The sequence below is a fragment of the Enterobacter sp. ku-bf2 genome (assembly GCF_001742765.1).
GTDB classification, from domain to species: Bacteria; Pseudomonadota; Gammaproteobacteria; order Enterobacterales; family Enterobacteriaceae; genus Enterobacter; species Enterobacter quasiroggenkampii.
Genome location: NZ_MDVW01000001.1, coordinates 803,668 through 913,958, shown reverse-complemented (window position 1 = coordinate 913,958; position 110,291 = coordinate 803,668). Strand labels below are relative to the sequence as shown.

The following is a 110,291-nucleotide window of genomic DNA, read 5'->3' as shown; positions in this document are numbered from 1 at the left end:
ATCAGGCGCAGGTTCAGGTGCAAAACCGCGTCGCGCAGGCCGAGGCGCGTCTGCCGGAGGACGTGCGGCGTCTGGGCATTACCACCCAGAAGCAGTCGCCCACGCTGACGCTGGTGGTGCATCTGTTTTCGCCAAACGGTAAGTACGACTCGCTGTATATGCGCAACTACGCCACGCTGAAGGTGAAGGATGAGCTGGCGCGCCTGCCCGGCGTCGGCCAGATCCAGATTTTCGGCTCCGGCGAGTACGCGATGCGCGTCTGGCTGGACCCAAATAAAGTGGCGGCGCGCGGTCTGACCGCCTCGGACGTGGTCACGGCGATGCAGGAGCAAAACGTACAGGTCTCTGCCGGTCAGCTTGGCGCCGAGCCGCTGCCGAAAGAGAGTGATTTCCTGATCTCCATTAACGCCCAGGGCCGCCTGCATACCGAAGAAGAGTTTGGCAATATTGTCCTGAAAACAACGCAGGATGGTACGGTCGTCCGCCTGCGCGACGTGGCGCGGATTGAAATGGGCTCCGGGAGCTATGCGCTGCGTTCCCAGCTGAACAATAAAGATGCGGTCGGGATTGGTATCTTCCAGTCGCCGGGGGCGAACGCCATCGATCTGTCTAACGCGGTGCGCGCGAAAATGGACGAACTGTCCACGCGCTTCCCGGCAGACATGAAGTGGGCGGCACCTTACGATCCGACGGTCTTCGTGCGTGATTCGATCCGTGCGGTGGTGCAGACGCTGCTGGAAGCCGTGGTGCTTGTCGTGCTGGTGGTCATACTGTTCCTGCAAACCTGGCGCGCGTCGATCATTCCGCTGATCGCGGTGCCGGTGTCGGTGGTGGGTACCTTCAGCATTCTCTACCTGCTGGGCTTCTCGCTGAATACCCTGAGCCTGTTCGGGCTGGTGCTGGCCATCGGTATCGTGGTTGACGACGCCATCGTGGTGGTGGAAAACGTCGAGCGAAATATCGAAGAGGGGCTTGCGCCGCTTGCGGCTGCGCACCAGGCGATGCGTGAAGTGTCCGGGCCGATTATCGCGATTGCGCTGGTACTGTGCGCGGTGTTTGTGCCGATGGCGTTTCTGTCGGGCGTTACCGGCCAGTTCTACAAGCAGTTTGCGGTGACGATCGCGATATCTACGGTGATTTCAGCGATTAACTCGCTGACGCTCTCTCCGGCGCTGGCGGCACTGCTGTTAAAGCCGCACGGCGCGCCGAAAGATTTCCCGACCCGGCTTATCGATCGTCTGTTCGGCTGGATTTTCCGTCCGTTTAACCGCTTCTTCCTCCGCAGCTCAAACGGCTATCAGGGACTGGTGGGCAAAACGCTGGGACGACGCGGCGCGGTATTCGTGGTTTATCTGCTGCTGCTTTGTGCCGCAGGCGTCATGTTTAAAGCGGTGCCCGGCGGGTTTATTCCGACGCAGGACAAGCTTTACCTGATCGGCGGCGTGAAAATGCCGGAAGGCTCTTCGCTGGCCCGCACCGATGCGGTGATCCGCAAAATGAGCGAAATCGGGATGAATACCGAAGGCGTGGACTATGCGGTCGCGTTTCCGGGGCTGAATGCGCTGCAGTTCACCAATACGCCGAATACCGGGACGGTCTTCTTCGGCCTAAAGCCGTTCGACCAGCGTAAACATTCCGCGGCGGAAATTAATGCGGAGATTAACGCGAAAATCGCGCAAATCCAGCAGGGCTTTGGCTTCTCCATTCTGCCGCCGCCGATTTTAGGGCTGGGTCAGGGGTCGGGCTATTCCCTGTACATCCAGGACCGCGGTGGTCTGGGCTATGGCGCGCTGCAAAATGCGGTGAACACCATGTCCGGTGCGATCATGCAGACGCCGGGGATGCATTTCCCGATCTCAACCTACCAGGCTAACGTGCCGCAGCTGGACGTGCAGGTTGACCGCGATAAGGCGAAAGCGCAGGGCGTGTCGCTGACCGATCTTTTCGGGACGCTGCAAACCTATCTGGGCTCGTCGTACGTCAATGACTTCAACCAGTTCGGACGTACCTGGCGCGTGATGGCACAGGCCGACGGGCAGTTCCGCGACAGTGTGGAAGATATTGCGAATCTGCGCACCCGTAACAGCCAGGGCGAGATGGTGCCGATTGGCAGTATGGTAAACATCACGACCACCTACGGGCCGGATCCGGTAATCCGCTACAACGGCTACCCGGCGGCGGACCTGATTGGCGATGCCGACCCGCGCGTGCTCTCATCAGCGCAGGCGATGACGCAGCTGGACGCGATGTCTAAGCAGATCCTGCCGAACGGGATGAACATCGAATGGACGGATCTGAGCTTCCAGCAGGCCACCCAGGGCAACACGGCGCTGATCGTCTTCCCGGTCGCGGTGCTGCTGGCGTTCCTGGTGCTGGCGGCGCTGTATGAAAGCTGGACGCTGCCGCTGGCGGTGATCCTCATCGTGCCGATGACCATGCTCTCGGCGCTGTTTGGCGTCTGGCTGACCGGGGGCGATAACAACGTCTTCGTGCAGGTGGGGCTGGTGGTGCTGATGGGGCTGGCCTGTAAAAACGCCATTCTTATCGTGGAGTTTGCCCGCGAGCTGGAAATTCAGGGTAAAGGCATCATGGAGGCCGCGCTGGAGGCGTGCCGCCTGCGTTTACGCCCGATTGTGATGACCTCCATCGCCTTTATTGCCGGGACCATTCCGCTGATCCTCGGCCACGGCGCGGGCGCAGAAGTACGTGGCGTCACCGGGATCACGGTGTTCTCCGGTATGCTGGGGGTGACGCTGTTTGGTCTGTTCCTGACGCCGGTGTTCTACGTGACGCTGCGTAAGTTCGTCACGCGTGGGAAGAAAGAGGAAAGGGACGTGCTGCCTGCGTAGGGACGTTGCTGATAATAAAAAACCGCCTTCACAGTGAAGGCGGTTTTTTTTTTGCATCAGGTAAAACGTTAAGACGTTTTTTGATACTGGGCGATGAGATCGGGGAGCGGATCCCAGCCGCTGCTGTCGGCGTTTTTCACCGCTTCCAGGGCACTTGCTACGGTATGGCGGGCCAGTACCGCTAACGACGCCTGCTCGGCCTCTTCGGAAATTGATTTAAAGTACCAGCACGCGTTAGCGCTGACCACGCAGCGGGCCGGTACGTCAGGGCGCGACGCCCACAGTTTTTTATCTTCGATGACCGAAAGGTAGATGTCGCGCAGGGTGATCTCTTCCGGCGGGCGACCAAGATGAATGGAGCCGTTACGGCCAAGCGTTGAGACGATAATGCCGTCTCGCGTCAGCGGAACCATCAATTTGCGGATGAAGCTCGGGTTCGCTTCCAGGCCGTAGGCCAGAATCGCACTCGTTGAACGTTCACCCAATTGCTCCGCCATCGCTACGCTGAGAACCATCTGCAAAGCTGTCGGGAAGCGGTAATCTAACATTTCTCTGTCCTGGGTTGCGGTGAATCTTGTTCTTTTTGGCACCGCAGAGGTGAATAAGCAATAAACAACAATATAACAAATACGGTAATTATTTTGAAGCAATCTGCGGCATTTGCGATCAAACCCCCTGTTCTGCTTTAGCTAAACGTGCGGTTCGGGAAGTCAACCGTGACCAGGAGGCCACCTTCTGCAGAAGTACTCAGATTTACGCTGCTGTTGTGTTGCTGCGCCACCGCTTTGACGATGGCAAGCCCCAGCCCGCTGCCGCTTTGCACCTGATTGGGATCGCGGAAAAAGCGGTCGAACACGCGCTCCTGCAGCTCGACCGGAATACCCGGGCCCGCATCGGAGACGCGCAGCTGAACGACGCGATCGCCTGCACGCATGTCGACCTGAATCCGCCCGCCCTCGGGGCTGTACTTCACGGCATTCTCAATGAGATTATCAATCAGCGACACCAGGCGTTCCCTGACGCCTGAGATCCACACTTCATCCTCGGCAAAGAATTCCAGCTCGATCCTGCGCGCAGACGCTAAGGGCTCCAGCTCGGCCATACGTGCCTGGATGAGCGTCGTCAGCGGCACGGGCTCCATGGCCGTATCAATACGCGCTTCGCTGTGCATCATCAGCAGCAGCTGATTGACGAGACGCGCGGCGCGGCTGTTGCTGCGGATCACGCCGGCAAGCAGCTCCTGCTGGCTTTTGCTGATGACCCAGGACTGCAGCGCTTCCACGTTGATGCGCATCGCCGCGAGGGGCGTACGCAGCTCGTGCGCGGCATCCGCGATGAAAACACGCTCCCTTTCCGCGCTTTCACGCACCCTGGCAAGGAAGTCATTGATCGCGTCCACCATCTGGCGAAGCTCTCTGTGCTTCGGTACGGCTTTTAACGGGGAGAGATCGTCCGGCGTGCGTAACGTAATCTCATTGACCACCTTATTCCAGGGACGCATCGCAATGCGTATTGACAGCCACGCGGGAAACAGCAGAAAAGGGAAGCAGACCAGCAGCGGCAGGATGTAGTAACCGCGTGAGTTCAGGTAAATAAAGAAGTTCCAGCCGCTGGCCGGGGTGAAAAGGGTAACCTCCACGTCGGAGTGCGGGGATTTGAGGGTGCGACTGGTCCAGGTTCGATCACCACTTTGAACATACTCCAGTTCGCCGAACCGGGTGTTTGTTATCCCGGCAGGCGCACCGTCGGAGGCAAAAATAACGGTATTATTTTTGCGAACGATGAGGTTAATCGATAGCACGGGATCTTCCCCTCCGCCGTAACCTTCACGCAGCGCCTTGCTGAAGTCCTCCAGCACGGCGGTACGATCCTGCGGGCGTCCATCCATACGCTCAGCCAGGTTAAAAACGGTTTCGTACGTTTTACTGCCCGTGAGGATAGGGGGGCTGCGCAGGTCCTCCCACAGAATAAAGGTTAAAAAAAGACACCACAGCAGGGTAAGCAGCAGCATCTGGGCGATGATAATTCGCCGTACCAGCGTCGGACGCCTCAGGTGATACCAGACGTTTTGCATTAACCGGTCACCTTCTGTATTGAGACGGTATCAATAACGTACCCGACGCCCCGGACCGTTCGCACATAGCCGTCGCCGATTTTTCGCCGTAAATTTCCCATATGCACGTCGAGCGCGTTGCTGAGGTTCTCTTTGTTGCCGAATATCCTTTCTTCCAGAAACCGCCGGGTCAGCACGCGGTCCGCGCGCAGCATCAACGTTTCCAGCAGCGCGTATTCACTGGCCGTTAAATCGATATGGCGCGCACTCACCGTCACGCGGCGCGTCGGGACATGAAGGGATAGCCCGCGAATTTCTATCGCCTCATTTTCAAAACCGTAGCTGCGCCGTGCAAGGGCTCGCACTCTCGCCAGCAGCTCGGCGAGAATAAAGGGTTTGACGAGATAGTCGTCCGCGCCGGCATCCAGCCCGCACAGGCGATCCTGCAGCGTGCCTCGCGCCGTCAGGATGATGACGGGGATCCCCTTGAGTTGCTGACGCAAACGCGTCATCAGGCTCATGCCATCGCCGTCGGGCAGCCCCAGGTCGAGCAAAATAAGTTCCGGCACGCAGACGTCAAGCTGATGCAGCGCATCCTCTTTACGGCGAACCCATATGACGTCAAATCCTTGATCTGATAGGGCGATACGTACGCCATTGCCGAGATCCAGGTCGTCTTCGATAAGTAGAATTTTCACATTGGTAACGGTATCAACCGTGAATGAAGAATAACTTAAGAAAAAAACGGTAGCAGGAAATCTGTCCGGATGACAGCACCTGCCCGCGCTTCAGTGTTTCTTCATTTTCGGCTCATAAGAACCTTAGGGTCACTCTTCAAAATGGGCGTTCCGGCGTTTAACCGCCTGCATCGTCATCATTTGAATCCATAAGGACTTCCTTAATGAGAAATATTGAACTGCGTCATACGTTCCCTCATTTACTTTCGGACCGCTGCCTGAAAACCCTCGTGCCGGGCGTCGTTCTGGCGTTACTGGCTACGCCTGTACTGGCGGAAGAACAGCGTCAGGGTAACGTCTTAACCCTGGGGGGCGGCGTGGATGTGGGGCCGCGCTACTCGGGTTCAGATAAAACTCGCGTCTCAGCGGCTCAGGTAGTGGATTATTCCATGGCAAATGGCTTCTTTATCGGCACCACGCGTGGGATCGGTTACGGTAACAACGTTGGCAACCTGGATTACAGCGCAGCGCTGAGCTATCGAGTTGGCCGTAAAGATAAAGACGTGAGCAGCGATTCGATCAGCTCCGGCAGCGACGAGTTGAGAGGGATGGGAGAGATTAAAGGCTCGGCTATCGTGGTGCCCGGGCTGGGGTACAAGGTGACCGACTGGCTGAATCTGCAGCTGCAGGCTGAGGTTCCGGTGTCTGAGAGAGACAACGGAGAGGCGGTGCATTTCGGCTTGAGCAGCCCGCTCTATACCTCACCAACAAATGCGGTGACGCTGGCGCTGACCGGCAGTTGGGGATCCGACAAGTATATGCAGACGTATTACGGGGTCAACGCCGTCCAGTCGGCCGCATCGGGCTTTGCCCGACATGACGCCGGGGCCGGGATTTATGCCTGGTCGATGAACCTTGACTGGACCCACAAGCTCACCTCTCGCTGGAGCGTGCTTGCCTCAGCGGGCGTGACGCAGCTGATGGGGGATGCGGGTGATAGTCCGATTGTGCAACGCAAAACGTCGCCTACGGGGAGTTTGAAGGTGACGTACAGTTTTTAATTGTGGGTTGCGGCGGCTGGTGGTCTTGAGCCGTATATGAGCCGCTCCGGTTTAGATGGCGGGGCGGAACCTCTTGCTGACAGTTACAGCACATGTGGTTGACGGATTTATCTAAAGCTCCATTGTGCTGTGATGACAAACACGGAGGGGATGATAATACCCACATCCATGCCAAAATAAGACGTAAAATTATACTGAAATCCGTGATATATGTAGGGAGAAAATCCTATCCCGGTTACTTTCTTAAAATCATGGTATGAACCATGGTCGCCACAATCATCGAATGTATCAAAGAAAAATTCGCCTACATATCCATAGATTCCCTTAAAAACCCAACCGTTATTCCACCCAGCCCAGTCTCTTCTTACGCCGGCAGCCAGACATCTGTCATTAAAGCTGTTTTTCATTGTGCCTAGCACAACACTATATTTCGATGTGTCCGAAAATTTCCTCTCGACGGATATAAACTTGTTTTCAAAGTTCTCCGTGTATTGTCCGTGATTATTTGTCAGATGATAAACGTATGAGCCCGTGTTTATAGAATACAGATTTATTTCATCTGCAGAGCAATTCCATGTAACCAGATAAAAACTTCCGCACCACAGCCATGCGGGGTATCTTTTACGTGCTGTCTGCTTATGTGGAATATTATCCATATTCGCTCACTTTGGCTAACGTACTGAATTTATAAGAACTAATTTTTGGCCTGCAGCTGTACAAATTTTAGCATACATACGGAACGTTGTGATCTTGCGTCACGGGAACGGGACAATGTTCGCTTTCGGTGCAGACAACGCAGAGCTTGTCAGACAGTTCCATGCGAGTCATCTCAATTCAGTACACGGCTGGTACAGTCCGCCTCTGGCTCGATGCGGACGATCTGACTGAGCTTAAGGTTCGCAGTGAGCGAAAAACGGTCCTTTAATCCAATTCTGTATCAGATGCAGGACTAACACTAGCATGTGATAATCTACCGGGGGTAGGTCATCGCATCTGGTCAGGTAGTGGCGATGTGATTCTACGGTGTAAGAAATGAACAAAGATATTTGGTGTTAAAAAATGACGAAAATGGACGATGACTTTTTAGAATATGATCTGGACTGGTTTTTATCCAGCCAGGAAGGGTACCTAGCGCATTTTGCAACAGCAGGTCAGGGGCCGATTCCTGAAAGGATCAAGTCATCTGTCGAGGACTATAATTTTATTCTTGATTATATTTACTCATTGGAACCCTTGTCAGAGGTCTATGTGATAGAAGGCAATCTGCCTGCTTTTTCAAATGAAAATGAACGTTCTTGCTATCTGCGCTCATTTGTTGAGATGTCAAGTAAAGGATTGTTCAGCTACAACTATGAACAAGGTGGGTATAAATTAATTTCGCAACCAAAAACACCATTGAAATATGAAGCATTGCCAAATGAAGTGAAAGGTGTGATTTATGTTGCAGATAGAGAAATTGACTTATAGATATGATATGCTGATGAGGCATGCGCTCAATTTTTTGACACGCAATAGCCATAGAAAGATCTGATCGTGTCACGGCGCGGATCGACTCGAAGATCGATATCCGCTCTGAGCGAAGAGCGGAAATAGTATTTATGAATGACTTTTACATAGCCAAATAAATTATTATTTGCCGCTTTTTTCTGGTTAATCACGAACACCATCATAATCATTAAGTATTTGCATTAATATTATTCTTGGTATGTCTTTTGTGGATATTCTGAAACTGGTGCTCAGGCGCGAGGCAATCATGGCGGAAGTAATTTTATTATCATCGTAGGTGACGGTCATATGCTTTCCGATATTCTGTCGGGTCATGTCCGACAACCTTTTGCCACATTCATCGGAGAATCTAAAGACTAAATTCTCTGCTCCTGTCTCATCCTTCTCTACATAATCAATTGACTTTACACATCCAGAGTCAAACGAAGTTTTCTCATTACCGACCGAAAAAACAAAACTCCCTTTTGCTGCAGTCGATGTCAATGGCACAAGCACCACGAGTAACAACACCCCAAACTTGATTTGCATCTTCTTCTCCTTTTATGTGTTGACCTGATCCCCATAAATTAACATATCTCAACGTTATCAACGTCTGCTTTTGGCTTGCAACGGACCGCCTGAAGCGCCGCGAAATATGCTATGAGGGCCGGCTAAAAGTAACAAATGCGATGGCCGAAAAATAAGCTCATCAGCATGTATGGTGGATTTAACCAAAAACATGCATAGTTTCCAATTGCTCTTTTTTTATTGCATTACAAGAGGATAAAAAATTATCTTTAAAATCTGATGGGGGAGTTTTTAGTTGCTGCACTGCCGCTTTATTTACTTCTAACTCCCGTAATTGTGCGATTGTGCTTCTACGAATCGAGGAAAGAAAAAAGTCCCCTGAATTTTCTTTATGACTCTCCAAATAATTAGTTAGTATTTGAGAAGATACTTGAATTGCTTTTTCCTCAGAAAAACCCAAAGTAAAGCGAGAGTAGATAACATTGTATTGGTATAGACATGCTGCTTCAGCCATTTGTTTAGCTTGCTCCCCAGGGGAGGATTGATTTGCCCACGATTGGGAAGTGACGAGCAATATAAGCAGTAACAATTGTTTTTTCATGTGTAGAGTCCCTACCATTATGAATGCAATATTTAAAACTTTGAAGCCTGGCATTGACAACAACCGCTGACCTGCTCCCCGTTGACCAACTAAGACTCTTGTTCTCAATGTCTGCCCCTGGCACAAAACTGACATTGCAGAAATAGTAGGTCAGTTTGGAGCGAGGAGCGGAAGTTTGCAATCGCTCTCATAGCGGGTGTCAGCGGCAATCATGTCAGCCCAGGAAATGTTGTCAGTTACTCTATCCAGGGGACAGGTTCACCAATATAGGTGTGTGTGCAGCAGCGGCAAGTTACTTTCACGTCCTTTCCCGAAATTGAAGGATTTACCTGTTGAAGAATTCCATTCTCATCAACAAACAGACCCGGATAAAAACTACTTTCACCAATGCAGACTAAATCTCTTCGCTGATGCTCATGTCGTGCGACTAACCAGAATACAGGCTCGGTAGTATCAAGACGCCCACATACTTCACTGAATATTTCATCCCATGGTTTGCCAATGTGTTTGATCAGGAAATAAAACAAGGGTGTGTAATCTCGGCCACGCTTCTGTCTGCCATGCATTGTCCCGCGCTTTGCCAGTAGCTCATTTCCGACTTTTTTACCGTTGCGTTCCCAGCGATACTCAGCACCAGGATTATTAGATTGGTGTCGTGTAGTGGTGTTGACGCTGCGATACAGCTTACGGGACTTATTCTGTTGATGAGTACGCATAGCTCGATCTCGTGAATCCTTTCTTTTGTGGGGCGGTAGCGCCTGCCGGAGCTAGATTCAGTAGTGTGTGGCTGTATTAAAAACAACCACGCTTACAGACAGTCGCATTATGCTGAAATACCGTCCTACTGAAACTACCCAAAAATCCGCTCATGACAAAGAGAACATGGCCTGAAGCCGCATGGCGGAGTTTAGCAAAGCGCGCCATTCAAGACATAATCTTGAAGCTAACCGCGCATGTTGAAGCCTGATTTTTGAAAATCTCTATAAACTTCCGGATTGCTGAAGGCCGGGAATTTGGCTTTATGGGCGGCTGATTTTATCGCTTCGCAATAGGCGCTATTGCCGTTACTGGTTGAGATGCTTAAAGGTGTGCCATCCTGAGCAAATTCAATATGCAACCTGCATTGTTTCCCTTTCCAGTGTTGCGGCTCTTCAATTTCGGCGTTTATTGCCGCCCTGATTGCCCGTGCCTGCGCGCCCCATTCATCCTGATCGTCCCAGCGTCCTGAACCGCAATTACCCGTTGCCGTGGTCTTATGGCAGCCGGAAGGGTGTAGCGGCACGCATCCCGCGGCCAGGTTCACCACTATAGCCACCACAGCGATTTTCTTTACTGCTTGAGACATTCCCATCTCTTACCCCGCAATCCATTTTAGCTTCAGTAATGTTTAAATATTCTTCCGTATTTCCTGGCCTCTTTTCAACTACCAATAACGGGTTACAACGTCGCTGACCTGGCTGCCGCTTCCACCTCCGACTAACCGTTCGTTTTTGAACTATGTTTAACACCAGTCAGAATAATAAAATGGTTAAGTATTTACAGGACCTGAGCGGCGGGGCCTCCCTCCGGAGCATTTGAAAGCCAGAACCTCACTTTAAAGTGTGGCAACATTTCGTGGGTAATATTCATGTCCGGAGAATAACGTGTTCGGAAAGCTATTGTTGAACTACATGCCAGGGCTACAAAATTTGTTGGCCTACGATAAAAGCTGGCTAAAACATGATGTTAAAGCGGGGTTATCCGTTGCGGCTGTCGCGCTCCCTGTTGCGATTGCTTACGCTGAGTTGGCGGGTGTGGGGGCAATTGTAGGGCTCTATTCCTGCGTTTTACCAATGATAGCTTACGCACTGTTTGGCTCTTCACGCCAGCTTATTGTGGGCCCTGATGCCACAACCTGTGCGGTGATTGCGGCCGTCGTATTTCCGCTTTCTGCCGGGAATCCCGAACTGCACTGGCAGCTGACGATCATCATGACATTGATGATGGGCGGGGGGTGCCTCCTTGCAAGTAAATTTCGCCTGGGCGCGCTCGCGGATCTGCTTTCTCATCCCATTCTTACCGGATTACTTAATGGCGTAGCCGTGACGATTATTGTCGGGCAATTAGGCAAGGTATTGGGGATCAAGCTTGATGAGGCGCAGGTTATTGAAAAAATAATCGCCTTGCCAGGTCGACTTTCAGATAGCCATTTATTAACCGTAGGAATATCCCTTTTTACGTTAATTATTTTAATGGTGATCAAAACGTATCGCAGCCAGTGGCCAGCACCTTTAATCGCCATTGTAATAACAACGGCACTGGTATGGGTGACCTCGGCACAAAAGTATGGCATTGCCACGATTGGGGGAGAAGGCTTCCAGCCTGGTTTACCGGTCGTTCACTGGGGGGCGTTCCAGCCGGGGCCGATGCGTGATTTGGTGATCCCGGCGCTGAACCTGGCGTTGGTCAGTTTTGTCAGTCTGATGCTGACCGCCCGCAGTTTCGCCGCAAAAAATGGCTACGAAATTAATGCTGATGCAGAGTTCCGGGCTCTGGGTATTGCGAATATTATGTCGGGGTTATCTCAGGGGTTTGCTATCAGTGGCGCCGATTCCCGGACCGCGGTGAATGATTCGGTTGGGGGAAAAAGCCAACTGGTTTCCGTGGTCGCCGCCTTGATCATCGGTATCGTCGTGCTGTTTTTCACTCAGCCATTACAATACATTCCGGTATCTGCGTTAGGTATTGTTCTAATGTATGCATCATGGTCATTAATCGATTTACGTGGACTATGGAACCTGAGGCGCAGAAATAAACAGGCATTTCGCCTGGCCTTCTTCACGTTTGGCTGTGTTTTAATTATCGGCGTTATCCAGGGGATTGGCCTTGCGGTATTGCTTGGGTTGTTACAATTCCTTCGTACGGTGTTTCGCCCCTCTGAGCACCTGCTGGGCACTGACGAAGATGGAATGATTCACTCGTTAGGGAATACCACCGATATTAAAATGGTCCCGGGCGTGCTGATGTATCGATTTAACTCACCGTTGACCTATTTTAATGTGGCTTATTTTAAACGTCGGGTATTGAACCTGGTTGATGGGGCAGCCATACAACCTAAATGGGTGGTCATTGATGCCGTTGCTTGCTTCACCTATTCAGACATCAGCGTCCTGGCAACCATTAATGAGTTAAAGCGTGACCTGAAAGGCCGACAGATTAAATTAATCCTTGCGGGCAGGAAAACGGAACTAACACGCTGGTTTAAAGACAGTCGGCCAACAATGAATGATGATGACATGATTCTGGCGCCAGACCTCTACCTGGCACTTCGGTTCATTCAAAGTAAAGAGAGTGCGAGTGAGGGGGAATCAGTCGGTGATACATAACCAAATAATGGTTAAAGGCTTGTAACGCATGCTATTGGCAGGCAGGGAACACTCACAATTTCTACCACCGAGGCGCAACTACTGTTGGCCTGGACAGTGAGATGTTCCTTGCCTGTCTTACTTGCTTCTGCCATCTATCTCAGTAAAAACTGAATCAGCTGAACAAAGATATACACTGCCGCCGCCACTCGTATTGCCTGCCAACTCCATCTGAGATAGCGCCATTCATAGCGTTCTCTGGCATTAGCCTCTGCTATAGCGGAGTCATAACGCTTTTTTTTCTTTCTCCTGACTACGTCTATTACCCACAGGATGAGAATAAAGATAATGATAGTTTTCAGAAATATGGGATTATCCACTAAAAATGACTCCGGCTTGCTCGCTGAAAAAGCAGAATAGATGAACAGTCGTCACGTATCCACCACTAAATGTGGGGGTATGAATGAAATTTACCCTGATTCGATTTTGAGATGACCCTGCCCATAGCCGGTTTCTCCGCTGTGAATGCGCAATCTGTGGTGCGACGTATCAGGCTGACGGCTATAAGCAAGGAGCGGACCTTGAGTACCATTCATTTTTGCCGGAACAAAAATAGATAGGGTCGTGCCTACAAATAAATAAACTCATAATTCACAATGTAACTTCCAATATTATTCACACGAGCCGTTACCCACACCCCAGTCATTCCCTGCTTACGGTGGCTGTGCAGATATTCTTTGTTTGTACAAAGCTGTATCCATCTGTTGGTGTTCTGATCTTTTAACCAGAGACCCGCTTCACAATGGCCATACTTACCTCTCGAAGGCCCCGGAAAGACAACCTCATATTCAGATTCATAGCCAATTATTTTGTCCGGGAAGAGATAGACATAAATATCATAACAATTTAAGCTCAATACAAACCCAAGGCAAAAGCCGCTAAAAAAAGCACTGGCAATATATTCTAATGTTTTGTTAAAAGTGCGCAGGTAAAAAGCGCGCATAACAAAAATTGTTCCAATCAAAACGCCAAGTGAAATATATGTCATCCATTCAGGAACGGATTTTTTTAATATAGTATTATGGGAGATGCCAGATGCCCATGACATATACCAGAGCCATCCACCTAAAACGCTGAATATCACGGCTGTAACAAGTAATTTCTTGCGTTTATCTTCGAAGGAATAATTTTTAGTCATGGTTTTGTTTTGTATGTATCAAACGAAAGTGTTGACCTTAACAGGAAAAGCTATTTTATATTATTAAATTCAATATGCCTCCTGTTTCGAGTTAAATTTTTTAAGCTTCCTCTTTTGACCGTAGCTTGCTCGCTACCCGCGAGCAAGCCACACCCCTTAGCGATACAGCGTCTTTTCCGCAACCGGAATAAGGAGCCCGGATCGCCATTCCGCGAGCGTCAGCTGCGCAAGCTTACCCAGCGCGGTATAAAACGGATGTCCGGCGTTGTCGACAAACACGGACAGGAAGCGGGTGCTCCACGGCAGCAGGTGCCACGCCAGAAGTTGAGCGCACTCCGCATCGCGGCCGTTCTCGGCCAGCCATGCCGCCAGCAGCAGCAAAGTCCCGAAGTGATCTTCCGGTTCATTCTGCTGCATTTCAAATGCGATAGCGTTCTCCCGCATCCACTGGCGCAGCGCGAGGGTCGAGTCGCCAAACAGCACGGATTCGCGGTCCAGCCAGACGGAACCCCACGGTGGCGCGGGCAGGGCGTAAGGGCCAATAAACAGCCGTTGCCAGGCGTCCCTCAGCGGCTCATCGGCAGACGCGGCAAAGGTGTCAGCTACAGGCTGCAGCGTTTCCGGGGGGAGGGGCCAGTCCTGAACCCAATCCCCTGCGGTGAGGGCCTGCACCAGCGGCGCGGCCTGCTCGCTGTCTGGCGAGAAATAAAACAGCGCGCCCAGCACCCGGGCGCTGAACGCGAACGATTCACGATGTGAGACATCTTTCATTACATCTTCCTTGTTCGCGCGGAGAGTGTCCGCGCGACTGTGTTAACCGATAATACAAATCATAGAATAAACCACGGCCACGCCATTCACTCGCTACACCTTCTCGATCTGCACAAGATTGGTGTGCTGCGGGTTGCCTTTTGCCAGCGGTGAAGGGCGGTGCGTGGTCAGGGTGTTGATGCATGAGCCGTGATCGATGCGATCGCCAATCATATTGGCGTCGTGCCAGGCACCCTGGCCCATAGCGCTCACGCCGGGCATGATGCGCGGCGTCACTTTTGCTTCAATTCGTACCTCGCCGCGTTCGTTAAAGACGCGCACCGTATCGCCGTTCTTAATGCCGCGTTTTTCAGCATCGACAGGATTAAGCCAGACCTCCTGGCGACAGGCGGCTTTCAGCACGTTTACATTACCGTAGCTCGAGTGGGTACGGGCCTTAAAGTGGAAACCAAACAGCTGCAGCGGGAACTGTGCGCGCTCGGGCGCATCCCAGCCGTCGAAGGTTGATGCGTAGACGGGCAGCGGACTGATGGTCTCATCTTTTTCCAGCTCCCAGGTGGCCGCAATCTCCGCCAGCTTGCTGGAGTATATTTCAATCTTACCCGATGGCGTTTTCAGCGGATTGGCTTCCGGATTTTCGCGGAATTTTTTATAGGCCACAAAATGGCCGTTCGGATCTTTACGCTTGTAAATGCCCATTTTTTTTAGCTCGTCATAGGACGGCAGATGAGGGTCTTTTTCGAGCATTTTGGCATACAGATACTGCAGCCACTGTTCCTGCGTCCGTCCTTCGGTGAATTTCTGATGGATATCCGGCCCGAGGCGTTTCGCCACTTCGCTCATGATCCAGTAGATGGGCTTGCGTTCAAATTTCGGCGCGGTCACGGGTTGAAGGAATATCAGGTAGCCCATGTTACCCGCATAATCGTTAGGAATGATGTCTTCCTGTTCGACGGTCATCAGGTCTGGCAACACGATATCGGCATACTTCGCTGACGACGTCATGAAGTTATCGATGACCACAATCATCTCGCACTTGCTTTCATCCTGCAGGATATCGTGGGTTTTATTGATATCGGAGTGCTGGTTGATGAGGGTATTGCCCGCGTAGTTCCAGATGAACTTAATCGGCACGTCCAGCTTATCCTTGCCGCGCACGCCGTCGCGCAGGGCGGTCATCTCCGGACCGCGGGTGATAGCGTCCGTCCAGCTGAAGCAGGAAATTTGCGTTTTGACCGGGTTATCCGGCAGCGGCATACGTTCGATGGTGATGGTGTAGGTGGACTCACGCGCGCCGCTGTTCCCGCCGTTGATCCCCACGTTCCCAGTCAGAATAGGCAGCATCGCGATGGCACGGGACGTCAGCTCGCCGTTTGCCTGGCGCTGAGGTCCCCAGCCCTGACAGATGTAGGCCGGCTTCGCGGAGCCGATTTCGCGGGCAAGCTTAACGATGCGATCCGCCGGAATGCCGGTGATGCGTGAGGCCCACTCCGGCGTTTTCGCCGTGTGGTCATCACCCTGGCCGAGAATATACGCTTTGTAGTGAGCGTTAGCGGGCGCGCCTTCCGGCAGCGTTTTTTCGTCATAGCCGACGCAGTATTTGTCGAGGAACGGCTGGTCGACCAGGTTTTCGTCGATTAACACCCAGGCAATACCCGCTACCAGCGCGGCATCGGTACCCGGACGGATCGGGATCCACTCATCTTCACGTCCGGCTGCCGTGTCGGTGTAGCGCGGGTCGATAACAATCATGCGCGCGTTGGACCGCTCGCGGGCCTGTTCCAGATAGTACGTAATCCCGCCGCCGCTCATGCGCGTTTCTGCCGGGTTATTGCCGAACATGACCACCAGTTTGGTGTTTTCGATGTCCGAGGTGCTGTTGCCGTCGTTACTGCCGTAGGTGTAGGGCATCGCGCAGGCAATTTGCGCCGTGCTGTAGGTACCGTAGTGGCTCAGGAAACCGCCGTAGCAGTTCATCAGACGCGCCACCAGCGAAGCGTAAGGGGAGGAGCGGGTGATATTGCCCCCGACAATCCCGGAGGAGTAGTTGATATACACCGCTTCGTTGCCGTAGTCGGCCACCACGTCTCTCAGACTGGCGGCGATCGTGTCGAGCGCTTCATCCCAGGTGATGCGTTCGAACTTACCTTCGCCGCGTTTGCCCACGCGCTTCATCGGGTAGTTCAGACGGTCAGGGTGATTGATTCGGCGGCGAATTGAACGTCCGCGCAGGCAGGCGCGCACCTGATGGTTACCGTAAATATCCTCACCAGTGTTGTCCGTTTCGACCCAGTACACTTCGTTGTCACGCACGTGCAGACGCAGCACACAGCGGCTGCCGCAGTTGACCGAGCAGGCGCCCCACACCACGGTATCTTCAGGCGGCTGGACGGCGTGCTTCACCGCCGCGGCGGCGCTTTTTAAACCAAAAGGCAGCGAGATCCCACCAGCGGCAAGCGCCAGAGAACCTATCGCCGTAGATTTCACGAGAGTTCGACGGCTAATTCCGCCGTGATGTTCAATATCGGACATGGCTCACCCCATCATTATAATTGCGTATTATTTTTCCCGAAATGATATCCGGGCTAATGATGGGGTGAGTGTTACTTATTTGGGGGTATTAAATCTTAATCCTCATCAAATCAAAGGGGATTGAGGGTCAATTACTGAGCTTCAGCTGCCGCACCGCTGCCTGTGCGGGTGTATAAAATTTTGAAGGTGTCGTTGGCGCAGTGGCCTACTACCTGCGTGCCCGCCTGGTCGGCCTGGTCGTTCGGCACAATGCTCAGCGTAAACCCTGATTCAGGCACGCCGTTGTTGATAATCTTCTGCTGAATGTCGCTTTTCACGCGCTCGCAGGAATCCGGTGCCGCCAGTGCGGCCGTTGAGGCACTCATTAACAGCAGGGCGGTAATCCAGGGTAACCGTTTCATCTGTAGCTCCTTTTCTCTGTGTAGAGATTAATTTTAGCAGGCTTCGTGTAAACAACTGTATTTGCTAATATGATTGGGAATAATCTCCCTGTACGGTAATAAATGTGAAGAAATACGCAGCGATAACGCTACTGGCAGCAACACTGATGGGGTGCGACAACAGCTCCGCGCCGCTGTCGTTTACGCCCGAGATGGCGAGTTTTTCAAACGAGTTTGATTTTGATCCGCTGCGCGGACCGGTCAAAGACTTTACCCAGACGCTGTTCAACGAGAAGGGCGAAGTGTCAAAACGGGTCACTGGCACCGTCTCGACGGAAGGGTGTTTCGATACGCTGGAGTTGCACGACCTAGAGGCCAACACCGGCGTGGCGCTGGTGCTGGATGCCAATTACTATCTCGACGCAGAAACCCAGCAGCGCAAAGTGAAGCTGCAGGGGAAATGCCAGCTGGCCGAACTGCCGTCAGCCGGGGTGACGTGGGATACCGACGACAACGGTTTTGTGGTGGCGGCGCATGGCAAAGAGATGGAAGTGAAGTATCGCTACGACGCGGATGGCTACCCGCTGGGCAAAACCACCGTCTCCGGGGATCAGCATCTGTCCGTCCAGTCGACGCCGTCTAAAGATCTTCGCAAAAGAATGGATTATTCGGCAGTGAGCATGTTGAATGATAAGCCGCTGGGCAACGTGAAGCAGAGCTGCGATTACGACCGCCACAATAACCCGGTGAGTTGCGATCTGACGATCACGGACGACAGCGTCAAACCTGCCGTTGAGCGCAAGTACACCATCAAGAACACGATTGAATATTACTGAGAGTAACGTGCATTTTGTACGTTTCGCCCGGCGGCGCTACGCTTGCTTGGGCCTACAATGAAGCACCCTGTAGGCCGGGTAAGCACAGCGCCACCCGGCAAGAAAGACAGCGCAATGGTTCATGACAAGGTTTGTCATCAATCTCACTGCGCGGTAGGTTTCAGCAGGCTGGCGCCTGACGGTTTGTGTCCGGCCAGGTGCTGATGCTGGAAAATGCACATGCGGATGGTGTTGCGGTATTCACCGTTAATAAAGAACTCGTGAATCAGTTCGCCTTCCACCATGAAGCCCAGCTTGCGGTAGATATGGATCGCTTTCTCGTTCTCTTTGTCCACAATCAGGTAAAGCTTGTAGAGATTCAGAACGTTGAATCCGTAATCCATTGCCAGCTTAGCCGCCCGTGACGCAAGGCCTTTTCCCTGATGCTCAGGGGAGATGATGATCTGAAACTCCGCCCGGCGGTGAACGTGGTTGATCTCAACCAGCTCCACCAGCCCGGCTTTTTCACCTTCACACTCCACCACAAAACGACGTTCACTCTGATCGTGAATGTGCTTATCGTAGAGATCGGAAAGCTCGACAAACGCCTCGTAAGGCTCTTCGAACCAGTAGCGCATCACACTGGCATTGTTGTCGAGCTGGTGGACAAAGCGCAGGTCCTCACGCTCCAGCGGACGGAGTTTAACGTCGCAGGACACCGACATTATGGGGCTACCGTGCGGCCAGTGCGGCGATCCAGGCAGCGCAGGGTGTTAGGCTCCCAGTAGGCATTGACGTTTGCACTTTGCTGACACTTATCGCGCGCGTCAAAAGCGACATCTTCTTTGTCCCACTCTTTTTCAGCACGTTTGTTGACCTTCTGACGAAGGTTACGGGTGTCATTCCATTGTTCTTTGTCCATGGCGGCGTTCTGACGGCTTTGCGCGCTGTCACCAGACTCAATAATGAGCTTGCTGGTTTCCGCTGTCGCAGAGGCGGCAAAGGCGAACGATGACAGCGCCAGCAGGGCTGTCAGACAAAGGCGTTTGCTTAATGTGGTCATAGCGTTTCCTTTTAAATGGGTGCAGATAATCAAGTTACCCCGTACAGATTCTACACTAAAGCGAAATGACGGCATACCCGCGGAGCAAGTATGGAAAAGTAAAGGGCATCATCAGGTATGATGGTTAAATAAATCCTCACCTGACGTGAAAAATGCTTAAAACGACGCTGCTTTTTTTTGCCACCGCGCTATGCGAAATCATCGGTTGCTTCCTGCCCTGGCTCTGGCTGAAGAAGGGAGGATCCGTACTGTTGCTCATCCCGGCAAGCGTCGCGCTGGCCCTGTTTGTCTGGCTGTTAACGCTGCATCCGGCGGCCAGTGGGCGCGTTTATGCGGCTTACGGTGGCGTGTATGTCTGCACGGCGCTGCTGTGGTTACGCGTGGTGGACGGCGTCAAACTCAGCGCATACGACTGGGCCGGGGCGCTGATTGCCCTGTGCGGTATGCTGATTATTGTGGCGGGATGGGGGCGCGCGTAAGCCCCCTGGTTTTGTGATCGTCAGCTGATTTTATGATCATTATACTTGTATGGTAGTAGGGTTGATGGGTAAATTTCCAGCATCACAACGAACGATGTAAGGAAAGGAATTATGAAGATTGTCGCGGCTGACGTGTTTGTTACCTGCCCGGGGCGGAACTTTGTCACCCTTAAAATCACCACCGATGAGGGGATTGTCGGTCTCGGTGACGCTACGCTAAACGGACGCGAGCTCTCCGTGGCCTCTTACCTGAAGGATCACCTTTGCCCCCAGCTGATTGGCCGCGATGCGCACCGCATCGAAGACATCTGGCAGTTCTTTTATAAAGGCGCCTACTGGCGTCGCGGTCCGGTTACCATGTCGGCCATCTCCGCCGTGGATATGGCACTGTGGGATATCAAAGCCAAAGCGGCCAACATGCCGCTCTACCAGTTGCTGGGCGGCGCCTCCCGGGAAGGGGTGATGGTCTACTGCCATACTACCGGCCACACCATTGACGACGTGCTGGAAGATTACGCCCGTCATAAAGAGATGGGCTTCAAGGCGATCCGCGTGCAGTGCGGCGTGCCGGGCATGAAAACCACCTACGGCATGGCCAAAGGAAAGGGCCTGGCCTATGAGCCTGCGACCAAAGGCGACTGGCCGGAAGAGCAGCTCTGGTCTACCGAAAAATACCTCGATTTCACGCCGAAGCTGTTCGACGCGGTGCGCAGTAAATTCGGCTTCAATGAGCACCTCCTGCACGACATGCACCACCGCCTGACGCCAATTGAAGCGGCGCGCTTCGGCAAGAGCATCGAAGCATTCCGCATGTTCTGGATGGAGGATCCAACGCCTGCGGAAAACCAGGCCTGCTTCCGCCTGATCCGCCAGCACACCGTCACCCCCATTGCGGTAGGCGAAGTGTTTAACAGCATCTGGGACTGCAAGCAGCTTATCGAAGAGCAGCTTATCGACTATATCCGCACCACCATTACCCACGCGGGCGGCATTACCGGGATGCGTCGCATCGCTGATTTTGCCTCGCTCTATCAGGTGCGTACCGGTTCACACGGTCCGTCGGATCTGTCGCCCGTTTGTCATGCCGCCGCGCTGCATTTCGACCTGTGGGTGCCGAACTTTGGCGTGCAGGAATACATGGGCTACTCCGAACAGATGCTGGAAGTCTTCCCGCACAGCTGGCGCTTTGATAACGGCTATATGCATCCGGGCGATAAGCCGGGGCTGGGCATTGAGTTTGATGAAAAGCTGGCGGCGAAATACCCCTACGATCCGGCCTATCTGCCGGTGGCCCGCCTTGAAGACGGCACGCTGTGGAACTGGTAAGCGAGGAGCGAACGATGAAAAGCGTAGTGATTCAGCAGCCAAACCAACTGGTGATTGAAGAGCGGCCACACCCGGAACCAGGCGCAGGCGAAGTCCGCGTGAAAATCACGCTGGCAGGTATCTGCGGGTCGGACAGCCACATCTATCGCGGGCATAACCCGTTTGCGAAATACCCACGCACGATCGGCCACGAGTTCTTTGGCGTGATTGACGCCACAGGCGAAGGGGTTGACGCTGCCCGCCTGGGCCAGCGCGTCGCGGTTGACCCGGTGATCAGTTGCGGACAATGCTACCCGTGCTCCGTGGGAAAACCGAACGTCTGCACCTCGCTGGTCGTGCTGGGGGTGCACCGTGATGGCGGCTTCAGTGAATATGCGGCAGTGCCTGCTCAAAATGCCTGGGCCATTCCGGATGACATTCCCGATCGACACGCCGTCATGGTTGAGCCCTTTACCATCGCCGCCAACGTAACGGGGCAGGTGAAACCGACGGAACAGGACGTCGCGCTGATTTACGGCGCTGGCCCGATGGGACTGGTCACCGTGCAGGCGCTGAAAGGCGTCTATAAGGTGAAGCAGGTTATCGTGGTTGACCGCATAGACGAGCGCCTGGCGATGGCGCGGCGCTGCGGCGCGGATTGGGTCTTTAATAACGGCGAGCAGTCGCTGCAGGCCGCGCTGGAGGAAAAAGGCATCAAACCGACGTTAATCATTGATGCCGCCTGCCATCCATCTATTTTGCAGGAAGCGATAACCCTGGCCTCGCCAGCGGCGCGCATCGTGCTGATGGGCTTTTCCAGCGAGCCGAGCCAGATTGTTCAGCAGGGCATTACCGGCAAAGAGTTGGCGATCTTCTCCTCGCGCCTGAATGCCAACAAATTCCCGGTCGTCATCGACTGGCTGAAGAGGGGGCTGATCGACCCGGAAAAACTTATCACCCATACTTTTGACTATCACCACGTAACAGACGCCATCGAACTGTTTGAGAAAGATCAGCGGCAGTGCTGCAAAGTCTTACTCACGTTCGGCCAATAATCATTTACGCGATTAAGAGCCTGCGCAGACAGGCTCTATGTGGTTCGCATCTTACCTTTCAGAGATAGCCATCATGACACAAGTACAACCGCAACGATCCACCGCCGATCTGGTGAAAGCCGCCGTTTCCGGCTGGCTTGGCACCGCTCTGGAGTTCATGGACTTTCAGCTTTACTCGCTGGGGGCCGCCCTGGTCTTCCATGAGATCTTCTTCCCCGAACAGTCTGCCGCGATGGCGCTGATCCTGGCGATGGGGACCTACGGCGCAGGCTATATTGCGCGCATCGTCGGGGCCTTTATCTTCGGCAGAATGGGCGACAGCATTGGCCGTAAGAAGGTGCTGTTTATCACCATCACTATGATGGGGATCTGCACCACGCTGATTGGCGTCCTGCCGACCTACGCGCAGATCGGGATTTTTGCCCCGGTTCTGCTGGTGACGCTGCGCATTATTCAGGGTCTGGGCGCCGGGGCTGAGATCTCCGGGGCCGGAACCATGCTGGCGGAGTACGCGCCGAAAGGAAAACGCGGCATCATCTCCTCGCTGGTGGCGATGGGCACTAACTGCGGGACGCTGAGCGCCACGGCGATCTGGGCCATCATGTTCTTTGCCCTTGACCGTGAACAGCTGCTCGCCTGGGGCTGGCGCGTGCCGTTCCTCGCCAGCGTCGTGGTGATGATCTTTGCCATCTGGCTGCGTATGAATCTCAAGGAGAGCCCGGTCTTTGAGAAAGTGAACGATGCACAAACTGTGCAACCGGACACGTCGCTGGGTTCCATGGTGAAAAGCAAATCCTTCTGGCTGGCGACTGGCCTGCGTTTCGGCCAGGCGGGCAACTCGGGGCTGATCCAGACCTTCCTTGCGGGCTATCTGGTCCAGACGCTGTTGTTCGATAAGGCCATCCCTACCGATGCGCTGATGATCAGCTCCATTCTCGGGTTTATCTCCATCCCGCTGCTGGGCTGGCTTTCCGATAAAGTGGGGCGCCGTCTGCCGTACATTATTCTCAATATCTCCGCCATTCTGCTCGCCTACCCGATGCTGTCGATCATCGTCGATAAGAGCTATGCGCCTGGGACGATCATGCTCTCTATCATCGTTATCCATAACTTCGCCGTTCTGGGGCTCTTCGCGCTGGAAAATATCACCATGGCGGAGATGTTTGGCTCGCGAAATCGCTTTACACGTATGGCCATCTCCAAAGAGGCGGGCGGTCTGGTGGCGGTGGGTTTTGGTCCGGTGCTGGCAGGGATTTTCTGCAATATGACCGGTTCCTGGTGGCCGATTGTTGCCATGCTGGTGGCCTATTCCGTGATTGGACTGGTCTCGGCGATCCTGATGCCGGAAGTGCGCGATCGTGATTTGAGCGCGGCGCATGACGCAGCTGAGTCTGCGCCAAAAGAGACGGTCGGTTACGGCGCTGTCTCCTCGCGACGCTAGTGGTTTATAGCTTGCGTGACTTATCACACAACTTTGTTTTTATGTCACACCACATGACCAAAAGTTAATATAAATCAAAATCTCAAACGGCAGTATCAGTATGGTTGATGGCAGTAATTTTTTACCCCAACTGCCATTCTAGTTGGTGTAGTCAGCAGGCGCTGCCGCTTCAGAAAGAGCGGCAGCGATCCACAGCTTTCTAATTAACGAGTCTTAATCATGGAAAATACCTTATTACAGGCCAATGCGACGCTGCCTCAGTACGATCGCGACAGCCTTAAAGCTCGCATCGTTCATTTAGGCTTTGGCGCATTTCACCGGGCGCATCAGGCAGTGTATGCCGATATCCTCGCCGCTGAGCACGGCAGCGACTGGGGCTACTGTGAGGTTAACCTGATTGGCGGTGAGCAGCAGATTGCCGATCTGAACGCGCAGGATAACCTCTATACCGTGGCGGAAATGTCTGCCGATGCGTGGACCTCCCGCGTAGTGGGCGTGGTCAAAAAGGCCCTTCATGCGCAGGTTGACGGGCTGGAGACGGTGCTGGCGGCGATGTGTGACCCGCAGGTCGCGATTGTCTCTCTGACCATCACCGAGAAAGGGTACTGCCACTCGCCGGCGACCGGGCAACTGATGCTCGATCATCCGTTTATCGTCGCCGACCTGCAAAACCCGCACCAGCCAAAATCTGCGCCGGGTGTCGTCGTGGAAGCGCTCGCGCGCCGTAAGGCGGCAGGTCTGCCGGCATTTAGCGTAATGTCCTGCGACAACATGCCAGAGAACGGTCACGTGATGCGCAATGTCACCTGCGCGTACGCCCGTGCGGTAGACGGTGAGCTGGCGGACTGGATCGAATCCCACGTCACCTTCCCGTCAACCATGGTGGATCGCATCGTGCCTGCGGTCACCCCCGACACGCTGGATAAAATTGAGCGGCTGACCGGCGTGCGCGATCCGGCGGCGGTGGCCTGTGAACCGTTCCGCCAGTGGGTGATCGAAGATAACTTTGTGGCAGGGCGTCCTGCGTGGGAAAAAGCCGGGGCCGAACTGGTGTCGGACGTGATCCCGTTTGAAGAGATGAAGCTGCGCATGCTAAACGGCAGCCACTCATTTCTGGCCTACCTGGGCTATCTGGCGGGCTACCAGCATATCAACGACTGTATGGAAGATGAACATTACCGCATCGCCGCGCACGCGCTGATGCTCAACGAGCAGGCGCCTACGCTGAAGGTCAAAGGCGTCGATTTAGGACGCTATGCCGATCTCCTGATTGCCCGCTACAGCAACCCGGCCCTGCGCCATAGGACCTGGCAAATTGCGATGGACGGCAGCCAGAAGCTTCCGCAGCGCATGCTGGATTCCGTGCGCTGGCACCTGGTGCATCAGAAGCCTTTCCCGCTGCTGGCGCTGGGCGTGGCAGGGTGGATGCGCTATGTCGGCGGCGTGGACGAGCAGGGTAATGCTATTGACGTAAGCGATCCGCAGCTGGCAGTGATTCAGGCGGCGGTTAAAGGCAGTGCGGAAGGGGAAAGCCGGGTCAAGGCGCTGCTCGGCATCGAGGCCATCTTCGGCAAGGAATTACCGCGTGAAGCCGTCTTTGTTGATGCGGTGATGAAGGCGTACCAGACGCTGCTGCAAAAGGGTGCGAAAGCGACCGTGGCACAGTACGTGTCTCAACGGTAATTCAGCACATGCCGCCGTTCGCGGCGGCATGTCTGCGCACCGTTTAGTGCATACCCAGGCGAATCAGCTCAATCGGTTCGAACTTACCTTCGCATCCTTCCACTTCAACCGTTTTGCTGCGGCGCACCTGCGCGGCATCCAGCCCGTCGCTGTGGATCGCTTTAATCACGCCAGTTTTGCCCGTGCCGCTAATCATGACGCGGCTGCCGGTGGTGATTGCATTGCGGTTACGGTCGTATGTCATCATGGTATTTTCTCCTCTCTAACCTGTTCGTTACGGCGTTATTTCAGGGTTGCCGTTCACGGAGCATATAAATACGCCTGTCTGCATCACATGTTTTTGTTTTTGATCAAACTCACACTTTTTTCTTTATTGTGCCGGGCGCTGACGGTTCACGACAGCAATTGACAAAGCAGACCGTTATTTTCATTTATTGATAGTTTCAGCAGGGAAGCGTTGAGGGTTGGTTTATATTCCCGGTGCCATTCTGGGTACAGGAAATAACCCTTTCATCGGAATAAGGAGTCAAGCTTATGTATAAGAAGATTTTGATGCCTGTTGATGTGTTTGAAATGGATTTGAGCGACAAAGCGGTTCGCCACGCGGCAAACCTTGCGAAGGCAGAGGGCGCCTCGATTACCCTGGTCAATATTCTGCCGGCCAGCAGCCGCTCCCTGCTGCGCGGATTTAATGCCGATATTAAAAAGTTCGAAGAGTATATGACCGAGGAATCCGGTAAGAAAATGAACGCGTTAAAAAGACTGTTCGATATCTCGCCGGAGAAAATTGACAGCCTGGTGCGCTTTGGCAACGTCCGCGATGAAATTATCAGGCTGAGCAAGGAGGGGGAATATGACGTGATTGTCATTGGGTCGAAAAATCCGGGCATCACCACCCATCTGCTGGGATCAAATGCGGAATCTATCCTGCGCTACGCCACAATTCCGGTGTTAGTCGTTCGCTAAACCTATCGCCGCGTCCGAAAGGGGGCGGCGTAATATTACTCTTCGCTAAACCACTCGCTATTTTCCTGACGAATCAGCTGCACGGATTCGCTAATTTCCTGCAGATGCAGCGTCATCGCTTTTTCCACGCCGTCCGGGTCGCGTTTTTCCAGCGCGCTGAAAATATCGTGATGCTGTCGGAGCAGCATTTCCGGCGGGGAGACGTGATCGAGACTCATATAACGCACGCGGTCGATGGTGGCCTTGATGTTTTCGATGGTGTCCCAGGCCAGCTGGCAATCCGCAATCTGCGCCAGTTTCTGGTGGAATTCATCATCAAGCTGGAAGAAATCATTCAACTGCTTACGGTCAATCGCAATCCGCTGCTGATGCAGGTTTTGCTCCAGCAGGTAACACTGCTTGTCGTTGATGAGCGTTGCGGCACGGCGCGCCACCGCGCATTCAATGGCCTGGCGAACAAAACAGCCGTTGCGCACCTGAGAGAGTGAAATTTTGTTCACGTAGCTGCCGCGCTGCGGGCGGATCTGAATCAGACCGTTTTCCGCAAGCTTAATAAACGCTTCACGCACCGGCTGACGGGAAACGTCAAAACGCACGGACACCTCTTTTTCAGAAAGCGGCGTTCCCGGTGGGATCAGGCAATGGACAATGTCACGTCGCAAAATGCGATAGATTTGCTGGTTTACGGGCTGGGTGGGATTGAGTTGCGATTCAGCGGCCATGAGTTGTCATTTCTCAGAGAGTTAGCCTGAACATACTACCATTCTTTTATAACCCGAAACAGACCCGGCCCGCAGGCCGGGAAGGGCAGCGTTAGCCACGATGGACGCTAAGACCGGCAAAACTCTGGCTGACCGGCATCATTTCTACGGTATTGATGTTGACGTGTTTTGGCAGCGTCGCCACCCACCAGACCGTTTCGGTGACATCTTCCGGCGTCAGGGCGTTCGCGTTTTCATAGGTTTTGTCTGCTTTCGCGTCATCGCCTTTGAAACGCACATTGGAAAACTCGGTGCCACCCACCAGGCCCGGCTCGATGTCGGTGACGCGAATGGCGGTGCCGTGCAGATCGGTCCGCAGGTTAAGGCTGAACTGGCGCACAAACGCTTTCGTCGCCCCGTAGACGTTACCGCCTGCATAGGGCCAGCTTCCGGCGGTGGAGCCGATATTGATAATGTGGCCACGATTGCGCTCAACCATGCCCGGCAGCACTGCGCGGGTCATGTAGACCAGCCCTTTGTTGTTGGTGTCGATCATGTTTTCCCAGTCTTCCACGCTGGCTTTGTGGGCAGGCTCCATGCCCAGCGCCAGACCGGCATTGTTGACCAGCACGTCGATGGCGCGCCATTCTGCTGGCAGATTTGCAATCATCTCTTCGATCGCCGCGCGGTTACGCACGTCCAGCTGCGCGGTCAGAATGCTGTCGCCTAGTTCGTCCTTCAGCTCCTGCAGACGTTCCTGACGGCGGCCGGTCGCGATAACCTTGTGCCCGTTGGCGACGAAGCGACGCGTGATGCTTTCACCAAAACCTGCCGTTGCCCCGGTAACTAAAATAATCATCTCACTGTTCCTCAACGCTTTTTGTGTTGTACTAACATAGCACGGCCGCAGAGGGTGCGTTAAGGCAACATTTGTATGACAGCGTTGCAGGGGAAGGCGGCCTGGCCTACTCTGGGAGGATACCCGTACTCAGGAGCGAAAGATGACGGCCACGAATCCCTTTTTTAACATCAGCCTGCTGCCTTACCAGGCCCCCCATTTTGATGAGATCAACGACAGCCACTATCGTCCGGCCTTCGATGAAGCCCTTCGCCAGAAGCGGGCGGACATTGACGCGATTGTCGCTCAGGCCGCTGCGCCTGACTTCGCTAACACCGTGCTGGCGCTGGAGAAAAGCGGCGCTTTGCTCGCGCGCGTCAGCAGCGTGTTCTTCGCCATGACTTCCGCGCACACCAATCCGTATTTACAGGAGCTGGAGGAACAGTTCTCCACCGAGCTTGCCGCGCTGGCAAACGATATCTGGCTGAATGACGTGCTGTTTGCCCGCGTGGAGACCGTCTGGCAGGACCGTGCCGCGCTGGACACCGAATCCCGTCGTCTGGTCGAAGAGACGTATCAGCGGTTTATTCTGGCCGGCGCGCGTCTGAATGAGACAGAAAAGGCCGAGCTAAAGGCGTTGAATACCGAGGCGGCCTCCCTGACCAGTCAGTTTAACCAGCGTCTACTGGCTGCCGATAAAACGGGTGGGCTGGTGGTGGATTACGCGCACCAGCTTGACGGGCTCAGCGCCGGTGAGATTGCTGATGCGGCGCAGGCTGCCGCGGAGCGAGGGCTAAACGATCGCTGGCTGATCCCGCTTTTGAACACCACCCAGCAGCCCGCGCTTTCCGCGCTGCGCAATCGTCAGACGCGCGAAAACCTCTTCAACGCAGGCTGGACGCGTACCCAGAAAGGGGATGAAAACGATACTCGCGCGCTGATCCTTCGTCTGACGGCGCTACGTGCGCGACAGGCCCGTCTGCTGGGCTTTGAGGATTACGCCAGCTGGAGCATCGCCGATCAGATGGCGAAAACCCCGGCCGCCGCGCTGGAATTTATGCGCGGCATTGTGCCTGCCGCTCGCGCCCGCGCGGAACGCGAGCAGGCGGATATTCAGAAAGTCATCGACGACGAGCAGGGCGGTTTCACCGTGGAGGCCTGGGACTGGGCCTTTTATGCGGAGCGCGTGCGCCAGGCAAAATATGCCCTTGATGAGTCACAGATCAGGCCCTACTTTGCGCTCAATACCGTGCTGCAGGATGGCGTATTCTGGGCAGCCAGCCAGCTGTTTGGCATTCGCTTCGTCGAACGCTTCGATATCCCGGTGTACCACCCGGACGTCCGCGTATGGGAAATTTTCGACCACACCGGTGAGGGCATGGCGCTGTTTTACGGTGACTTCTTTGCCCGTGATTCCAAACAGGGCGGGGCATGGATGGGGAATTTCGTCGAGCAATCCTTCGAGTTTGCTGCCCGTCCGGTGATCTACAACGTCTGTAACTATCAAAAACCGGCGAATGGCGGTGTCGCGCTTCTCTCCTGGGATGACGTGATTACCCTGTTCCACGAGTTTGGCCATACGCTGCACGGTCTCTTTGCCAGCCAGCGGTTCGCCACGCTTTCCGGCACCAATACGCCGCGTGATTTTGTTGAGTTCCCGTCGCAAATCAACGAGCACTGGGCCAGCCATCCACAGGTGTTTACCCATTATGCGCGCCATTACGAAACCGGGGAGCCGATGCCGGACGCGCTGCGGGAAAGCATGCTCAACGCGACCCATTTCAACAAGGGTTATGACATGACCGAACTGCTGGCTGCCGCGCTGCTGGACATGAACTGGCATGGCATCGGCGAGGCCGTTTCGAGCGTGGAGGATTTTGAAGCGGCTGCGTTGAAAAAAGAGGGGCTGGATCTGCCTGCCGTGCCGCCGCGCTACCGCAGCAGCTATTTTGCCCATATTTTCGGCGGCGGCTACGCGGCGGGGTATTACGCCTACCTGTGGACGCAGATGCTGGCTGACGACGGCTATCAGTGGTTTGTTGAACAGGGCGGCCTGACCCGTGAAAACGGGCAAAAATTCCGCGAGGCGATTTTGTCCCGTGGTAACAGCACGGATTTAGCTGAACTGTATCGCAACTGGCGCGGGCACGATCCGAAGATTGAGCCGATGCTGGGGAATCGTGGGTTGAGCGCGTAAAACCGCCGTTAGCAAATAACAGAACCGGGCTTCGCGCCCGGTTTTTATTGTTTTTCCCGCAACGACTATTCGAATTCAGAATGAATAAATTGCCTGACCTGAAGTATCGAATTCAGGTTAAGTTTTTGCCCAATATTATTGGTGTAGGTATAGACAGTCTTGGGGGACAGGTAAATTTTTCTTGCAGCAGCAACCGTGTCATCAGTATCCAGAAGGGCGAAAAGTGTCTTTTTCTCCTGTTCTGAAAGCATGCTAAGACTTCTGCAGCGCGCGATGTGGTTCAACGCATATTCTGATGAATACGTCCGACCGCCCGTAAGCTGCTTTCGAAACTCCATAAAGCACGATTTCCTGTAGATTGTCACAAGCGGTTCGAGAACTCTTGAACTGACATCCTTGCCACCGATGAAGATCATTTCATGCTTTTCAGTGAGTTTCTTTCTTTTCAGAAGGTTGAAAATGGCGCCCAGGCTTCGGAATGATTCAATATCTACGACGCAAACCTTTCTGCTGGGGGACGCTTGCTGAAGGATGACAGACAGCGCTTTATTCAAGAAAACATCTTTCGTCAAAATTATGTGAGGCATAAACATAACCAAAACATCTCAGAACAATGTGAAAAGGGGCCCTAAGACCCCTGTGGTAACATCAGAATCCGATACGAACACCTGCCACACCCTGGATCGGTGTTTCGATTTGGCTGCCCTGACGATAATTAGCCTCACCGTACAAGGTTACGTCTTTGCCAACATTGACTGAAGCGCCCAGACCGTACTTGCCTGATGTGCCTTTGACGTTGTTATCAAAGCGATTGCGCTCATTGATCGTGACGTCGTTTGAGTTAGCAAACTCTTGCACCACCGCAGCTGACAGATAAGGTTTGAACTCAGTCGAGCCAATATTGAACTTCCCGGCAATCTTCGCACCGGCTTCACCCGTGACAGAACGTGGAGTGCCCGTGTTGCCTTTCATGCCGTTGCTGAGTTTCACATCCTCACTGGTCATCTGAACAAACGCCAGGCGTCCATAAGGCGTGATGCTTACGTCATCTTTGAGATCGAACTGATAACCACCTTCAACGGCGGTACTGAGTGCATATTGCTTCCAGTCACCGCCGGTTCTGCCCCCGTTGGTCATAACCGCTCTCAGTTTGTTGTTAAGACGGTTACCTTTCACGACACCGTCAGCGTAGAACCCGCTGGCGTCAAACCACGTGGCATACAGGCCGAGGCCGTAGCTGTCGATTTTGCTTGTGCCGCCGCGGGCATGCTTCACTTTGTTATCGCTAAAGGACATGAATGTGCCAGTGACGAGGCTGCCTCGGTCAAAGTCAGTACGGGTATCAGCACCGATCTCAAGTCCGTTCTGGCTCAACCTATAGGCTGAGCCATTGCTTGTATCAATGTCACTTTTACTGCCGAGGTAGTGTCCCCATACGTTGCTTTCTGGTCCGGTTTTATCCAGACTCGCGCGATACGTGCGCAGACCATCTAGCTCGGAATGGACGACGTTCAGACCTGCATTGGACATGGCCAGAATGGCATCAGTTGCAGGTGTGGTCATTGGCTTCTTACCTCCATTTCCGTTACCTCCTGCGTTGCCGTTGTCACCACCGCCCGGGTTCTCACCGCCCGGGTTCTCGCCGCCCGGGTTCTCGCCGCCCGGGTTCTCACCGCCCGGGTTCTCGCCGCCCGGGTTCTCACCGCCCGGGTTCTCGCCGCCCGGGTTCTCGCCGCCCGGATTTTCGCCGCCAGGGTTCTCACCGCCAGGGTTTTCACCGCCCGGGTTTTCACCGCCCGGGTTCTCACCGCCACTCCCCATGGCACCCAGATACCATACGTTACCGCCGGTGAGGCCGTCCTTATCCTGCTGGCTGTACAGGGTGTACATATACGTGCCGCCATCCACGAATCGGGTGCTTCGCCCGGATGCCGTGACCATTTCAAAGTCAATGTCACCGCCTTTCTCGTGGATGAGGTTCAGCGTCAGGTCAGTGTGGTCTGATATCTCCTTACCGGAGTCAGCCACAGCAATACCAAACTGGCCTGTGCCCTGTTCGATAGTGACGAAGTTGCCTTTACGGTCTGCGAGAGAGGTGTTCAGGAGGAAGTTCCCGGTGCCGCTCAGCTCCGTAATCGTCAGCTTCGCGAATTCACCGTCGCTGTTGCGCAGGAAGTTGACGTTGCCGCCGACCATGGTGAGCTTACCAACCTGAGCCGTGTCCGGGCCGGATATGGCATCGGAAAGGTCGTTAACAGAAAGGGTACCTCCCTGGATGTTTACGTCCGTTGCGAGAGAGCCGGCATTCATCAGCAGTTCGCCACCGACGTTTACTCTGGTTTCGCCGTCGGCCACTGCTCCGGCCCACAGCCACGACTGGCCGCCATCAATAGTGGTATCAGTGATTGTGCCGAAGACCTTCTGTTGGCCATCACTTTTGATGGTAGTAGAGGTGGCTTTGCCACCAGCGGAGACATACTGAGCACCGCCGCTGCTGATTATGGTCTGATTAGCCTCACCTGTGACCTCCTGCTCACCACCACTTTTTATCGTAGTATAGGTGGCCAGGCCGCCAGCATGGACGTACTGACTGCCACCATTGTTGATGGTTGTAGAGGTGGTAGTGCCGAAGACGCGCTGCAGACCATTACTGTTGATGGTAGTAAAAATGGCTGCACCGCCACTTCCTAAGGTCTGCAAGCTCCCACTATTGATGCCGACACTGGTGACCGTTCCGCCCTCCCAGATAATCTGTGAGCCACCATTCATTGTGACATCTGTAGCACTACCGCCACTGCTGACGTACTGAACACCACCGCTGTTGATTATTGTAGAGGTAGCCGTACCGCCATTGGAGACATACTGATAACCATCACCGTTAATTATCGTAGAGGTGACTAAACCGCCATCAATGAACTGAACACCACCGCTGTTGATAGTAGTGGCGGTGGCAGTGCCACCCGTGGAGATATACTGCTGACCCTCCGTCATGATGGTGGTGAAGGTTGCTGAACCGCCACTGGAAACATACTGTCGACCACTACTGTTAATGGTGCTGGAGGTGGCCAGGCCACCACTAGAAATTAGCTGAAAACCACCGCTGTTAAGGGTGGTGTCAGTGGCCAGACCACTACTGTATACGTGCTGCTCTCCGGCACTGTTGATGGTGGTGAAGATGGCAGAGCCACCACTGGAAATATACTGTTGACCACCGCTGTTGATGGTTGTGGTGGTTGCTGCGCCGCCAGCAGTGAGTCGCTGTTCGCCACCTCTGTTGATGGTCGTAGAGGTGGCTGTTCCTCCATCGGAGATACGCTGCGTGCCGCCGTTAATAATAGTGGTGGTTGCCGTGCCGGAGACGAACTGTACACCTCCGTTGATAGTGGTGGAGATAGCCTTACCGAAGACATCCTGTTCACCGTCGTTGATAGTGGTTAAAGTGGCCTCACCATAGACGTTCTGAAAACCACCATCTATGGTCGTGGCGGTCGCCGATCCGCCTGCGCTGATGAACTGTATTCCCATTGAATTGATGGTAGTAGAGGTTGCCGAGCCAAGTCCGTCTACGTTTTGTCGACCGCTATTTATTATTGTTTCGAAGGCCGTGCCGCCAATGAGGACGTTCTGAACGCCAGCACTATTGATGGTAGTAGAGGTTGCCGAACCACCACTGGAGACATACTGATAACCACCACTATTTATAGTCGTAGAGGTAGCTGAGCCGCCACTGGAGACGTGCTGATTACCCCCGCTGAGAGTAGTAATGGTGGCAGTACCGCCATTAAAGATGGTCTGCGTGCCACGGTTGTTGATGATAGTCGAATAGGACCAGCCTCCATCATAGACGTTCTGGTTGCCGCTGTTGTTGATGGTGGTGACATTGGCCATACCGCCGCTAGAGATGCGCTGAGAGCCGCCGCTGTTGATGATGGTGGCAGTCGAAAAACCGCCACTGGAGACGAGCTGAGAGCCACCAGTGTTGATGGTAGTGGCAGAGGTATAACCGCCACTGGTGATGAACTGACTACCACCGCTGTTAATGGTGGTAGAGTTGGCCGTATCGCCTGCATGAATACCCTGTATACCCGTTACCGTCTCACCTACATAATTCGCAGCCATGACCGATCCGGAAGGCAGTAATATGGCCCCCAGCAGCAGCGCCAGTGCGCTTTTCTTCGGCGTCAACTTCGGACGACCGGACCCGGTCGCAAGTTCAGAAGTTACCACCCACTGCTGGCGCGACTCGCACCAGACCGTGGTATATATCTTGTTCATATTTACGTCCTTTACTTATCAACTAATCCTGAATGCAGACGGTCCACCATGCCGATAACCTGACGACCGGTTATCAGACTTGTGCACTCGTACTGTCGGGGGGTGTTCTTGTGATGCGGACACCACAAAAAATCCACGTGGTCAAAATCAACGGACGTGTCATCCCAGCAGCCGTTACAGCCATGGCTGCTGAACACCCTCCAGGGGGTGTAAAATTCACTGTTGGGAAGACTGAATCCGCTGATTAACACCACCGGGATACCGGATGCCCAGGCAAGCCATGACAGCCCGCTGCCCAGACCAATAAAGAAGCTCGCATGCTTTAACAGGTCCACCCGCTCCTGGAGCGGGATATCGCCTGTAAAGTCTTCGGCGCCATGCGGAATGTGGTTCCAGATAAAGCCCTGGCCGTAATGCGCCTGGCGATCAATGCAAAGCACCCGGTATCCCAGAGATTTAAGGTGGGCGACGACCTCAGCCCAGCCATGGCCGTTGTTCCAGTACTTCGCCTGGTTGGTGGACTGCGCGGCGATACAGACGTACGGCTCCGCAATTTTCCGCTCCGCATCCAGCTTCAGGCGGGGAGGGCACTCACGCGGATCCACCCCGAGGATGTAGCCGGCATTGCGGTGGAAACCGACCTTCCTGAAATCGATGGGCTGATGAGTGGTGTCGCCCTTAAAGAAAAGGCCGATATACCAGGACGCGTAGGGATTTTCCGTCTGGAGAGCGTCCTTTGTGGAGAATGTGATCTCTGGGTACTGCGCGCTAAGCAGTTCGATGATTTCCTGCCCCATGACGCACTCAAGCTGACAGCGGTGCAGTTGGCGAAAACGCTCTGCGTAATGGAACCAGCCAAGCATGTCGCCAAGCGTCCCCGTCGGGAAAAAGATGACGACGGGCTTGTCCTTCATATCCAGCGTTTCATCCAGGACCGGGCTCATCGATCCCTGGTGGAATATCTGAATGCGGAAGCGGACGTAATATTTTTTATTACTGGTTACCCAGCCACCTTCTGAATCACAGCTGAAAAGAATATTACCGCTGTCGTCGTCCATTAAAATAACGTGCCATTTTCCTTCCGGAAGCAAAACGCGCGCGCCATAGTTAAAGTCATAAAGAATTCCGTCCGGTCCTGTCCAGGACGGAAGCTCTGGAGGGTTTGGGAAGTTAGCTGACATATATAATTTGTCCTTGGTGGCAATTTTAAATTTGTAATGATCAGGTGGAATGCACTACTGTTATTTAAGTAATGCTTTTTCATAATTGATTGCGAATTGCTGTGTTTACGCTTTTGAAAAGTGTTATATGTGCGAGCAAAACTCGCGCATGCTTACAGGTTTTGAAAATAGATAACCTTGAAAAATACTCACTCCTTTATCTTTCAAAAGAGATAGTTGTTCTTTATCTTCTATACCTTCAGCAATAACATGAATTTGCAATCGCTCTGCGAGAGCTACAATGGAATCAATTACCGCGGAATAGATTAATGATCCATTGCTCGCAATTGTGAGGCATTTATCAATCTTGAGTGTTGAGAAACCTGCATGTTCAATGTATTTGAGACATGAACTTCCGCTGCCGAAATCATCAATCGCAAATCGCACACCTGACTCAGTAAGTTGCTGCATAGCCTCGAGTGCAAAGTCGTCCAGGTTCATTGTTCCACGTTCGACAATTTCCAGTGTGACAGCAATGCGTCCGTCGAACACTTTCTTAAAGTCCCTAACTGCTTCAATAACTCTTGAAGAGTTCAACTGTCTCGCACAGATGTTGAAGGAGAGATAAAAATCATCAGGTAGCGTTCCTTCGTAGTCTTCAAAAAATGTTTTAACATCAGACATCAGGCTGCATGTGACATCATTAATCACCTCGCATGATTCCATTGCAGAGAGGTATTTTTCGGGAGAGTGGTAAATCCCATCTTTAAGAAATCTAAGTAATACTTCTCCGCCTACAATTTCATCGCCCTTACATACCGGCTGGATGAAGGGAACAAATTCAGCGCCGGTCAGTTCCGCTGATAAGATTTTTTCTCTAATCAATGTACGGGCTTTGATGAAGAAACGTTCTGCCTTAATGAGCATTTTGGTGCTTATCATAATGTCGCTCCTTATCTACTGGATTCGCTACCCGGGGTACCACTTCTTTCTTCTTTCCCCGAACTGTGAATGGCGGTAGGTAGGATGGCTGCACCTGAAGAATAAGAACCTGCTCATTCACTTCTGCGAGAAATCCTATCAACTAAAAATGTTGTGTAGATACATGTATTGATAATTTATCAAAATACAAATTTATGTTCTGTTTGATGTTGCATTTACAAGTAATAAGTCTACTGAAGACGTTGTCACGTCTGGCTGTGCTAAGATGCGAGAAAGAAGTTAATGGGTTTTCGCAGGTTGGATAAACGTGAGGATCCATTCAATTACCATCATGGATAAGGAGTCAGAGATGGTTTTTGTGATTGATAATAGGGTTTTTTATCGCTCTGAAGATGGTGCCATATGGCCATCCGGAGACGAGGGCTCTACTGTCATTCTGACCCTGACAATGAAGAGGCTATTAACATGCCTTCTCGAAAAGCATGGTCAAGTCCTGACACGGAATGAACTCCTGGATAATGTCTGGGATGTTCATGGCTTGCGCTCATCGAATCACACATTAAATAAATACATTTCAGAACTGAGAAAACATTTCGTCCAGTTAGGTATTACCAATGAATGTATTACCACAGTGCCTCGGGTCGGCTTTATGTTTAACAGCGATATTGACGTCAGGGATATCACTGAATCTTCGATTGCTGATGGACGACTCAAAGAAATTGAGAAGTCGGAGGTAATAACTCTAGTCCACCGTACGGCGTTAGTGGGTAAGTACAGGGCTCTTCATTATACGCTGGCACTGATTGTGCTTTTAATCAGCGCTACGTTAGTTGTGCCAGGTCTCGTAACTCCGTCGAAAGACTTAATGGAAATAAAACAGATTAACCCCCATTTCTTGTTTAACTACGACACCTGTCCTGTCTATACAATCCAGAGTAACTCTGCATCCCTGTCAGAGCAAAAAAAAGAACTTTTTTTAGAACTGGCTAACTCAAGTCATATTCAGTGTCTGGAAGGCACATCTTTTCTCTATCAGGTTTCAGAGTCCTATCTGTACGGCAATAAGGGGAGGGCGTTTATCAGTCGATGCACGCAAAAAAATAATAATTACATCTCCTGTCTGAATAACTACTGGAGTGGTTATGAACGCAATCAATAAGAAAACAGGGATCCCTGCCGTAATTTTACTCCTCATCCTGGCGTTTTCGGTCTGGTTCTATGTTCACATGCGTCATAAACAGAGTGCGTTAAGTGTTAACTGTTCCACAATTTTACGTTATAACCACTATGAACCTGATTTCATCGCTACGCTGGAGTTTGTTTTCCGTTTAGATAAAAACCACGAGGGTCAGGCTGTCCTGTCGGGGAATATCCAGTCAGACAAAGGCGTTCATGTCATCTCACGTACAATTCTCTTTAGCTATGAGGTGAACAGACCCGGTGAGATTGCCCTTACAGATACGCGCTACGTTAAAAATCTACGTGATACAGCTGATGATGACAGTTTTAAAAGCAGCTTCTTTTATGTTCCCGAGGGAACCGTTCGCCAGCTGAAGATTGAACCTGCAGGTAATGGCTGGCTGATTGGCAATCTGCAGTCGCCATTTGCGCTTTGCGTGAACAGGTAAGGCAGGTCAGGCATTGTGAACCTGCTCACATTCCTGAGTAGCTATCTGTCAGGAGCGGCTCATGGTGTTGGCTTAAAAAACCGGGCGTTACGCCCGGTTTTTTTATCTTACCACCAGCACAGGGCATTTCGCATGCCGAACCACTGCCGCAGCGTTTGAGCCCAACAGATAGGTTGAAATGTCCGGCTTATGGGAGGCGATAATGATCAGGTCGGCGCCGATCGTATCTGCGAGCTTAAGGATCTGATCCTTCGGAGACCCCGTCACGGCATGCGTCTGTATCTTGTCTGCAGGAATTTTGAATTGCTTAACTATTTCATCCAGTTTTACCAAGGCCGCGTGCTGGAATTCTTTCATCTTCGGCATTTCTACGGGGTAGGCCAAACCTAATGATGAATAATAGGGAAGCGAAGGAATAACGGTAAGAAAGTGGACTTTGGCCGTGTTAAGTGCGGTATGTGCCTGAACGAAAGGGATAACCATGTGCGTCAGGCTATCCTCGGAGATATCAATGGGAACCAAAATTGAATTGTACATGTGTCCCTCCTGAGTATTTTTTGCACAACTCAGGGTAAACCGTTATTTCCAGCAAAACAGAGAGCAGGTTGTCATAACGGGGACAAATTTCGGTTCTGTGATTTAGGTACAGTTGAACCTGCCTGTCATTCCGTCGTGACAATGAACATTCTTGCTTCCTGGGCGAGCTGGCGTTCAGCCTTAATTGGCGCATATTTTTCGGAATGATAGAAGGCAAGGGCCTGATCTAACGTCGGGAATTCAAAAATGCCCGCATAGGGTAACGGCTCTTCATCACCTTCCAGTACCTGTGCGACAGCACCAAAATGAACAATTTTACCGCCTGCTTCCTCTAATGCTGACGTGAAGCGGGGGGCAAGGCTGGCCTGTCTGGCTGGGTCAATAACGCGTAAGTTGATATGAACAAAGGCTGGCATAACCGTTCCTCAAACATGCTTAATAGTGTATATACACTATTAACTTTAGCATTGAATGTCGAGATGAAATGATGAGCAACATTGATGTGACGTTGTTGAAGGCCATTCCGGAAGTCTGCCCGGCGTTTCAGGCGCGCGCTACTGCTCGGGCTATTACGCGCTATTACAACGCCTGCTTCAGACCGTTTGAACTGACCGCTGAGCAGTTCAGTCTGATAGTTGGCATCGGGGGTTCTCCTAATGAAACCGTTGCGGAACTCGCCGCCAGAGCAGGGGTGGATGCGACAACACTGAGTCGTAATATCCGTAGTCTGGAGTCCCGAGGCATTATTGGCTCTACTGGAGGGCGTGGACGTTCAGGAAAACGACTCATGTTGACGGGGGAAGGCTGGCGTCTGCTTGAACAGGTCATTCCGGTATGGCAATCCGCTAAGCAGGAATTGTCCCAACTTGTGGGCAGCGAGCAGCTTAGCCTCACGACGAAAATGATGAAAAGTCTTGCCAGAATCAGCGCTTCTCTATGACTCTCTCCGTGTCACTGCCCATTTCTGCAAAACAGCCAAGCCCCAACTGGGCGCAATGCCCGGTATCGTATTCATATTGCGTGACAGCTTACGGATGCCATAATTTTATTCCCGCCAATATTACCCATAATTAGCTCGAGTAATTTCCGGTATTCCTCACGGGTCATCACCTCGGCCCGTATTTCGGTTTTACCTTCTGCTTGCGCCGTATCGCAATAAATGGCTTTCAGGCTTAACGTCAACTCTTTCGCCATGTTGACAATATTCTGCCGCACCGCATCTTCATGCTCGTCATTACAGGTGATTTTCAGGACATAGCATTTTTCGCCTTCATGGAGCGCGGGCAGTTGATTAATCCGCTGCGCAGCTTCGCGAAGCAGAATGTTGGCGCACAGAATAATCACGCTGGCCATACCGGCATTCCAGAATTGACCTAATCCGCATAGTACGCCAATTCCGGCCGAACACCACAGCGTCGCGGCGGTATTAAGACCCCGGATATTCATTCCCTCACGCATAATAACGCCTGCGCCAAGAAAACCTATGCCGGAGACGATCTGCGCTGCGATGCGCCCCGGGCTATCGGGTGAGGTCGAGAGGGAACTTAAAATAAACACGGCCGCGCCCGTCGCAACCAGTGCATTGGTACGAAGCCCCGCCATACGCTGGCGCCATTGTCTTTCCGCGCCAATAATTGCGCCCAGCAGCATCGCTGCGAGCAGATGAGAGATATAAGGGAACATCAGCCTGTCGCCTGTTAACATGATTAAACGATAAGCGTCAGCGCTTCACAAAGCACAGTATGACGCCGTTAAAACGCAAAGCATGTCAGCGCGAGGGCGGTGGAAAGAGTGAATGATGAAACATGAACATCGCGATGCCCCAAAAATTTGGTCGTTCTTAATGTATTGGGATGCAATCACGTCAAGAGGATTGCTGCCCACCCTTAAGGTAAGCAGCGAGAAAATCGCGTCAGCTTACCTTCGTATCGACGATAAAATAACTTTCCAACGAAGGACTCCTGTGAAAATTTATTGCCAGTATAGTCAGGGCCGATTATGAGTAAAGCGAAAAAACAACGTCCGTTATGAATTGTTTAAGTTCGGAAGGCATGTTTTTTAAGACGTCATCTGATTTTCAAAAATACCCGGTATACTACATTTTCTTTTTCTCAGGCGATAACAGGCAAGGCAGGAAGTATGTCTCTTCGTTCGCTGCGGGCGCTATGCCTGACAAGTTTTTTCATTGCAGATGTCCGCGATGGCCTGGGGCCTTTTCTCGGTATTTTTCTGGCCGAACGCCACTGGACCCCTGATGATATCGGCATCCTGATGACGGCCGGCGGGCTGGCGGGGTTACTGGCCACGCTGCCGGCGGGGTTCATCACCGACACCTCCCGCAACAAGCGTGCTGTACTCGCGCTGCTGTGCATTCTGATCACACTAAGCACGCTTCTGCTCTGGTTTAGCCAGCAGAGCGGCGTTGTCGCCGTGTCGCAAATCGTCACCGGTATCTGTGCGGCATTTGTCGGGCCGTTGATCGCCGGGATTACGCTGGGGTTGACCGGGCAGAGCGGCTTCAGCGCGCAGATGGGCAGAAACGAGGCGTTCAATCACGGCGGAAATTTTGTCACCGCGCTGATTGCGGGCGGCATTGCGTGGTTCTGGGGCGTGGGCGGGATTTTCCTGCTGATGACCAGCACCACGCTGCTAACGCTGTGTGCGCTGCTTGCCATTCGCAACAGCGATATCGATAACGACGCGGCGCGCGGGCTGTCCTCTTCAGCGAGCCTGCCGGTCCCCGGTTTTGCCGTGCTGATGAAAAACCGGGCGCTGTTTGTGACCGGACTGACGCTGCTGCTGTTCCACCTGGCGAACGCCGCGCTGCTGCCGATGCTGAGCATGAGGGTTGCTGCGGCACCTGCCGCGATCAACCCCGGTTTGTATGCGGCCGGTACCGTCATCATCTCTCAGGCCGTGATGATCCCCGTCGCCATCTGGGCCTCACGCCGGATCGAACACTATGGCTACTGGCGCTTGATTATGCTGGCGCTGCTGGTTATGCCGCTGCGCGCGGCTCTGGCGGCATCCACGGACGCGCCGTTAATGATGATCCCGGTACAAATTCTCGATGGCCTGGCCGCCGGGATCCTGGGAGTCGTCGTACCGTCGTTTATTGTGGTGCTGCTGCGTGGAAGCGGGCACGTCAATGCCGGGCAGAGTGTGGTGATGTTGATGCAGGGAGTAGGGGCATCCATGAGCCCGGCGTTAACCGGGACGATCGCCGGTCATTACTCGTTTGCGACGGCATTCAGTGTCCTGAGCGCCATTGCCCTGGCCGCCGTTCTGCTCTGGTGGCGCGTTGCGCACCGGAGCTGGGAAACAAACGCGCCGGATGAGGCTTAACCCCACCCGGCGTAGCACTTAAGCCAGCTCGTTAGGGCACGGTTCACCCTTTTCTAACTGCTGAAGGTTGCCCAGCGTGGTTTCCGAAATACTGATCAGCGCTTCGGCAGTCAGAAACGCCTGATGTCCGGTAAACAGCACGTTATGGCAGGCAGAGAGGCGACGGAACACGTCGTCCTGGATGACATCATTAGACTTGTCTTCAAAGAACAGGTCGCGTTCGTTCTCATAGACGTCCATCCCCAGCGCGCCAATTTTCTGGGTCTTCAGCGCTTCGATAGCGGCCTGGGAGTCAACCAGTCCGCCGCGGCTGGTGTTGATGATCATCACGCCATCCTTCATCTGGTCAAATGCCGCCTGGTTAAGCAGGTGGTAGTTTTCCGGCGTCAGCGGGCAGTGGAGGGAGATTACGTCGGACTGAGAGAACAGCGTCGGCAGGTCGACGTACTCCACGCCCAGATCCAGCGCTGCGGCGCTTGGGTACGGATCGAATGCCAGCAGACGCATGCCGAAGCCTTTCAGGATGCGCAGGGCAGCCACGCCAATTTTACCGGTGCCGATCACGCCCGCGGTTTTGCCGTACATGGTAAAGCCGGTCAGCCCTTCCAGCGAGAAGTTGGCGTCACGGGTGCGCTGATAAGCGCGGTGAATACGACGGTTGAGCGACATCATCATGCCAATCGCATGTTCCGCCACCGCTTCCGGGGAGTACGCCGGGACGCGCACCACCTTCAGACCCAGCTCTTTTGCCGCGTCGAGATCCACGTTGTTAAAGCCCGCGCAGCGCAGGGCGATGTACTTCACCCCCTGTTTTTTCAACTCTTCCAGCACCGGACGGCTGCCGTCATCGTTTACGAAAATGCAGACGCCTTCACAGCCGTGCGCCGTTTTAGCGGTTTTTTCGGACAGCAGAAAGTCGAAAAATTCAAGCTCAAACCCATAGGCCTCGTTAACATGTTGCAGATACTTTTTGTCGTACTGCTTTGTGCTGTATACCGCGAGTTTCATAAGACTTTCTCCAGTGATTTTGCATTCACGTTAGCATGATTAAAATTATCTTACAATTTCTAAAATATTATTGAATTCAATAAGTTCTATCAATTATTCTAGAGCATATGTCCACCCTAACTCCATGATATTCTTGCTACGAGGAATCTTTGGCGTGAATCTGGTCAGGGCGTGTAGAGAAAAATACAGTGGGTTGAGGATGCGAAAAAAGCCTGTCTGAATTACGTTAAAGAATGGCAAGAGGGTGTGAAAACTGCAATCCTTCTGGATGTGATGGGACGATATCAGGAACCGGGTGAGTTTCTGATAAAGAGGGAGAATGATGCATGTCGCAACAACTGGGGTTGTCCTTATCTCCGCCAATGCTGCCCGCTTTGTACTATTTCATTGTATCTATAGTAGTTTTTTTCTTGTTATATATTGGGAAACAGAAGATTAACCGGCTACGAAAATACCCACTGTTCATTGGCTATACGCTGTTTGTGATAGCCATTGCAGCCATCCAGATTAACGTTTTTGCCAACGGCTATGAGTTTGTTCGCGGTTTTTTACATATCGATTTTGATCCCTGGCGGTACGACTCGGTGTACTGGGGGTCATTGATATTCGCAATGCTTTACCTGCTGGCAATGCCCAGGAACAGGTATTAATTACGCAGTTATTCCGGCTTCTTCGCCTGAAATTATGCGTAACCCACTGAATCTAAATTGTGTTCTTCAGGTTACGCATAGCAAAAAAGTTACCTCATACTATTTACAGCATCTATCCTTAATCTTGGCGTTAACTTCAACTCAACCGCTAAACATGCGACAATGATCGGCACTGCCGGCTTAATTCTTTCGCTAAATCAGGATATTAACTGCCCATGAAGGGTAAATACAAAGCCGCTCTTGCGCTATTACTGCTGTTCATACTGTTGCCGCTGACGCTGCTGATGACGCTCGCCCAGTGGGTGCCGACGCTCGCTGGGATCTGGCTTCCCGTCGGGACGCGCATCGCTTTCGAAGAGAGCCCGAAACTGACTCGCCACGCGCTGGTGATCCCCGACCTTCGCTATCTGGTGGAAGACTGCGAAATTGCCCGCATCGATAACGTGACGCTGTCACATCCCAGCCGCTGGAAGCTGGATATCGGCGCGCTGGATCTTAACTCCGTCTGCCTGAGCAAAATTCCCCAGTCAGCGCCTTCAACGGTCGCCCCGAAAACGCTGGCGGAATGGCAGGCGGTATTGCCCAATACCTGGCTTACGGTTCACCGCCTGACGCTGTCCCCCTGGCAGCAGTGGCAGGGTGAGCTTCACGCGTCCCTGACCCCGTCCAGCCAGGAGATCGCCTATAAAGGCGAGCAGGTCAGCATTAAAGGCACGCTTCGCGGTCAGACGCTATCGGTCAGCCAGTTCGATGTTCAGCTCCCTGACCAGCCGCAGCCTGTTAAGCTGGTGGGCGAGTTTACCCTGCCGCTGGTGCCGGACGGCGTGCCGGTGAAAGGCCACGCGGTGGCGACCTTTAACGTGCCACAGTTAACGTCTCTGGTCGATGCCGATCTCGACTGGGAAGACAATCAGGGACAGCTGGTGGTGATGGCGAGAGACAACCCCGATCCGCTTCTCGACCTGCCGTGGCAGATCACGGCGGAACAGCTCAACATCAGCGACGGACGCTGGAACTGGGATCTCTCGGGTATGCCGCTGAGCGGGCGGGTGTCCCTTCGCGCCGACAACTGGCAGCAGGGGCTGGAGAAAGCCACGCTGACCGGACGACTGAACGTGTTGACGCAAGGCGATGCGGGGAAAGGCAACGCGGTACTGAATATCGGGCCCGGCAGGCTCAGCATGGAAAACAGCGACATGCCGCTGCATCTGAGCGGCGAGGCGAAGCAAAACGATCTCATTCTTTATGCCAAATTACCCGCAACACTGACCGGCAGCCTGTATGAACCGCAGCTGGCCTTTGAGCCGGGCGCGCTGCTCCGCTCGCGCGGACGCATCATTAACTCACTCGATATCGATGAAATCCGCTGGCCACTGGCGGGCGTCAAGCTCACCCAGAAGGGCGTGGACGGTCGTTTACAGGCGATTTTACGCGCCCATGAAAACGAGATGGGCGATTTTGAACTCCACCTGGACGGTCAGGCCAACGACTTTTTACCTGATAACGGCCTGTGGCAGTGGCGGTACTGGGGGAAAGGCGGCTTTACGCCGATGCATGCCCGCTGGGATGTCGCCGGGAAAGGCGAGTGGCGCGACAACCTTATTGAGCTGACGGCGCTCTCCACCGGTTTTGACAAGCTTCAGTACGGCACGATGGAGGTCAGCAAGCCGCGTCTGGTGCTGGATCAGCCTGTACGCTGGTTGCGCGATGCCGAAAAACCGGCCTTCAGCGGTGCGCTGTCGCTGAATGCCGGGCAAACGCGCTTCTCCGGCGGCAGCGTGTTGCCGCCATCGGTCCTGACCTTCAGCGTCGATGGCACCGACCCGACAATTTTTCAGTTTAAGGGCGACCTCCATGCGGACAACATCGGCCCGGTACAGGTCAACGGAAGGTGGGATGGCGTGCGCCTTCGCGGGCAGGCCTGGTGGCCGAAACAGTCCCTCACCGTATTCCAGCCGCTTATCCCGCCGGACTGGAAAATGACGCTGCGCGGCGGTGAGCTTTATGCGCAGGTCGCCTTCTCGGCGGCGGCCGATCAGGGCTTTGAAGCGGGTGGGCACGGGGTACTGAAATCCGGCAGCGCCTGGATGCCGGACAACCAGATTAACGGCGTCGACTTTGTGCTGCCGTTCCGCTTCAGCGAGGGAACCTGGTCTCTGGGCACGCGCGGACCGGTCACGTTGCGCATTGGCGAAGTGGTAAACCTGGTGACCGCGCGCAACATTACCGCGGATTTACAGGGCGATTATCCCTGGACGGAGGACAATCCGCTGCTGCTCACCAACGTGAAGGTGGAAACCCTCGGCGGGAAGATCACCATGCAGCAGCTGCGGATGCCGCAGCACGATCCGGCCCTGCTGCGGGTAGACAATATCTCATCGAGCGAGCTGATTAGCGCCGTCAATCCAAAACAGTTTGCCATGTCGGGTCCCGTCAGCGGGGCGCTGCCGTTCTGGCTGGACAACGAAAAATGGATCATTAAGGATGGCTGGCTGACTAACCCGGGCCCAATGACGCTGCGCATCGACAAAGATACGGCCGACGCCATCGTCAAAGACAATATGGTCGCGGGCGCCGCGATTAACTGGCTCCGCTACATGGAAATTTCGCGTTCGTGGACGAGAATCAATTTAGATAACCTGGGTGAATTAACCATGCAGGCGACCATCAAGGGGACCAGCCGGGTCGATGGCAAGAGCAGCTCCGTTAACCTGAACTATACCCATGACGAGAATGTCTTTACCCTCTGGCGCAGCCTGCGTTTTGGAGACAATCTGCAAACCTGGTTTGAGCAACACGCGGCGATACCCGGTCTCCGCAGTTCGACTGGCAAGGAAAGTGAGGAACAACAATGAAAAAGATGGCTGGTGCGCTCACCGTTGCCGTTGCCGCGCTACTGTCCGGCTGTACGCCGCGCATTGAAGTCGCTGCACCAAAGGAGCCGATTACCATCAATATGAATGTCAAAATCGAACATGAGATCCACATTAAGGTCGATAAAGACGTTGAAACTTTGCTGAAATCGCGCAGCGATCTGTTCTGAGGACGCCATGAAACGAGTAGCTCTGATTTTACTGGCGCTGGGGATGAACGTGCAGGCGGCTACGCTGACCCTAAATGACGCCCGGGCGCAGGGGCGCGTGGGAGAAACCCTCAGCGGTTATCTCGCCCCGATTCAACAGGACGCCGAAACGCTGGCGCTGGTTAATCGCATCAACGCGGCACGTACGGAAAGCTACCAGAAGCTGGCTGACAGCAATAATTTGCCGGTCGATGAAGTGGCCAAAATGGCAGGGCAGAAACTGGTTGCCCGCGCGCAGCCGGGCGAGTACGTGAAGGGCATTAACGGAAAGTGGCTCAAAAAATAGCTAGCGGTAGCGCTTGCGGTATTCACCCGGCGAAACGCCAAAGCGCTGCTTAAACGCCGTTGAAAAATGGCTATGGTCGGTGAACCCCCAGCTGTAGCCAATCCCCGCCAGCTTTTCGTCATCACCGGCAGCACGCAGCACCTCAGCGCAGCGATCCAGGCGGCGGTTTTTAATGTACTGCGCCACCACCAGACCCTTCTCGGCAAACATGCGGTAAAGGCTGCGCACGGACATACCGCTCTCGGCGGCAATCCATTCCGGGCGCAGCGATTCAGACTGAATGTGGTCGTCAATCAGCGCCACCACATGCTGGAACTGGCGTTCCTTACGCGGCTGAATGATTTCGCGCTGCTGGAAAGCGGGGCGCAGCAGGCAGATCATCGCTTCGAGCGCCGCTTCGCTCTCCCGGTCACTCAGGCTGGTATTGCTCATACTCTCCATCAACAGGCGATGGCTCAGCTGTACCGTGGGCAGCGTGCGGGAAAGGGCGGTGGCGCAGCTTATCTCCTGAAAGCGGCACTGCTGCTCAATAATCTGACGGGGAACCAGGAGCGAAATCTGGCGGGATTTTTCCTGCCAGTTGATCGAGCAGGGGCGTGAGGCATCAATCAGCGTAATATCACCGGTTCTGAGTACCGCGCGGCGGTCATCCTGCTCAATTTCCGCACTCCCTTCGAGCTGGAACACGGTATAGAACCAGGCATCGTTACTCTGTTTGATCTCCTGACGGGAGCGGAACAGGTTGACGCCGCCGGCGGTGACGGTGCTGAGCTTCAGGCTGCGCGCATAGCTGGTCTCCAGCTCGCCGTAGAATTTTCCCTCGGTGGGCTGCGCGTTAAAACGCCCGCAAACCTGATTAATTTGCGCCAGCCACTGCTGATACTGTTCCTGCTCGCTTGCACACGCCATCGTTTCTCTCACTGCACCGTCAACGTTTTCGCATTGTTGCATTTGTGTTGCATTTTGTCAGAGCTATGAGGCTGACTATAGGAAAGAACACTCACGGGTAACAGCGATATAAGCGGCAATTATCGTGATTTGCGGAGCCTGTCACAGGTGGCAAAGCGAATGTCACAGAGACAAAAGCGAGAATGCAAAACCCCACTTAGACTGGATGAACACCCTGCGAAGAATAACGAAGGAGTATCCTATGTCTGAATCACTGGTAGCTATTCAGCCTGCCGTGCAGCAATTTTTAGACCGACAGCATGGCCTGTGGATTGAAGGGCGTCAGGCCGCATCGGACAGTGAAAAGCGGCTTAATGTCTACAATCCGGCCACGGGCGAGGTGATTTCCTCAACTGCCGATGCCAGCGTCGACGACGTTGATCGTGCCGTCATGTCCGGCTGGCGCGCCTTTGTGGCCCGTACCTGGGCCGGAAAACTCCCGGCGGAGCGCGAGCGGATCCTGCTCCATTTCGCCGATCTGGTGGAACAGCACAGCGAGGAGCTGGCCCAGCTTGAAACGCTGGAGCAGGGCAAATCCATCAACATCTCCCGTATGTTTGAAGTCAGCTGCACCCTGAACTGGATGCGCTATACCGCCGGGCTGACCACCAAAATTACGGGTAAGACCCTCGACCTCTCCATTCCGTTACCGCAGGGCGCCCGCTATCAGGCCTGGACGCGTAAAGAGCCGGTTGGCGTGGTGGCCGGGATTGTGCCCTGGAACTTCCCGCTGATGATCGGGATGTGGAAAGTGATGCCAGCGCTGGCCGCGGGCTGCTCTATTGTCATCAAGCCGTCAGAAACCACGCCGCTGACCATGCTGCGCGTGGCGGAACTGGCCAGTGAAGCGGGCATCCCGGACGGGGTGTTCAACGTGGTGACCGGCAGCGGCGCGGTGTGTGGCGCAGCGCTGACCTCGCATCCGCATATTGCAAAGGTGAGCTTCACTGGCTCAACGGCGACGGGTAAGCAAATCGCCCGCGCGGCGGCGGACACGCTCACCGGCGTGACCCTGGAGCTTGGCGGGAAAAACCCGGCAATTGTGCTCAAGGATGCGGACCCGGCGTGGGTAATCGAAGGCCTGATGACCGGCAGCTTCCTGAACCAGGGGCAGGTGTGCGCGGCGAGCTCGCGTATTTATATTGAAGCGCCGCTGTTCGACACGCTGGTCAGCGGGTTTGAACAGGCGGTGAAATCCCTCAGCGTCGGGCCGGGCATGTCGCCAGAGGCGTTTATCAACCCGCTGGTGTCGCGTGCGCACTGTGACAAGGTGCAGACCTTCCTCGATGAGGCGAAGTCGCGCAACGCGGAGCTGATTGTCGGTAACCGTGGGCCGGAAGGCAAAGGCTATTACGTTTCGCCTACGCTGGTGGTGAACCCGGATGCCTCGCTGCGCCTGACCCGGGAAGAGGTGTTTGGCCCGGTGGTCAACGTGGTGCGCGTCGCCGACGGGGAAGAGGCGCTTCAGCTGGCAAACGACAGCGACTATGGCCTGACGGCGAGCGTCTGGACGCAGAATATCAGCAAGGCGCTGGAATATACCGACCGGCTGCAGGCGGGCACCGTCTGGGTGAACAGCCATACGCTGATCGACGCCAACCTGCCGTTCGGCGGCATGAAGCAGTCCGGGACAGGGCGCGACTTTGGTCCGGACTGGCTGGACGGCTGGTGTGAAACCAAGTCGGTTTGCGTACGGTATTAAAAAGCAAGCCGGGTGGCGGCTACGCCTTACCCGGCCTACAACGACTCGAACCGTAGGCCGGGTAAGCGCAGCGTCACCCGGCTTTTATTTAGAGCGACCACCGATCCCGTCCGGCCTCTTTCGCACGATAAAGCGCCGCATCGGCGCGAGCGATGATCTCGGTGCCGGCCAGCCCCTCCGCCATGCTCGCAATCCCCATGCTTACGGTGACATGGTCGCTGACCGTGGAGGCGTCGTGCGGTATGGCTTCCGTACGCAGGCCGTCCTGAATACGCAGGGCAACCTTTTCCGCGATGTTTGCCGGGCAATTGAAGAGGATGACCACGAACTCCTCGCCGCCGTAGCGTGACACCACATCATCAGGTGTGCGCACCGACTGCTTCAGCACGCGCGCCACGCGGGTCAGACAGTCGTCGCCTGCCTGGTGCCCATAGGTATCGTTGTAGCGCTTGAAGTAGTCGATATCCAGCATGATCACCGAGAAGGTTTTTTTCTGCTCAACCGCATTCTCCAGCACCACCTCCATTTTCCGGCGATTGGCGGTCTTGGTTAACGGGTCCTGGTGCGCCAGCGCGTCCAGCCGTGATATCAGCAGCTGATTTTGCTGGTTACGTCGCCAGGCTTCGTCAAACCAGCTCAGCAGAATGAAACGCCCGCAGACCAGGATCAGCGTAAACACGCTCCAGATGATGATGAAGTGCAGGTTTAGGCCATCATTGCGTACCCAGCTTGCGACCGGCAGGGTGATCCAGAGCGGGAGCACGAAGGCGAGCAGCCCCTCAGGGTAAAAATAGAGCGCCGTTAACCCGGCGAGTAACAGAATGACGCACAGCGGCCAGACGTGGGGCAGCAGCAATTGCGTGATGAACCAGAAACAGGAGACCGACCAGATGGCGCTACAGATAAACAACACCACGCTGATTCCGGCGATACGCCGCCAGGCCATCAGGATCAGCGCAGCAGAGAGAATAATAATGCCGAGCATGGAGGCATCGACCATTCTCGTCAGCTGCGGCGAGTGGGGATAAAGGGGATCGCTGGCCTTAAGCAGGATGTGTCGCAGCAGGATCATCACCGCGAAACTGACGTTGACGAAGGCGAGCCACGGCAGGTTCATCGCCAGCCCATGCATGACCATGGCATGGCGTGTGGACCAGGTTGCCCGTTCCAGCGTCGGTTGTTTTCTTTTTTCCATAAAGGCCTTTCCCGTCCGGGGGATAAATCATGCAGGTGAGATATCAGTAACTATAAGCAAGCAAGGGCGATCCTCAAACTTCAGGGCAAAAAAAACCGGGCAACTGCCCGGTGGATGGTTATTTTTCGTCTTTTTTCTTTCCGAGCGTTGGCGTCTCGTCGAAGAAGTTCCACGGTTTAAGGAGGGTATGCACCCATTCCGTTGGCATAATTGGCCACTCTTCCGCACGCGCCACGTGGGTGGTGCCGGTGGTCATCCAGACCACGTCATCCTGATCGTTGAGCGACTCGTTATCCTTGCTGTACTGCCCCAGGCCGGTGTCGTGCACGGAGCGGTTAGGGAATTTTCCTTCCGGGTAGAGCTCATCAGGGTGGTAGCGGGTCACCCACAGCTGTTTGTCCATAAAGCTCAGGCGATGGTAAATCCACTCGTCCGGGGCAAATTTCGCGCCGGTTGCCACCGGGTGCGTGCCGCCCGCGTAAGGGATGATCTGGTACGAAACCGGGTTGCCCATGCGGTTCTCTTTACGGGTGTTGCTCAGCAGGCGAATCGTGCCCGGGTCGAACTTCTGCGCTGCTTGCTGCTCGGTATCAATATCGTACTGATTGATCTGCATGGTGCTGGTGCGCGGGCCACCGGCGGTATTCGGCTTCACTTCCGGATCCATGGCCACCAGCTTGTTGTTGATACCATCCACGTCCATATCAAGACGGAAGTTGTAGATGTGCTGGTGCGTGGTGCCCACGATGTTGTGGTCGATCAGCGTACCGTATTTTGTATCGTCTTTGGCAGTGGCATCGTGCATGGTTTTCGCCTGCACGCCTTTCACCGCTTCGATACCCGTCGCACCGGCGTCAATGCCGATGGTGCCATTTTCATGGAACACCCAGTCGAAGATGTAATCGTAATTGCCCACGGTACTCACCCAGCGCACCACCAGTTCGCGGCGTTCGGTGCTGACGTTAGGCTGGCCCATCTCCTGATGCTTATATTCCGGGCCTGCGTAGCGTTCGAAAATCGCAATCGCACGCGGGATCTCCATCGGCGCGCCGGTGTAGTCCGGGATGGTTTCATTGAGCATCACCGCGTTGGACGGCACGTCTTTACCGCGCACCAGCGGCGAGGTCAGGGTGCCCATGCCGTAGTCGCCGGAATCAAGATAGGCCTTAAAGTACCAGCCCACGTCCGGATCGCCGTAAGGAACGATCATGCCGCCGAGCGACCCCTGATACATAATCTGGCGTTTTTTGCCGTTGTCGTTATAGGTGACGGTTGAAATCATCGGGCCGACGCGGGAGTCCAGGCTCAGGTGGAAGTCCCAGTTCTGCCAGTGCACCATATCGCCGGTAATGGTGTAGTTCTTGCCTTCCGGCTCAATGATGTCGAGCGGTTTTTTCGGCGTCTCTATACGGTCGCGGCCATCGTAGGGGCGCGGCGTCATCGGAACCGGAACAACGGCACCTTCCTCAATCTTCTGGATTTTCTTCTGCTCAAGATCGACCACGGCCACCAGGTTTTCAATCGGGTGCGCCCAGTAGTTGCCGTCGCCGACATCCAGATAGCTCACCACTTTCAGCAGGCGATCTTCCTGCTTCAGGCCATCTTTACCGTCGAAATAGCCGACGGTCAGCGGCGTGGTAATCACTTTTTTCGGGTCGGTGATGCCGTGTTTTTTAAGCACCTCGGCAAACTCCGTGCTGTCGTTGATGATCTGCTGTACCGCAGTGAAATCATCCAGCAGCACCATGCCGTGCGCATCTTTCACCGGCTCCCAGCGCAGGATTTTTTTATCCTTCAGATCCACCAGGCTTTCGATAACGTGCTTCCCATCGAGCATCACAATCTTTGCCTGACGCGGGGCATCCACCGCCGTACCGTTAAGCACAAAGTCCCACACTTTGGCTTTCTCTGGCTCAGCAAGGGCAATCTGGGTAAAGCGGGTATTCGGTTTAAAATCCGCTGAGGCTTTGACAATCTCAACGGCTTGCTTAATTTCGTCCGCCGTCAGCGCGTTTAGCGGGTGAGGGCGTTTTTCAACCTGGAAAGTCTGGTCAAGACCGGACTGGAAAACATCGTTGATGAAGCTGTCAGAGATAAAGGCTTTTTTGCCTTTCATCACCACCGGCACCTCGAGCTTGAGGGTTTTCCCGTTGACGATGGCGGTTTTCGCGCCCGGTTTGACCTTCACAAAGGCGCCGTCTTTCGCAATGGTGAACATCTGTGCGTAATCATCCCACTGAACGTCGGCGCCAAAGTCCTGCAGCGTTTTGTCCATCGGGACCATATGCGCCTCACTACCGTGGGCGAAAACAGGGGATTGCCAGGCGCAACACAGCGCAACGGCCATAGCCAGCGCCGTTCTACGGGCAGAAAAAGAAGAATTGCTTCCCATCGTAGACCTCATCTTGTTGTGTTTATTGTGTTGTGACAGCCTTATCCTGACAGGCGCCTGAGAAAAGCGTTTGCCTGCATCTGCCAGATTATTTGCCAGTCTTGCCAGGTTAAAAAAAGAGCGGGGCAATGTCACACCCCGGGTGGTCGTCGTAGGCCGGGTAAGCATCGCGCCACCCGGCAGGAAAGGCGGTGAAGGGAAGGTGTCAGAAATCCCCCTGCTGGCGCGCCACCAGCGTCAGGATGGAGTAGAGCGCCACGGCCTGCTGGTGCTGGTTGAAGATCTCAACCGCCCATTCCACCACGCCGGTTGGTTTTTCCTCGGCGGTACGCTGTTTCTTCAGCGTTTTACGCTTGCAGGTCAGACGCACCTGAATGGTATCGCCCGGTTTAACCGGCTCGATAAAGCGCAGGTTTTCCATGCCGTAGTTGGCGATCACCGGCCCGACGCCCGCATCAACAAACAGCCCTGCTGCGGCAGAAATCAGGAAGTAGCCGTGCACTACGCGCTCGCCAAAGATCGACTCTGCCGCGCCGATCTTGTCCATATGGGCGTAGAAGTGGTCGCCGCTCAGGCAGGCAAAGTTCACGATGTCCGCTTCCGTCAGGGTGCGGCGCGGCGTCAGCAGGCTGTCGCCCGGCTGGAGCTCCTCAAAGTATTTGCGGAACGGATGCACACGATCTTCCTGCACCGCTGCGCCACGCACCCACTGTTTGCCAATAGCCGCCAGCATCGTCGGGCTGCCCTGAATGGCGGTGCGCTGCAGGTAGTGCTTCACCGCGCGCAGGCCGCCCAGCTCTTCGCCGCCGCCCGCGCGGCCCGGGCCGCCGTGCACCAGCTGTGGCAGCGGGGAACCGTGGCCGGTGGACTCTTTCGAGGCTTCCTCGTTGAGGATCTGAATACGCCCGTGGGCGCGCGCCGCACCGGTAATAAACTGGCGGGCAATGTCCAGGTCTGCGGTGACCAGCGTACCCGCCAGGCTGCCGCCGCCCGCGCGGGCAAGCTGCATTGCGTGGCGCGCGTTGCGATACGGCATCAGTGTCGCAACCGGGCCAAAAGCTTCGGTTGAGTGCACTGCCGGAGTTTCATCCGGCTGCGGGCAGAACAGCAGGGTCGGCGGGTAGAACGCGCCAGCGGCCTGCAAATCCGCTTTGCCACCCAGGCGGACCTGGCAGCCTGCGGTGATCAGTTGCTCCACTTTCTCCTGCACGTCCGCACGCTGTTCGGCGTTGACCAGCGCCCCCATCTTTACCCCTTCCTGCGCCGGATCGCCCACCACCACCTTTTCCAGCCGGGCAACCAGCGCCTGGCTCACGGCGTCAATCTGGCTCTGCGGGACGATAATGCGGCGAATGGCCGTACATTTCTGCCCGGCTTTGGCGGTCATCTCGCGCACCACTTCCCGAATGAACAGGGCAAATTCCGGCTGCTCCGGCGTGACGTCTTCCCCCAGCACGCAGCAGTTAAGGGAGTCGGCTTCCATCGTGAACGGAATGGCATTCGCCACAATATTCGGGTGCACGCGCAGGCTTTGCCCGGTGCTGGCGGAGCCGGTAAAGGTCACCACGTCCTGACTGTCGAGCTGGTCGAGCAGATCCCCCGCGCCGCCGCAGATCAGGCTGATGGCGCCGTCCGGCACCAGCCCGCTGTCGACGATGGATTTCACCATCGCCTGCGTCACCTGTGCGGTGGCGGTGGCGGGTTTGATGATGGCGGGCATGCCGGCAAGCCAGGTCGGGGCCAGTTTTTCCAGCATTCCCCAGCAGGGGAAGTTAAAGGCGTTGATGTGCACCGCCACCCCGGATTTGGAGGTCAGGACGTGACGCGCGGCAAAGCCGCCTTCTTTTGACAGCGGGATCAGCTCGTCTTCCGGCCACACGGTGTCATCCGGCAGCTCGCGGCTGCCCAGGCTTGCGTAAGTGAAGAGGGTGCCGATCCCACCTTCGATATCGACCCAGCTGTCTGATTTTGTCGCCCCGGTCTGGGCGGATAAGGCATAAAACGTCTCTTTCTCGCTAAGCAGGTGCTTTGCCACCGCCTTCAGCATGGCCGCGCGTTCGATAAAGGTCATCTCGTGAAGCGCTTCGCCGCCGCGCTCAATCGCATAGCGACGGGCGGCCGCCATGTCCAGCCCTTCGCTGGTCACGCTCCACAGCGCTTCGCCACTGATGGCGTGATGAATAGTGCGTTCGCGGCCCAGGCCAGACTGCCAGGTACCGGATAAGAAGCTGGCTAACTGCTGCATCGCTTATCTCCAAATGTTACGTAATTTACCCATTAATAGTTTGATCATGAATCATAAAAATCAAGCTGAGTTTTAATGAATTGTTAACATTGTGATCCGCTCTGATGAAACACGGCGCGCCAGGACGCTCTTCAGCGCGCCTGCAGTAAAAGCCTTGCGAGCAATGTCACATAATCAGGAAACAATTCTTGGGGTTATATTTAACCTTTGTGTAACTTTTAAAAAACAAAGTGATTCAACATTACGCTTTAATTTGCAAACTAACGAATCATAAAGGTGATGACGTGACGCAAGAACAACGGTTTGAGCAGCGCATAGCGCAGGAGACGGCGATTGAGCCTCAGGACTGGATGCCTGACGCCTACCGTAAGACGTTGATCCGCCAGATTGGCCAGCATGCGCACTCCGAAATTGTCGGCATGCTGCCGGAAGGGAACTGGATCACTCGCGCCCCGACGCTGCGCCGAAAAGCGATCCTGCTGGCGAAGGTGCAGGACGAAGCCGGACACGGGCTTTACCTCTACAGCGCGGCGGAAACGCTGGGCTGCGCACGGGAAGACATCTACCAGAAGATGCTCGACGGCAAGATGAAATACTCCTCCATCTTCAACTATCCGACCCTGAGCTGGGCCGATATCGGCGTGATCGGCTGGCTGGTGGACGGCGCGGCCATCGTCAATCAGGTGGCGCTGTGCCGAACCTCCTACGGTCCGTATGCCCGCGCGATGGTGAAAATCTGTAAAGAAGAGAGCTTCCATCAGCGTCAGGGCTTTGAAGCCTGCATGGCGCTGGCGCAGGGCAGTGAAGCCCAGCGCCAGATGCTGCAGGATGCCATCAACCGCTTCTGGTGGCCGGCGCTGATGATGTTCGGGCCGAACGACGACAATTCGCCGAACAGCGCCCGCAGCCTGGCGTGGAAAATCAAACGCTTCGGCAACGACGAGCTGCGCCAGCGCTTTGTCGACAACACGGTGCCGCAGGTAGAGATGCTGGGCATGACGGTGCCCGATCCCGACCTGCGTTTTGATGAAGAGAGCGGTCATTATCGCTTCGGCGAGATCGACTGGCAGGAGTTTGACGAGGTCATTAACGGGCGCGGCATCTGCAACCACGAACGCCTGGCCGCCAAACGTAAAGCCTGGGAAGAGGGGGCGTGGGTGCGGGAAGCCGCACTGGCGCACGCGGAAAAACAACACGCCCGCAAAGTGGCTTAAGAGGAATCACGATGAGCAATGTCTACTGGCCGCTGTACGAAGTGTTCGTACGCAGCAAACAAGGGTTATCCCACCGTCACGTGGGCAGTCTGCATGCCGCCGACGATCGCATGGCGCTGGAAAATGCGCGTGATGCCTACACCCGCCGCAGCGAAGGCTGTTCTATCTGGGTGGTTAAGGCGAGCGAGATTGTCGCCTCCCAGCCGGAAGAGCGCGGCGAGTTCTTCGATCCGGCGGAAAGCAAGGTTTACCGCCATCCGACGTTCTACACCATCCCTGACGGCATCGAGCACATGTGAGGCAAAGAATGAATTCAGTGACTGCCTATGCCCTGCGTCTGGGCGACAACGGTCTGGTGCTTTCTCAGCGTCTCGGCGCCTGGTGCGGCCACGCACCGGAGCTGGAGATCGATCTCGCGCTCGCCAATATCGGCCTCGACCTGCTGGGACAGGCGCGTAATTTCCTGACCTATGCCGCGGAGCGGGAAGGCCAGGGCGATGAAGACACGCTGGCGTTTGGCCGCGATGAGCGCCAGTTCAGCAATGTCCTGCTGGTGGAGCAGCCGAACGGCAGCTTCGCCGACACGATTGCCCGCCAGTACCTGATGGATGCCTGGAACGTGGCGCTGTATGAACGCCTGACCCAAAGCCGCGACGGCCAGCTTGCCGCCATTGCCGCCAAAGCGATTAAAGAGGCGCGCTACCACCTGCGCTTCAGCCGCGGCTGGCTGGTGCGTCTGGGCGACGGGACCGAAACGTCCGCGCAAAAAATGCAGCAGGCCATCGACAACCTGTGGCGTTTTACGGCCGAGTTGTTTGAAGCCGACGAGGTCGAGCGGGAGCTGATTGAGTCCGGCGTGGCGGTTGACCCGCGCCTCCTGCTTCAGCCGTGGGAAAGCGAAGTGTATGCCGGTCTGAATGAAGCCTGCCTGCAGGTGCCCGCAGAGGTGGCGTACCGCACCGGGGGCAAGCAGGGGCTGCATACCGAACATCTGGGCCCGATGCTGGCGGAAATGCAGTATCTCCAGCGCGCGTATCCCGGTCAGCAGTGGTAAAGGAGAACGCTATGCAACGCCTCGTCGACATCGCGCCCGCGCAAATCCCGCAGATCTGGGCGCTGCTCAGCCAGATCCCGGACCCGGAAGTGCCGGTGTTAACCATCACCGATTTAGGCATGGTGCGCAGCGTGAAGGCGCAGGGGGAAGGCTGGGTCATTGGCTTTACGCCGACCTACTCGGGCTGTCCGGCGACGGAACACCTGTTGGGGGCGATCCGCGAGGCGATGACTACGCACGGCTTTACTCCGGTGCACATTGTGCTCCAGCTTGAACCCGCCTGGACCACCGACTGGATGACCCCCGACGCGCGTGAGCGCCTGCGGGCGTACGGCATCAGTCCGCCGGTGGGGCATAGCTGTCACGCGCACGCGCCGGTGGAGGTGAGCTGTCCGCGCTGCGCCAGCACCGACACTTCGCTTATCAGTGAATTTGGTTCGACGGCCTGCAAAGCGCTCTACCGCTGCAATACCTGCCGTGAGCCCTTCGACTATTTCAAATGTATTTGAGGCTGCCATGACAACGTTTCATTCATTAACAGTGGCAAAAGTGGAACCCGAAACCCGCGACGCGGTGACCATTACCTTTGCGGTGCCGCAGGCGCTGCAGGAGGCCTACCGCTTTCGTCCCGGCCAGCACCTGACGTTAAAAACGACGCTTGGCGGAGACGAGCTGCGCCGCTGCTACTCCATCTGCCGGAGTACCGCCCCGGGCGAAATCAGCGTGGCGGTCAAAGCCATCGACGGCGGGCGCTTCTCCCGCTATGCCCGGGATGAGATCAAAGCGGGCATGGCGCTGGAGGTGATGGTTCCTCAGGGGCAGTTTGGCTACCAGCCACAGGCCGAACGCGAAGGCCACTACCTGGCGATTGCGGCAGGCTCCGGGATCACCCCGATGCTGGCGATTATCTCCGCGACGCTTGCGACCGAACCGAACAGTCATTTCACCCTGATCTACGGCAACCGCAGCAGCCAGAGCATGATGTTCCGCCAGGCGCTGGCGGACCTGAAGGACAAATACCCGCAGCGGCTGCAGCTAATCTCCATCTTCAGCCAGGAGCGGCTGGACAGCGATCTGCTCTATGGCCGCATCGACGGGGAAAAACTGCAGGCGCTGGCGAAAACCCTGATTAATTTCCGCCAGTATGACGAGGCCTTTATCTGCGGCCCGTCGGCGATGATGGACGACGCGGAAGCCACGCTGAAGGCGCTGGGGATGTCGGACAAATCCATTCACCTTGAGCGCTTTAACACCTCCGGAATCACCGTTAAGCGCGCGGTGCACGTGCAGGCGGGCGGACAGAAAGTGACCGTTCGCCAGGACGGGCGAGACCGTGAAATCACCCTGACGGCGGACGACGAAAGCATTCTTGATGCCGCCCTGCGTCAGGGGGCAGATCTGCCGTATGCCTGCAAGGGCGGCGTCTGCGCCACCTGCAAATGCAAAGTGCTGCGTGGGAAGGTGGACATGGCGACCAACTACAGCCTGGAGCCGGACGAGCTGGCCGCCGGGTATGTGCTGAGCTGCCAGTCGTTACCGTTAACCGCCGACGTGGTCGTCGACTTCGACGCGAAGGGGATGGCATGAGCGAGCTGACTGTTACCCGTCATGGCCGCGTGCTGCAGCTGACGCTAAACCGTCCGGCGGCGCGCAACGCCCTCAACAACGTGCTGTTAACCCAGCTTGCGGAACAGCTTGAGGCCGCCGCTGTGGATGCCGACATCGTCGTCTGCGTGATTTACGGCAGCGAGCGCTGCTTTGCCGCCGGGGCCGATCTCAATGAGATGGCGGAGAAAGACCTGCCCGCCACTCTGAACGATATTCGCCCGCAGCTGTGGGCGCGTATCAACACTTTTCCTAAACCGCTGATCGCCGCCGTGAACGGCTTCGCGCTGGGCGCGGGCTGCGAGCTGGCGCTGCTGTGCGACGTGGTGATTGCCGGTGACAACGCCCGTTTCGGCCTGCCGGAAATCACGCTCGGCATCATGCCCGGCGCGGGCGGCACCCAGCGTCTTATCCGCAGCGTCGGGAAATCGCTCGCCAGCAAAATGGTGCTGACCGGCGAGAGCATTTCCGCCGAGCAGGCGCTGAACGCCGGGCTGGTGAGCGATGTTTTCCCGGCAGCGCTGACGCTGGAGTATGCCCTGAAGCAGGCGGCCCTGATGGCGCGCCACTCGCCGCTGGCGCTGCAGGCGGCGAAGCAGGCGCTGCGCCAGTCACAGGAGGTGCCGCTCCAGGCCGGTCTGGCCCAGGAGCGCCAGCTGTTTACGCTGCTTTCCGCCACCGATGACCGCCGGGAAGGCATCGACGCCTTCTTACAAAAACGCACCCCCGACTTTAAAGGACGCTAATTGTGGAATTTATTCTCAGTCATGTAGAACAGGGCGTGATGACCATTACGCTGAACCGTCCGGAGCGTCTGAACAGCTTTAACGACGTGATGCACCAGCAACTGGCCGAGTGCCTGAAACAGGCCGAGCGCGACGACACCGTTCGCTGTCTACTGCTCACCGGCGCAGGACGTGGTTTCTGTGCCGGTCAGGACCTGAACGACCGCAACGTCGACCCCAACGGCCCGGCGCCGGATCTGGGCATGTCCGTTGAAACCTTCTACAACCCGCTGGTGCGCCGCCTGGCAAAGCTGCCGAAGCCGGTCATCTGTGCCGTTAATGGCGTGGCGGCGGGCGCGGGCGCCACGCTGGCGCTCGGGTGCGACATGGTGATTGCCGCCCGTTCGGCCAACTTCGTGATGGCATTCAGCAAGCTTGGCCTGGTGCCAGACTGCGGCGGCACCTGGCTGCTGCCGCGCGTGGCCGGACGCGCCCGCGCCATGGGGCTGGCTTTGCTCGGTGACAAACTCAGCGCTGAACAGGCGCAGGCGTGGGGCATGATCTGGCAGGTGGTCGATGACGAGCAGCTCTCCACCACGGCACAGCAGATGGCCCTGCATTTTGCGTCTCAGCCGACCTTCGGCCTGGGGCTGATCAAGCAGGCGATCAACGCCGCGGAAACTAATACTCTGGACGCTCAGCTCGATCTCGAGCGCGACTATCAGCGCCTGGCCGGGCGCAGCGACGACTACCGCGAGGGCGTCAGCGCCTTCCTCGCGAAGCGCACGCCGAACTTTACGGGGAAATAAGATGCTGAACATACGGACTGTCGCCGTGATCGGCAGCGGCACGATGGGCGCCGGCATTGCCGAAGTGGCGGCCAGCCACGGTCATCCGGTGCTGATCTACGACATCTCCAGCGATGCGATATCACGCGCCATCGACGGGATCCGCCAGCGTCTGGACTCCCGGGTAACGCGCGGAAAGCTTTCCGCCGATGCCGGCAGCCAAATCCTTGCCCGGCTGGTTCCCGTCACCGATATCGAGGCGCTCTCCGCGGCCGATCTGGTGATTGAAGCGGCCTCCGAGCGGCTGGAGGTGAAAAAGGCGCTGTTTGCACAGCTGGCTGAGATCTGCCCGCCGCAGACGGTGCTGACCAGCAATACCTCTTCCATCTCCGTCACGGCGATTGCGGCGGACGTCCACCACCCGGAACGCGTCGCAGGCCTGCATTTCTTTAACCCGGCGCCGGTCATGAAGCTGGTGGAGGTGGTCAGCGGGCTGGCGACCTCCCCGGAAGTGGCCGACGCGCTGTGCGAGCTGGCGCTGAACTGGGGCAAACAGCCTGTTCGCTGCCAGTCAACGCCGGGGTTCATCGTCAACCGCGTCGCGCGTCCGTTCTATTCCGAAGCCTGGCGCGCGCTGGAGGAACAGGTCGCTCCGCCGGAGGTGATTGACGCCGCCCTGCGTGAAGGCGGCGGCTTCCCGATGGGGCCGCTGGAGCTGACCGACATGATTGGTCAGGACGTCAACTTTGCGGTGACCTGCTCGGTATTTAACGCCTTCTGGCAGGAGCGTCGTTTTCTGCCTTCGCTGGTTCAGCAGGAACTGGTGCTGGCAGGAAGGCTGGGCAAAAAGAGCGGGAAGGGCGTGTACGACTGGCAGGGTGAAAAACCGGACGTGCTGTGGGTTGAGTCGGTGAACGACAGCTATAGCCCGATGCGCGTAGAAAAAAGACGTGACGGTGTCACGGAAATAGATGATGTCTATCTGGTTGAAACGCAGGGCGAGACCGCGCAGGCGCTGGCGCTGCGGCTCAACGGCCCGGTGGTGGTGGTCGACCGCATTGAGCGCGACGTGGCGGTCATTGCCGCCGCCGCCAGCAACCCGTATACCGCGACGCAAAAAGCCATCCGCTACCTGCAGCAGCAGGGACACCGGGTGGTGCAAATTGCCGATTATCCCGGCCTGCTGATCTGGCGGACGCTGGCGATGATTGCCAACGAGGCGCTGGATGCCCTGCAAAAAGGGGTCGCCAGCGAGAAGGACATCGACACGGCCATGCGCCTGGGCGTGAACTACCCGAGCGGGCCGATCGCCTGGGGCGAGCGCCTGGGCTGGCAGCGCCTGCTGACGCTGCTGGAGAACCTGCAGCGTCATTACGGCGAAGAGCGCTATCGCCCCTGTTCACTGCTGCGCCAGCGCGCGCTTCTGGAGAGTAGCTATGAGTCATAACGCCTGGCATAACGCCCGCACCATGTACGAACGGGACGCCTGCGCGCAGGCGATGGGGATGGACATTGTCGAGATGGACGAGGGCTACGCGGTGGTGACCATGACCATCACCCCGCAGATGCTGAACGGCCACAAAACCTGCCACGGCGGCCAGCTGTTTTCGCTGGCGGACACCGCTTTTGCCTACGCCTGCAACAGCCAGGGGCTGGCGGCGGTAGCCTCCGGCTGCTCGATTGACTTTCTGCGTCCGGGCTTCGCCGGGGACACGCTCACCGCCACCGCGCGGGTGAAGCATCAGGGCAAGCTGACCGGCGTGTATGACATTGAAATCCATAACCAACAACAGAAAACCGTCGCCCTTTTTCGCGGAAAATCTCACCGCATCGGCGGCAGCGTGACAGGAGAGGCCTGATGCGTGACGCATTTATTTGTGATGGCGTTCGAACCCCGGTGGGCCGTTACGGCGGTGCACTTTCCGCTGTTCGAACTGACGATCTCGGTGCCGTGCCGCTGCGCGCGCTGCTGGCCCGCTACCCGCAGCTCGACCTGGAGCGGATTGACGACGTGATATTCGGCTGCGCCAACCAGGCGGGGGAAGATAACCGTAACGTGGCGCGCATGTCGTCGCTGCTGGCCGGTGTGCCGCAGACGGTCTCCGGCACGACGATCAACCGCCTGTGCGGTTCCGGGCTGGACGCGATTGGTTTTGCCGCGCGCACCATTAAGGCGGGCGACGGCGACCTGCTGATCGCGGGCGGCGTGGAGTCGATGTCCCGCGCGCCGTTTGTGATGGGCAAAGCCACCGCGGCGTTTCAGCGACAGGCGGAGATCTTCGATACCACCATCGGCTGGCGATTTGTGAATCCGCTCATGCATCAGCAATTCGGAACTGACAGTATGCCGGAAACGGCAGAGAATGTAGCTGAATTGTTAAATATCAGCCGTGCCGATCAGGACGCCTTCGCGCTGCGCAGCCAGCAGCGTACCGCGCAGGCGCAGCAAAACGGCGTTCTGGCGCAGGAGATTGTCCCGGTGCCGGTGCCGGGTAAAAAAGGGGCGATCACTGAGTTCAGCGTGGATGAACATCCGCGCGCGGACACCACACTCGAACAGCTTGCCGGGCTGAAAACGCCGTTCCGTAAGAACGGGGTGGTCACGGCCGGAAATGCCTCCGGGGTTAACGACGGCGCGGCGGCGCTGATTGTCGCCAGCGAGAAGATGGCGCTGGCGCAGGGGTTAGTTCCTCGCACGCGGATCGTGGCGATGGCGACGGCGGGCGTGGAGCCACGTCTGATGGGGCTCGGCCCGGTGCCGGCCACCCGCAGGGTGCTGGAGCGCGCCGGACTCAGTATTCACGATATGGACGTCATCGAGCTTAACGAAGCTTTCGCCGCGCAGGCGCTGGGCGTGCTGCGTCAGCTGGGCCTGCCGGATGATGCCGCGCACGTCAACCCGAACGGTGGCGCGATTGCGCTGGGCCACCCGCTGGGCATGAGCGGCGCCAGGCTGGCGCTGGCCGCGAGTAACGAACTGCACCGACGCGGCGGGCGCTACGCGCTGTGTACGATGTGCATCGGTGTGGGTCAGGGCATTGCCATGATCCTTGAGCGTGTTTGAGCATAAAAACAATGTGAGTACCCTACAATGACAAATACAACAAAGCTTGATCCGATTGAAACGGCCTCCCTTGACGAGTTACAGGCGCTACAAACCGCGCGTCTGAAATGGACGCTGCATCACGCCTATAACAACGTGCCGATGTACAAACGCAAGTTTGATGCTGCGGGCGTTCATCCTGACGATTTCAAAGAGCTGGCGGATATTCGTAAGTTCCCGTGCACCACCAAGCAGGATCTGCGGGATAACTATCCGTTCGATACCTTCGCCGTGCCGATGGAGCAGGTGGTGCGCATTCACGCGTCATCCGGCACCACCGGCAAACCGACGGTTGTCGGCTACACCCAGGGCGACATCGACAACTGGGCCAACCTGGTGGCGCGCTCCCTGCGCGCGGCGGGCGGCAGCGCGAAGGACAAAATTCACGTGGCGTATGGCTATGGTCTGTTTACCGGCGGGCTGGGGGCGCACTACGGGGCGGAGCGTTTAGGCGCGACGGTGATCCCGATGTCCGGTGGCCAGACGGAGAAACAGGCGCAGCTGATCCGTGATTTCCAGCCGGACATGATCATGGTGACGCCGTCCTACTGCCTCAACCTGATTGAAGAGCTGGAGCGCCAGATGGGCGGCGATGCCAGCACCTGTTCCCTGCGCGTGGGCGTCTTCGGCGCCGAGCCGTGGACGCAGGCCATGCGTCGTGAAATTGAAAAACGCTTAGGGATTACGGCCCTGGACATCTATGGCCTCTCCGAAGTGATGGGGCCGGGCGTGGCGATGGAGTGTATCGAAACCGTCGACGGCCCGACCATCTGGGAAGATCATTTCTACCCGGAGATCGTCAACCCGAACGACGGCACGCCGCTGGATGACGGCCTGCAGGGCGAACTGCTGTTCACCACGCTGACCAAAGAGGCGCTGCCGGTGATCCGCTACCGCACCCGCGACCTGACGCGTCTGCTCCCGGCAACCGCGCGCAGCATGCGTCGTATGGATCGGATCAGCGGCCGCAGCGACGATATGCTGATCATTCGCGGCGTCAACGTCTTCCCGTCGCAGCTGGAAGAGGAGATTGTGAAGTTCGAACACCTTTCTCCGCACTACCAGCTTGAGGTGAACCGTCGCGGACATCTTGATTCACTTTCTGTGAAGGTGGAGCTGAAAGAGAGCAGTCTGACGCTGACGCACGAGCAGCGTTGCCAGGTGTGCCACCAGCTGCGCCACCGTATTAAGTCGATGGTGGGGATTTCCACCGACGTGACAATCGTGAACTGCGGCAGCATCCCGCGCTCGGAGGGCAAAGCCTGCCGGGTGTTTGACCTGCGTAAAGTTGCGGCCAACGGTTAAAACAACACCCCCCTCATCCTGGCCTTCTCCCCGAAGGGGAGAAGGGACGGTACGGTGCGGTCTTTTGCCTCCTCAGAAAGGGCGAAGGGACTGCTCGGTGTGGCATTTTCCCCTCTCCCCTCTGGGGAGAGGGTCAGGGTTAGGGTCCTATGCTATGATTCATCCAGGACAAAAATAACAACAGAATGAATCACATGAATAAACTCGACGCCTTTATCCAGCACGCGGTCAGCTCCGTTCCCGTCAGCGGGACTTCGCTTATCTCCTCGTTATACGGTGACGCGCTTTCCCATCGCGGCGGTGAGATTTGGCTCGGCAGCCTCGCTGCCTTACTGGAAGGCATGGGGTTCGGCGAACGGTTCGTGCGTACCGCGCTGTTTCGCCTCAACAAAGAGGGTTGGCTGGACGTCTCGCGCATCGGGCGACGCAGCTTTTACCGCCTGAGCGATAAGGGGTTGCGCCTGACGCGTCGCGCGGAGAATAAGATCTACCGCGCGGAACTGCCCGCCTGGGATGGTAAATGGTTATTGCTGCTCTCCGAGGGGCTGGATAAAACCACCCTGGCCGACGTTAAAAAGCAGCTGATCTGGCAGGGGTTTGGCACGCTGGCGCCGAGCCTGATGGCCTCGCCGTCACAGCATCTGGCGGACGTGCAGTCCCTGCTTCACGATGCCGGCGTGGCGGAAAACGTGATTTTCTTTGAAGCCCACTCGCCGCTGGCGCTCTCGCGCGCCGCGCTGCGTTCACGCGTAGAAGAGTGCTGGCAGTTAACCGAGCAAAACGCGATGTATGAGTCGTTTATCAGCTCGTTCCGGCCGCTGCTGCCGCTGCTGAAAGAGGCCGCGCCGGAGGATCTGACGCCGGAACGCTGCTTCCAGATCCAGCTGCTGCTGATTCACTTTTATCGTCGCGTGGTGCTGAAGGACCCGCTGCTGCCGGAAGAGTTACTGCCTGCGCACTGGGCAGGACAAAGCGCCCGACAGCTCTGCATTAATATCTATCAGCGTGTCGCGCCGGGGGCGCTGGCGTTTGTCAGCGAGAAGGGCGAAACCTCTGTCGGCGAACTGCCCGTGCCCGGCACGCTCTACTATCAACGCTTTGGTGGTCTTACAAGCGCATAAGGAGGGAAGATGCCTGTTTATCAAATTGACGGCCTGACGCCGGTCGTGCCGGACGAGAGCTATGTTCACCCCACAGCGGTGCTCATTGGCGACGTGATTCTGGGTAAAGGCGTTTACGTCGGTCCCAATGCCAGCCTGCGCGGTGATTTTGGCCGTATCGTGGTGAAAGACGGTGCCAATATTCAGGATAACTGCGTGATGCACGGTTTCCCGGAGCAGGACACGGTGGTGGAAGAGGACGGGCACATCGGCCACAGCGCCATTCTTCACGGCTGCGTGATCCGCCGCAATGCGCTGGTGGGCATGAACGCGGTGGTGATGGACGGGGCGGTCATTGGTGAAAACAGCATCGTCGGCGCGTCGGCGTTCGTGAAGGCCAAAGCGGAGATGCCTGCCAACCATTTGATCATCGGCAGCCCGGCCAGGGCGATCCGTGAGCTGAGCGAGCAGGAGCTGGCCTGGAAGCAGCAGGGCACGCGGGAGTATCAGGTGCTGGTGGAGCGCTGCAAGCTCACTATGCACCAGGTCGAGCCACTGCGCGAGGTTGAGCCTGAACGCAAGAGGCTGACGTTTGACGAGAATTTACGGCCGAAGTCGGCGGTGTAGGACGGGAAGTTCGCGCCACGGCACTAACGGGAAGATGTTACCCCGCCCCGTCATGCTATAAATCCTCCGACACAGACTCATCACGATAAAGGACGCAGAGTTATGCTGAGAGGAAAACGCGCTGTTATCACGGGTGGCGGCGGGGGATTTGGTCAGGCGCTGTGCGTCTGGCTGGCGCGAGAGGGCGTTGACGTGGATTTTAGCGCCCGTCGGGTCGAGGATATAGAAAAAACCTGCGCCCTCATCGCGGCTGAAGGGGGTGTGGCAAGAGGGTATCTTTGCGATTTAGCCCAGCCGGAATCCGTTTCTCAGTTCTCTTCGCAGGTCTTACATGCAGACAGGCCAATCGATATTTTACTACTGAATGCTGCTCAGTGGCTGTCAGGGACTCTAGACGAACAATCGAGCACAGAAATCGTCAATACCGTCAGTTCAGGCCTGACAGGTTCAATCCTGCTCACCCAGGCGCTGCTTTCAGGATTGCGACGTTCAGACGGCGCAGACATCATTGCGATTATATCCGCATGCGGTATTCCGAACTTTACAGATTCCATTGCCCATCCCGCTTTTTTTGCCAGCAAACATGGAATGAGCGGCTTTATCACCAAACTGTCAAAACAATTGTCCCGGGAAAATATAAGGGTGACCGGCTTGTATCCACCCGATTTTGAACTTACCGGGTTAGACGCGCTTGTCGACGAACGCTCGCGAATGGGGGAGCGCTTAATGAATGGACGATCTGTCTGGGAAACGCTGCGTTTTGTGCTCACTCAGCCCCGTAGCTGCCACATTGGTACCGTCTACTTTCAGGGGCCCACTCGCGAAGATCTGGAATGTCAGTCCTGAACCTCGTATTTTTGTATCCACCTCTCGATTAAGCAGAACAGGGACCATACAGATGACGCGCTTTTACGAATTTACCGCTACCAGCCTTGATGGTCGGCCGATCTCAATAGCCGACTATGCGGGTAAGGTGGTTCTGGTTGTAAATACGGCCAGCCAGTGCGGCTTTACGCCCCAGTATGCGGGTCTTGAAGCACTGTTTAAAAAACATGCCGATCAAGGGCTGGTGGTGCTTGGCTTCCCCTGCAACCAGTTCGGTAAGCAGGAGCCTGGCGGAGCCGACGACATCTCAAAGACCTGTTACATTAACTACGGCGTCAGCTTTCCCATGTTCGAGAAAGTCGAGGTCAACGGCGCCGCAGCACATCCGATTTTTCGTTATCTGAAAGACGAATTGCCCGGCGTGCTGGGTGGGCGGATTAAGTGGAACTTTACCAAGTTCCTTGTCGGGCGTGACGGTAAACCCCTAAAGCGCTTTGCACCGGTGACCACGCCCGAGAAAATGGAGGGGGCAATTGTTGCGGCACTGGGAAGGTGAGTGTTTTTGTCGCCAGAGCCATCTGTTTGTCGGGGATAGCCGATATTCTGATGTCCGCTCTGTGCCAGATGCGGACGTCGAGGAGAATGTTATTTTGATGCGAAATATTTGCGTAATATTTTTTCTAATAACGAGAAAACGACCGTCACCCTTTTGGGAGTAATCAGCTGGTAAGGCCGATATAAATAAAATTGCCATTTCTCCTGTCGCAGTTCTGGCAATGGGGGAACAAGTTGGCCGCTTGCTAAGTACTCCCTACAGATAAAGTCGCTGGACTGTACAACCGTTCTCCCGGCCAATGCAGCCTGAATTTCGGCATATGGATCTGTAGTATAAAACTCAATATGACGAGGGACAAAAGTATTTACTGCGTCACTCATAAATTCAAATGATTTTCCCGTCTCAGGATTAATTAAACCACTAAATGGATAACGCTGTCGAAGATCTTCTAAATCAGTAGGTGCTCCCAGGCGCTCAATAAGTTCAGGGGATGCAACCAAAATATGTTCAACTTGTCCGATATTTTTAATGATAAAGTTTGGGTTAGGTTCTCTCCCTACGCGTATACCTATATCGATACGATGCTCAATAGTATCAAGTTTCATCATATCTAAACGCCAGTCGATAAATAACTCAGGATAGGGACGTAGTGCAGTTAATAGTTCATACAAGATTTGTTCATGATTTGGAAATCGAAATAATGTGATACGAACAATACCCTTCATTTCATTATCATCTTTCGCTGTCTGAAATAGTTTTTCAGAATCTTCAAGCAGTCGCTTCGCTTGGGGTAAAAATAGTTCGCCGAAACTAGTGAGAAAGATCGAACGAGTATTGCGTTTGAATAAAGGTTCACCAAGTTGTTTCTCCAGCTCAGCGACTGTTCGGGTTACTACTGATGGTGAAACCGACAGCTTGATGGCTGCTTCGCGGAAGTTCAAGGTCTCAGAGGCGATGATAAAAAATTTTAGAGCGTCAAGTTTGTCCATGATTATTGTGAAATCTGCAATAATGTATTTTGATATTAGCAATTAATTTGCAACTATTCCAGACATATAATAGAACAATCAAATAAGTAACCTGTCTTACTTTTTATCAGAACTCAAAAGAGTAAACTATGTCAATTCAACCAGTAGAGTTAAACAAAGCCTATCGTTTATTACAGGTCGGGCCAACGACGATGATATCGGCTAAAAATGATGGCATTGAAAATGTCATGGCAGCGGCCTGGGTGGGATTAGTAGGCAATAACAAAGTGATGGCTTTTATAGGTCCACAGGCATTTACTCGCGGGCTTGTAGAAAAAAGCGGATATTACGTTGTACAGATCCCAGTAGTAAATCAGATGGAAATGGTTTTATATGCTGGAGGTCACAGTTATTCCGACACACCCGATAAAAATAGTAAAATCCCACTATTTTATCAGAAAGAGTTTGATCTGCCTTTAGTGGAAGGTTGCGCTGGCTGGTTAGTATGTAAGGTCATACCCAATGAAGAAAATGAAAAGCAGCACAACTTGTTCATGGGGGAAATTGTCGGAGCATGGAGTGATGACCGCGTTTTCAAAAATGGGCACTGGATTTTTGATGATGCACCAGATGAATTACGTACTGTCCATTACGTTGCTGGCGGACAGTTTTACGCCATTGGCAAAGGGACAAAATTTAATTATGGGCCGGGAAAAGACTAATCCTTACTTCTGCATAAATGTAGCCATATAACATGGCTACATAGAGGTAGTAGCATAAAAGAATAACCTACTTAAGATGTTTGCTTCTCACTCACAGCGGACCTTTAGCTCAGTTAGCATATCCGCTCAGTGCCAGAAGCGGATGTCGTAAGATTCGTTCGGCTAAAAGAGCAAATTCTTCTGCATCAGAGTGACAGGCCCTGCGGATTCACATTTATCATTACTCTCTGAAAAGTACTTTTATTTTTGCCCGGGGTTACGATAAATATCGGGTCGATTGATTTGCCAGACAAAATCTGGTCGGTTCAATGGGTTATACCCCAGCTTCTGGTATAACCATGGCGCGCTGTCGGTTACCAGCATTATCCGTCGCAGACGTGACAACAATGGATGGGCATGACAGCATTCAATCAGCCAACGTCCAAGACCACTTTTCTGATAATCGTTCAGCACGTAGACGTCACACAAATAACCAAAAGTGGCATAGTCTGTGACCAGACGGGCGAAGCCGATTTGTCTTGTTCCATCCAGGAGCGCGAAACAAAGGCTGTTCTGGATTGATATCCTGACCGTTTCAGCATCAATACCAGGAGCCCAGGACGATTGCGAGAGGTAATCGTGAATGGCTTCCAGCTGAAAAAAGCTGGGATCGGTTGTGACAATAAATTTGTCTTTGGTAAAACGCAGATGCTGATTATTCACCGAACTCCTCCTTTTGGGCTACTTGTGATGAGGCACAGGGCTGTCCTCTATGCCGGGGAATGCTCAGGATGCTTTTTCATGTACTGTCATGATAAATACCAGCGGGTTCTCCCCCTGGTTTTCATAGAAATGAGGAACGTCCGTTCTGGCGGTTGCCGAACAGCCAGTATTTACCCGATACACGTGATCCTGTACGCCGAGTGTGAGCGTGCCCGACTGCACATAAAACAGTTCAAGCGTTCCTTCCGTGTGGCCGGGGGACGCAAACTTTTCCCCCGGCTGCATTTCCCACATCCAGAGCTCGGTCATATCAGGGCCACCCGACCCTGCTAGCAATCTTGCTCTCCCGCCTTTTTCACCTTCCCACAATTCAGGGATCTCATCTTCAGCGATGAGATGCACGGTCGGTTTTGAACTGACATCCACAAAATCAGCCACTGAAACCCCCATTGCGGCAGCCAGGCGGCATAGCAGGGCAATGCTGGGATTCGCCCGGCATCCCTCTATCTCAACCAGCGCTCCCTTGCTGACGCCTGCCCGACGCGAGAGTTCATCAAGGGAGATTTTCTTTTGCTTACGATACAGTTTTATTCGCTGCGATACGGCTTCATTCACGGAACTGGCGATCGAATTTGCATCGGTCATTAAATTGACTTTTTTGGTCATTGGTCATTATCATGGAATAAATTGGTCATTACAGGATTATCACGTGCTAACAGTATCGCCGTCAATTGCCCCTGAAATTTATCGTATTGCTCCCGGTTTTCGGGCACTCAGCATCTGCGTAAAAGCTGCGCCAGTGCTTAATCCCGACACTGGAGAAATGGCGCTGCGTGAAGCCTGTGAAGCCGTTCTGGCCGGTGAACCAGAGTGGGCGGACTCTCATCTGGCGGCATGGGCCGACGTTTTTCAAAAGTTTGGTGCTAAACCTAAACGCACTCCTTGCTCAGCGGATGCGTTACGCAAGCGCGTGTTACGTGACGGAACGATGCCAGCGCTCGATCCTATCGTTGATCTTTATAATGCCGTTAGTCTCCGCTATGCCGTTCCGGTTGGTGGAGAGAATCTCTCTGCCTATCAGGGGGCGCCGCGTCTGACTGTGGCAAAAGGAACAGAGCCTTTTGATACCGTCAAAGAGGGAGAGGCCACCGTTGAGTATCCTTCACAAGGCGAGGTTATCTGGTGTGATGATATTGGCGTGACCTGCCGTCGCTGGAACTGGCGACAGGGGATCAGAACCCGCTTAGGCGTGGAAGCTCAGGAAATGTGGTTCATTCTGGAGAGTCTCCCGCAGATGCCGCTGGATAGACTTCACGAAGCCGGGAAGATGCTGACCGACGGCCTGGAAAAAATGATGCCCGGTCTGTGGTTTGAAGTTGCTCTCATCGAAGAACAACAGCAGTAATACCCTTCAGGAGAAACAGTTATGTTTACCGGTTTGTCGGCGTTTCCATTAACCCCAGTCACTGCCAGCGGCGTGGATGAAAAGGGTTTCAGCCATATTCTTTCCCGTCTTACAGACGCTCGGGTTGATTCTATGGGCATCCTGGGGTCAACCGGAAGCTACGCCTATCTGACCCGGGAGCAGCGCAAGCGCGTAGCAACGCTGGCAAAACAGCATGCAGGGAACATCCCCGTTATGGTGTGTGTGGGAGCGGTCAGTACCGATGCCATTCTGCATCTGGCAGATGATGCACAGGCAACTGGTGCGAATGCGCTGTTACTCCCGGCGGTCAGTTACCAGCCACTCCGTGACGAAGAAGTCTTCTCACTCTTTGAGACCGTTACCCGGCACGTTTCTGTACCGGTGTGTATCTATGATAATCCGGGCACTACGCATTTTACCTTTACGGATGAACTCCACGGTCGTCTCTCCTCACTTGAGGGGGTTCGCTCGGTCAAGATCCCTGGCGTCCCGGATAGCCCCGCTGCAGCGATTGAGCGGGTGAATGCGTTACGTCAACATTTGCGCCCTGGCGTAACAATCGGTATTAGTGGCGACGCTTATGCGGGGCTGGGATTAAATGCCGGTTGTGAAGTGTGGTATTCCGTGTGTGGCGGTCTGTTCCCTGAGATGGCGAAACAAATCACCGAAGCTGCGGCGGCAAACGATCATCAACGCGTTACAGCCCTGACAACCCGCCTCGAGCCGTTGTGGTCGCTCTTCCGGAAACATGGGGGAAGTATTCGCGTTATTGCCGCTGCTGCTGGTGTGCTTGGGCTTACCGACATGGATTGCCTGCCTCGACCTCTGCAACCATTGTCAGTTGGTGATATCGCGGATATTGCCCATGTGATAAGCATGCTGGAGCTGAAGTGATCTCTCCGCAGGAGACGGGGTGTCTACCGGTCCTTTTGAAACCTGGTGGGGGATCAATCGTCAGATGTTTGACACTAGTTCTTTAGGTCCGCACCTCGCTCAGAGCGGCCTTATCAAATGGATTCGTGACAGGATTGGTTTGCAGCAAGAAGAATACGTTTGGGCATCTGGTCTGCATGAACGGCTGGTCTCTGAAGGGATTTTCGCTCATACGGTTGTCGCCTTTGAAATGCAGCGTGAACCACTCATGGCCCGCCATTGAATATCGCTAATTTGAAAACAACTTTATCAGATTCGATTCTGGCGGAAGAGAGCGTTAGGAGACGTTATGACAATTGACTATCTACAAGCCTGGTACAGCGGCAACTGAACAATGCTGCGAGTGTAATCGAAGGATCCACCCTCGTTTCTTCATTATTGTGCCATCATCCACACCTGTCGTGTATTGAACAACACAAGGTTCTCTTGCAAAGAAAAGCGATAAGTAATTCTCGTTTCTGGTGGTTTGAAGCGTGTAAAAGTAACTTTTACTGAACGATAGTTACCGCTAATTTGCGCAGAGGTCAGTGAAGCGCCGATTAATCAGCTCAGTAAGACAGTGACTACAATTCCGATTCGTCATAAACAAGGAAAGCACCATGTTCGGATTCTTTAAAAAAACAGACGCTGAGCCCAGGCAAGGCCCCCGTCTTACGGCAAACCAGTTTATCGCTTTGACGCTGAGTGATGAAAAGCTGTCTATGCCCGTGTACCTGCCGGGGCTGCGCAGTGAGGCCGAATGCGACGAGCTGGGGTTATGGCCACTCATCTACATCTGGAATGTGGATCGCACTTCTGGCACGTTCAGCCTTTCTGATAATGGTAAAGCGATTGCCCATCTCCTGGAGCTTTTGTGACCCGTGAAGACCCTGCATATGCTCAAGTTCGTGATGAGGCGATGAAGGTTATCACTGAGGCTTCAACGCAGTCCCTTCTGGCAACCATAAAGAAAGCCGGCCTCATACCCGATGTTTTGTTCGCGTATCACGCTGAGGATGTACAGCAGGAGCAGGGCTAACCGTCAGGAAGTGCTTGAGATTGCGCCAGGAATTTTTTAGTAAGTCCTTTCATTGTAACGCTAAATATTCGTCAAGAAATGCTTCAGTTTGCCGAAATATACGATAAGTGTTATTCATGAACATAACTAAAAGGGATGGATCCGTATGAAGAAACTGCTGCTTCTTGTTCCGCTCGTGTTTGCTGCTCCGGTACTGGCTTCTGAAGTGACGGTGGGTCAGGTTTGTAAGGCTGCTTCAGCGGCAATGTTCGGCCGTGATCTAAAAATCATGCAGCTGGATAAAGTCGAGTCAGGTATTGCTTACGTACGTTATATCCGACAGAACGATGGCACCCGCTGGGCCATCAAGTGCAAACTTATCGGCAATCAAGTGATGTGGGCATCTGACAATCCTGACAGCACCGGTCGCTGGCGGGATGATCCTGCAGACAGTACGGTCAAATATGCAGTTGAGGGTAAAAAAATCATTATAACTGAGGTCTACAGCGACGGTTCGAGTAGCTCCAATTCTTATCCGTTGAAGCAACTACAGTGACTACACACAAGCTTCTAATTATAGCCTGTGAGCGACTCGTCCTTTCAGGACGCATTTGACTATGTGGATGAGACCTTTGACGTGTGCCAGGAGCGGACTTTACTAACGCCGCTGATGTATTAATCCATGAAGAACAGGTCATATTTTTAATATAAATTGACTGGCGCGATAATTTTTACATGAATATCACCGATATTTATTATTGCCTCCATTGCTTTTTTAAGCGCGTATACATTTGTACGACTGGCGGCTATGCCGGTGACCTTTTCCGAAACTGTCGTGGATGCTGCTGGGCCAAAAGGTTCTTTAAAAGGGAAGTTACTCACTCCAACTTCAAAACCAACCGCCGTTGTTCTTATCGTACCAGGCTCCGGGCCGACCGATAAGGATGGAAAATTAAGACCTGCTGAGGATACGAAATGCCAATGGAATCACCTGAAATCCAGCTCAAGGCTCTGAATAATGCTTTGCGTCGTTTACGTGGGGCCTGTTCCGCACTTGACGGTGAGGAGCTTGATGAAAAATTACTTGAGGTCATGCGACGACTGCTGCTTGCTGAGGTGCTCGCCGATACCTGGATTGTGGCGATAGGTGGCTCGCAGGGGGCAGGTAAAACGACGCTGATGGCGAGCCTGTATAACCTACATCATGACAATAGCGGCTGGTTACGCAGTAATGAAGGACGCGGCGAGAAAATGCCGGTACTGATCCTCGAGAGTCGTGAGACTGAAGTAGCGCAGGGTTATGTCCGCCGCCTGGTCGAAACTGGAAATGGTTTGACGCTGGAGGATGTCAGGGTCGACGTTAATGAGTTTCAGCGCGCGGTCTGCGATCCTGATGCCGGGGATTTACTGCCGATACTGAAAGTACCGCAGCGTTATTTTACCCGCAATAACCAGGCTTGGTTACTGCTGCCTGGTTATGAAAAACAAGAGCGTGAAAATCGTGAATGGCAGGAACTGATGCGTCAGGCGATGATAGCGGCAGGCGGTTGTATAATCGTGACCGATGAGACGCGACTGGCAAACCAGCAGCAGCTCGAAATCGTCAAAGATATGCTGGAAAAAGAGCTTAAGAATTGTAAACCTTATATTGTTATCTCCAAGACAGAAGCGTATCGCCACAATCCGCAACGTCAAGCTGAATTAAGAAAAAGCGCGGCTGAAACCTTCAATGTCGCTGCCGAATATACCGATAACAACATTATTTTAACCGGCACCGACGATCCGGAATACGTAACAGATTGGATGCCGCACCTTCGCCGGGCCATTGACGACCTTAACTTTTCCGGACAGACCAACCGTTATCTCCAGTTAACCCACCTTACTGGGATTGTTAGTAAGGATCTGCCGCGCGTCATGAATATGATCCGCACCCAGTCACGTCTGTATTACCACAGTGATAAAGGCGGCCTGGACGATGGCAGCCAGGTGCTGGCCGAAGCTCTGGAAGTGTTTGACAGTGCCGTGCAGGAACTGCGGGAGGAGCATACCAAAAAGGTAAAAATGTGCATCGCTAAAACTTTTGAGGCGGCGAAGGCTAATATGGACCGCAGGCTGGTCAAAGAGCATGAGGGATTTGCCAACTGGATATCGAATGCATTTGATACCACCAGTGAGACAAAAGGCAAATTACAACAACTGGTTCAGGATTCATGGCAGGACGCATCAGCTGATCTCTTCGACGACTATGTGAACAGTCTGCAACAATTGACGGCGGCGAAACTCAAGCCCATTCCGAACGGCAACGATCGCCCAAACTTGCCTTCATCACCGAAGCTGGAGAAGCTGGTAGCACTTGGCTATATGAATAGCGCCGGACAGCCTGTACAACACGAACAGCTGGATGCGGAAAAAATAAGTAATATCAAAATATTGCTAAATCATGGCGCCACGTCGAATACGGAAAGCACCCCAGTGGTGAATAAACAGCTGAGGAAAAGCGTGGAATTGATCCCGGTGCTCTCGCTAGAGTACACCCGCCTTGTGTACGCCATGCCTGAGATTTGCAAAGAGCTGCGGCCCTACGTCACGCTTGAGCAGGACGATGGCGAGACATCCGCGGGTAACGTCGCGGCAGAAGGGGTTCAAACTCTCAACGCAGGGGTTGATCTTGGCAAGACCGCAATAAAATCACTGGCGGCGGTGCTGGCGATTGACGTTGTTAGTGACGGCGATTCCGATATCCTAGGTGCGCTCTTTGGCCAGGATCAGTCTTCTGTTGACCCGACGGGTTCACCTCTTCCCCCCGCACCGGTGATGATGCATCCTGCTGCCGTTGCTGTAACCGCCGTTGTGGCGGCGGCCTACGTGACCGCGGCTGCAGTAACGCGAATGCGCACATTTGAGAAAAAAGCGAGCACCCAGGCACACGTCATGCTTGCCAGCGTTCATGACCATCATATTGAGCATTTACGCAAGCAGTTCGATGACACGATGAACGCGGCGCGTAGGCAGATTAGCGAAACGTTACGTGCGCGTTATCACATGGACGAAATGCTGATGCGCAAGGATCGGCTCGCGAAAGCCATCGCCGATGTGAATGTCCTTATCGACGACCTGCGCACTGAGCTGGGTTCATCGGCTACGGGCCTGCAAGTATTAATCACCAGCCGTGGTGAGTGAGATGACGTCCGGGAAAGTTATTGATTATTGGCAGCGGTTAGAGTCACGGCAGTCGGAGTGGGCTTTTCGCGCCTACGATCGGCTGATTAAGACATTAAGTCATGACGTTCAGGAAAGGATACAACTTAAGGAAAGCGATGCCGAACCGTATGTGGTCATATTTGGTAAGACGCAGGTCGGAAAAACCACCTTACTGCTCGACCTGATGGACATCGATCTGCAGCAGATGGCAACGTTATCGCATGTGCTGCGCGGCGGACGGGAAGCCGGGAAATCATCCACCGCCACCGCCATGGAATATCGTCGTTCAACAGACCAGCGCTGGGGATTGTTTGTGCAATCGAAAACGCGCTGGCTTGCCTCTGACGACGATATGACTGAGGCCTTAGCGCAGCTCAGAAAGCAGATGGAACGAGGTGAACTGGTTGTTGATTCTCCCTGTATTGTGCATATTCCGTGGCGTTTTTTCAGGATAAAAACCTCGGGAGTGCCCGGCGTGCGTATTCTGGATCTGCCTGGTGATAATCCCGCCAATATGGAAGAGCAAAAGCATGTAAATCAAATGGCGAAGACCTATCTTCCCTTCGCTGATTTGGTCCTGCTGATTGGTCGTGGCGACGATTTGAGCTTCCTGCAGCCGCAGGTTATCACCCTGCCGGGTATTGAGGACTGGCAGGCGATGCCGCATCGGTTTCGCATCGTGACGACCTATTCTTACTCAGCGCAGTCGGTGAAGACGCTGATTCGCAACAATCCGGCTTTCGATATCACGCAGTTACGTCAGCGCCTTATTGAACAGATTGAACGCTTTAATAACCTGAGCGACGCGGCGAAAGATCGGAACCTCTACTTTCCGCTCGAGTTTGGCAGCAGTTGGCTGAGTATGGCCGAAAACGATACCGCCCTTTATGCCCGGGTTGCCCCCATGGTCAGCCGCTTGCGTAGCGAACTGTTGGAACAAATTGCAACATCGACAAGCCCACTCGGACGACTGCGAAGTACCTTGGATACTCACCTCAGCGTTAAATATATCCAGGAGGAAAAAACGGCGGCAATCGAAAGAGAACTGCTGGGGCTAAAAAAACAGCAACAAGAGACAAAAGATAAACTGACAGTTTGGAAAAACGCTATTGCTCAGACGCAGCAGAAAATAAAAAAAACGGAGAGGTTATTGAAAGATAACGCTTTACCTGTCAGCCGACGTCTTATTGATAAAGCTGCGGAAGAGGCCGCAAACTTTAAATTGAAAGGAAGTTACAGCAGCGAAAAATGTACTAGTTTGCACAGCATGATCGCCGACTATTGCTCTAAAATTAAGAATATCCAGTTGGATGTGAAAAATAATACTGCCTACTGGCAAAAAGTGGCCCACAATAAAGTTGAACCTACGAGGCAGGCGGTGCAGGATATTCTTGATGAAAACTTCAGTGCTATTCGCTATAGGCTCAATGACTATTGGATCGACACATATCTTAGTTCTGCGAATTTTTTATCGGATAAAAACAGCGTCATCCATGCCGCTGATAATGCCAAAGTGGAAGTCATTCGGTTGTGGACCTCACAATGGATGGCTGCCGCAGAGAACGTCAATAATCAATACAAAAGCAAACTCACCAAAGATGGGGTAATTCTCGAGGAGTTACGGGTAGAGCAGAATAAATCTCTGCGGCAACAGACATCACTTAAGCAACATGCCGTCTCGTGCGAAGATGAGTTAAAGAGAATTGCTGTTGAATCACAAGAGGATCTTGTCCGCTGCGAGCAGTTTGTTCACTTTCTTGATGAAGAATATCTCAAAACATTAAGTACGCGTCTGGATTCAGCCTTTCAGGAACGTGATGATTGTGATGCGTTATTACAAGTTTTATCCTGCGTTGCGTTGAAAAATCAGCGGGAAGATTTAATGAATTTAACTGAAAAGTATTCTGGATAAGGCATGAACGTGACTCGTGAAATAATAAATAAAGAAAAATCGCTCACCGAGTTAATGGTGAAAATACTCAAGGAGCCGCTCAATCCCCTTGAGAGTTCGTTAAAAAAACTCAATACAGAGGTTCTGGAGACCAAAGATAAGGTTGAAGAAATCAATGATGCCATTAATGCGGTAGGTGCAAACACCGAAGAAATCATTAATCCACTGAAAAAATCGTTACGTGAGCTGCAAGATGACGATATCCCAGGGGCGATAAATAAGCTGCGGGAATTTATTTCGATTCAGGTCGAGGAAAAAAAACAGAATATTAGCACCGCGCTCAGCCAACAATCGGAACACTATGACAGCCAGCTGAAAGCCGCGATCGGTGAGGTCTTTGAAAAACTGTCGGATGTTCTTGGACAGCAAAATGAGAGTGTCCAGGCAGTAATACAGCAGTATCAGCAAACGGGTATCGACAGTGCTGAGGCCTTATTGCAGCAACTGCTGAATGCTAACCGCTTCCTGGAGGAAACCGGCGCCGCGAATGCCAGCGAGCAACAGTCGACGCGAGAGCGTGACCTGCGGTTGGCTGAACGGCTGGAAAGTGTCATGCAGGCCCAGCAACAAATAAAGCAGTCGATAAGTGAACTTGACCAGCAGCTCAATGGCGTGAGTAAAGGTGTGCAAACGGCGCGAACCATGCTCGCGGAACGGCAGGAAAGCGATAGGAGGGAAGTGTTAAGCAGCCTTGAAACGCTGTCTACCGACGTCCAGGCAGCACTGGTGCAGCATTTGACCCCACCAACCCAGGCTATTGAGTCTCTGCAAACCAGCCAGCAGGCTTTGATCGAGGCAATGAGCCAGCAAAAGAGCCATCTGGAGGCGCAAACTGCCGCAAGTCAGGGTAGATTCCGCTACGTTGTTATCATTTTTTCCCTGTTTGCTACCTCAATGTTAGCGTATATCGGCTATGACATTTGGAAAAATTTAACTCCCTGACAGGGCTAAAGTGCATGACGTCTAACGCGACAGAGCCATTATATTTTGAGCTGTGTATAAGGTTAGACAACCTTGTGACTTGCTCCCCGTTGACTCACACAGAATGCTGTTAGCTATGTCCGCAGATCGCTCAAAGCGGACCATACCGTAAAACTTTATTAGTGAAGTGACTCTTTTTCTCCTGAGAGCGTATCCGCATCAGGTGAATAATTCCGGTAAACGCATGCCAGTTTATGCCCGTCAGGATCGCGCAGATAGGCAACATAAAAATCGGGGCCGTAGGCGGTTCGTGTACCGGGCACGCCTTCATCCTTTCCTCCCGCACGGAGGCCCGCGGCATGGAAGCGTCTGACAATTTCCGCGTTATTGGCTCTGAATGCGAACATTGTCCCGTTTCCCGCCGTCGCGGGTTGCTGGTCAAAAGGAGGACAAATGCAGAAGCTAAATTCGTCATCCGGATGATTTTCGTTTCCCCACATTGCCCAGCTATCAGTCCAGGCGGGCAGACGTGAATAGCCCAGCACGTTAAAAATAGCGTCATAAAAGTTCACGGCGCGCTGAAAGTCATTTGTCCCTATCGTGATATAAGCCAGCACCTTATAACATCCTCTATCCACGCAGCCACGGCGTAATCGTTAGTCCGGTCAGCAAACCTTCCGGGCTGAGCAGGCGAGTAACGGTTTGTCCCCACGGTTCCGTGCGGTTGGCGACCAACAACCGATAGCCTTTTTCACTCAGAACACGGGTAGCGGAATCGAGATCCTGCACCTCGTATTCAATCCATCCCTGCGGTATCGGATGCTCCACGGGCCACTGCGCTTCACCAAAACAGGACGTTGCCGCCTGTGACAGCGGCCAGACGGCAAAATGCTTCACGCCCGGTAAGCGTTCCTCTTCAGTGAGCAGATAATCGGCATTGCCCTCCATCGGCTTCAGCGGCAGTCCGAGAGTCTGGATATAAAACGCGGTGCTGGACGCTGTATCCTGTGAAATGGGCCCGAACCCGGCGACGAACATGACATCAATTCCCGGTAACGTCTGCGACATATCCACTCCTTAATAGCCTGTAATGATGGAATTTAACGTAGAGCCGTCTGAAATACGACTCTCAATTATGGTATCGCATTCACCGTGCCTGCACGTTCACGGTGGGTTTGAAAGTGAACGCGATAACGATCAACAGCACGACTCCTGCACTCATCACCAGCCAGGCGCTGGTCAGCGAGACCGAACTGTCGCGAACGATCCCTGCAACTAACGGCATGAGCGCGGCGAGCATATATCCTCCGCCCTGAACTTTAGACAGTAACTTCCCGGCCTGCGCGGGCGTTCGCGCATGATCGAACGTGACGATAAGCGACAGCGGGAAGAGGGCGCCGATACCGATGCCAAGCAGCAAGGTTGATAAGACCGGCGTCGTACCTGGAGAGAAGACCAGACACAGTAATCCCGCCAGCAGCAGTAACAGTACAGTTATCAGCGGAACACGGCGGTCGGGGAATTTACCGATCAGCGCGGAGACGGCAAACCCGGCGGCCACCTCGGTTAAGGTCAACCAGGCCAGCATATAGCCGCTGCTGCGTGCGGACCATCCTGCCTGAATATAGAGCGGGGGCAGCCAGGCTAAGACCAGCGTGTAGGCACCCGTCCCCACGCCAAAAAAGAGCAGAAGGAGGCCAGTCCGGGAGGAAGAGAGCGTAACGGGTTCATGTGCTGTTTGTTCTCCTTGAGGCTGTTTAACCAGGGGTAACCACAGCATCAGCGCCAGCAGCGCGAGCACGCCTGCCATAGCCAGCGCGGGCTTGAGCGAGAGCCATGAAAACAGCGGCTCGGCGCTGGCGGCGGCGACTGCCGCACCGGCCATAATGCCCGTGCTGAATAGCGACATGATCGTGCTGGCCGTTTGCGTATACGCCTTTTTTATCAGGGCAGGCATTAACGCCTGGATCGTGCCGATGCTGGCCCCGCCCAGTAACGCGGTGCCCATCAAACCTGTCAGCGAGGTGCTAAAACCGCGTAATGAACAGGCTACCAGCAGGATGAACAGCCCGAGCATTATTCCCCTGACGGCACCGATCCTGGCTAAAAGCCAGGGGCCACACAGGGCAGCCAGTCCCATCATCGCCACCGGCAGGGTAGTCAGCAGGCTGAATTGCGTCGCGGTCAGCCCCGCTTCGCGCTGCAGCACGGAGAAAAGAGGGCCGACCGAGGCCAGAATGGGGCGCAGGTTCAGCCCGACGATAAAAGCGATAACGGCGAAGAGTAACGGTGATGTACGTTTCAACATGGCATCCTTTTCGGTTGTGAATGGCCCAGGCAAATTGCCGCGAGCATTTATCTTAACGTTAAGATAAAATCTGTTTTTGTGTAAGATGTACCGCACAACTCGATAAATTCCCACGCTATCCGGGGTGAAGATGAAAGACCATGTAGACTTCGTTGTCGGCCAGTGGAGCAGCGCCATGCCTGAGCTGGACGCCTCGTCGATGAAAATTTTTGGCCGAATGCTCAGGCTGATGAAGCACCTGGGAAAAGAACGCGCGCAGGCCATGGCACCGTTTGGCTTTCGCGAGGGCGAGTTTGACGTCCTCGCCACGCTGCGTCGCGCCGGGAAGCCGTACTGCCTTTCGCCCACGCAGCTGTATACATCCCTGTTGATCACTTCAGGGGCGATGACGAACCGGCTCAACCATCTTGAACAACAAGGCCTTATCAGGCGGATTGCCGATCCTGATGACAAGCGCAGCTCGCTCGTCAGCCTGACGCCGCACGGGCAGGCTCGTATCGAACAGGCGCTGCTCGTGCATACGGAAACGCAAAATGCGCTGCTGAGAAACCTCTCTGAGGCGCAACGCGCGCAGCTTGAGTCTCTGCTCAGGGGGCTGCTGCTGACGTTTCCGGCTGAGGAATGGGGTGAAACGTCACCGAGTGCCGATAATACAAAAACTGCATGATTACACCTGACAAAAAGGGAACGTATGTCTTTACCGCCACTGTATGCGCTGCGCGCGTTCGAAGTTGCCGCACGGCTAAACTCCTTCAGCAAAGCGGCTGAAGTCCTGAATATCACGCCGGGGGCAGTCAGCAGACATGTCCAGACGCTTGAAATGTGGTTCGACTGCGAGCTGTTTAAACGCCAGGGTCCGAAAGTAGAGGTCAGCGATGCCGGGCGTATTCTGGCCGGGCAGCTTAGCGAAAGTTTCTCGACTATTGAGTGGGCCTGTCGCGCATTCAAAAGTGAAAACCACCTTCTGCGCCTCAAAGCGCCCAGCTCGCTGACGATGCGATGGCTTCTGGATGTGCTTAAATCCTTCCGCGAGAACCACGCGAAGCCGAAAATCGAAATCGCCAGCGTCTGGATGGACTTCGACACCGTTGACTTCAGCCGCGAGCCCTACGATTGTGCGATCCTCCTCGGGAACGGCTATTTTGGCGAGTCAACGGAGAGCCGGCTGCTGTTCAGCGAATGGCTTATTCCGGTTTGTACGCCGTCTTTGCTGGAGCCTGCCCGGCATCAGCTTCCAGAGTGCGATCTTATTCATCCGTCACCGGACAGACGGGACTGGAAGCGCTGGCTGAAAAGGACGGGCTTATTCCCCGGCCTCGACATGAGCGGTGGGATCGTGTTCGACACCCTGGAGCAGGCAAGCCTTGCGGCCATGCACGGACACGGTGTAGCGATGGCGGATCTCCGGCTCACGCTCGACGCGCTGAAAAGCGGCCTGCTCGCGCTGCCCTTCAGGGAGGCGATAGCAACAGGGGACGGTTACTACCTTGTCTGGCCCAAAAATTCGCTCAGAGGACAGAGTATTGAACGGTTGCTGGCCTGGCTTCACCTTAATGCGCCAGTGGTGCCCTCTTTGGATATTGTCTGTCTTGATTTCAACGAAAAGCGGATTTAATAAATAGCGGAATATTAACAGGGAGATATTCCGCATCGTGAACGTATTTATGCGTAGGGAATATTCGCCATCTTTTTATATCTTTCCGGCAGGGCGCTGTTCAGGTTGAGTAATTTATCCAGTATATAAAGAGCGGGCGTTCCCTTTGCGCGTTCAGCTTCGATCAGCGCAGAACGTAACAGATTGGTAGCCGATGTCATTTCACGGAAGTACTCCTCAGATTCAAGCGTCTGAACTTCACCTGACCCCACGTAACGCACCCTGGGCCAGTCCGCGAAGTCCAGAACCGGAAGGATCCCGTCGTCTTTGGGTAAATGCGCAGAGAGTAACTCGTCGGCGTTACGCGGATTGCTCTGGGCAAAAGAGAGCAGATGCAGGCGATGAATAAAGGGTGAAAGCACCTCAGCGCTATCGCCTTCTGACGAAAGTAACGTTATTAACGCATGAATATTTTCACCCGCGATGTTTTTTTCAGGTGAGATCATTTTCATTAGATGAAATAAGACATCGAGTGTCATACGTACTCCATAGACTTGCAGGTGTATTTATTATTTGAGTTTCGCTCCCTGTTCCAGGTCAGGAAGAGATTGGGAATGAAGGGATGGTATTTCAATGCGATCAGGTTTGAAAAACGAGAAATAGTGGGAATCAATGTGAGTTTTACTCAACATAGGTTTTATTATTCAATGAGATTCTCCAGATGTGATGATTAACTTACAATGAACAGCAGAATATCTATCCGACAAGCGTCTACAGAGGCGAGCAAACATGAGATTAGAGAGTGCGTCAGTTTTAGAAGAACTCCGGACCAGGCTAAGACCCGCATCGGTCGCGCAGGTCGGTGGGTTTCGGCCGCCTGAAGATCCCATTACGTCATGGTTTCTGAAGGGCGTTTCTCGCGTAGATGAAGGATTACCCACCTGGAAGGGCAAACCAATGTTTCCACTTCTTCAGATCAGGATCGACGAGCTTCCTGTTATTCCTGACCAGTTGAAGGGCATAGCCCTTCTGGTGTTGTTTCACAATTTGGAACAACATCCCTTTGACGAACCTCACGGTGAGGGATGGTTAATTCGCGAGTATGCCACCCTCGAAGGGCTTCAGCCATTGCCTGAATTGGACACGCCGTATCGGCCGTTTCCAGTTCAATGGCTGAGTGTCATTGACGATGCTCCTGGATGGGAAGATGCCTGGGATATTATTGATCTCTCTTGCGTAAATGATGATGAGCAGGCCAGTGATAGTTTTTTTGAAGATATCAACCGCTACAGGGGAACCAAGGTAGGGGGATTTCCGACTGAGATACAACACGGTGTGGGAATCGAAGAGTTTGTTTTTCAGGTTGGGTCAGAAGAAAAAGTAAACTGGATGTGGGCGGATAACGGTATCGGTTACTTTCACCGGTCATCAGAAGGGGAATGGCGGTTTTCATGTCAGTTCTACTGATGAGCTTCCTGTCGGGGGATTGACCACTCGCCCGGCAGCGATTTGTTTCACAAATCCCATCGCTCCTCGACCGTTCAGGATGGTATAACGTCTTGCGGCAATCGGGTTGCCGTAGACAGCCCACATTCCTAAAGGTGTATATGAAACAAATTACTTTCAGTGACCTGCAGCAGCAAAGCGAGCAGGCCGCAAATTCTCCTCGCTTACGTGCCCATCGTAATTTACACCCTGAACTGAGCGACCCGGTACAGCGCCTGGCCATTGCAATGGAGCCCGGTACCTATGTTCGCCCCCATCGCCATCCTCACACCTTTGAACTGCTGACGGCGCTGAGCGGTCGCTTTCTGGTGCTGAATTTTGACGACAGCGGCAACGTGACCCGGCGTGTGGTGTTAGGTGAAGAGTGTAAAGTGCTGGAGATGGATGCCGGAACCTGGCATGCCGTGCTGTCGCTGGATAAAGGTGGCGTCATTTTTGAGGTTAAACACGGGGGGTATCAGCCCGTGCCCGAGCATGATACCGCCCCATGGTCACCGGCAGAAAACGAGCCCGGCACCGAGAAGCTGATGCAATGGTACGCTCAGGCACAGGTGGGTGACGGTGGTTTTACCCTGTAATTATTCTCTTATGTGCCCGGCGCGCGGAAAGGCGAGCCGGGTAAAGAGATAAGCGCTCACGCGAGTCAACTCACCGTATTAAAAAGCCAGTCACGAGCAGTCGAGAGCGTCACGAACGGGCCTGCCAGCGTGCTGTTGTGATGGGCAATAATGTCGCTGGCGGATAAATAGTCATTATCCATTGTGGTATGCGCATCTGAAATTAATACCGTCCTGAAACCTAGTTCCGGTGCGGCCCGGCAGGTCGTATCGACGCAAAACTCTGTTTTCATCCCGGCAATGACCAGCTGTTTAATACCTCGCTGATTAAGTTCTCGCAGCAATACCGTATCCCGAAAACAGCTGGGATAGCGCTTGGTGAAAACAACGTCCTGCTCCTTCACGTCCAGTTCAGGTATCAGCTGTGTTAACGGCCCCTTTTCTGAGAAGGGGGAGTCGTCCGGCCCAATATGGCGGGCAAAAAAGACGGGCACCTGCGCGTCTCGGGCGTTGGCGATTAACAAGCGGATATTGGCCAGAACGGCATCGGCGGAGCGAGGGGAAACCGGGCCCCGAAAGAGGCCCTGCTGCATGTCGATAATCAAGAGAGCATTGTCAGATGAAACCATTTTCTTTCTCCATTCAGAGGGTGGTGAACGGAGAGAGATTTCCCCGTCCATGTCGGCGGGGATTGAGGTTCTGTTTGTCAGTCGTTCACTACAGATACGCTCTCACCGCCGAAGGATCCGGTGGTGGTGAGGGTGGTTGTTGGCTGAACTGACGTAAACATATTATGACCTTCGCTGATATATCTTTTAAGTCATATCCGGACGAGCCGTTAAACTTTAAAAATTTGCTGCCGATAGTTCTTTTCAATACCATCAATATGCATGTAAAGATGAACAAAATCATATCAGCATATTTGGTAGTTGCGTATTTGTCGGCTCGACTTATTGCACAATCCAACAGTGCGAGAGACTGGATAAAAACCGTTGTGTTTCGATAAAAAATCACAAAAAGGATGTGCGTATGTTGAAAAGATTAGTCGCGGGGCAGATGAGCTTACCGATGACTTTCTGGGGATGGGGAATTTGCGGTAATTTTCTACTGGGTCTCATTGGGCTTGCTGGAGTGCAGACCGGTCATCCGGCCATGATGCCGCTTTCCTATATACTTAAAGCCATTCTGTTCAGTGCTGTACTTTCGGGCATAACTTTCATTCTGCGTCGAAAAATCACGGTATTAGGTGGGATCGCTTTTTTTATTATTTTGATTCAGGTGATTATGAGTGTAGTGATGACGATAGGCCTTTTCTCGTTATTTTTTGAATAATCACAAGAAAGAGCGTTCCGGTTTGCCAGCAGGATCCCTGACGGTTAGTAACATCGAGAACTCGTGCCTCCTTTTGGCGAAGGAGGCACGCCGTTGCTGGCTGGATAGCCGATATTATTTTAGGTTGCCGATCTTGCTCAGGAATTCTTCTACCTGCTCAGGCGTCGCCGTATCTGCCTGGTAAAGGATATCGAGCTTAACGTTCTTCAACCCGCAGAAACCAAATACCCCTTCGATTATCTGCGTCTCAATCGCCGTCGAATAGCCGTGTTTATCAAACCCGGTGAGATCGCTACCACCAGTGGCAATCAGGCGAACGGGAACACCCCGTAAGTTGCCCACAATCCGGCCGTCGTCGGCCACCTTATACGCCCAGTTCAGGGTCAATACGCGGTCGAACCAGCCTTTCAACAGCGCGGGAACCGACCACCAGTACACCGGGAAGACAAACACCAGCATATCCGCACGCTCGACGCGCTGCTGCTCGCGCAGAATATCGTCGGGGAGGGCGCTCGGATCCCCGTGATACAAGTCAAGATCGGCGCGGGTCATCGCCGGATTAAACCCTTCAGCATGAAGATCGGCCATCTCAACCTGCATACCTTCCTCGCGTAATTTTCCGGCAATGCGGGCGGCCAGTGAATGGGACAAGGACGTGTCGACAGGGTGAGCCGTCACGATCAGCGCGTTACTCATGGCATTTGTAGCAGACATAGCAACCTCAAAATGGGGGAGAAGAAATGCCTATGTTACTATTGGTAACTTAAGTGTCAATCCACCCCTGGCGATCATTTTGTGCTATTCGCGTAGGTCGCAAGCACGCCGGTCATGGCGCCGCTGAGCGTATCTTCCGCCACATTCCGGGCGAGCACGCCGTTGCCGGCCGCGGTGCTGAGCGCCTCCGCCGCCCCAATGATGGCCGTCAGTACCGCTTCCCCCTGAACGCCTTTTAAGACGATAAAAGGCGAAAGCGCGGTGCGCAGGCAGTCGGCACATTCGGCCACGCATGCTTCCCGGAACGTCTGCAGCGCGCGAGAACCGGACAGCGCCGCGGCGATTGGCCCGGTTTCAGGCCCGGCGGCAATGGCACAGTCGATATAGGCCGCGCTGAAAAAGCGGATCGTCTTCTCCAGCGTTTTGCTGTCAACCGCCAGCGTCTCGCGGAATTTCGCCAGTTGCCGATCGCTATAGTCCTGATACAGCGCCATCAGCAGCCCTTCGCGATCGCCAAAGTGGTCGTAGGGGATGGGCTTGGTCACATTGGCCCGTTCTGCCAGATAGCCAAGGGTCAACGCCTCGGTGCCTTGCTGACGCACGATTCCACGCGCAACCTCCAGCAGCTGCACGCGGCGGTCCTCTTTTCTTAAGCGCTTAACAACCATGCTTTCCTCAGATTAGTTATCTACCAATGGTAGTTTACACGTTTTCCGTGCCGTGCTGAACGCGTTGTTCAACCGGGCGGATCCGGAACCATATCGCATACATCGCGGGCAGGAAGACGAGGGTAATGATCGTCCCGCCCAGCGTACCGCCGATCAGCGTCCAGGCCAGCGTTCCCCAGAACACCGAATGCGTCAGGGGAATGAACGCCAGCACGGCCGCCATGGCGGTGAGTAAGACCGGTCGCGCTCGCTGGACCGTCGCCTCGACCACCGCCTGGAACGGATCGAGGCCGTCCTTCTGGTTATGATCGATTTGACCGATCAGAATCAGTGTATTGCGCATCAGAATGCCGGAGAGGGCGATCAAACCGACCAGCGCGTTGATGCCAAACGGCTGATTAAATATCAGCAGGGTCGGCACGACGCCAATCAGCCCCAGCGGCGCGGTTAAGAACACCATGACCATCGCGGAGAGTGAACGCACCTGCAAAATGATGATCAGCAGCGTCAGGGCAATCATGATCGGGAACAGCGGTAACATAGCCTGCGTGGCTTTACCCGATTCCTCAATCGAACCCGCCATGTCGATACGGTAGCCGGCCGGCAGCGAATCAACGATCGGCTGGAGCTGCTTCATGATGGCGACCGACACGTCCGGCGGCTGAAGATTGTCGGCGATATCGCCCCGTACGGTAATCGTGGGGGTGCGATCGCGGCGGCGCAGGATCGGGTCTTCCATGCCGATCTCAATCCTGCCGATTTGAGACAGCGGTACGCGCTGTCCCGCATTGCCGACCAGGGTAAAGCCTTCGATTTTTGCCGGGTCAAGGCGGATATCACCCGCCGCGCGGGCAACGACGTCTACCGATCGAATATCTTCCCGCACGGAGGTGACAGGCACGCCTGATAACAGGAACTGAAGCTGCTCGGCAACGGCGCTGGAGGTTAAGCCGGTCGCCTGCAGGCGGTTCTGATCGAGAGTGAAATGCAATACCGGAACGCGTGCCCCCCAGTCAGTGTTGACGGTTCGCATCATCGGGCTTGCCTGAAGCACGGCTTTCACCCGTTCGGCGATGTCCTGTACCTGTTTGACGTCCGGCCCCGACACGCGCCAGGCAACCGGGAAGGGCGAGTAGGGGCCAAACACCAGTTGTGTTACCCGCACGCGGGCTTCAGGTGCAAGACCGCTGGCGACGGCCTCCCTGAGCCTGAACTTAAGCGCCTCACGTGACGTCTCGCTGTCCGTCAGGATCACGATTTTCGCAAAAGAGGGATCGGGCAGCTCGGGAGCCATTGCCAGATAGAAACGGGGCGAGCCCTGACCAATATAGGCCGTGACGATTTTGGCTTCCGGCTGCTGGCCCAGCCATGCTTCTATTTTTGCGGTTGCGGCGCTGGTTTGCGCAATCGAGGTGCCATAAGGCATCTGTACTTCAACCAGCACTTCCGGGCGATCGGAGGTCGGGAAGAACTGTTTTTTTACCAGCCCCATGCCAAGCAAGGCCAGAAAGAAAATGGCGACCACGGACCCGGCCACGCGCCATTTTCTGGCGATAACGCGGCCAAGCAGCTGGCGAAAACGGTTATAGCGAGGCGTGTTATAGATGGCGTCATGGCCGCCTTCCACTTTTGGGATCGCCGGCAGGATCTTCACCCCAAGATACGGTGTGAACACCACCGCCACAAACCATGAGGCAATCAGGGCGAGGCCGACAATCCAGAACATATTGCTGGTGTATTCCCCGGCGGTCGACTGGGCAAAACCATTCGGCATAAAGCCAATGGCCGTCACCAGGGTACCGGCCAGCATCGGCGCGGCGGTGTGGCTCCAGGCGTAGGCCGAGGCTTTGATTCTGTCGTAACCTTCCTCCATCTTCACCACCATCATTTCGATGGCGATAATGGCATCGTCAACCAGCAGACCGAGGGCGAGGATCAGGGAGCCCAGCGTGACGCGGTCAAAGTTTATTCCCGCGGCTTCCATCACCACGAAAACGACCGCCAGCGTCAGCGGTACCGCCGCGGCAACCACCACCCCCACGCGCCAGCCCATGCTGACAAAACAGACCACCATGACCACAAGCAGGGCGACGAAGAATTTGATCATAAACTCATCGACAGACGAGCGGATATTCACGGACTGGTCGGTGACTTTGGTCAGGGTCATGCCAAGCGGCAGGCTATCGTTGATTTTCGCCGTTTCCGCATCCAGCGCTTTACCCAGCGCCAGGCCGTTCCAGCCCTCACGCATGACAATGCCCAGCAGCAGGGCGGGTTCATGCTGATTGCGTATCAGCATCGTCGGGGGATCTTCGTAGCCTCGCTCAACCGTTGCCACATCCGACAGCGTGAGCGTTTTGCCCTTGGCGACTAAAGGCGTATCGCGAATTTTCTGCAGTTCATCGAACGCGCCGTCCAGGCGGATAAAAATCTGTGCGCCCCGGGTTTCAATGGCGCCCGCCGCGGCCAGGGCGTTCTGGCTGTTGAGGGCATTGAAAATATCCTGCGGAGAGAGGCCCATTGTGGCCAGACGGTCATGGGAGAAGGCGATATAAATCCGCTCGGCCTGTTCGCCGATAATGTTCACTTTTTTCACCCCGGGAACGTGCAGAAGCTGCTGGCGCAGGCCTTCGGCATCGCGTACCAGCTGCCGCTGCGGTTCGCCTTTTGCTTTCAGGGCAAAGAGGGCAAAGGTGACATCCGAGAATTCATCATTGATCATCGGGCCAATGACGCCCGCCGGAAGACGCAGGGATTCATCACCAAGCTTCTTACGCGCCTGATAGAACTCCTCCTGCACTTCAGAAGGCGGGGTTTTGTCCTGCAGTGACAAGGTGATATACGCCATGCCGGGGCGGGTGTAGGTTTCCGTACGGTCATACCACTTGAGTTCCTGCAGGCGCTTTTCCAGCGGTTCGGCCACCTGATCCTGGATCTCCTGCGCGGTTGCGCCCGGCCAGACGGCGATCGCCGTCATCTGCTTCACGGTGAAGGGCGGATCTTCCGCGCGCCCGAGCCCAAAAAAGGCGTAAATACCGGCAATCGTCACCAGAACGATCAGAAACAGCGTGACGGAACGCTCGCGGACGGCCAGCGCTGACAGATTGAAGCGGCTTCCGCTCATTGTGCATTCTCCGCCGGAGCGGCATGGCGCTGTTCTGCCAGCCTGACAACTTCACCTTCGTGCAGAAGATGGGCGCCTAACGCAACGATCTTCTCCCCGGGCTTCACGCCACCCGTGACCTGGACCGCATCTTCGCCCACGCTCAGCACCTTAACCGGTGTCCATGTGACCTTTGCTGGCTGGGCGGAAATGCGCCAGACGCCGGGCCCTTTACCCGCATCGTAGAGTGAGGCCAGCGGGACCTGCATCGCCTGACCTTCCGTTTTCGCGTCTTCAATGCTGAGCGTGACGGTCGCCCCCAGCGGCGCGTTCGCCAGCTGACCATCCAGCACGTAGCGGGCTTCATACGTGCGGGTTGCGGCATCCGCGGAGTCAGACAGCAGGCGCAACGTCGCGGTGACCGGGTGTTGTTCACTGCCATAAAGCGTGGCCTGCGCTTCGCTGCCCACGGCAGGGCGCAGCGTCTCCGGAAGCTGGACAAGCGCTTCGCGCTGTCCCGCTCTGGCAAGGCGGATGACGACCTGCCCGGCACTAACGACCTGACCGGGTTCGGCGAGCGTCTCCATCACCACGCCGTCTGAATCCGCCAGCAGTACGGCGTAGCCCGTGGCATTTTGCGCCACGTTGGCCTGCGCGCGGGCAGCGCTGAGATCCGCCCGGGCCGTATCGGCCGCCGCTTTAATCTGATCGTACTCCGAGGCGGACACCGCGCCGGACGCCACCAGGCCGCGATAACGCGACTCATCGCTGGTGGCTTTTCTCGCCCGCGCCTGGGCAGCATCCACCGCGCGCTGCTGCGCCTGGGCCTGTAATTTCAGGTCAACAGGATCGAGACGCAGCAAAGGCTGTCCCTGTCTGACGGTCTGCCCGGTATCCACCAGGCGTTCGAGGATTTTTCCCTGAACCCTGAAGCCCAGGTCGCTTTGCGTTTTTGCCACCACCACGCCCGTGAAGGCGCGGGCGGCAGGGTTCGCCATCTCGACAGAGGCGGATCTGACAAGCGGTGGCTTAGTGCGCGGATCGTCACTCGCGGAATTATCGCCGCACGCCACCAGGGCAAACGGCAGAAGACATACGGCAACGCGGGCTGAAGTGAGCCTGAGCATGGGAAACCTTATTGAAGTAACAGGACGGTATCCGCATTCTCTGACTAGTGACCAATAATGTCAATGGTCACAAATTAGGGGGCCAGGCTTCTTAATATCAGTGAGGAGAGAAGCACCGCGGCAGAAGGGGCCATTTCAAGGTTGTACTGCAGCTGAACGGGATTAATAAAAGGACACATCACCATGTGGATGGCCTGAGTGACCTCATCCAGCGGCGTTTTTCTTTCAAACTCTCCGGCCTGCCTGCCTTCAATAATGATGCTCTCAATCAGCTTCATCAGGCTTTCAGCATACCGTTCAGTCGACGGCCACTGCTCGCGTGCGGCGACGGCGGCGATGTCGTAAAGCTTGCGATCGTGGAAAAACAGCTCGCTTCCTGCCTCGGTAAGCGCTTTGAAAAGCCGACGTAATTTTTCGCTTGCTGACGGTGCACCTTCGAGGGCGGAAAGCACTGCCGCCATGATCAGCTCCAGGCGGTTAGCGCAGATCACCTCGCCGATAGCCTGCTTGGAATCGAAGAACTTATAAATGTAGGACTTAGAAAAACCGATCGATTTCGCCAGCTCGGCGACGGTGGTTTTTTCATAGCCGTAGTGACCGAAGTGCTCAAAAGCTGCTTCGACGATTTGCTCTCTGACAGAGTGGTCAAGCGGACCACGTATTGATGGGGCGTTCATAGTTTTAGTCATTATGTAAGCTTAGCGTGACAGGCGACGATTAACAACGAGTGACCATTTAGTACTTTGGTTACCGTCATTGATCATGAGCCCTTCAGATGGGACGATCAACCCGGTGGGGTAAGTGTATCACTGTTTTTCACGCACGATGGCATCTATCTGCCGACGATAAGCGAGGGTTTCAGCGCAGTTCCCTTGCGCTGAACAAAGACGTTTTTTGCTTAAGCCGAGAGTGGACGCAGTATGATCAGAATGTCCGAGGAAACCGTCTTTTGATCGGCGGGTGAGAGGAGGCCGCAGAACCGATGCGGCCTTATATTTCAGGCAGCCAGTTCAGGCATCTGTTCCTTTACGAAATCCAATACCTTCCTCGCGTCCAGAGAGGCATAGGGAAGACTCTCAACGATGGCGAGTGAACGCGTATTACCCACCGTTTCTTTTATCTCATCGAGTTTGTACTGAATGTGCGGTGCGATGAGAAACCCATCGAACGCGGGAGCGACGCTGGCGAAGTTATCCAGCCCTACAGCGCTAATCATCAGCGGATAGCCTTCGCGTTCTGCCAGAGACTGCATCTTTTTGGCGAGCGAGTTTGCGGTATTACCAAACAAACAACATATCAGAAGCTTTTTCATGTTTTGTTCCTCCTGAAAACCGCTCTCAGGGTAGTCCTGAGGGTGTCACCGAAATGGGCGCTGTCTCTTATTTTGGCGACAAATTAATGTTCTTTTAGCCAGTCGAGAAAAAACTGGCTGAACGCCGTAACCTGAAGCGGCTGCAGCTTGCGCTGCGGATAAACAAACTGTAGCCCGACATCTTTGCGATCGTATCGGCTAAAGCCGGTGAAGCTGTCGGCAAACAGCACCGTGAGTCTTCCGGCCTCAACGTCGTCTTTGACGTCCCACCACGATTTCCCCGCGATGCCGGCCCCGCTGAGCGCCCACTGACGAAGCACTGCGCCGTCGTCGCACACCATGGCGGGCTCGACGCGCACAATGTTTTCCTCTCCCTCTTTTTCAAAACGCCATTCGTTCATCACCACGCCCTGAGACTCCAGCGCCAGGCACCGGTGTCGGGCTAAATCTGCAAACGTGGCGGGGGTGCCGTGGTCGTTAAGATACTCCCCGGAGGCAACCAGCACCCGATGGTTCGGGCGGATGTTTCTGACGACAAGGCTGCTGTCCGGCAGGTTACCGAAACGCACGCTCATATCCAGCCGGTTAGCAACCAGATCCTCAACGTGTTCTTTTAGCGAGATGTAAAATTTTACGGCAGGATGGCGTCGGGAAAATTCAATGACGGCAGGGCTGAGATACTGTCTGCCAAAGTCCGAGGGAGAGGAAAGGCGAATGTTGCCGCTGAGCACGCCCTCTTTTTGCGTCAGCAGCGACTCGGCGTGATGCACCTCTTCCAGCACGCGCAGCGCGGCGTGGTAAAACTCTTCGCCTGCGCGGGTCAGGGTGAGGGAGCGCGTAGAGCGATGAAACAGCCGCGTCTGGTAACGCTCCTCAATCGCCTTCAGCCTGGCCGTCATGGTGGCAGGGGAAAGCGACAGGCGTCGTCCGGCTGCGGAAAGACTTCCGGCCCTGGCGACTTCCACCAATAAGGCCATGTCTTCGAGTTTACCCATTATTCATTTTTTCCGAAAAGTGCATCTATTTTTAGCGTAATTATCAAAATAAGATGCCGACTGTAAAGTTATTTCATCCAAACCATAAGGGATGAAAACATGAAACCTACCTCACTCTTTGAACGTTACAGGCTGGGTCAGTTAGAGCTGAAAAATCGTATCGTCATGGCACCGATGACCCGCGCGCGCTCCCTTCAGCCGGGCAACATTCCCTCCGCGCTGATGGCCGAGTATTACCGGCAGCGGGCCAGCGCGGGGTTAATCATCACCGAAGCCACGCAGATCTCGCCTCAGGGTCAGGGATACTCCTGGACGCCCGGCATCCATTCGCCGGAGCAGGTTTCAGGATGGCAGCTCACGACGGGGGCCGTGCATCAGGCGGGCGGCGTCATTTTTTCTCAGCTCTGGCACGTTGGACGAATGTCGCACGCCAGCTTTCACCCGGACGGTCAGCCCGTCGCCCCGTCTGCCCTTGCGCCAGACGCGCAGGTGTGGGTGGTGAATGAGCGTGGGGAAGGCGAGATGGTTGACTGCCCGCGGCCGAGAACGCTCTCACGCAAGGACATTCAGAACATCGTCGCGGACTATCGCCAGGCCGCTTTGAATGCCGTCCAGGCCGGGTTTGATGGTGTGGAGATCCACGGTGGAAACGGCTATCTGATCGACCAGTTCCTGCGCCAAACCTCCAACAAACGCACGGACGAGTACGGCGGCACGCTGGCGAACCGGATCCGCTTCGCCCAGGAAGTGTTAAGCGCGATTGCCGAAGCCATTGGTCACGACCGTACGGGCATCCGTCTTTCGCCGTTTATTACCCAGCGCGGGATGAACGACCCACAGGTCTCTGAAGCCATACTCGCGCTTGCGGCCTGGTGCGAACAAAAGGGGATTGCGTTCATCCACCTGGCGGAAGCCGACTGGGACGACGCGCCGCAGATACCCGAGCGTTTCCGTCAATCCCTTCGCGAGACCTTCAGCGGAACGCTGATCGTCGCGGGCAACTATGACCTTGCCAAAGCCGAAGAAATTCTGGCGGCGGGCTATGCCGATTTGATTGCCTTCGGACGACCGTTTATTGCCAACCCGGATTTGCCTCACCGGCTGTCGCACCGCTTGCCGCTGGCCCAGGTGCGCGACCCCGCCACGCTGTTTGGCGGGACCGCCACGGGCTATACCGATTACCCAACGTACACCCTGCAGGAGGAAACGTTATGACCCGTAAAACCTTAATTATCGGCGGCGCTTCCGGCATCGGTTTCGCCGTGGGCACCCTGCTTGCCGGGCGCGGCGAGGAGATTATGCTTGCTGGGCGCGACAGCGCGAAACTGGACGCTGCACGGCAACGACTGAGCGCTCATGCCGCGTCTGTTACCACTCTCGTGCTCGATATCAGCCGTGAGGCAGAGCTTGTTGCGCTCAGTGAAACGCTGGGCGAGGTCAATAATATCGTCGTCACGGCGGGTTCACAGGCGCCGGGCGGACTCCTTTCCGGACTGGATCTCCGTGCGGCAAGACATGCCTTTGATACAAAATTCTGGGGAAGCCTCAATGTCGCCCGCTATCTCAGCGGGAACATCGCTCCCCGCGGTACGCTGACCTTCACCAGCGGCTTTGTGGCGCGCCGCACCGTGGCGGGCGCCATCGTAAAAACCACGATGAATGCCGCCATTGAGGCCGCGACAAAAGTGCTGGCGAAGGAGCTTTCCCCGCTGCGCGTCAACGTCGTGAGTCCGGGGCTGACCGACACGGAAGCGTATGCGGGGATGGACGCCGCCGCGCGGGAAAAAATGCTCGCCGGCGCGGCGGAAACCCTGCCAGCCAAAGCCTGGGGAAGGGCGGAGGACATCGCGCAAGGATATCTTTTCGCCATGGACAATCCCTTTGTCACGGGGTCGGTCATTGATATTGAGGGCGGGGCGTTAATTAACTGAACCCCCACCGGTTTGAACCGCAGGAAATCGTCTGCGGGTAACGTAATACTCTGTTGAGAGACATCATGAAATATACGACGTGTTTTCGTCCAGCTGTGGCGATGCTTATTCTTGCCGGTCTGTCCGGCACCGCATTTTCGGCGCAGCTGGAATGGCTTCAGCCGAAACAGCTTATTGTTGATAAGAGCTTACCCCAGGCGAAATTAAGGGCGAATGAAGCCGTTGCCAGAGAATATGCAACGTTCTGGAATACGGGAGAAGAATCCCTGGCGCGTGATGCGCTGGCGGTGAATTTCATCGATAAAACGCCCCCGGAAGGTCGTAAGCAAGGGCCTGAAGGCGCTATTTTAGCCTCCCGGGCGTTTCGTGCCGCCGTGCCGGACTTACGCTGTGACGTTGAACAGATGATTATTTCAGGCACTCGCGTGGTTTCGCATTTGCATTTTTACGGCACATTCACCGGGACATTTGGCAAGCTGAAAGGAAAAGGGCAGAAAATAGATTTCATCGCTACGGATATTTATGAAGTCCGCGACGGTAAAATTGTGGCAAACTGGCATATTGAGGACAACCTGACGCTGATGAAACAGCTGGGCGCACTCTAAACCCATCACTCCGGGGCGCCCCGGAGTGATGTAAAAATCCTATAAGCCCAGATCGCTCAGCGACGGGTGATCGTCCGGGCGTCTGCCCAGCGGCCAGTGAAACAGTCGCTCGGATTCTTTTATCGGCATATCGTTTACGCAGGCAAAACGGCGCTTCATCAAGCCGTCTGGGGCGAATTCCCAGTTTTCGTTGCCGTACGAGCGGAACCAGTTGCCTGAATCATCATGCCATTCATAGGCATAGCGGACCGCGATGCGGTTATCCGTAAAGGCCCACAGCTCTTTAATCAGACGATAATCCAGCTCTTTTTTCCATTTCCGCTCCAGAAACGCCCGGGCCTCTTCACGGTTGGTGGCGAACTCTGCGCGGTTGCGCCATTGGGTATCCAGCGTATAGGCCAGCGCGACTTTCGCCGGGTCGCGACTGTTCCAGCCATCTTCTGCCAGCCTGACTTTTTCGATGGCGCTTTCACGGGTGAAGGGCGGTAAAGGAGGACGTGTGTTCATGGCGCTTACCTCAGTGTGATTTTATGTAGACAGGTCTGTCTACTTGGGGTAATCTATGCCTGAAAAATAACGCTGTCAACACCCTTTTTGAGGCTGTCGAAAAAATGAAAACCGAACACGCAGGCAACGAAACAAAAATTAGCGTCCGGGATAAAATATTACTCACGGCGCACGATCTGTTTTATTCCACGGGCTTCAGGGCGACGGGGGTGGATACGCTGATTAAAGAATCGAAAGTGACGAAGGTGACGTTTTATCGCCATTTTCCGAGCAAAAGTTTACTTATTCTCGCCTATTTGCACTATCGGCATGAAATATGGATTAACTGGTTTGAATCCACGCTGCGCCGACATCTCGATGAAGGCGAAATACCTGCTGATGCGATTTCTGCAACGCTCTGTGAATGGTTTGTTTCGCCCGAGTTCCACGGCTGCGCGTTTATTAATGCCAGCGCCGAAGCCAAATCCGAAGATATTGAAAGCGAAATAAAAGCGATATGCCGCGATCATAAAATCGAAACAAAAAATATTATTGCGTCGCTGACGACCATCGCGGATGAGCGCGTCGTCAATGAAATCATGCTGCTCATTGACGGTGCCATTATTCATGCGCAGATGGGCATGGAGACGGATGAGGTCATCACGTCGTTGAAGAGGGCGCTGGCAGACTTAATCGGGGGCTAGCGAGGATCCCCCCTTAGTCCTCCAGACGATGGCTGACAGGTGCATTCAACATTTGCGAATAACAGTCGGCTGGCGTGCGCCGAGGATGAACAATCCTCGGCCTCAGCATGTGCCGCTATACAATGCTGTAAACCCCCGCTCCCCAGTACCCCTTACCCGGACGAGTCTGTTCTTTCCAGCCTGATGCGATCAGTTCTTTTGCAATGAACCGGTTGATGACCCCGTGCCCCATGAGCAAGACGGGGCCGTCAGAGTCCTTCGCTACATTCACCAGGATTTCTGCCGCCTTAACGGCACGTTCTTTTGCGGCGCTTACGCGCTCTGACTCGCCAGACAGGCCGCAGAGCCAAAGAACGCGAAACAGCGCTGTCCAGTAAAAAGGCGATAGCCGTAACCCCGGAATACGTAACACCGGCAGCTCTGCTTCCCGAAAAACCTCATCGATTAAGCCCGGTTCACACCCCAGCGATTTCAATGATGAAAGGGCTCGCGGGAGAGGGCTGCTGAGAAACGTCAGCGCGCGGCACGCGAGGATTTGAGCCATCTCCGAAGGTCTGTCGCGGCCCGTTGAAGAGCGGTTATAGCTGTCGATCCATCCCACCATTTCCCTGTACGACACCTTTCCCGCGCCCCTGTATTCGGGTTCGCCGTGGCGCATCAAAATAATTTCCATATGTCTTCATCGCTCACCATCCATTCACCAGAGGCAGACTAGCGCGTTCTCACACTGATTTTCACCCACCCGTTTTGGTGTGTCAGGGCGTTGATCGCACTTATCAGACTTGTCGGTCTTTTAATTAATAAGTAGACTCACCAGTCTTTTAAATGATCAAAGAGATAATTCAGTGTCAAAAATCACGTAATCTATCACAACACTCTGTCTTTCAAGAATTTTACTGACCTTTTTCTTCTGGATGGCAGGCTTTTACGGGTTGTTCAACTTTGGAGAGATTGTGCTGGAAATGGTGGACGTGGGTCTCCCCTGGCCCGTCTTATTCGCGACAGGCACCATTCTCTGTCAGCTTGTAGGCTCTGCTCTGGTGATTTCGAATTTTGCGGGCTACGGATGGATTGGATCGGCAATGCTGATTGTGTTTACATTACTCACCATTCCGGTGGGGCATCCATTCTGGAAATTTAGCGAGCCCCAGCGCACCCAGGAGTTTCATATCGCGCTTGAACACATAACCGTTATCGGGGGGCTCATGATGAGCATGCTTTTGTCAGGTCGTAAACGATGAGAGAAAAGGTTCGGCAGAAAGGCCGCCCAAAAGATCCGTCAAAGGAGCAGGCGATACTGCAGGCCGCAAGAAGCCTGTTTCTCGAGAAAGGCCTCGATGTCACGACGGAAGAAATTGCCCGCGTTGCCGGGGTGGCAAAAGCCACGCTTTATGCCAATTTCGCGGATAAAGATCTGCTTGTTGAGGCCGTACTCCGTAAGGAATCGGATCTGACCATCAGTGACAGTGATTTTTCCGAGCGGCATCATCTGTCGTTGACCGAGGTCTTAACCGCGTTTGGCAACCGTTTTGTCCGCTTCATCAACCAGCGCGAGCTGACGGGCTGGGACCGCTTGATTGCCTCCGCCGCTATTCGTCATCCGGAGTTACCCGCGCGTTTTTATGCGGCAGGTCCCGGCAGGGCGCAGCAGATGCTGGAGACAATTATCGGTGAAGCCGTTGAAAAGGGCTTACTGATCGCGTGCTCCCCGCGCGAAGCAGCTGACGACCTGGCCGGGTTATGGCTCGGGATGACAAGCCTTGAGATAAAGCTTGGCGCCAGAAAAAGCTTATCTGATGAAGAAATTGCTCGTCGGGTTACGCATGCGATCGCTGTTTTTATGTGCGCGTATTCAGTGGAAAAGCGCTGAGCATAACCATTTAGAGTAAAGGTAACGGAAATGAGAACACAGAAACGATGCCTCGGCTGCGTGGCTATTGTGGTTGATGACTACGATCGTGCCATTGAATACTACACCGACAAGCTGGGTTTTACCCTTGTAGAGGATACGCCCCAACCGGGTAAACGCTGGGTAGTCGTCTCACCCAACCCGGAAAGCGACTGCAATATTTTGCTGGCTCGTGCGTCTAACGAGAGGCAGGAAGGTTTTATCGGTAATCAATGCGGTGGCCGAGTTTTCCTGTTCCTTCAGACGGATGATTTTTGGCGCGATTACCATGCCATGAAAGCAAAAGGCGTTCATTTTTGTGAAGAACCTCGTGAGGAAGAGTACGGTATGGTGGTGGTGTTTGAAGATATTTACGGCAACCGCTGGGACCTCTATCAACATGCCCAACGCGGGTGATGACCAGGGATACCTTCCATGACTCTTCGAATTCGACAGGCCAGCGGGGCCGATTCTGCGCTCGTATGCGAACTTGGATACCGCATATACCCCGCCCATTTTCAGCATCTGTGGGTATCAGACGCCGAGATGAAGGCCTTTCTGGACGGCGAGTATGCCGTTTCTGTACTTGAACAGAGCCTGAAAGATAACGCTGTTTCCTGGTATGTTGCAGAGACCGATCGGCCTGTGGGATTCATGAAAGTGACCTGGGACGCCATGCTTCCAGAAACGGACAAGAGGGGCGTTCTCCTCAACAAGCTCTACCTCGATCCTGCCGAGACCGGCAAGAACTATGGTCAGGACATGTTCAATAAAATTATCGACATGGCCCGGAGCAGGGGAAAGGACTATCTCTGGCTGGAAGTGCTTGAGCAGAACGGAGGAGCGTACCGGTTCTACCAGAAGCAGGGCATGCTCTGCATTAAGAACGTACTTTTTGAAACAGCCTCACAGCAGAGCATACTCAGAATTATGGGGATGTCTCTTTAGGGCCAGGGCTCTCATCCCGCTGTGCCAGCGACAGCGCGCTGGCGCTGGCGGGATCGAACAGCGAGATGCTCTCAATTTGATTGAGTAAAATCACCTTGCGGAATGACATGGCGCTGCGGGGTTCCGAGTCGAGCGTAATGTCATGCTCGGCGTACCACCGGCTGTAATTATTCTCGATGCGCAGGTTCATCGTCTTCTCGTCCCGGTACCCGCTCAACATCGGGATCAGCACGATATTGGCCGTTTTTTCATATTCCAGCGTCGCGGTGTGGATCATACCCACGTATATCCGCCTCGAGCGGAGCGTGACCTGCGCCAGCTCGCCTTGCTCCATACATTGATAGAGCAGTTGCTCGATCCCGCTCGCCTGCGCAAGCCGTTTGTAGAGCTTTTTCCGACTCTCGCCGTCCAGCCTGGCGCTGCCTGCCCAGTTAGACCGGTAGAGACAAAACAGGATGGCAAACGCCAGCATCACCACCACCGGCGCCTGAATGCCTAAAAAACTCCAGTTCATAAAGTCGATTTGCCAGTCGGTGTATTTCGGTGAGGCAAAGTGAAAAGCGTTGTTGGCGGCGGAAAGGCTAAGCAGCAGCAGCCAGAGCAACCCCGTGGCAATCACCCCCTGCAGAACGAAAATACAGCCGTAAAGCGCAACGAGAAAATAGACATCCCAACCGAAGGAACGCTTGATTTTAAAGCGGGTCGACAGGTCGCGACTGGTGTACCAGTACCCGCAGACCATCAGCACCATAAATATCGCCGTTCCCATATCAGGCCCTCTTCAGCGCGTTAACGTGACGCAGAAAGTCCTGCCGCACCTCGTTGCTCTTGTAGTTCACCGAGGCGTTCCCGTCCTGGTCGATGATGATGCGGTCGCCATCTTCCACGGCTTCAATAATTTCCTGCTGACTCATCACCTGCAGTAAGGATTCCGGGCTTGAGAATAGGGAGAGAAAGAAACGTTTCATGTCAGGCATCCTTATGAATAAAAAGGATAAGCTTGGAAGATGACCGCTGAATTTGCCTTAAGGATAACCTGAAAGTGAGTGAAAGCCGGGTGGCGGCTACGCCTTACCCGGCCTAAAAACCTTCAAACGAATGATATTTCAACTTATTGATATTTATGAGTAATAAAAAATAAATTTGCACAAACTTGGACAAATAACGTTAATTGTGTAAGTTTTAATTATGCGATTACGCCACGTTGTTTACAGCCAGGATGTGACCCATGAGCACTTTGCCCTCTGTCGTGAGTCGGTTTGTCGAGTACTACGCCGCACTGGATAGCCAGCCGCCGTCCGCGCTGGCGGGGCTTTATCATTCGAATGCCACGCTTATCGATCCCTTCGGTGAGCACAACGGTATCTTTGCGCTTCAGCGCTATTTCACCCATCTGCTGGCCAACGTCGAGAACTGCCGTTTTTCTATCGATCCGCCGCTCTGCAGCGGGAACCGGTTTGTTGTCACCTGGGTGATGCACTGGTCGCATCCGCGCATTGCCGGAGGCGAACCGCTCGACCTGCCGGGATGCTCAGTGGTGGAGACGGAAAACGATCTCATCACGCGCCAGCGGGATTACTACGATGCGGGAGAGATGATCTACGAACATCTTCCTCTGCTGGGCTGGGCGGTTCGCGGCGTGAAGCGGAGGGTAAAATCATGAAGACGGTGTTGATTACCGGCGCAAGCTCGGGGATTGGCGCCGGGCTGGCGAAATCCTTCTCTGCTGACGGCTACCATGTGATTGCCTGCGGGCGCGATCCGGCGCGTCTGGAAGCGCTGCATCAGATTTGCCCCAATCTCACCGTGCGCCTGTTCGATATGACGGACAGGGACGCCTGTCGCCAGGCGCTGACCGGCAGCTACGCCGACCTGATCATTCTCTGCGCGGGTACCTGCGAATACCTCGACGGTGGCGTGGTGGATGCGGCGCTGGTGGAGCGGGTCATGAACACCAATTTCCTTGGGCCGGTGAACTGCCTTGAGGCGCTACAATCGCAGCTGGTTGCCGGTAACCGTGTGGTGCTGGTGAGTTCGATGGCGCACTGGCTTCCCTTCCCGCGTGCAGAGGCCTACGGCGCGTCCAAAGCGGCGCTGAGCTGGTTTGCCGAGAGCCTGCGCCTGGACTGGGAGCCAAAAGGGATTGCCGTCACGGTTGTCTCTCCGGGCTTTGTCGATACGCCCCTGACGCAAAAAAACGATTTTGCCATGCCGGGCAGAGTAACCGTCGACGAGGCGGTCAAGGCGATCCGTATCGGACTGGCGGCTGGGAAAATGCACATCGCGTTTCCGTCCGGGTTTGGCTTCATTTTGCGGCTGCTCTGCGGGCTGCCTGCGTTTCTTCAGCGCACGCTGCTGCGCAGGATGGTGCGTTCATGAACATTGCGATTATCGGCAGCGGCATTGCCGGGCTGACCTGCGCCTGGCGCCTGGCCGGACACCATCAGGTGACCCTGTTTGAAGCGGGATCCACGCCGGGCGGCCATACCGCAACGGTTGACGTGACGACGCCACAGGGTACATACGCGATCGATACCGGGTTTATCGTCTACAACGACCGTACCTACCCGCGCTTTATGGGCCTGCTCAGCGAGCTGGGCATCAGCGGGCAAAAAACGCAGATGAGCTTTTCGGTGCACGACCCCGCGACGGGGTTTGAGTACAACGGCCACACGCTGACGTCGCTGTTTGCCCAGCGTCGAAACCTGGTGAATCCGGCATTCTGGCGGCTACTGGGCGAGATCGTACGCTTTAACCGCCTGGCAAAACAGGCGCTGGACGGGGAAGTGGATCCGAACGCCACGCTGCAGACGTTTCTGGACCAGCACGGCTTCACGCCGTTTTTTGCGCGCCACTACATTCTGCCGATGGGGGCCGCCATCTGGTCATCGTCGCTGCAGGAGATGACGCGCTTCCCGCTGCCGCTCTTTTTACGTTTCTTCCAAAACCACGGTCTGCTGGATATCACCCATCGCCCGCAGTGGTACGTGGTGCCGGGCGGCTCGCGGGAGTATATCCGCGCGATGCGGGACAAATTGGGGGATCGGCTGACGCTGCATCTCAATTCGCCGGTTCAGCGGGTGATCCGCCACGAGCGCGGGGTCACGCTCCAGCTCGAAAACGGCAGCCATACCTTCGATCAGGTGATATTTGCCTGCCACTCCGCTCAGGCGCTGGCCATGCTTGACGACCCGACCACCGCAGAGCGCGAGGTGCTGGGCGATATCGGCTGGCAGCGCAACGAGGTTGTGTTGCACAGCGACCCGCGCTGGCTGCCGGTGCGGCCGCGCGCCTGGGCGAGCTGGAACTACCGCCTGAGCGAGCAGGCGCAGGCCAGCGCCTGTGTCACCTACAACATGAATATCCTGCAGGGGCTGCCTGCGGGCAGCCCGCTGTTCTGCGTCACCCTGAACCCGGACGCGCCGGTGGATGAGCGCTTCGTTCTGCAACGCTTCGTTTATGAGCATCCGCTGTTTAACCCGCAAAGCTGGCGGGCGCAGGCGCGGCGCGGCGAGATCAACGGCAACCGGCGGAGCTGGTTCTGCGGAGCCTACTGGTACAACGGTTTTCATGAGGACGGGGTGCGCAGCGCGCTGGACGTGGTCAATGCGATAGCGGCCGGGGAGGGGAACTGAGATGAACAGCTGCCTTTACCACGGCGTATTACGCCACCGCCGCCTGCAGCCGAAAACCCATGAATTTCGCTACAGCGTGTTTATGGCCTGGCTGGATCTCGATGAGCTGCCGCTGCTCGCGTCCGTCGGCGTGCGGCGCAATCGCTTTGCTGCCGCCTCTTTCCATGACGCGGACTATCCGCTCGGCACGCCGCTCAAAGAGAACGTGCTGAGCAGGCTGGAGAGCCTGACCGGGGAACGTCCGGACGGGCGGGTCATGCTCCTGACGCAGCTGCGCTATTTCGGGTTCCATTTCAATCCGGTCAACTTTTACTACTGCTATGACGGGAGGGGAATCCTGCGCTGGCTGCTGGCGGAGGTCCGCAACACGCCGTGGAACGAGCGTCATTATTACGCGGTCGACGGGCAACATGCCCAGCCCACGGAAAAAGCGTTTCACGTTTCCCCCTTCAACCCGATGGACATGATCTACCACTGGCGCTTCAACGACCCGGATAACACGCTGCATATGCACATTGAAAATCATCAGGAAGCGAAGGTGTTCGACGCCACGCTGGCGCTGCGCCGGGAGCCTCTGACGCGCCCCGCGCTGCGTTCGCTGCTTCTGCGCATCCCGCTTATGACCCTGAAAACCGTTTTCGCCATTTACTGGCAGGCGCTGCGCCTGTGGCTCAAGCGCGTGCCGCTGTATAACCATCCCGTCAGCAGGAGTGAACGCTCATGACCGATCCCGTCTTTGCGTTAGAACCCGATATCCCGCGCAACGTGCGCTTTGCGCGCTGGCTGCTTTTTCGTCTGTTAAGCGGTATCCGCGGCGGCTCGCTCACGCTGCGGGAAGGGGCGCAGACCTTTCATTTTGGTGAGTCATCCTCCGCGCTGCATGCCGACGTACAGATCCTGACGCCCGGCGTCTACTGGCGTGTCTTAACGGGCGGGAGTCTTGCCGCGGCAGAAGCCTGGATGGACGGCGAATGGGAAACTACGCACCTTACGCCGCTACTGGAACTTCTGGCGCTCAACGGCGAGGTGCTTGGCCGTCTGGAAAACGGGTTCCGTCTGTTCGGCAGGCCGCTGGAGCGGCTACGGCACTGGACGCGACGAAACTCCCGCGCGCAGGCGCGTGAAAATATTGCCGCCCATTACGATCTGGGTAACACCTTCTATTCCCATTTTCTGGACAAGGAGCTGCTCTATTCCAGCGCCTTGTTTACGGAGGACGAGCAGGATCTCACGGCGGCCCAGCAGGCCAAAATGGCGCGTCTGTGCGAACAGCTGACGCTGAAGCCGGGCGATCATCTGCTGGAAATTGGCACTGGCTGGGGGGCGATGGCGGAATACGCGGCCCGCCATTATGGCTGTCGGGTGACCACCACCACGCTATCGCAGGAACAATACGTCTGGGCGACCGAGCGGATTGCCCGCGCCGGACTGCAGGATCGGGTCGAGGTGCTGCTCTGCGACTATCGCGACCTCACCGGGCAGTACGACAAGCTGGTCTCGATAGAGATGATTGAAGCCGTCGGGCAGCGCTATCTGCCCACATTCTTCCGTACCTGCCAGGCGCGGCTGCGCCCGGGAGGACGCATGGCGATTCAGGCCATCACCATTCAGGACCAGCGCTATCGCGACTACAGCAAAAGCGTCGATTTTATCCAGCGCTACATTTTCCCCGGCGGTTTTCTGCCGAGCATCACCGCGATGAACGATCTGATGACGCGCCACACCGATTTCGTGGTGCGCAATCTGTTCGACATGGGGCCGGACTACGCCCGCACGCTGGCGCACTGGCGACAGCGCTTTGTCCACGCCTGGCAGGAGATTGAAAAGCTCGGCTTTGATGAGCGGTTTCGTCGCATGTGGCTGTACTACTTTGGCTACTGCGAAGCCGGGTTTAACGCCCGCACCATCAGTGTGGTGCAGCTGACCGCCGAGCGCGTATGAAACGATATCTTCAGGTCTTTCTGCTGGCCGTCGCGTTCGATCTTTACTGGGCGCTGGTGGTGCTCTTTCGCGAAAAGGGCCTGATTATCTGGCTCGCGCTGGCGATCCTGGCGTGCCTGCTCTTGCCGTCTGTATACCGTTTTTACGCCATCGGGCTGGCCGCGGCAGGCAGTTTGCTGGATACGCTCTGGGCGCTGACGGGACTGATAGCCTTCACGGGCGACTCCCTGATGCCGCTATGGATGGTGGCATTGTGGCTGATGTTCGCCACCGTCTGGACGCAGCTTACGCGCACCACCACGTTGCCCGGCTGGCTGCTGACCCTGCTGGCCGCCGTGGGTGGCCCGGTGGCGTATCTGATTGGCGAGCGGCTGGATGCCATCACATTTCTGGAGCCGACTTTTATCGTCGTCAGCTGGATGGCGCCGGGTTGGCTGGTGTTGATGCTGTTTTTCCACCTGCTGATGGGGAGACAAAAATGAGAGCTGCGATTTTGCTGCTTTGGCTGATCGCGATGCCTGCGGCTCAGGCCGCCGACTGGCTGGCGTGGCGTAAGGTGGGCGATGCCACGCTCACCTGGGGGCCGTTCACCGTCTACACCTCCCAACTGCGTACGCCGGATGGGCGTTACGGTCGGGAGAACCAGGATCAGGCGCTGATAATTACCTATGCGCGCGACATCGATCGCGATGAGCTGGTCGAGGCGACCCGCGACCAGTGGCAGGCGCAGGGGATCCTGGCGCAGGAACCGCAAAGCGAAGCCTGGCTGCGGATGCTCCGGTCGCTGTGGCCGGATGTTCGACCGGGCTCACAGCTGGCGTTTGTCCTTGATGACCAGCAGGGGCAGTTCTGGTACCGCGATCCGACCCTTCAGAAAACCTTTATTCCTCTGGGACCACGCCAGTCAGAAGCGTTCAGTACCCGTTTTCTGGCCATCTGGCTGGCTCCTCGTACGCAATATCCTGAGCTGCGTCAGCAGTTAATCGGAGGCCAAAAATGAAACGTTTCCTGATGATGGTGCTGGCATTAACGATGCTGCTGGCGGGTTGTAGCACAGAGGTGACCGAGTACCGCCACCAGCAGCCGCGGCTGGATATCTTCCACTTCTTCCAGGGCAAAACCGAAGCGTGGGGGATGGTGCAGGATCGCAGCGGCAAGCAGATCCGACGTTTTCACGTTGAGATTGCCGGGGACGTTATCGGCGATACGCTGACCCTGAACGAGCACTTCGTTTACGACGACGGCGAGAAGCAGCAGCGGATCTGGCATATCCGGCGCCTGGGGAACGATAGCTACGAGGGCACGGCGGGGGATATCGAAGGGGTAGCGACGGGGCAGGCCGCAGGCAACGCGTTCAACTGGCATTACAGCATGAACGTGAAGGCCAACGGCAGCACCTGGCTACTGAACTTTGACGACTGGATGTACCTGCAGGATGAGAACCATCTGTTTAATAAAACCGAGATGAAGAAACTGGGCGTCACCGTCGCCACGGTGACGTTGTTTTTCACCAAGGGATAAGGGATCCCCACTCAATTTGTAACCAGAAGCGATTCGGATTTTTTAAATGACATGATTATTTTGCAGCGATGACCTGGTCCGGCTGTAAATCGCTGAGGCGTTTCCTGCAGGCCGGGGCGAGGCGCAGGGATGCGCCGAGAGAGCGGGCTTTACAGGGATGTTACCTCCGCCCGTCCCCGATAAGCCGGAAGGAATAAGCCGAAGGGACCGCGAAGCGGCGATTTACCGCCGGGAGCCCGGGTCGCCAGGGTGGTGGCGATTGAGCCACCCTGGCACGTTCACAGGTCATGTCGTTACAGAGTAGCAAGGAACATAAAGTGAACGGAATGACCACTACAGCCGTATGTTCCCCCTCACCCTAACCTTCTCCCCAAAGGGGCGAGGGAACTGTTTCGTGTCTACGCTGTGTCCGCAAGGTGTGATGTCATGCCCCGGCAGAACGGGTTTTACTACCCGAGTAAATAAAGACAAGCGCAATCCCCAGGCAGACTACCGCCCCCAGACGACTCGTTGAAAACGAAATGGCGGGGTTACCCAGCCAGCCAAAGTGATCAATCAACATGCTCATGGCGAGCTGGCCAAAGATCACCGCCACCGTGGCGACGGCGGTACCGATGCGCTGCACCGCCACGACCATAATCACAATATAAGGCACGCCAAACATTGCCCCGAGAAGCTGCCATTTCGGTACATCCAGCAGGCTGACGGCCTGCTTAGGCTCAAAGAAGAAAATCAGCAGGGCGGTCACCAGCGCGCCGACGGAGAAGGTCAGAAACGCGCTTTTAAATACCCCCACGCTGCTGCCTAGCTGGCCGTTAATGGCAGCCTGAATGCTCAGCGTTGCGCCGCCGCAGACGGCCAGAAGAATCATAATCAGTGTCATACGTTACCCCTGCGCGACCAGAACCAGTGCCGCAATAATGAACCCCAGTGCAATAATGCGCTTTGCGTTTATCTTCCTGTGCGGCGAACCCAGCAGACCATAATGATCAATGATCAGGCTTTTAAAGACCTGGCCGGCCAGAATGCCAATCATGGTCATGGCGATGCCGATGGTGGGTGTCGCCACGGTCAGGATGACTACGTATACCGGACCGAGCACGCCGCCGAGCAGCTGCCAGCCGGGCTGTGCGAAAAACGACGGGCTGTTGCGCGGGCTGAAAAACAGCATCAGCAGAAACGTTAGCGCGGCGCCGACGCCAAAAATGCTGAACGTCGCCCATAAATCCCCGACCTTTCCCCCCAGCGGTCCCAACAGGCCCGCCTCGACGGATAG

118 protein-coding genes (2 of these 118 only partly in view) are annotated in these 110,291 nt (G+C 54.9%); 67 read left to right on the top strand and 51 right to left on the bottom strand.

Translation table 11 applies throughout. The annotated features are described in order from the left end of the window. Positions 1 to 2,849, top strand: the 3' portion of a protein-coding gene (oqxB, locus tag BFG58_RS04320; protein ID WP_021241210.1) for a multidrug efflux RND transporter permease subunit OqxB. Its footprint begins 307 nt before the window's first position; only the last 2,849 of its 3,156 coding nucleotides appear in the window; its start codon lies beyond the left edge, outside the window; the stop codon is at positions 2,847 to 2,849. Positions 2,850 to 2,917: 68 nt separating this feature from the next. Here oqxB and BFG58_RS04315 read toward each other — a convergent pair whose 3' ends face one another. From BFG58_RS04315 to BFG58_RS04305, 3 genes are all read right to left on the bottom strand, one after another. Then, a complete protein-coding gene (locus tag BFG58_RS04315) occupies positions 2,918 to 3,397 on the bottom strand; it encodes an Rrf2 family transcriptional regulator (RefSeq protein WP_025760257.1) in 480 nt (159 codons plus the stop codon). Between the two features lie 137 nt (positions 3,398 to 3,534). Then, positions 3,535 to 4,923: a HAMP domain-containing sensor histidine kinase gene (locus BFG58_RS04310; RefSeq protein WP_069719329.1), complete on the bottom strand. Its 1,389-nt coding sequence runs from the start codon at positions 4,921 to 4,923 to the stop codon at positions 3,535 to 3,537. After that, on the bottom strand, positions 4,923 to 5,600 hold the full coding sequence (locus BFG58_RS04305) for a response regulator transcription factor (protein ID WP_025911426.1): 678 nt from the start codon (positions 5,598 to 5,600) through the stop codon (positions 4,923 to 4,925). The genes BFG58_RS04310 and BFG58_RS04305 overlap by 1 nt, the downstream gene beginning before the upstream one ends. A gap of 203 nt (positions 5,601 to 5,803) precedes the next feature. Here BFG58_RS04305 and BFG58_RS04300 point away from each other — a divergent pair, with 203 nt between their 5' ends. Further along, positions 5,804 to 6,640 carry a MipA/OmpV family protein gene (locus tag BFG58_RS04300; protein ID WP_069719328.1) on the top strand — a complete coding sequence of 279 codons (837 nt, stop codon included), beginning with the start codon at positions 5,804 to 5,806 and terminating at the stop codon, positions 6,638 to 6,640. Between the two features lie 107 nt (positions 6,641 to 6,747). Here the strand turns inward: BFG58_RS04300 and BFG58_RS22990 are convergent, their stop codons facing one another. Next, complete coding sequence (locus tag BFG58_RS22990) at positions 6,748 to 7,296, bottom strand: hypothetical protein (RefSeq protein WP_231597206.1); 549 nt, start codon at positions 7,294 to 7,296, stop codon at positions 6,748 to 6,750. A 403-nt stretch (positions 7,297 to 7,699) separates the two neighbouring features. Here BFG58_RS22990 and BFG58_RS04295 point away from each other — a divergent pair, with 403 nt between their 5' ends. After that, on the top strand, positions 7,700 to 8,107 hold the full coding sequence (locus BFG58_RS04295; RefSeq protein ID WP_254665189.1) for a hypothetical protein: 408 nt from the start codon (positions 7,700 to 7,702) through the stop codon (positions 8,105 to 8,107). Between the two features lie 183 nt (positions 8,108 to 8,290). Here the strand turns inward: BFG58_RS04295 and BFG58_RS04290 are convergent, their stop codons facing one another. The 4 genes from BFG58_RS04290 to BFG58_RS04280 form a co-directional block, all read right to left on the bottom strand. Continuing rightward, positions 8,291 to 8,674, bottom strand: a complete 384-nt coding sequence (locus tag BFG58_RS04290) for an Insecticidal toxin complex protein tccz (protein WP_069719327.1) — start codon at positions 8,672 to 8,674, stop codon at positions 8,291 to 8,293. 178 nt (positions 8,675 to 8,852) lie between these two features. Next, positions 8,853 to 9,254: a hypothetical protein gene (locus BFG58_RS22985; protein ID WP_083261466.1), complete on the bottom strand. Its 402-nt coding sequence runs from the start codon at positions 9,252 to 9,254 to the stop codon at positions 8,853 to 8,855. 236 nt (positions 9,255 to 9,490) lie between these two features. After that, positions 9,491 to 9,970, bottom strand: a complete 480-nt coding sequence (locus BFG58_RS04285) for a hypothetical protein (protein WP_048222943.1) — start codon at positions 9,968 to 9,970, stop codon at positions 9,491 to 9,493. Positions 9,971 to 10,197: 227 nt separating this feature from the next. Beyond that, positions 10,198 to 10,599 (bottom strand): cell envelope integrity TolA C-terminal domain-containing protein, encoded by a 402-nt coding sequence (locus tag BFG58_RS04280; protein ID WP_069719662.1) that lies wholly within the window; start codon positions 10,597 to 10,599, stop codon positions 10,198 to 10,200. Positions 10,600 to 10,897: 298 nt separating this feature from the next. Here BFG58_RS04280 and BFG58_RS04275 point away from each other — a divergent pair, with 298 nt between their 5' ends. Next, on the top strand, positions 10,898 to 12,619 hold the full coding sequence (locus BFG58_RS04275; RefSeq protein ID WP_069719326.1) for a SulP family inorganic anion transporter: 1,722 nt from the start codon (positions 10,898 to 10,900) through the stop codon (positions 12,617 to 12,619). A gap of 134 nt (positions 12,620 to 12,753) precedes the next feature. Here BFG58_RS04275 and BFG58_RS24430 read toward each other — a convergent pair whose 3' ends face one another. The 5 genes from BFG58_RS24430 to BFG58_RS04250 form a co-directional block, all read right to left on the bottom strand. Beyond that, a complete protein-coding gene (locus BFG58_RS24430) occupies positions 12,754 to 12,978 on the bottom strand; it encodes a hypothetical protein (RefSeq protein ID WP_069719325.1) in 225 nt (74 codons plus the stop codon). A 248-nt stretch (positions 12,979 to 13,226) separates the two neighbouring features. Next, complete coding sequence (locus BFG58_RS04265) at positions 13,227 to 13,796, bottom strand: hypothetical protein (protein WP_045910409.1); 570 nt, start codon at positions 13,794 to 13,796, stop codon at positions 13,227 to 13,229. 156 nt (positions 13,797 to 13,952) lie between these two features. Next, the gene (gene dmsD / locus BFG58_RS04260; protein WP_069719324.1) at positions 13,953 to 14,567 is read right to left on the bottom strand and encodes a Tat proofreading chaperone DmsD; all 615 of its coding nucleotides are present in this window, start codon (positions 14,565 to 14,567) and stop codon (positions 13,953 to 13,955) included. Positions 14,568 to 14,660: 93 nt separating this feature from the next. Continuing rightward, positions 14,661 to 17,099, bottom strand: a complete 2,439-nt coding sequence (ynfE, locus tag BFG58_RS04255) for a selenate/tellurate reductase subunit YnfE (protein ID WP_069719323.1) — start codon at positions 17,097 to 17,099, stop codon at positions 14,661 to 14,663. 131 nt (positions 17,100 to 17,230) lie between these two features. Continuing rightward, the gene (locus BFG58_RS04250; protein WP_069719322.1) at positions 17,231 to 17,500 is read right to left on the bottom strand and encodes a DUF1161 domain-containing protein; all 270 of its coding nucleotides are present in this window, start codon (positions 17,498 to 17,500) and stop codon (positions 17,231 to 17,233) included. Between the two features lie 104 nt (positions 17,501 to 17,604). Between BFG58_RS04250 and BFG58_RS04245 the strand changes: the two genes are divergently transcribed. Then, positions 17,605 to 18,315, top strand: a complete 711-nt coding sequence (locus BFG58_RS04245; RefSeq protein WP_072052294.1) for a YnfC family lipoprotein — start codon at positions 17,605 to 17,607, stop codon at positions 18,313 to 18,315. A 143-nt stretch (positions 18,316 to 18,458) separates the two neighbouring features. Here the strand turns inward: BFG58_RS04245 and speG are convergent, their stop codons facing one another. Together speG and BFG58_RS04235 are read right to left on the bottom strand one after the other, a co-directional pair. Continuing rightward, positions 18,459 to 19,019, bottom strand: a complete 561-nt coding sequence (gene speG / locus BFG58_RS04240) for a spermidine N1-acetyltransferase (RefSeq protein ID WP_048030664.1) — start codon at positions 19,017 to 19,019, stop codon at positions 18,459 to 18,461. Continuing rightward, positions 19,019 to 19,357 (bottom strand): DUF1283 family protein, encoded by a 339-nt coding sequence (locus BFG58_RS04235; RefSeq protein ID WP_023335541.1) that lies wholly within the window; start codon positions 19,355 to 19,357, stop codon positions 19,019 to 19,021. The genes speG and BFG58_RS04235 overlap by 1 nt, the downstream gene beginning before the upstream one ends. Positions 19,358 to 19,509: 152 nt before the next feature. Between BFG58_RS04235 and BFG58_RS04230 the strand changes: the two genes are divergently transcribed. From BFG58_RS04230 to BFG58_RS04210, 5 genes are all read left to right on the top strand, one after another. After that, positions 19,510 to 19,836 (top strand): YnfA family protein, encoded by a 327-nt coding sequence (locus tag BFG58_RS04230; protein ID WP_021241222.1) that lies wholly within the window; start codon positions 19,510 to 19,512, stop codon positions 19,834 to 19,836. Positions 19,837 to 19,947: 111 nt separating this feature from the next. Then, positions 19,948 to 21,162 carry a D-mannonate dehydratase ManD gene (gene manD / locus BFG58_RS04225; protein ID WP_023292552.1) on the top strand — a complete coding sequence of 405 codons (1,215 nt, stop codon included), beginning with the start codon at positions 19,948 to 19,950 and terminating at the stop codon, positions 21,160 to 21,162. Between the two features lie 14 nt (positions 21,163 to 21,176). Next, complete coding sequence (locus tag BFG58_RS04220) at positions 21,177 to 22,196, top strand: Zn-dependent oxidoreductase (RefSeq protein ID WP_069719321.1); 1,020 nt, start codon at positions 21,177 to 21,179, stop codon at positions 22,194 to 22,196. A 73-nt stretch (positions 22,197 to 22,269) separates the two neighbouring features. Beyond that, positions 22,270 to 23,637 (top strand): MFS transporter, encoded by a 1,368-nt coding sequence (locus tag BFG58_RS04215; protein ID WP_045910620.1) that lies wholly within the window; start codon positions 22,270 to 22,272, stop codon positions 23,635 to 23,637. A gap of 219 nt (positions 23,638 to 23,856) precedes the next feature. Beyond that, a complete protein-coding gene (locus tag BFG58_RS04210) occupies positions 23,857 to 25,320 on the top strand; it encodes a mannitol dehydrogenase family protein (protein WP_069719320.1) in 1,464 nt (487 codons plus the stop codon). A 43-nt stretch (positions 25,321 to 25,363) separates the two neighbouring features. Here the strand turns inward: BFG58_RS04210 and ydfZ are convergent, their stop codons facing one another. Further along, complete coding sequence (ydfZ, locus tag BFG58_RS04205) at positions 25,364 to 25,567, bottom strand: putative selenium delivery protein YdfZ (RefSeq protein ID WP_014883679.1); 204 nt, start codon at positions 25,565 to 25,567, stop codon at positions 25,364 to 25,366. Positions 25,568 to 25,854: 287 nt separating this feature from the next. Between ydfZ and BFG58_RS04200 the strand changes: the two genes are divergently transcribed. After that, positions 25,855 to 26,286 carry a universal stress protein gene (locus tag BFG58_RS04200; RefSeq protein WP_024909093.1) on the top strand — a complete coding sequence of 144 codons (432 nt, stop codon included), beginning with the start codon at positions 25,855 to 25,857 and terminating at the stop codon, positions 26,284 to 26,286. Positions 26,287 to 26,321: 35 nt separating this feature from the next. Here the strand turns inward: BFG58_RS04200 and BFG58_RS04195 are convergent, their stop codons facing one another. Further along, entirely contained in the window at positions 26,322 to 27,008 is a 687-nt protein-coding gene (locus BFG58_RS04195) for a GntR family transcriptional regulator (RefSeq protein WP_008502405.1), read from the bottom strand. A 91-nt stretch (positions 27,009 to 27,099) separates the two neighbouring features. Further along, complete coding sequence (ydfG, locus tag BFG58_RS04190) at positions 27,100 to 27,846, bottom strand: bifunctional NADP-dependent 3-hydroxy acid dehydrogenase/3-hydroxypropionate dehydrogenase YdfG (protein ID WP_023292548.1); 747 nt, start codon at positions 27,844 to 27,846, stop codon at positions 27,100 to 27,102. 142 nt (positions 27,847 to 27,988) lie between these two features. Here ydfG and dcp point away from each other — a divergent pair, with 142 nt between their 5' ends. Continuing rightward, positions 27,989 to 30,022 carry a peptidyl-dipeptidase Dcp gene (dcp, locus tag BFG58_RS04185; protein ID WP_069719319.1) on the top strand — a complete coding sequence of 678 codons (2,034 nt, stop codon included), beginning with the start codon at positions 27,989 to 27,991 and terminating at the stop codon, positions 30,020 to 30,022. 65 nt (positions 30,023 to 30,087) lie between these two features. On the opposite strand, the gene BFG58_RS04180 is transcribed toward dcp, so the two are convergent. The 4 genes from BFG58_RS04180 to BFG58_RS04165 form a co-directional block, all read right to left on the bottom strand. Next, a complete protein-coding gene (locus BFG58_RS04180; protein ID WP_162270758.1) occupies positions 30,088 to 30,576 on the bottom strand; it encodes a LuxR C-terminal-related transcriptional regulator in 489 nt (162 codons plus the stop codon). Positions 30,577 to 30,670: 94 nt separating this feature from the next. Then, positions 30,671 to 34,297, bottom strand: a complete 3,627-nt coding sequence (locus BFG58_RS04175) for an autotransporter outer membrane beta-barrel domain-containing protein (protein WP_069719318.1) — start codon at positions 34,295 to 34,297, stop codon at positions 30,671 to 30,673. Positions 34,298 to 34,308: 11 nt separating this feature from the next. After that, positions 34,309 to 35,478: an autotransporter strand-loop-strand O-heptosyltransferase gene (locus BFG58_RS04170; protein WP_069719317.1), complete on the bottom strand. Its 1,170-nt coding sequence runs from the start codon at positions 35,476 to 35,478 to the stop codon at positions 34,309 to 34,311. 123 nt (positions 35,479 to 35,601) lie between these two features. After that, a complete protein-coding gene (locus tag BFG58_RS04165; RefSeq protein ID WP_069719316.1) occupies positions 35,602 to 36,399 on the bottom strand; it encodes an EAL domain-containing protein in 798 nt (265 codons plus the stop codon). 349 nt (positions 36,400 to 36,748) lie between these two features. Between BFG58_RS04165 and BFG58_RS04160 the strand changes: the two genes are divergently transcribed. Continuing rightward, positions 36,749 to 37,558 carry a winged helix-turn-helix domain-containing protein gene (locus BFG58_RS04160; RefSeq protein WP_069719315.1) on the top strand — a complete coding sequence of 270 codons (810 nt, stop codon included), beginning with the start codon at positions 36,749 to 36,751 and terminating at the stop codon, positions 37,556 to 37,558. After that, positions 37,542 to 38,027 carry a hypothetical protein gene (locus BFG58_RS04155; RefSeq protein WP_063621522.1) on the top strand — a complete coding sequence of 162 codons (486 nt, stop codon included), beginning with the start codon at positions 37,542 to 37,544 and terminating at the stop codon, positions 38,025 to 38,027. Before BFG58_RS04160 ends, BFG58_RS04155 begins: the two co-directional genes overlap by 17 nt. A 102-nt stretch (positions 38,028 to 38,129) precedes the next feature. Here BFG58_RS04155 and uspF read toward each other — a convergent pair whose 3' ends face one another. Next, a complete protein-coding gene (gene uspF, locus BFG58_RS04150; protein ID WP_069719314.1) occupies positions 38,130 to 38,564 on the bottom strand; it encodes a universal stress protein UspF in 435 nt (144 codons plus the stop codon). Between the two features lie 125 nt (positions 38,565 to 38,689). Then, the gene (locus BFG58_RS04145; protein ID WP_032674687.1) at positions 38,690 to 38,980 is read right to left on the bottom strand and encodes a DUF1330 domain-containing protein; all 291 of its coding nucleotides are present in this window, start codon (positions 38,978 to 38,980) and stop codon (positions 38,690 to 38,692) included. A 68-nt stretch (positions 38,981 to 39,048) separates the two neighbouring features. Between BFG58_RS04145 and BFG58_RS04140 the strand changes: the two genes are divergently transcribed. Next, positions 39,049 to 39,504, top strand: a complete 456-nt coding sequence (locus BFG58_RS04140; RefSeq protein WP_254665188.1) for a MarR family winged helix-turn-helix transcriptional regulator — start codon at positions 39,049 to 39,051, stop codon at positions 39,502 to 39,504. A 71-nt stretch (positions 39,505 to 39,575) separates the two neighbouring features. On the opposite strand, the gene BFG58_RS04135 is transcribed toward BFG58_RS04140, so the two are convergent. Further along, entirely contained in the window at positions 39,576 to 40,268 is a 693-nt protein-coding gene (locus tag BFG58_RS04135) for an MgtC family protein (protein WP_111966757.1), read from the bottom strand. Between the two features lie 435 nt (positions 40,269 to 40,703). Here BFG58_RS04135 and BFG58_RS04130 point away from each other — a divergent pair, with 435 nt between their 5' ends. Next, positions 40,704 to 41,909 carry an MFS transporter gene (locus BFG58_RS04130; RefSeq protein WP_069719313.1) on the top strand — a complete coding sequence of 402 codons (1,206 nt, stop codon included), beginning with the start codon at positions 40,704 to 40,706 and terminating at the stop codon, positions 41,907 to 41,909. Between the two features lie 18 nt (positions 41,910 to 41,927). Here the strand turns inward: BFG58_RS04130 and BFG58_RS04125 are convergent, their stop codons facing one another. Then, on the bottom strand, positions 41,928 to 42,917 hold the full coding sequence (locus BFG58_RS04125; protein WP_028013015.1) for a 2-hydroxyacid dehydrogenase: 990 nt from the start codon (positions 42,915 to 42,917) through the stop codon (positions 41,928 to 41,930). A gap of 326 nt (positions 42,918 to 43,243) precedes the next feature. Here BFG58_RS04125 and BFG58_RS04120 point away from each other — a divergent pair, with 326 nt between their 5' ends. The 4 genes from BFG58_RS04120 to BFG58_RS04105 all read left to right on the top strand — a co-directional run bounded on the left by BFG58_RS04120 (position 43,244) and on the right by BFG58_RS04105 (position 46,935). Beyond that, entirely contained in the window at positions 43,244 to 43,567 is a 324-nt protein-coding gene (locus BFG58_RS04120) for a hypothetical protein (protein WP_069719312.1), read from the top strand. A 215-nt stretch (positions 43,568 to 43,782) separates the two neighbouring features. Then, the gene (locus BFG58_RS04115) at positions 43,783 to 46,422 is read left to right on the top strand and encodes a YdbH family protein (protein ID WP_048030653.1); all 2,640 of its coding nucleotides are present in this window, start codon (positions 43,783 to 43,785) and stop codon (positions 46,420 to 46,422) included. Then, a complete protein-coding gene (locus BFG58_RS04110) occupies positions 46,419 to 46,610 on the top strand; it encodes a YnbE family lipoprotein (RefSeq protein ID WP_008502388.1) in 192 nt (63 codons plus the stop codon). The genes BFG58_RS04115 and BFG58_RS04110 overlap by 4 nt, the downstream gene beginning before the upstream one ends. 7 nt (positions 46,611 to 46,617) lie before the next feature. Further along, positions 46,618 to 46,935, top strand: coding sequence for a YdbL family protein (locus tag BFG58_RS04105; protein WP_008502387.1), 318 nt, complete (start codon positions 46,618 to 46,620; stop codon positions 46,933 to 46,935). Here BFG58_RS04105 and feaR read toward each other — a convergent pair whose 3' ends face one another. Further along, the gene (gene feaR, locus BFG58_RS04100) at positions 46,936 to 47,844 is read right to left on the bottom strand and encodes a transcriptional regulator FeaR (protein WP_045910621.1); all 909 of its coding nucleotides are present in this window, start codon (positions 47,842 to 47,844) and stop codon (positions 46,936 to 46,938) included. Positions 47,845 to 48,085: 241 nt separating this feature from the next. Here feaR and BFG58_RS04095 point away from each other — a divergent pair, with 241 nt between their 5' ends. Then, positions 48,086 to 49,585 carry an aldehyde dehydrogenase family protein gene (locus BFG58_RS04095; protein ID WP_048030651.1) on the top strand — a complete coding sequence of 500 codons (1,500 nt, stop codon included), beginning with the start codon at positions 48,086 to 48,088 and terminating at the stop codon, positions 49,583 to 49,585. Positions 49,586 to 49,673: 88 nt separating this feature from the next. Here BFG58_RS04095 and BFG58_RS04090 read toward each other — a convergent pair whose 3' ends face one another. The 3 genes from BFG58_RS04090 to paaZ form a co-directional block, all read right to left on the bottom strand. Continuing rightward, entirely contained in the window at positions 49,674 to 50,780 is a 1,107-nt protein-coding gene (locus BFG58_RS04090) for a GGDEF domain-containing protein (protein WP_045910425.1), read from the bottom strand. Positions 50,781 to 50,898: 118 nt separating this feature from the next. Next, the gene (tynA, locus tag BFG58_RS04085; protein WP_045910426.1) at positions 50,899 to 53,172 is read right to left on the bottom strand and encodes a primary-amine oxidase; all 2,274 of its coding nucleotides are present in this window, start codon (positions 53,170 to 53,172) and stop codon (positions 50,899 to 50,901) included. A 205-nt stretch (positions 53,173 to 53,377) separates the two neighbouring features. Then, positions 53,378 to 55,417: a phenylacetic acid degradation bifunctional protein PaaZ gene (gene paaZ / locus BFG58_RS04080; RefSeq protein ID WP_069719311.1), complete on the bottom strand. Its 2,040-nt coding sequence runs from the start codon at positions 55,415 to 55,417 to the stop codon at positions 53,378 to 53,380. 284 nt (positions 55,418 to 55,701) lie between these two features. Between paaZ and paaA the strand changes: the two genes are divergently transcribed. The 15 genes from paaA (at position 55,702) to BFG58_RS04005 (ending at position 68,319) form a co-directional block, all read left to right on the top strand. Further along, on the top strand, positions 55,702 to 56,631 hold the full coding sequence (paaA, locus tag BFG58_RS04075; RefSeq protein ID WP_048222992.1) for a 1,2-phenylacetyl-CoA epoxidase subunit PaaA: 930 nt from the start codon (positions 55,702 to 55,704) through the stop codon (positions 56,629 to 56,631). Between the two features lie 11 nt (positions 56,632 to 56,642). Beyond that, a complete protein-coding gene (paaB, locus tag BFG58_RS04070) occupies positions 56,643 to 56,930 on the top strand; it encodes a 1,2-phenylacetyl-CoA epoxidase subunit PaaB (protein WP_008502380.1) in 288 nt (95 codons plus the stop codon). Between the two features lie 8 nt (positions 56,931 to 56,938). Continuing rightward, a complete protein-coding gene (paaC, locus tag BFG58_RS04065) occupies positions 56,939 to 57,685 on the top strand; it encodes a 1,2-phenylacetyl-CoA epoxidase subunit PaaC (protein WP_069719310.1) in 747 nt (248 codons plus the stop codon). Between the two features lie 11 nt (positions 57,686 to 57,696). After that, the gene (gene paaD, locus BFG58_RS04060; RefSeq protein WP_069719309.1) at positions 57,697 to 58,194 is read left to right on the top strand and encodes a 1,2-phenylacetyl-CoA epoxidase subunit PaaD; all 498 of its coding nucleotides are present in this window, start codon (positions 57,697 to 57,699) and stop codon (positions 58,192 to 58,194) included. A gap of 7 nt (positions 58,195 to 58,201) precedes the next feature. Next, entirely contained in the window at positions 58,202 to 59,272 is a 1,071-nt protein-coding gene (gene paaE, locus BFG58_RS04055; RefSeq protein ID WP_069719308.1) for a 1,2-phenylacetyl-CoA epoxidase subunit PaaE, read from the top strand. Beyond that, positions 59,269 to 60,036: a 2,3-dehydroadipyl-CoA hydratase PaaF gene (gene paaF, locus BFG58_RS04050; protein ID WP_069719307.1), complete on the top strand. Its 768-nt coding sequence runs from the start codon at positions 59,269 to 59,271 to the stop codon at positions 60,034 to 60,036. The genes paaE and paaF overlap by 4 nt, the downstream gene beginning before the upstream one ends. Then, positions 60,036 to 60,824 (top strand): 2-(1,2-epoxy-1,2-dihydrophenyl)acetyl-CoA isomerase PaaG, encoded by a 789-nt coding sequence (gene paaG / locus BFG58_RS04045; protein WP_139125291.1) that lies wholly within the window; start codon positions 60,036 to 60,038, stop codon positions 60,822 to 60,824. The genes paaF and paaG overlap by 1 nt, the downstream gene beginning before the upstream one ends. A gap of 1 nt (position 60,825) precedes the next feature. Then, on the top strand, positions 60,826 to 62,250 hold the full coding sequence (gene paaH / locus BFG58_RS04040; protein WP_069719306.1) for a 3-hydroxyacyl-CoA dehydrogenase PaaH: 1,425 nt from the start codon (positions 60,826 to 60,828) through the stop codon (positions 62,248 to 62,250). Further along, the gene (gene paaI / locus BFG58_RS04035; RefSeq protein ID WP_025911352.1) at positions 62,240 to 62,662 is read left to right on the top strand and encodes a hydroxyphenylacetyl-CoA thioesterase PaaI; all 423 of its coding nucleotides are present in this window, start codon (positions 62,240 to 62,242) and stop codon (positions 62,660 to 62,662) included. Before paaH ends, paaI begins: the two co-directional genes overlap by 11 nt. Next, positions 62,662 to 63,867, top strand: a complete 1,206-nt coding sequence (pcaF, locus tag BFG58_RS04030; RefSeq protein ID WP_069719305.1) for a 3-oxoadipyl-CoA thiolase — start codon at positions 62,662 to 62,664, stop codon at positions 63,865 to 63,867. Before paaI ends, pcaF begins: the two co-directional genes overlap by 1 nt. Before the next feature lie 27 nt (positions 63,868 to 63,894). Further along, on the top strand, positions 63,895 to 65,211 hold the full coding sequence (gene paaK / locus BFG58_RS04025; RefSeq protein ID WP_069719304.1) for a phenylacetate--CoA ligase PaaK: 1,317 nt from the start codon (positions 63,895 to 63,897) through the stop codon (positions 65,209 to 65,211). 185 nt (positions 65,212 to 65,396) lie between these two features. Then, complete coding sequence (paaX, locus tag BFG58_RS04020; RefSeq protein ID WP_024908033.1) at positions 65,397 to 66,332, top strand: phenylacetic acid degradation operon negative regulatory protein PaaX; 936 nt, start codon at positions 65,397 to 65,399, stop codon at positions 66,330 to 66,332. Positions 66,333 to 66,341: 9 nt separating this feature from the next. Further along, a complete protein-coding gene (gene paaY, locus BFG58_RS04015; RefSeq protein WP_069719303.1) occupies positions 66,342 to 66,938 on the top strand; it encodes a phenylacetic acid degradation protein PaaY in 597 nt (198 codons plus the stop codon). Positions 66,939 to 67,040: 102 nt separating this feature from the next. Next, the gene (locus tag BFG58_RS04010) at positions 67,041 to 67,784 is read left to right on the top strand and encodes an SDR family oxidoreductase (RefSeq protein ID WP_063621540.1); all 744 of its coding nucleotides are present in this window, start codon (positions 67,041 to 67,043) and stop codon (positions 67,782 to 67,784) included. Positions 67,785 to 67,836: 52 nt separating this feature from the next. After that, positions 67,837 to 68,319, top strand: a complete 483-nt coding sequence (locus BFG58_RS04005) for a glutathione peroxidase (protein WP_069719302.1) — start codon at positions 67,837 to 67,839, stop codon at positions 68,317 to 68,319. Positions 68,320 to 68,408: 89 nt separating this feature from the next. Here BFG58_RS04005 and BFG58_RS04000 read toward each other — a convergent pair whose 3' ends face one another. Then, positions 68,409 to 69,308, bottom strand: coding sequence for a LysR family transcriptional regulator (locus BFG58_RS04000; protein ID WP_069719659.1), 900 nt, complete (start codon positions 69,306 to 69,308; stop codon positions 68,409 to 68,411). Positions 69,309 to 69,436: 128 nt separating this feature from the next. Here BFG58_RS04000 and BFG58_RS03995 point away from each other — a divergent pair, with 128 nt between their 5' ends. Further along, positions 69,437 to 70,009, top strand: coding sequence for a flavin reductase family protein (locus BFG58_RS03995; protein ID WP_021241342.1), 573 nt, complete (start codon positions 69,437 to 69,439; stop codon positions 70,007 to 70,009). Positions 70,010 to 70,249: 240 nt separating this feature from the next. Here BFG58_RS03995 and BFG58_RS03990 read toward each other — a convergent pair whose 3' ends face one another. Next, a complete protein-coding gene (locus tag BFG58_RS03990; protein ID WP_008502363.1) occupies positions 70,250 to 70,711 on the bottom strand; it encodes a GNAT family N-acetyltransferase in 462 nt (153 codons plus the stop codon). A 63-nt stretch (positions 70,712 to 70,774) separates the two neighbouring features. Further along, complete coding sequence (locus BFG58_RS03985) at positions 70,775 to 71,377, bottom strand: XRE family transcriptional regulator (protein ID WP_048223019.1); 603 nt, start codon at positions 71,375 to 71,377, stop codon at positions 70,775 to 70,777. Between the two features lie 43 nt (positions 71,378 to 71,420). On the opposite strand from BFG58_RS03985, the gene BFG58_RS03980 reads away from it, so the two are divergent. The 9 genes from BFG58_RS03980 (at position 71,421) to BFG58_RS03945 (ending at position 80,161) form a co-directional block, all read left to right on the top strand. After that, complete coding sequence (locus tag BFG58_RS03980) at positions 71,421 to 72,116, top strand: B3/4 domain-containing protein (RefSeq protein WP_045910441.1); 696 nt, start codon at positions 71,421 to 71,423, stop codon at positions 72,114 to 72,116. Positions 72,117 to 72,137: 21 nt separating this feature from the next. After that, entirely contained in the window at positions 72,138 to 73,031 is an 894-nt protein-coding gene (locus tag BFG58_RS03975) for a dihydrodipicolinate synthase family protein (RefSeq protein WP_069719301.1), read from the top strand. A gap of 19 nt (positions 73,032 to 73,050) precedes the next feature. Then, positions 73,051 to 73,293, top strand: a complete 243-nt coding sequence (locus tag BFG58_RS03970; protein ID WP_069719300.1) for a hypothetical protein — start codon at positions 73,051 to 73,053, stop codon at positions 73,291 to 73,293. 376 nt (positions 73,294 to 73,669) lie between these two features. After that, on the top strand, positions 73,670 to 73,927 hold the full coding sequence (locus tag BFG58_RS24270; protein WP_254665187.1) for a hypothetical protein: 258 nt from the start codon (positions 73,670 to 73,672) through the stop codon (positions 73,925 to 73,927). After that, on the top strand, positions 73,924 to 74,088 hold the full coding sequence (locus BFG58_RS24265; RefSeq protein ID WP_254665186.1) for a hypothetical protein: 165 nt from the start codon (positions 73,924 to 73,926) through the stop codon (positions 74,086 to 74,088). The genes BFG58_RS24270 and BFG58_RS24265 overlap by 4 nt, the downstream gene beginning before the upstream one ends. 145 nt (positions 74,089 to 74,233) lie before the next feature. Next, positions 74,234 to 74,623, top strand: coding sequence for a hypothetical protein (locus BFG58_RS03960; protein ID WP_069719299.1), 390 nt, complete (start codon positions 74,234 to 74,236; stop codon positions 74,621 to 74,623). Positions 74,624 to 75,042: 419 nt separating this feature from the next. Beyond that, positions 75,043 to 77,247 carry a sugar kinase gene (locus BFG58_RS03955; protein ID WP_069719298.1) on the top strand — a complete coding sequence of 735 codons (2,205 nt, stop codon included), beginning with the start codon at positions 75,043 to 75,045 and terminating at the stop codon, positions 77,245 to 77,247. Between the two features lies 1 nt (position 77,248). Beyond that, on the top strand, positions 77,249 to 79,180 hold the full coding sequence (locus tag BFG58_RS03950; protein WP_069719297.1) for a hypothetical protein: 1,932 nt from the start codon (positions 77,249 to 77,251) through the stop codon (positions 79,178 to 79,180). A gap of 3 nt (positions 79,181 to 79,183) precedes the next feature. Beyond that, complete coding sequence (locus BFG58_RS03945; RefSeq protein WP_063621546.1) at positions 79,184 to 80,161, top strand: hypothetical protein; 978 nt, start codon at positions 79,184 to 79,186, stop codon at positions 80,159 to 80,161. A 158-nt stretch (positions 80,162 to 80,319) separates the two neighbouring features. Here BFG58_RS03945 and BFG58_RS03940 read toward each other — a convergent pair whose 3' ends face one another. The 3 genes from BFG58_RS03940 to BFG58_RS03930 all read right to left on the bottom strand — a co-directional run bounded on the left by BFG58_RS03940 (position 80,320) and on the right by BFG58_RS03930 (position 82,448). After that, complete coding sequence (locus tag BFG58_RS03940) at positions 80,320 to 80,757, bottom strand: VOC family protein (protein ID WP_069719296.1); 438 nt, start codon at positions 80,755 to 80,757, stop codon at positions 80,320 to 80,322. A 13-nt stretch (positions 80,758 to 80,770) separates the two neighbouring features. Next, entirely contained in the window at positions 80,771 to 81,208 is a 438-nt protein-coding gene (locus BFG58_RS03935) for a VOC family protein (RefSeq protein WP_069719295.1), read from the bottom strand. 79 nt (positions 81,209 to 81,287) lie between these two features. Beyond that, the gene (locus BFG58_RS03930) at positions 81,288 to 82,448 is read right to left on the bottom strand and encodes an MFS transporter (protein ID WP_069719294.1); all 1,161 of its coding nucleotides are present in this window, start codon (positions 82,446 to 82,448) and stop codon (positions 81,288 to 81,290) included. A gap of 130 nt (positions 82,449 to 82,578) precedes the next feature. On the opposite strand from BFG58_RS03930, the gene BFG58_RS03925 reads away from it, so the two are divergent. Both BFG58_RS03925 and BFG58_RS03920 read left to right on the top strand, forming a co-directional pair. After that, on the top strand, positions 82,579 to 83,115 hold the full coding sequence (locus BFG58_RS03925; protein WP_069719293.1) for a MarR family winged helix-turn-helix transcriptional regulator: 537 nt from the start codon (positions 82,579 to 82,581) through the stop codon (positions 83,113 to 83,115). Positions 83,116 to 83,139: 24 nt separating this feature from the next. Further along, positions 83,140 to 84,063, top strand: a complete 924-nt coding sequence (locus tag BFG58_RS03920) for a LysR substrate-binding domain-containing protein (RefSeq protein ID WP_069719292.1) — start codon at positions 83,140 to 83,142, stop codon at positions 84,061 to 84,063. Between the two features lie 47 nt (positions 84,064 to 84,110). On the opposite strand, the gene BFG58_RS03915 is transcribed toward BFG58_RS03920, so the two are convergent. Then, complete coding sequence (locus BFG58_RS03915) at positions 84,111 to 84,581, bottom strand: hypothetical protein (RefSeq protein WP_069719291.1); 471 nt, start codon at positions 84,579 to 84,581, stop codon at positions 84,111 to 84,113. Positions 84,582 to 84,831: 250 nt separating this feature from the next. Between BFG58_RS03915 and BFG58_RS03910 the strand changes: the two genes are divergently transcribed. Both BFG58_RS03910 and BFG58_RS03905 read left to right on the top strand, forming a co-directional pair. Beyond that, a complete protein-coding gene (locus BFG58_RS03910; protein WP_069719290.1) occupies positions 84,832 to 85,509 on the top strand; it encodes a DUF1963 domain-containing protein in 678 nt (225 codons plus the stop codon). A 140-nt stretch (positions 85,510 to 85,649) separates the two neighbouring features. Then, positions 85,650 to 86,126, top strand: coding sequence for a WbuC family cupin fold metalloprotein (locus BFG58_RS03905; protein ID WP_069719289.1), 477 nt, complete (start codon positions 85,650 to 85,652; stop codon positions 86,124 to 86,126). A gap of 65 nt (positions 86,127 to 86,191) precedes the next feature. Here the strand turns inward: BFG58_RS03905 and BFG58_RS03900 are convergent, their stop codons facing one another. Next, positions 86,192 to 86,734, bottom strand: coding sequence for a cysteine hydrolase family protein (locus BFG58_RS03900; protein ID WP_063621554.1), 543 nt, complete (start codon positions 86,732 to 86,734; stop codon positions 86,192 to 86,194). Between the two features lie 400 nt (positions 86,735 to 87,134). Between BFG58_RS03900 and BFG58_RS03895 the strand changes: the two genes are divergently transcribed. Then, positions 87,135 to 87,437, top strand: a complete 303-nt coding sequence (locus BFG58_RS03895) for a hypothetical protein (protein WP_048030616.1) — start codon at positions 87,135 to 87,137, stop codon at positions 87,435 to 87,437. Between the two features lie 114 nt (positions 87,438 to 87,551). Here the strand turns inward: BFG58_RS03895 and BFG58_RS03890 are convergent, their stop codons facing one another. The 7 genes from BFG58_RS03890 to BFG58_RS03860 all read right to left on the bottom strand — a co-directional run bounded on the left by BFG58_RS03890 (position 87,552) and on the right by BFG58_RS03860 (position 95,356). Continuing rightward, positions 87,552 to 88,151 carry an NAD(P)H-dependent oxidoreductase gene (locus BFG58_RS03890; RefSeq protein ID WP_069719288.1) on the bottom strand — a complete coding sequence of 200 codons (600 nt, stop codon included), beginning with the start codon at positions 88,149 to 88,151 and terminating at the stop codon, positions 87,552 to 87,554. Positions 88,152 to 88,225: 74 nt separating this feature from the next. After that, positions 88,226 to 88,819 (bottom strand): TetR/AcrR family transcriptional regulator, encoded by a 594-nt coding sequence (locus tag BFG58_RS03885; protein ID WP_045910453.1) that lies wholly within the window; start codon positions 88,817 to 88,819, stop codon positions 88,226 to 88,228. A gap of 34 nt (positions 88,820 to 88,853) precedes the next feature. After that, complete coding sequence (locus BFG58_RS03880; protein WP_069719287.1) at positions 88,854 to 91,943, bottom strand: efflux RND transporter permease subunit; 3,090 nt, start codon at positions 91,941 to 91,943, stop codon at positions 88,854 to 88,856. Continuing rightward, positions 91,940 to 93,049: an efflux RND transporter periplasmic adaptor subunit gene (locus tag BFG58_RS03875; protein WP_069719286.1), complete on the bottom strand. Its 1,110-nt coding sequence runs from the start codon at positions 93,047 to 93,049 to the stop codon at positions 91,940 to 91,942. Before BFG58_RS03875 ends, BFG58_RS03880 begins: the two co-directional genes overlap by 4 nt. Positions 93,050 to 93,123: 74 nt before the next feature. Then, positions 93,124 to 93,738 carry a TetR/AcrR family transcriptional regulator gene (locus BFG58_RS03870; protein WP_069719285.1) on the bottom strand — a complete coding sequence of 205 codons (615 nt, stop codon included), beginning with the start codon at positions 93,736 to 93,738 and terminating at the stop codon, positions 93,124 to 93,126. Between the two features lie 308 nt (positions 93,739 to 94,046). Further along, the gene (locus tag BFG58_RS03865; RefSeq protein ID WP_045910457.1) at positions 94,047 to 94,361 is read right to left on the bottom strand and encodes a PTS sugar transporter subunit IIB; all 315 of its coding nucleotides are present in this window, start codon (positions 94,359 to 94,361) and stop codon (positions 94,047 to 94,049) included. 83 nt (positions 94,362 to 94,444) lie between these two features. Continuing rightward, positions 94,445 to 95,356 carry a LysR family transcriptional regulator gene (locus BFG58_RS03860; protein ID WP_069719284.1) on the bottom strand — a complete coding sequence of 304 codons (912 nt, stop codon included), beginning with the start codon at positions 95,354 to 95,356 and terminating at the stop codon, positions 94,445 to 94,447. Positions 95,357 to 95,455: 99 nt separating this feature from the next. Here BFG58_RS03860 and BFG58_RS03855 point away from each other — a divergent pair, with 99 nt between their 5' ends. The 3 genes from BFG58_RS03855 (at position 95,456) to BFG58_RS03845 (ending at position 97,892) form a co-directional block, all read left to right on the top strand. Continuing rightward, positions 95,456 to 96,571 (top strand): alkene reductase, encoded by a 1,116-nt coding sequence (locus tag BFG58_RS03855; RefSeq protein ID WP_069719283.1) that lies wholly within the window; start codon positions 95,456 to 95,458, stop codon positions 96,569 to 96,571. Beyond that, positions 96,568 to 97,287: an SDR family oxidoreductase gene (locus BFG58_RS03850; protein ID WP_069719282.1), complete on the top strand. Its 720-nt coding sequence runs from the start codon at positions 96,568 to 96,570 to the stop codon at positions 97,285 to 97,287. The genes BFG58_RS03855 and BFG58_RS03850 overlap by 4 nt, the downstream gene beginning before the upstream one ends. A gap of 65 nt (positions 97,288 to 97,352) precedes the next feature. Continuing rightward, positions 97,353 to 97,892 (top strand): ester cyclase, encoded by a 540-nt coding sequence (locus BFG58_RS03845; protein ID WP_069719281.1) that lies wholly within the window; start codon positions 97,353 to 97,355, stop codon positions 97,890 to 97,892. Between the two features lie 39 nt (positions 97,893 to 97,931). Here the strand turns inward: BFG58_RS03845 and BFG58_RS03840 are convergent, their stop codons facing one another. Next, positions 97,932 to 98,399 carry a nuclear transport factor 2 family protein gene (locus tag BFG58_RS03840; protein WP_032674724.1) on the bottom strand — a complete coding sequence of 156 codons (468 nt, stop codon included), beginning with the start codon at positions 98,397 to 98,399 and terminating at the stop codon, positions 97,932 to 97,934. Positions 98,400 to 98,503: 104 nt separating this feature from the next. On the opposite strand from BFG58_RS03840, the gene BFG58_RS03835 reads away from it, so the two are divergent. Continuing rightward, positions 98,504 to 99,082 carry a TetR/AcrR family transcriptional regulator gene (locus BFG58_RS03835; RefSeq protein WP_069719280.1) on the top strand — a complete coding sequence of 193 codons (579 nt, stop codon included), beginning with the start codon at positions 98,504 to 98,506 and terminating at the stop codon, positions 99,080 to 99,082. Positions 99,083 to 99,197: 115 nt separating this feature from the next. Here BFG58_RS03835 and BFG58_RS03830 read toward each other — a convergent pair whose 3' ends face one another. Further along, positions 99,198 to 99,755: a histidine phosphatase family protein gene (locus BFG58_RS03830; RefSeq protein WP_254665185.1), complete on the bottom strand. Its 558-nt coding sequence runs from the start codon at positions 99,753 to 99,755 to the stop codon at positions 99,198 to 99,200. A gap of 193 nt (positions 99,756 to 99,948) precedes the next feature. Between BFG58_RS03830 and BFG58_RS03825 the strand changes: the two genes are divergently transcribed. Genes BFG58_RS03825 through BFG58_RS03810 form a run of 4 tightly spaced genes read left to right on the top strand, consistent with a single transcriptional unit; the run spans position 99,949 to position 101,918 of the window. After that, positions 99,949 to 100,323, top strand: coding sequence for a DoxX family protein (locus BFG58_RS03825; RefSeq protein ID WP_254665193.1), 375 nt, complete (start codon positions 99,949 to 99,951; stop codon positions 100,321 to 100,323). Then, a complete protein-coding gene (locus BFG58_RS03820; RefSeq protein ID WP_021241367.1) occupies positions 100,320 to 100,952 on the top strand; it encodes a TetR/AcrR family transcriptional regulator in 633 nt (210 codons plus the stop codon). The genes BFG58_RS03825 and BFG58_RS03820 overlap by 4 nt, the downstream gene beginning before the upstream one ends. Positions 100,953 to 100,982: 30 nt before the next feature. Further along, on the top strand, positions 100,983 to 101,387 hold the full coding sequence (locus BFG58_RS03815) for a VOC family protein (RefSeq protein ID WP_028015889.1): 405 nt from the start codon (positions 100,983 to 100,985) through the stop codon (positions 101,385 to 101,387). An 18-nt stretch (positions 101,388 to 101,405) separates the two neighbouring features. Continuing rightward, positions 101,406 to 101,918, top strand: coding sequence for a GNAT family N-acetyltransferase (locus tag BFG58_RS03810; RefSeq protein WP_069719279.1), 513 nt, complete (start codon positions 101,406 to 101,408; stop codon positions 101,916 to 101,918). Here the strand turns inward: BFG58_RS03810 and BFG58_RS03805 are convergent. Together BFG58_RS03805 and BFG58_RS03800 are read right to left on the bottom strand one after the other, a co-directional pair. Then, positions 101,899 to 102,687, bottom strand: a complete 789-nt coding sequence (locus tag BFG58_RS03805) for a hypothetical protein (protein ID WP_045910465.1) — start codon at positions 102,685 to 102,687, stop codon at positions 101,899 to 101,901. The genes BFG58_RS03810 and BFG58_RS03805 overlap by 20 nt on opposite strands. A 1-nt stretch (position 102,688) precedes the next feature. Next, the gene (locus BFG58_RS03800; protein WP_008502331.1) at positions 102,689 to 102,886 is read right to left on the bottom strand and encodes a hypothetical protein; all 198 of its coding nucleotides are present in this window, start codon (positions 102,884 to 102,886) and stop codon (positions 102,689 to 102,691) included. 260 nt (positions 102,887 to 103,146) lie between these two features. Between BFG58_RS03800 and BFG58_RS03795 the strand changes: the two genes are divergently transcribed. The 8 genes from BFG58_RS03795 to BFG58_RS03760 are packed head-to-tail and all read left to right on the top strand — an operon-like array spanning position 103,147 to position 109,015. After that, a complete protein-coding gene (locus BFG58_RS03795) occupies positions 103,147 to 103,581 on the top strand; it encodes a nuclear transport factor 2 family protein (protein WP_045910466.1) in 435 nt (144 codons plus the stop codon). Continuing rightward, complete coding sequence (locus tag BFG58_RS03790) at positions 103,578 to 104,297, top strand: SDR family NAD(P)-dependent oxidoreductase (RefSeq protein WP_069719278.1); 720 nt, start codon at positions 103,578 to 103,580, stop codon at positions 104,295 to 104,297. The genes BFG58_RS03795 and BFG58_RS03790 overlap by 4 nt, the downstream gene beginning before the upstream one ends. Next, positions 104,294 to 105,553, top strand: a complete 1,260-nt coding sequence (locus tag BFG58_RS03785; protein WP_069719277.1) for an NAD(P)/FAD-dependent oxidoreductase — start codon at positions 104,294 to 104,296, stop codon at positions 105,551 to 105,553. The genes BFG58_RS03790 and BFG58_RS03785 overlap by 4 nt, the downstream gene beginning before the upstream one ends. 1 nt (position 105,554) lies before the next feature. Beyond that, entirely contained in the window at positions 105,555 to 106,277 is a 723-nt protein-coding gene (locus BFG58_RS03780) for a DUF1365 domain-containing protein (RefSeq protein ID WP_069719276.1), read from the top strand. Further along, positions 106,274 to 107,494, top strand: a complete 1,221-nt coding sequence (locus tag BFG58_RS03775) for a cyclopropane-fatty-acyl-phospholipid synthase family protein (protein WP_069719275.1) — start codon at positions 106,274 to 106,276, stop codon at positions 107,492 to 107,494. The genes BFG58_RS03780 and BFG58_RS03775 overlap by 4 nt, the downstream gene beginning before the upstream one ends. Then, complete coding sequence (locus tag BFG58_RS03770) at positions 107,491 to 107,976, top strand: DUF2878 domain-containing protein (protein WP_069719274.1); 486 nt, start codon at positions 107,491 to 107,493, stop codon at positions 107,974 to 107,976. Before BFG58_RS03775 ends, BFG58_RS03770 begins: the two co-directional genes overlap by 4 nt. Then, positions 107,973 to 108,494 carry a hypothetical protein gene (locus BFG58_RS03765; RefSeq protein WP_048030580.1) on the top strand — a complete coding sequence of 174 codons (522 nt, stop codon included), beginning with the start codon at positions 107,973 to 107,975 and terminating at the stop codon, positions 108,492 to 108,494. Before BFG58_RS03770 ends, BFG58_RS03765 begins: the two co-directional genes overlap by 4 nt. Next, entirely contained in the window at positions 108,491 to 109,015 is a 525-nt protein-coding gene (locus BFG58_RS03760; RefSeq protein ID WP_069719273.1) for a DUF3833 domain-containing protein, read from the top strand. The genes BFG58_RS03765 and BFG58_RS03760 overlap by 4 nt, the downstream gene beginning before the upstream one ends. A gap of 424 nt (positions 109,016 to 109,439) precedes the next feature. Here the strand turns inward: BFG58_RS03760 and BFG58_RS03755 are convergent, their stop codons facing one another. Together BFG58_RS03755 and BFG58_RS03750 are read right to left on the bottom strand one after the other, a co-directional pair. Next, a complete protein-coding gene (locus BFG58_RS03755) occupies positions 109,440 to 109,898 on the bottom strand; it encodes a DMT family transporter (protein WP_048030576.1) in 459 nt (152 codons plus the stop codon). A 3-nt stretch (positions 109,899 to 109,901) separates the two neighbouring features. Continuing rightward, a protein-coding gene (locus tag BFG58_RS03750; protein ID WP_045910475.1) for a DMT family transporter crosses the window boundary here: on the bottom strand, positions 109,902 to 110,291 show its 3' portion. Its footprint extends 45 nt past the window's final position; 390 of the gene's 435 nt are visible here — the last part of the coding sequence; its start codon lies off the right edge, out of view — the gene reads right to left on this strand; it ends in the stop codon at positions 109,902 to 109,904.

What these genes read in the sequence shown, in the direction of transcription:
- BFG58_RS04315 (WP_025760257.1), bottom strand. Translation starts at nt 3,397, where the DNA reads ATGTTAGATTACCGCTTCCCGACAGCTTTGCAGATGGTTCTCAGCGTA.
- BFG58_RS04310 (WP_069719329.1), bottom strand. Translation starts at nt 4,923, where the DNA reads ATGCAAAACGTCTGGTATCACCTGAGGCGTCCGACGCTGGTACGGCGA.
- BFG58_RS04300 (WP_069719328.1), top strand. Translation starts at nt 5,804, where the DNA reads ATGAGAAATATTGAACTGCGTCATACGTTCCCTCATTTACTTTCGGAC.
- BFG58_RS22990 (WP_231597206.1), bottom strand. Translation starts at nt 7,296, where the DNA reads ATGGATAATATTCCACATAAGCAGACAGCACGTAAAAGATACCCCGCA.
- BFG58_RS04295 (WP_254665189.1), top strand. Translation starts at nt 7,700, where the DNA reads ATGACGAAAATGGACGATGACTTTTTAGAATATGATCTGGACTGGTTT.
- BFG58_RS04290 (WP_069719327.1), bottom strand. Translation starts at nt 8,674, where the DNA reads ATGCAAATCAAGTTTGGGGTGTTGTTACTCGTGGTGCTTGTGCCATTG.
- BFG58_RS22985 (WP_083261466.1), bottom strand. Translation starts at nt 9,254, where the DNA reads ATGAAAAAACAATTGTTACTGCTTATATTGCTCGTCACTTCCCAATCG.
- BFG58_RS04285 (WP_048222943.1), bottom strand. Translation starts at nt 9,970, where the DNA reads ATGCGTACTCATCAACAGAATAAGTCCCGTAAGCTGTATCGCAGCGTC.
- BFG58_RS04280 (WP_069719662.1), bottom strand. Translation starts at nt 10,599, where the DNA reads ATGTCTCAAGCAGTAAAGAAAATCGCTGTGGTGGCTATAGTGGTGAAC.
- BFG58_RS04265 (WP_045910409.1), bottom strand. Translation starts at nt 13,796, where the DNA reads ATGACTAAAAATTATTCCTTCGAAGATAAACGCAAGAAATTACTTGTT.
- dmsD (WP_069719324.1), bottom strand. Translation starts at nt 14,567, where the DNA reads ATGAAAGATGTCTCACATCGTGAATCGTTCGCGTTCAGCGCCCGGGTG.
- ynfE (WP_069719323.1), bottom strand. Translation starts at nt 17,099, where the DNA reads ATGTCCGATATTGAACATCACGGCGGAATTAGCCGTCGAACTCTCGTG.
- BFG58_RS04250 (WP_069719322.1), bottom strand. Translation starts at nt 17,500, where the DNA reads ATGAAACGGTTACCCTGGATTACCGCCCTGCTGTTAATGAGTGCCTCA.
- speG (WP_048030664.1), bottom strand. Translation starts at nt 19,019, where the DNA reads ATGTCGGTGTCCTGCGACGTTAAACTCCGTCCGCTGGAGCGTGAGGAC.
- BFG58_RS04235 (WP_023335541.1), bottom strand. Translation starts at nt 19,357, where the DNA reads ATGACCACATTAAGCAAACGCCTTTGTCTGACAGCCCTGCTGGCGCTG.
- BFG58_RS04230 (WP_021241222.1), top strand. Translation starts at nt 19,510, where the DNA reads ATGCTTAAAACGACGCTGCTTTTTTTTGCCACCGCGCTATGCGAAATC.
- manD (WP_023292552.1), top strand. Translation starts at nt 19,948, where the DNA reads ATGAAGATTGTCGCGGCTGACGTGTTTGTTACCTGCCCGGGGCGGAAC.
- BFG58_RS04220 (WP_069719321.1), top strand. Translation starts at nt 21,177, where the DNA reads ATGAAAAGCGTAGTGATTCAGCAGCCAAACCAACTGGTGATTGAAGAG.
- BFG58_RS04215 (WP_045910620.1), top strand. Translation starts at nt 22,270, where the DNA reads ATGACACAAGTACAACCGCAACGATCCACCGCCGATCTGGTGAAAGCC.
- BFG58_RS04210 (WP_069719320.1), top strand. Translation starts at nt 23,857, where the DNA reads ATGGAAAATACCTTATTACAGGCCAATGCGACGCTGCCTCAGTACGAT.
- ydfZ (WP_014883679.1), bottom strand. Translation starts at nt 25,567, where the DNA reads ATGATGACATACGACCGTAACCGCAATGCAATCACCACCGGCAGCCGC.
- BFG58_RS04200 (WP_024909093.1), top strand. Translation starts at nt 25,855, where the DNA reads ATGTATAAGAAGATTTTGATGCCTGTTGATGTGTTTGAAATGGATTTG.
- BFG58_RS04195 (WP_008502405.1), bottom strand. Translation starts at nt 27,008, where the DNA reads ATGGCCGCTGAATCGCAACTCAATCCCACCCAGCCCGTAAACCAGCAA.
- ydfG (WP_023292548.1), bottom strand. Translation starts at nt 27,846, where the DNA reads ATGATTATTTTAGTTACCGGGGCAACGGCAGGTTTTGGTGAAAGCATC.
- dcp (WP_069719319.1), top strand. Translation starts at nt 27,989, where the DNA reads ATGACGGCCACGAATCCCTTTTTTAACATCAGCCTGCTGCCTTACCAG.
- BFG58_RS04175 (WP_069719318.1), bottom strand. Translation starts at nt 34,297, where the DNA reads ATGAACAAGATATATACCACGGTCTGGTGCGAGTCGCGCCAGCAGTGG.
- BFG58_RS04170 (WP_069719317.1), bottom strand. Translation starts at nt 35,478, where the DNA reads ATGTCAGCTAACTTCCCAAACCCTCCAGAGCTTCCGTCCTGGACAGGA.
- BFG58_RS04165 (WP_069719316.1), bottom strand. Translation starts at nt 36,399, where the DNA reads ATGATAAGCACCAAAATGCTCATTAAGGCAGAACGTTTCTTCATCAAA.
- BFG58_RS04160 (WP_069719315.1), top strand. Translation starts at nt 36,749, where the DNA reads ATGGTTTTTGTGATTGATAATAGGGTTTTTTATCGCTCTGAAGATGGT.
- BFG58_RS04155 (WP_063621522.1), top strand. Translation starts at nt 37,542, where the DNA reads ATGAACGCAATCAATAAGAAAACAGGGATCCCTGCCGTAATTTTACTC.
- uspF (WP_069719314.1), bottom strand. Translation starts at nt 38,564, where the DNA reads ATGTACAATTCAATTTTGGTTCCCATTGATATCTCCGAGGATAGCCTG.
- BFG58_RS04145 (WP_032674687.1), bottom strand. Translation starts at nt 38,980, where the DNA reads ATGCCAGCCTTTGTTCATATCAACTTACGCGTTATTGACCCAGCCAGA.
- BFG58_RS04140 (WP_254665188.1), top strand. Translation starts at nt 39,049, where the DNA reads ATGATGAGCAACATTGATGTGACGTTGTTGAAGGCCATTCCGGAAGTC.
- BFG58_RS04135 (WP_111966757.1), bottom strand. Translation starts at nt 40,268, where the DNA reads ATGTTAACAGGCGACAGGCTGATGTTCCCTTATATCTCTCATCTGCTC.
- BFG58_RS04130 (WP_069719313.1), top strand. Translation starts at nt 40,704, where the DNA reads ATGTCTCTTCGTTCGCTGCGGGCGCTATGCCTGACAAGTTTTTTCATT.
- BFG58_RS04125 (WP_028013015.1), bottom strand. Translation starts at nt 42,917, where the DNA reads ATGAAACTCGCGGTATACAGCACAAAGCAGTACGACAAAAAGTATCTG.
- BFG58_RS04120 (WP_069719312.1), top strand. Translation starts at nt 43,244, where the DNA reads ATGTCGCAACAACTGGGGTTGTCCTTATCTCCGCCAATGCTGCCCGCT.
- BFG58_RS04115 (WP_048030653.1), top strand. Translation starts at nt 43,783, where the DNA reads ATGAAGGGTAAATACAAAGCCGCTCTTGCGCTATTACTGCTGTTCATA.
- BFG58_RS04110 (WP_008502388.1), top strand. Translation starts at nt 46,419, where the DNA reads ATGAAAAAGATGGCTGGTGCGCTCACCGTTGCCGTTGCCGCGCTACTG.
- BFG58_RS04105 (WP_008502387.1), top strand. Translation starts at nt 46,618, where the DNA reads ATGAAACGAGTAGCTCTGATTTTACTGGCGCTGGGGATGAACGTGCAG.
- feaR (WP_045910621.1), bottom strand. Translation starts at nt 47,844, where the DNA reads ATGGCGTGTGCAAGCGAGCAGGAACAGTATCAGCAGTGGCTGGCGCAA.
- BFG58_RS04095 (WP_048030651.1), top strand. Translation starts at nt 48,086, where the DNA reads ATGTCTGAATCACTGGTAGCTATTCAGCCTGCCGTGCAGCAATTTTTA.
- BFG58_RS04090 (WP_045910425.1), bottom strand. Translation starts at nt 50,780, where the DNA reads ATGGAAAAAAGAAAACAACCGACGCTGGAACGGGCAACCTGGTCCACA.
- tynA (WP_045910426.1), bottom strand. Translation starts at nt 53,172, where the DNA reads ATGGGAAGCAATTCTTCTTTTTCTGCCCGTAGAACGGCGCTGGCTATG.
- paaZ (WP_069719311.1), bottom strand. Translation starts at nt 55,417, where the DNA reads ATGCAGCAGTTAGCCAGCTTCTTATCCGGTACCTGGCAGTCTGGCCTG.
- paaB (WP_008502380.1), top strand. Translation starts at nt 56,643, where the DNA reads ATGAGCAATGTCTACTGGCCGCTGTACGAAGTGTTCGTACGCAGCAAA.
- paaC (WP_069719310.1), top strand. Translation starts at nt 56,939, where the DNA reads ATGAATTCAGTGACTGCCTATGCCCTGCGTCTGGGCGACAACGGTCTG.
- paaD (WP_069719309.1), top strand. Translation starts at nt 57,697, where the DNA reads ATGCAACGCCTCGTCGACATCGCGCCCGCGCAAATCCCGCAGATCTGG.
- paaE (WP_069719308.1), top strand. Translation starts at nt 58,202, where the DNA reads ATGACAACGTTTCATTCATTAACAGTGGCAAAAGTGGAACCCGAAACC.
- paaF (WP_069719307.1), top strand. Translation starts at nt 59,269, where the DNA reads ATGAGCGAGCTGACTGTTACCCGTCATGGCCGCGTGCTGCAGCTGACG.
- paaH (WP_069719306.1), top strand. Translation starts at nt 60,826, where the DNA reads ATGCTGAACATACGGACTGTCGCCGTGATCGGCAGCGGCACGATGGGC.
- paaI (WP_025911352.1), top strand. Translation starts at nt 62,240, where the DNA reads ATGAGTCATAACGCCTGGCATAACGCCCGCACCATGTACGAACGGGAC.
- pcaF (WP_069719305.1), top strand. Translation starts at nt 62,662, where the DNA reads ATGCGTGACGCATTTATTTGTGATGGCGTTCGAACCCCGGTGGGCCGT.
- paaK (WP_069719304.1), top strand. Translation starts at nt 63,895, where the DNA reads ATGACAAATACAACAAAGCTTGATCCGATTGAAACGGCCTCCCTTGAC.
- paaX (WP_024908033.1), top strand. Translation starts at nt 65,397, where the DNA reads ATGAATCACATGAATAAACTCGACGCCTTTATCCAGCACGCGGTCAGC.
- paaY (WP_069719303.1), top strand. Translation starts at nt 66,342, where the DNA reads ATGCCTGTTTATCAAATTGACGGCCTGACGCCGGTCGTGCCGGACGAG.
- BFG58_RS04010 (WP_063621540.1), top strand. Translation starts at nt 67,041, where the DNA reads ATGCTGAGAGGAAAACGCGCTGTTATCACGGGTGGCGGCGGGGGATTT.
- BFG58_RS04005 (WP_069719302.1), top strand. Translation starts at nt 67,837, where the DNA reads ATGACGCGCTTTTACGAATTTACCGCTACCAGCCTTGATGGTCGGCCG.
- BFG58_RS04000 (WP_069719659.1), bottom strand. Translation starts at nt 69,308, where the DNA reads ATGGACAAACTTGACGCTCTAAAATTTTTTATCATCGCCTCTGAGACC.
- BFG58_RS03995 (WP_021241342.1), top strand. Translation starts at nt 69,437, where the DNA reads ATGTCAATTCAACCAGTAGAGTTAAACAAAGCCTATCGTTTATTACAG.
- BFG58_RS03985 (WP_048223019.1), bottom strand. Translation starts at nt 71,377, where the DNA reads ATGACCAAAAAAGTCAATTTAATGACCGATGCAAATTCGATCGCCAGT.
- BFG58_RS03975 (WP_069719301.1), top strand. Translation starts at nt 72,138, where the DNA reads ATGTTTACCGGTTTGTCGGCGTTTCCATTAACCCCAGTCACTGCCAGC.
- BFG58_RS24270 (WP_254665187.1), top strand. Translation starts at nt 73,670, where the DNA reads ATGTTCGGATTCTTTAAAAAAACAGACGCTGAGCCCAGGCAAGGCCCC.
- BFG58_RS03960 (WP_069719299.1), top strand. Translation starts at nt 74,234, where the DNA reads ATGAAGAAACTGCTGCTTCTTGTTCCGCTCGTGTTTGCTGCTCCGGTA.
- BFG58_RS03955 (WP_069719298.1), top strand. Translation starts at nt 75,043, where the DNA reads ATGCCAATGGAATCACCTGAAATCCAGCTCAAGGCTCTGAATAATGCT.
- BFG58_RS03950 (WP_069719297.1), top strand. Translation starts at nt 77,249, where the DNA reads ATGACGTCCGGGAAAGTTATTGATTATTGGCAGCGGTTAGAGTCACGG.
- BFG58_RS03945 (WP_063621546.1), top strand. Translation starts at nt 79,184, where the DNA reads ATGAACGTGACTCGTGAAATAATAAATAAAGAAAAATCGCTCACCGAG.
- BFG58_RS03935 (WP_069719295.1), bottom strand. Translation starts at nt 81,208, where the DNA reads ATGTCGCAGACGTTACCGGGAATTGATGTCATGTTCGTCGCCGGGTTC.
- BFG58_RS03930 (WP_069719294.1), bottom strand. Translation starts at nt 82,448, where the DNA reads ATGTTGAAACGTACATCACCGTTACTCTTCGCCGTTATCGCTTTTATC.
- BFG58_RS03925 (WP_069719293.1), top strand. Translation starts at nt 82,579, where the DNA reads ATGAAAGACCATGTAGACTTCGTTGTCGGCCAGTGGAGCAGCGCCATG.
- BFG58_RS03920 (WP_069719292.1), top strand. Translation starts at nt 83,140, where the DNA reads ATGTCTTTACCGCCACTGTATGCGCTGCGCGCGTTCGAAGTTGCCGCA.
- BFG58_RS03915 (WP_069719291.1), bottom strand. Translation starts at nt 84,581, where the DNA reads ATGACACTCGATGTCTTATTTCATCTAATGAAAATGATCTCACCTGAA.
- BFG58_RS03910 (WP_069719290.1), top strand. Translation starts at nt 84,832, where the DNA reads ATGAGATTAGAGAGTGCGTCAGTTTTAGAAGAACTCCGGACCAGGCTA.
- BFG58_RS03905 (WP_069719289.1), top strand. Translation starts at nt 85,650, where the DNA reads ATGAAACAAATTACTTTCAGTGACCTGCAGCAGCAAAGCGAGCAGGCC.
- BFG58_RS03900 (WP_063621554.1), bottom strand. Translation starts at nt 86,734, where the DNA reads ATGGTTTCATCTGACAATGCTCTCTTGATTATCGACATGCAGCAGGGC.
- BFG58_RS03895 (WP_048030616.1), top strand. Translation starts at nt 87,135, where the DNA reads ATGTTGAAAAGATTAGTCGCGGGGCAGATGAGCTTACCGATGACTTTC.
- BFG58_RS03890 (WP_069719288.1), bottom strand. Translation starts at nt 88,151, where the DNA reads ATGTCTGCTACAAATGCCATGAGTAACGCGCTGATCGTGACGGCTCAC.
- BFG58_RS03885 (WP_045910453.1), bottom strand. Translation starts at nt 88,819, where the DNA reads ATGGTTGTTAAGCGCTTAAGAAAAGAGGACCGCCGCGTGCAGCTGCTG.
- BFG58_RS03880 (WP_069719287.1), bottom strand. Translation starts at nt 91,943, where the DNA reads ATGAGCGGAAGCCGCTTCAATCTGTCAGCGCTGGCCGTCCGCGAGCGT.
- BFG58_RS03875 (WP_069719286.1), bottom strand. Translation starts at nt 93,049, where the DNA reads ATGCTCAGGCTCACTTCAGCCCGCGTTGCCGTATGTCTTCTGCCGTTT.
- BFG58_RS03870 (WP_069719285.1), bottom strand. Translation starts at nt 93,738, where the DNA reads ATGACTAAAACTATGAACGCCCCATCAATACGTGGTCCGCTTGACCAC.
- BFG58_RS03865 (WP_045910457.1), bottom strand. Translation starts at nt 94,361, where the DNA reads ATGAAAAAGCTTCTGATATGTTGTTTGTTTGGTAATACCGCAAACTCG.
- BFG58_RS03860 (WP_069719284.1), bottom strand. Translation starts at nt 95,356, where the DNA reads ATGGGTAAACTCGAAGACATGGCCTTATTGGTGGAAGTCGCCAGGGCC.
- BFG58_RS03855 (WP_069719283.1), top strand. Translation starts at nt 95,456, where the DNA reads ATGAAACCTACCTCACTCTTTGAACGTTACAGGCTGGGTCAGTTAGAG.
- BFG58_RS03850 (WP_069719282.1), top strand. Translation starts at nt 96,568, where the DNA reads ATGACCCGTAAAACCTTAATTATCGGCGGCGCTTCCGGCATCGGTTTC.
- BFG58_RS03845 (WP_069719281.1), top strand. Translation starts at nt 97,353, where the DNA reads ATGAAATATACGACGTGTTTTCGTCCAGCTGTGGCGATGCTTATTCTT.
- BFG58_RS03840 (WP_032674724.1), bottom strand. Translation starts at nt 98,399, where the DNA reads ATGAACACACGTCCTCCTTTACCGCCCTTCACCCGTGAAAGCGCCATC.
- BFG58_RS03835 (WP_069719280.1), top strand. Translation starts at nt 98,504, where the DNA reads ATGAAAACCGAACACGCAGGCAACGAAACAAAAATTAGCGTCCGGGAT.
- BFG58_RS03830 (WP_254665185.1), bottom strand. Translation starts at nt 99,755, where the DNA reads ATGGAAATTATTTTGATGCGCCACGGCGAACCCGAATACAGGGGCGCG.
- BFG58_RS03820 (WP_021241367.1), top strand. Translation starts at nt 100,320, where the DNA reads ATGAGAGAAAAGGTTCGGCAGAAAGGCCGCCCAAAAGATCCGTCAAAG.
- BFG58_RS03815 (WP_028015889.1), top strand. Translation starts at nt 100,983, where the DNA reads ATGAGAACACAGAAACGATGCCTCGGCTGCGTGGCTATTGTGGTTGAT.
- BFG58_RS03810 (WP_069719279.1), top strand. Translation starts at nt 101,406, where the DNA reads ATGACTCTTCGAATTCGACAGGCCAGCGGGGCCGATTCTGCGCTCGTA.
- BFG58_RS03805 (WP_045910465.1), bottom strand. Translation starts at nt 102,687, where the DNA reads ATGGGAACGGCGATATTTATGGTGCTGATGGTCTGCGGGTACTGGTAC.
- BFG58_RS03800 (WP_008502331.1), bottom strand. Translation starts at nt 102,886, where the DNA reads ATGAAACGTTTCTTTCTCTCCCTATTCTCAAGCCCGGAATCCTTACTG.
- BFG58_RS03795 (WP_045910466.1), top strand. Translation starts at nt 103,147, where the DNA reads ATGAGCACTTTGCCCTCTGTCGTGAGTCGGTTTGTCGAGTACTACGCC.
- BFG58_RS03790 (WP_069719278.1), top strand. Translation starts at nt 103,578, where the DNA reads ATGAAGACGGTGTTGATTACCGGCGCAAGCTCGGGGATTGGCGCCGGG.
- BFG58_RS03785 (WP_069719277.1), top strand. Translation starts at nt 104,294, where the DNA reads ATGAACATTGCGATTATCGGCAGCGGCATTGCCGGGCTGACCTGCGCC.
- BFG58_RS03780 (WP_069719276.1), top strand. Translation starts at nt 105,555, where the DNA reads ATGAACAGCTGCCTTTACCACGGCGTATTACGCCACCGCCGCCTGCAG.
- BFG58_RS03775 (WP_069719275.1), top strand. Translation starts at nt 106,274, where the DNA reads ATGACCGATCCCGTCTTTGCGTTAGAACCCGATATCCCGCGCAACGTG.
- BFG58_RS03770 (WP_069719274.1), top strand. Translation starts at nt 107,491, where the DNA reads ATGAAACGATATCTTCAGGTCTTTCTGCTGGCCGTCGCGTTCGATCTT.
- BFG58_RS03765 (WP_048030580.1), top strand. Translation starts at nt 107,973, where the DNA reads ATGAGAGCTGCGATTTTGCTGCTTTGGCTGATCGCGATGCCTGCGGCT.
- BFG58_RS03760 (WP_069719273.1), top strand. Translation starts at nt 108,491, where the DNA reads ATGAAACGTTTCCTGATGATGGTGCTGGCATTAACGATGCTGCTGGCG.
- BFG58_RS03755 (WP_048030576.1), bottom strand. Translation starts at nt 109,898, where the DNA reads ATGACACTGATTATGATTCTTCTGGCCGTCTGCGGCGGCGCAACGCTG.